Origin of the sequence: Streptomyces sp. NPDC087310 (genome assembly GCF_044744405.1) — a bacterium.
In the GTDB taxonomy this organism is placed as follows: domain Bacteria; phylum Actinomycetota; class Actinomycetes; order Streptomycetales; family Streptomycetaceae; genus Streptomyces.
Genome location: NZ_JBIUYF010000002.1, coordinates 200797 through 316139, shown reverse-complemented (window position 1 = coordinate 316139; position 115343 = coordinate 200797). Strand labels below are relative to the sequence as shown.

At 71.5% G+C, this 115343-nt stretch carries 96 protein-coding genes and 1 tRNA gene (2 of these 97 only partly in view); 58 read left to right on the top strand and 39 right to left on the bottom strand.

The features are described 5' to 3' along the window. The 5 genes from ACIO3P_RS07450 to ACIO3P_RS07430 all read right to left on the bottom strand — a co-directional run. Positions 1–492, bottom strand: partial view of an HpcH/HpaI aldolase/citrate lyase family protein gene (locus tag ACIO3P_RS07450; protein ID WP_401848611.1) — the start only. It extends 495 nt beyond the left edge of the window; only the first 492 of its 987 coding nucleotides appear in the window; its start codon is at positions 490–492; its stop codon lies off the left edge, out of view. Continuing rightward, positions 489–2501, bottom strand: a complete 2013-nt coding sequence (locus ACIO3P_RS07445) for a protein meaA (RefSeq protein ID WP_401848614.1) — start codon at positions 2499–2501, stop codon at positions 489–491. The genes ACIO3P_RS07450 and ACIO3P_RS07445 overlap by 4 nt, the downstream gene beginning before the upstream one ends. A 73-nt stretch (positions 2502–2574) precedes the next feature. Next, positions 2575–3912, bottom strand: coding sequence for a crotonyl-CoA carboxylase/reductase (gene ccrA, locus ACIO3P_RS07440; RefSeq protein ID WP_329827879.1), 1338 nt, complete (start codon positions 3910–3912; stop codon positions 2575–2577). A 402-nt stretch (positions 3913–4314) separates the two neighbouring features. Continuing rightward, positions 4315–5127: a TetR family transcriptional regulator gene (locus ACIO3P_RS07435; protein WP_329827878.1), complete on the bottom strand. Its 813-nt coding sequence runs from the start codon at positions 5125–5127 to the stop codon at positions 4315–4317. 139 nt (positions 5128–5266) lie between these two features. Then, a complete protein-coding gene (locus tag ACIO3P_RS07430; protein WP_401848617.1) occupies positions 5267–7048 on the bottom strand; it encodes a 3-hydroxyacyl-CoA dehydrogenase family protein in 1782 nt (593 codons plus the stop codon). A gap of 388 nt (positions 7049–7436) precedes the next feature. On the opposite strand from ACIO3P_RS07430, the gene ACIO3P_RS07425 reads away from it, so the two are divergent. Further along, the gene (locus ACIO3P_RS07425) at positions 7437–8009 is read left to right on the top strand and encodes an adenylosuccinate lyase (RefSeq protein ID WP_329827876.1); all 573 of its coding nucleotides are present in this window, start codon (positions 7437–7439) and stop codon (positions 8007–8009) included. 48 nt (positions 8010–8057) lie between these two features. On the opposite strand, the gene ACIO3P_RS07420 is transcribed toward ACIO3P_RS07425, so the two are convergent. The 6 genes from ACIO3P_RS07420 to ACIO3P_RS07395 all read right to left on the bottom strand — a co-directional run bounded on the left by ACIO3P_RS07420 (position 8058) and on the right by ACIO3P_RS07395 (position 12238). Beyond that, positions 8058–8501 (bottom strand): NUDIX hydrolase, encoded by a 444-nt coding sequence (locus ACIO3P_RS07420; protein ID WP_329827875.1) that lies wholly within the window; start codon positions 8499–8501, stop codon positions 8058–8060. Between the two features lie 19 nt (positions 8502–8520). After that, entirely contained in the window at positions 8521–9315 is a 795-nt protein-coding gene (locus tag ACIO3P_RS07415; protein WP_401848619.1) for an STM4013/SEN3800 family hydrolase, read from the bottom strand. Next, positions 9312–9809, bottom strand: coding sequence for a hypothetical protein (locus ACIO3P_RS07410; RefSeq protein ID WP_329827873.1), 498 nt, complete (start codon positions 9807–9809; stop codon positions 9312–9314). The genes ACIO3P_RS07415 and ACIO3P_RS07410 overlap by 4 nt, the downstream gene beginning before the upstream one ends. Continuing rightward, positions 9802–10437, bottom strand: coding sequence for a thymidylate kinase (locus ACIO3P_RS07405; protein WP_329827872.1), 636 nt, complete (start codon positions 10435–10437; stop codon positions 9802–9804). Before ACIO3P_RS07405 ends, ACIO3P_RS07410 begins: the two co-directional genes overlap by 8 nt. Next, positions 10434–11450: a radical SAM protein gene (locus ACIO3P_RS07400; RefSeq protein WP_329827871.1), complete on the bottom strand. Its 1017-nt coding sequence runs from the start codon at positions 11448–11450 to the stop codon at positions 10434–10436. The genes ACIO3P_RS07405 and ACIO3P_RS07400 overlap by 4 nt, the downstream gene beginning before the upstream one ends. 320 nt (positions 11451–11770) lie before the next feature. Further along, positions 11771–12238 carry an ATP-binding protein gene (locus ACIO3P_RS07395; RefSeq protein WP_401848622.1) on the bottom strand — a complete coding sequence of 156 codons (468 nt, stop codon included), beginning with the start codon at positions 12236–12238 and terminating at the stop codon, positions 11771–11773. Positions 12239–12437: 199 nt separating this feature from the next. On the opposite strand from ACIO3P_RS07395, the gene ACIO3P_RS07390 reads away from it, so the two are divergent. Both ACIO3P_RS07390 and ACIO3P_RS07385 read left to right on the top strand, forming a co-directional pair. Next, a complete protein-coding gene (locus ACIO3P_RS07390) occupies positions 12438–13697 on the top strand; it encodes a hypothetical protein (RefSeq protein ID WP_401848624.1) in 1260 nt (419 codons plus the stop codon). 18 nt (positions 13698–13715) lie between these two features. After that, entirely contained in the window at positions 13716–14261 is a 546-nt protein-coding gene (locus ACIO3P_RS07385; protein ID WP_401785915.1) for a GNAT family N-acetyltransferase, read from the top strand. Positions 14262–14401: 140 nt separating this feature from the next. Here ACIO3P_RS07385 and ACIO3P_RS07380 read toward each other — a convergent pair whose 3' ends face one another. Next, the gene (locus tag ACIO3P_RS07380) at positions 14402–15493 is read right to left on the bottom strand and encodes an Rv2578c family radical SAM protein (protein WP_401848626.1); all 1092 of its coding nucleotides are present in this window, start codon (positions 15491–15493) and stop codon (positions 14402–14404) included. Positions 15494–15632: 139 nt separating this feature from the next. On the opposite strand from ACIO3P_RS07380, the gene ACIO3P_RS07375 reads away from it, so the two are divergent. The 4 genes from ACIO3P_RS07375 to ACIO3P_RS07360 all read left to right on the top strand — a co-directional run bounded on the left by ACIO3P_RS07375 (position 15633) and on the right by ACIO3P_RS07360 (position 22270). Next, entirely contained in the window at positions 15633–16079 is a 447-nt protein-coding gene (locus ACIO3P_RS07375; protein ID WP_329827866.1) for an SRPBCC family protein, read from the top strand. Between the two features lie 431 nt (positions 16080–16510). Next, positions 16511–18856, top strand: coding sequence for an MFS transporter (locus ACIO3P_RS07370; protein ID WP_401848847.1), 2346 nt, complete (start codon positions 16511–16513; stop codon positions 18854–18856). A 135-nt stretch (positions 18857–18991) separates the two neighbouring features. After that, on the top strand, positions 18992–21454 hold the full coding sequence (locus ACIO3P_RS07365; RefSeq protein ID WP_401848628.1) for a SpoIIE family protein phosphatase: 2463 nt from the start codon (positions 18992–18994) through the stop codon (positions 21452–21454). A gap of 96 nt (positions 21455–21550) precedes the next feature. Next, entirely contained in the window at positions 21551–22270 is a 720-nt protein-coding gene (locus ACIO3P_RS07360; RefSeq protein WP_329827863.1) for a class I SAM-dependent methyltransferase, read from the top strand. A 67-nt stretch (positions 22271–22337) separates the two neighbouring features. Here the strand turns inward: ACIO3P_RS07360 and ACIO3P_RS07355 are convergent, their stop codons facing one another. Beyond that, the gene (locus ACIO3P_RS07355) at positions 22338–23816 is read right to left on the bottom strand and encodes a HAMP domain-containing sensor histidine kinase (protein WP_329827862.1); all 1479 of its coding nucleotides are present in this window, start codon (positions 23814–23816) and stop codon (positions 22338–22340) included. Next, the gene (locus ACIO3P_RS07350; RefSeq protein WP_401848630.1) at positions 23816–24871 is read right to left on the bottom strand and encodes a response regulator transcription factor; all 1056 of its coding nucleotides are present in this window, start codon (positions 24869–24871) and stop codon (positions 23816–23818) included. The genes ACIO3P_RS07355 and ACIO3P_RS07350 overlap by 1 nt, the downstream gene beginning before the upstream one ends. A 236-nt stretch (positions 24872–25107) precedes the next feature. On the opposite strand from ACIO3P_RS07350, the gene ACIO3P_RS07345 reads away from it, so the two are divergent. The 7 genes from ACIO3P_RS07345 to ACIO3P_RS07315 all read left to right on the top strand — a co-directional run bounded on the left by ACIO3P_RS07345 (position 25108) and on the right by ACIO3P_RS07315 (position 33922). Continuing rightward, positions 25108–25752: a carbonic anhydrase gene (locus tag ACIO3P_RS07345; RefSeq protein WP_329827860.1), complete on the top strand. Its 645-nt coding sequence runs from the start codon at positions 25108–25110 to the stop codon at positions 25750–25752. Continuing rightward, positions 25746–27836 (top strand): SulP family inorganic anion transporter, encoded by a 2091-nt coding sequence (locus tag ACIO3P_RS07340; protein WP_401978125.1) that lies wholly within the window; start codon positions 25746–25748, stop codon positions 27834–27836. Before ACIO3P_RS07345 ends, ACIO3P_RS07340 begins: the two co-directional genes overlap by 7 nt. Before the next feature lie 239 nt (positions 27837–28075). Beyond that, positions 28076–28909: a M55 family metallopeptidase gene (locus tag ACIO3P_RS07335; RefSeq protein WP_329827858.1), complete on the top strand. Its 834-nt coding sequence runs from the start codon at positions 28076–28078 to the stop codon at positions 28907–28909. 1 nt (position 28910) lies between these two features. Beyond that, positions 28911–30251, top strand: a complete 1341-nt coding sequence (locus ACIO3P_RS07330; protein WP_401848851.1) for a M20/M25/M40 family metallo-hydrolase — start codon at positions 28911–28913, stop codon at positions 30249–30251. Positions 30252–30365: 114 nt separating this feature from the next. Next, complete coding sequence (locus ACIO3P_RS07325) at positions 30366–32384, top strand: S9 family peptidase (protein WP_401848853.1); 2019 nt, start codon at positions 30366–30368, stop codon at positions 32382–32384. Then, a complete protein-coding gene (locus ACIO3P_RS07320; RefSeq protein ID WP_401848631.1) occupies positions 32381–33325 on the top strand; it encodes an LD-carboxypeptidase in 945 nt (314 codons plus the stop codon). The genes ACIO3P_RS07325 and ACIO3P_RS07320 overlap by 4 nt, the downstream gene beginning before the upstream one ends. Before the next feature lie 42 nt (positions 33326–33367). Further along, positions 33368–33922, top strand: a complete 555-nt coding sequence (locus ACIO3P_RS07315; protein ID WP_401848633.1) for a GNAT family N-acetyltransferase — start codon at positions 33368–33370, stop codon at positions 33920–33922. On the opposite strand, the gene ACIO3P_RS07310 is transcribed toward ACIO3P_RS07315, so the two are convergent. From ACIO3P_RS07310 to ACIO3P_RS07290, 5 genes are all read right to left on the bottom strand, one after another. Beyond that, positions 33888–34238 (bottom strand): DUF6204 family protein, encoded by a 351-nt coding sequence (locus ACIO3P_RS07310; RefSeq protein WP_329827854.1) that lies wholly within the window; start codon positions 34236–34238, stop codon positions 33888–33890. The two genes, ACIO3P_RS07315 and ACIO3P_RS07310, sit on opposite strands and share 35 nt — an antisense overlap. Positions 34239–34354: 116 nt before the next feature. After that, entirely contained in the window at positions 34355–34714 is a 360-nt protein-coding gene (locus ACIO3P_RS07305; RefSeq protein ID WP_329827853.1) for a VOC family protein, read from the bottom strand. A gap of 20 nt (positions 34715–34734) precedes the next feature. Then, positions 34735–35544, bottom strand: coding sequence for a methyltransferase domain-containing protein (locus tag ACIO3P_RS07300; RefSeq protein WP_329827852.1), 810 nt, complete (start codon positions 35542–35544; stop codon positions 34735–34737). Positions 35545–35617: 73 nt separating this feature from the next. Then, positions 35618–36394 (bottom strand): VOC family protein, encoded by a 777-nt coding sequence (locus ACIO3P_RS07295; protein ID WP_401848635.1) that lies wholly within the window; start codon positions 36392–36394, stop codon positions 35618–35620. Positions 36395–36506: 112 nt separating this feature from the next. After that, a complete protein-coding gene (locus tag ACIO3P_RS07290; RefSeq protein ID WP_401848637.1) occupies positions 36507–38009 on the bottom strand; it encodes a bifunctional phosphatase PAP2/diacylglycerol kinase family protein in 1503 nt (500 codons plus the stop codon). Between the two features lie 218 nt (positions 38010–38227). On the opposite strand from ACIO3P_RS07290, the gene ACIO3P_RS07285 reads away from it, so the two are divergent. After that, entirely contained in the window at positions 38228–39445 is a 1218-nt protein-coding gene (locus tag ACIO3P_RS07285; RefSeq protein WP_329827849.1) for a pyridoxal phosphate-dependent aminotransferase, read from the top strand. Positions 39446–39479: 34 nt separating this feature from the next. Here ACIO3P_RS07285 and ACIO3P_RS07280 read toward each other — a convergent pair whose 3' ends face one another. Together ACIO3P_RS07280 and ACIO3P_RS07275 are read right to left on the bottom strand one after the other, a co-directional pair. Continuing rightward, on the bottom strand, positions 39480–40223 hold the full coding sequence (locus ACIO3P_RS07280; RefSeq protein ID WP_401848639.1) for a DedA family protein: 744 nt from the start codon (positions 40221–40223) through the stop codon (positions 39480–39482). Then, positions 40220–41011: an MBL fold metallo-hydrolase gene (locus ACIO3P_RS07275; protein WP_401848640.1), complete on the bottom strand. Its 792-nt coding sequence runs from the start codon at positions 41009–41011 to the stop codon at positions 40220–40222. Before ACIO3P_RS07275 ends, ACIO3P_RS07280 begins: the two co-directional genes overlap by 4 nt. A 246-nt stretch (positions 41012–41257) precedes the next feature. On the opposite strand from ACIO3P_RS07275, the gene ACIO3P_RS07270 reads away from it, so the two are divergent. From ACIO3P_RS07270 to ACIO3P_RS07255, 4 genes are all read left to right on the top strand, one after another. Next, the gene (locus ACIO3P_RS07270) at positions 41258–41665 is read left to right on the top strand and encodes a hypothetical protein (RefSeq protein WP_329827847.1); all 408 of its coding nucleotides are present in this window, start codon (positions 41258–41260) and stop codon (positions 41663–41665) included. Positions 41666–41759: 94 nt separating this feature from the next. Then, positions 41760–44012, top strand: a complete 2253-nt coding sequence (locus tag ACIO3P_RS07265; RefSeq protein WP_401848642.1) for a phage holin family protein — start codon at positions 41760–41762, stop codon at positions 44010–44012. Positions 44013–44104: 92 nt separating this feature from the next. Continuing rightward, entirely contained in the window at positions 44105–44500 is a 396-nt protein-coding gene (locus tag ACIO3P_RS07260; protein ID WP_401848644.1) for a hypothetical protein, read from the top strand. An 82-nt stretch (positions 44501–44582) separates the two neighbouring features. After that, on the top strand, positions 44583–44774 hold the full coding sequence (locus ACIO3P_RS07255; protein ID WP_329827841.1) for a hypothetical protein: 192 nt from the start codon (positions 44583–44585) through the stop codon (positions 44772–44774). Between the two features lie 59 nt (positions 44775–44833). On the opposite strand, the gene ACIO3P_RS07250 is transcribed toward ACIO3P_RS07255, so the two are convergent. After that, on the bottom strand, positions 44834–45850 hold the full coding sequence (locus tag ACIO3P_RS07250) for a LacI family DNA-binding transcriptional regulator (RefSeq protein WP_401787551.1): 1017 nt from the start codon (positions 45848–45850) through the stop codon (positions 44834–44836). Between the two features lie 400 nt (positions 45851–46250). On the opposite strand from ACIO3P_RS07250, the gene ACIO3P_RS07245 reads away from it, so the two are divergent. The 5 genes from ACIO3P_RS07245 (at position 46251) to ACIO3P_RS07225 (ending at position 53929) form a co-directional block, all read left to right on the top strand. Beyond that, positions 46251–47543, top strand: a complete 1293-nt coding sequence (locus ACIO3P_RS07245; protein ID WP_401848646.1) for an ABC transporter substrate-binding protein — start codon at positions 46251–46253, stop codon at positions 47541–47543. Between the two features lie 17 nt (positions 47544–47560). Further along, entirely contained in the window at positions 47561–48544 is a 984-nt protein-coding gene (locus ACIO3P_RS07240) for a sugar ABC transporter permease (RefSeq protein WP_329827839.1), read from the top strand. Beyond that, the gene (locus ACIO3P_RS07235; protein WP_401848648.1) at positions 48541–49401 is read left to right on the top strand and encodes a carbohydrate ABC transporter permease; all 861 of its coding nucleotides are present in this window, start codon (positions 48541–48543) and stop codon (positions 49399–49401) included. Before ACIO3P_RS07240 ends, ACIO3P_RS07235 begins: the two co-directional genes overlap by 4 nt. Positions 49402–49482: 81 nt before the next feature. Next, positions 49483–50745, top strand: a complete 1263-nt coding sequence (locus tag ACIO3P_RS07230; protein ID WP_401848650.1) for a glycosyl hydrolase — start codon at positions 49483–49485, stop codon at positions 50743–50745. Between the two features lie 106 nt (positions 50746–50851). Continuing rightward, positions 50852–53929 (top strand): alpha-mannosidase, encoded by a 3078-nt coding sequence (locus ACIO3P_RS07225; RefSeq protein ID WP_401848651.1) that lies wholly within the window; start codon positions 50852–50854, stop codon positions 53927–53929. Between the two features lie 87 nt (positions 53930–54016). On the opposite strand, the gene ACIO3P_RS07220 is transcribed toward ACIO3P_RS07225, so the two are convergent. The 3 genes from ACIO3P_RS07220 to ACIO3P_RS07210 all read right to left on the bottom strand — a co-directional run bounded on the left by ACIO3P_RS07220 (position 54017) and on the right by ACIO3P_RS07210 (position 56311). Further along, positions 54017–54277, bottom strand: a complete 261-nt coding sequence (locus tag ACIO3P_RS07220) for a hypothetical protein (RefSeq protein WP_329827835.1) — start codon at positions 54275–54277, stop codon at positions 54017–54019. A 122-nt stretch (positions 54278–54399) separates the two neighbouring features. Then, on the bottom strand, positions 54400–55257 hold the full coding sequence (locus ACIO3P_RS07215) for an RNA polymerase sigma factor SigF (protein ID WP_329828132.1): 858 nt from the start codon (positions 55255–55257) through the stop codon (positions 54400–54402). A gap of 157 nt (positions 55258–55414) precedes the next feature. Next, positions 55415–56311 carry a helix-turn-helix domain-containing protein gene (locus ACIO3P_RS07210; RefSeq protein WP_401787554.1) on the bottom strand — a complete coding sequence of 299 codons (897 nt, stop codon included), beginning with the start codon at positions 56309–56311 and terminating at the stop codon, positions 55415–55417. Positions 56312–56424: 113 nt separating this feature from the next. Between ACIO3P_RS07210 and ACIO3P_RS07205 the strand changes: the two genes are divergently transcribed. Then, positions 56425–56730 carry a 4a-hydroxytetrahydrobiopterin dehydratase gene (locus ACIO3P_RS07205; RefSeq protein ID WP_329827832.1) on the top strand — a complete coding sequence of 102 codons (306 nt, stop codon included), beginning with the start codon at positions 56425–56427 and terminating at the stop codon, positions 56728–56730. A gap of 49 nt (positions 56731–56779) precedes the next feature. Here the strand turns inward: ACIO3P_RS07205 and ACIO3P_RS07200 are convergent, their stop codons facing one another. The 3 genes from ACIO3P_RS07200 to ACIO3P_RS07190 form a co-directional block, all read right to left on the bottom strand. Beyond that, positions 56780–57607: an aldo/keto reductase gene (locus tag ACIO3P_RS07200; protein ID WP_329827830.1), complete on the bottom strand. Its 828-nt coding sequence runs from the start codon at positions 57605–57607 to the stop codon at positions 56780–56782. A gap of 106 nt (positions 57608–57713) precedes the next feature. After that, on the bottom strand, positions 57714–59537 hold the full coding sequence (locus tag ACIO3P_RS07195; protein ID WP_329827827.1) for an AMP-binding protein: 1824 nt from the start codon (positions 59535–59537) through the stop codon (positions 57714–57716). Positions 59538–59800: 263 nt separating this feature from the next. After that, entirely contained in the window at positions 59801–60694 is an 894-nt protein-coding gene (locus ACIO3P_RS07190) for a LysR substrate-binding domain-containing protein (protein WP_401848654.1), read from the bottom strand. A 135-nt stretch (positions 60695–60829) separates the two neighbouring features. Here ACIO3P_RS07190 and ACIO3P_RS07185 point away from each other — a divergent pair, with 135 nt between their 5' ends. Beyond that, positions 60830–61879 carry a bile acid:sodium symporter family protein gene (locus tag ACIO3P_RS07185; protein WP_401848655.1) on the top strand — a complete coding sequence of 350 codons (1050 nt, stop codon included), beginning with the start codon at positions 60830–60832 and terminating at the stop codon, positions 61877–61879. Positions 61880–62157: 278 nt separating this feature from the next. Here ACIO3P_RS07185 and fdhD read toward each other — a convergent pair whose 3' ends face one another. From fdhD to ACIO3P_RS07160, 5 genes are all read right to left on the bottom strand, one after another. Next, the gene (gene fdhD / locus ACIO3P_RS07180) at positions 62158–62997 is read right to left on the bottom strand and encodes a formate dehydrogenase accessory sulfurtransferase FdhD (protein ID WP_329827824.1); all 840 of its coding nucleotides are present in this window, start codon (positions 62995–62997) and stop codon (positions 62158–62160) included. A 35-nt stretch (positions 62998–63032) separates the two neighbouring features. Beyond that, entirely contained in the window at positions 63033–63890 is an 858-nt protein-coding gene (locus ACIO3P_RS07175) for a 2Fe-2S iron-sulfur cluster-binding protein (RefSeq protein ID WP_401848657.1), read from the bottom strand. Continuing rightward, entirely contained in the window at positions 63887–65893 is a 2007-nt protein-coding gene (locus ACIO3P_RS07170) for an NADH-ubiquinone oxidoreductase-F iron-sulfur binding region domain-containing protein (RefSeq protein WP_401848659.1), read from the bottom strand. The genes ACIO3P_RS07175 and ACIO3P_RS07170 overlap by 4 nt, the downstream gene beginning before the upstream one ends. 6 nt (positions 65894–65899) lie before the next feature. Beyond that, the gene (locus ACIO3P_RS07165) at positions 65900–67822 is read right to left on the bottom strand and encodes a molybdopterin oxidoreductase family protein (RefSeq protein WP_401848660.1); all 1923 of its coding nucleotides are present in this window, start codon (positions 67820–67822) and stop codon (positions 65900–65902) included. A 118-nt stretch (positions 67823–67940) separates the two neighbouring features. Further along, a complete protein-coding gene (locus tag ACIO3P_RS07160) occupies positions 67941–68924 on the bottom strand; it encodes a 2-dehydropantoate 2-reductase (protein WP_401785974.1) in 984 nt (327 codons plus the stop codon). Positions 68925–69150: 226 nt separating this feature from the next. Here ACIO3P_RS07160 and ACIO3P_RS07155 point away from each other — a divergent pair, with 226 nt between their 5' ends. The 19 genes from ACIO3P_RS07155 to ACIO3P_RS07065 all read left to right on the top strand — a co-directional run bounded on the left by ACIO3P_RS07155 (position 69151) and on the right by ACIO3P_RS07065 (position 92865). After that, the gene (locus tag ACIO3P_RS07155) at positions 69151–70512 is read left to right on the top strand and encodes an OFA family MFS transporter (protein WP_401785977.1); all 1362 of its coding nucleotides are present in this window, start codon (positions 69151–69153) and stop codon (positions 70510–70512) included. Next, positions 70475–70621, top strand: a complete 147-nt coding sequence (locus ACIO3P_RS07150) for a hypothetical protein (RefSeq protein WP_329827818.1) — start codon at positions 70475–70477, stop codon at positions 70619–70621. Before ACIO3P_RS07155 ends, ACIO3P_RS07150 begins: the two co-directional genes overlap by 38 nt. A gap of 114 nt (positions 70622–70735) precedes the next feature. Then, positions 70736–71683 carry a beta-ketoacyl-ACP synthase III gene (locus tag ACIO3P_RS07145; protein WP_329827817.1) on the top strand — a complete coding sequence of 316 codons (948 nt, stop codon included), beginning with the start codon at positions 70736–70738 and terminating at the stop codon, positions 71681–71683. A 127-nt stretch (positions 71684–71810) separates the two neighbouring features. After that, entirely contained in the window at positions 71811–72488 is a 678-nt protein-coding gene (locus ACIO3P_RS07140; RefSeq protein WP_329827816.1) for a GntR family transcriptional regulator, read from the top strand. 280 nt (positions 72489–72768) lie between these two features. Beyond that, positions 72769–73953, top strand: coding sequence for an ROK family transcriptional regulator (locus ACIO3P_RS07135; protein ID WP_329827814.1), 1185 nt, complete (start codon positions 72769–72771; stop codon positions 73951–73953). Between the two features lie 383 nt (positions 73954–74336). Beyond that, entirely contained in the window at positions 74337–75881 is a 1545-nt protein-coding gene (locus ACIO3P_RS07130; protein ID WP_329827813.1) for a sugar ABC transporter ATP-binding protein, read from the top strand. Then, complete coding sequence (locus tag ACIO3P_RS07125) at positions 75878–77029, top strand: ABC transporter permease (protein WP_401848662.1); 1152 nt, start codon at positions 75878–75880, stop codon at positions 77027–77029. Before ACIO3P_RS07130 ends, ACIO3P_RS07125 begins: the two co-directional genes overlap by 4 nt. Positions 77030–77086: 57 nt before the next feature. After that, positions 77087–78127: a substrate-binding domain-containing protein gene (locus ACIO3P_RS07120; RefSeq protein ID WP_329827812.1), complete on the top strand. Its 1041-nt coding sequence runs from the start codon at positions 77087–77089 to the stop codon at positions 78125–78127. 109 nt (positions 78128–78236) lie between these two features. Next, complete coding sequence (locus ACIO3P_RS07115; RefSeq protein WP_329827811.1) at positions 78237–79481, top strand: Gfo/Idh/MocA family oxidoreductase; 1245 nt, start codon at positions 78237–78239, stop codon at positions 79479–79481. Positions 79482–79524: 43 nt separating this feature from the next. Then, complete coding sequence (locus ACIO3P_RS07110; RefSeq protein WP_329827810.1) at positions 79525–80529, top strand: sugar phosphate isomerase/epimerase family protein; 1005 nt, start codon at positions 79525–79527, stop codon at positions 80527–80529. Between the two features lie 391 nt (positions 80530–80920). Continuing rightward, on the top strand, positions 80921–84625 hold the full coding sequence (locus tag ACIO3P_RS07105) for a ThuA domain-containing protein (RefSeq protein WP_329827809.1): 3705 nt from the start codon (positions 80921–80923) through the stop codon (positions 84623–84625). Positions 84626–84776: 151 nt separating this feature from the next. Further along, complete coding sequence (locus ACIO3P_RS07100) at positions 84777–85931, top strand: inositol-3-phosphate synthase (RefSeq protein ID WP_329827808.1); 1155 nt, start codon at positions 84777–84779, stop codon at positions 85929–85931. Further along, on the top strand, positions 85928–86902 hold the full coding sequence (locus tag ACIO3P_RS07095) for an SCO3242 family prenyltransferase (protein WP_401848663.1): 975 nt from the start codon (positions 85928–85930) through the stop codon (positions 86900–86902). The genes ACIO3P_RS07100 and ACIO3P_RS07095 overlap by 4 nt, the downstream gene beginning before the upstream one ends. Next, positions 86899–87744: a sugar phosphate isomerase/epimerase family protein gene (locus tag ACIO3P_RS07090; RefSeq protein WP_401848666.1), complete on the top strand. Its 846-nt coding sequence runs from the start codon at positions 86899–86901 to the stop codon at positions 87742–87744. The genes ACIO3P_RS07095 and ACIO3P_RS07090 overlap by 4 nt, the downstream gene beginning before the upstream one ends. Further along, positions 87741–88343 carry an EboA domain-containing protein gene (locus ACIO3P_RS07085; protein ID WP_329827804.1) on the top strand — a complete coding sequence of 201 codons (603 nt, stop codon included), beginning with the start codon at positions 87741–87743 and terminating at the stop codon, positions 88341–88343. Before ACIO3P_RS07090 ends, ACIO3P_RS07085 begins: the two co-directional genes overlap by 4 nt. Continuing rightward, positions 88343–89191 (top strand): TatD family hydrolase, encoded by an 849-nt coding sequence (locus ACIO3P_RS07080; protein ID WP_401848668.1) that lies wholly within the window; start codon positions 88343–88345, stop codon positions 89189–89191. Before ACIO3P_RS07085 ends, ACIO3P_RS07080 begins: the two co-directional genes overlap by 1 nt. A 4-nt stretch (positions 89192–89195) precedes the next feature. Next, positions 89196–90365, top strand: coding sequence for a metabolite traffic protein EboE (gene eboE, locus ACIO3P_RS07075; RefSeq protein WP_329827801.1), 1170 nt, complete (start codon positions 89196–89198; stop codon positions 90363–90365). Continuing rightward, positions 90362–91792 carry a nucleotide pyrophosphatase/phosphodiesterase family protein gene (locus ACIO3P_RS07070; RefSeq protein ID WP_329827800.1) on the top strand — a complete coding sequence of 477 codons (1431 nt, stop codon included), beginning with the start codon at positions 90362–90364 and terminating at the stop codon, positions 91790–91792. The genes eboE and ACIO3P_RS07070 overlap by 4 nt, the downstream gene beginning before the upstream one ends. A 17-nt stretch (positions 91793–91809) precedes the next feature. Continuing rightward, positions 91810–92865: a sugar phosphate isomerase/epimerase family protein gene (locus ACIO3P_RS07065; RefSeq protein ID WP_401848669.1), complete on the top strand. Its 1056-nt coding sequence runs from the start codon at positions 91810–91812 to the stop codon at positions 92863–92865. Between the two features lie 82 nt (positions 92866–92947). Here the strand turns inward: ACIO3P_RS07065 and ACIO3P_RS07060 are convergent, their stop codons facing one another. The 5 genes from ACIO3P_RS07060 to ACIO3P_RS07040 form a co-directional block, all read right to left on the bottom strand. Next, positions 92948–94366, bottom strand: coding sequence for an OFA family MFS transporter (locus ACIO3P_RS07060; protein WP_401848671.1), 1419 nt, complete (start codon positions 94364–94366; stop codon positions 92948–92950). 1 nt (position 94367) lies between these two features. Further along, complete coding sequence (locus tag ACIO3P_RS07055) at positions 94368–95762, bottom strand: OFA family MFS transporter (RefSeq protein ID WP_401848672.1); 1395 nt, start codon at positions 95760–95762, stop codon at positions 94368–94370. 85 nt (positions 95763–95847) lie between these two features. Then, positions 95848–97998, bottom strand: a complete 2151-nt coding sequence (locus ACIO3P_RS07050) for an acetate--CoA ligase family protein (RefSeq protein ID WP_401848673.1) — start codon at positions 97996–97998, stop codon at positions 95848–95850. 2 nt (positions 97999–98000) lie between these two features. Next, positions 98001–99266 carry a formyl-CoA transferase gene (gene frc, locus ACIO3P_RS07045; RefSeq protein WP_329827793.1) on the bottom strand — a complete coding sequence of 422 codons (1266 nt, stop codon included), beginning with the start codon at positions 99264–99266 and terminating at the stop codon, positions 98001–98003. A gap of 12 nt (positions 99267–99278) precedes the next feature. Next, a complete protein-coding gene (locus ACIO3P_RS07040; RefSeq protein ID WP_401786009.1) occupies positions 99279–100961 on the bottom strand; it encodes a thiamine pyrophosphate-binding protein in 1683 nt (560 codons plus the stop codon). A gap of 161 nt (positions 100962–101122) precedes the next feature. Between ACIO3P_RS07040 and sucC the strand changes: the two genes are divergently transcribed. From sucC to ACIO3P_RS06985, 11 genes are all read left to right on the top strand, one after another. Beyond that, on the top strand, positions 101123–102256 hold the full coding sequence (gene sucC / locus ACIO3P_RS07035; RefSeq protein ID WP_329827790.1) for an ADP-forming succinate--CoA ligase subunit beta: 1134 nt from the start codon (positions 101123–101125) through the stop codon (positions 102254–102256). Positions 102257–102269: 13 nt separating this feature from the next. Further along, the gene (gene sucD / locus ACIO3P_RS07030) at positions 102270–103172 is read left to right on the top strand and encodes a succinate--CoA ligase subunit alpha (RefSeq protein ID WP_329827789.1); all 903 of its coding nucleotides are present in this window, start codon (positions 102270–102272) and stop codon (positions 103170–103172) included. 127 nt (positions 103173–103299) lie between these two features. Further along, positions 103300–104841 (top strand): aldehyde dehydrogenase family protein, encoded by a 1542-nt coding sequence (locus ACIO3P_RS07025; protein WP_401848674.1) that lies wholly within the window; start codon positions 103300–103302, stop codon positions 104839–104841. Between the two features lie 175 nt (positions 104842–105016). Then, a tRNA-Leu gene (locus ACIO3P_RS07020) sits at positions 105017–105104 on the top strand. 252 nt (positions 105105–105356) lie between these two features. After that, positions 105357–106256: an SAM-dependent methyltransferase gene (locus ACIO3P_RS07015; protein ID WP_401848676.1), complete on the top strand. Its 900-nt coding sequence runs from the start codon at positions 105357–105359 to the stop codon at positions 106254–106256. Positions 106257–106729: 473 nt separating this feature from the next. Continuing rightward, the gene (locus ACIO3P_RS07010; RefSeq protein WP_401848677.1) at positions 106730–107200 is read left to right on the top strand and encodes an NUDIX hydrolase; all 471 of its coding nucleotides are present in this window, start codon (positions 106730–106732) and stop codon (positions 107198–107200) included. Between the two features lie 141 nt (positions 107201–107341). Next, complete coding sequence (locus ACIO3P_RS07005) at positions 107342–108316, top strand: Gfo/Idh/MocA family protein (protein WP_401848678.1); 975 nt, start codon at positions 107342–107344, stop codon at positions 108314–108316. Between the two features lie 15 nt (positions 108317–108331). Further along, positions 108332–109621, top strand: a complete 1290-nt coding sequence (locus tag ACIO3P_RS07000) for a DegT/DnrJ/EryC1/StrS family aminotransferase (RefSeq protein ID WP_401848681.1) — start codon at positions 108332–108334, stop codon at positions 109619–109621. Beyond that, positions 109618–110337: a methyltransferase gene (locus ACIO3P_RS06995; RefSeq protein WP_401848683.1), complete on the top strand. Its 720-nt coding sequence runs from the start codon at positions 109618–109620 to the stop codon at positions 110335–110337. Before ACIO3P_RS07000 ends, ACIO3P_RS06995 begins: the two co-directional genes overlap by 4 nt. Positions 110338–110416: 79 nt before the next feature. Then, entirely contained in the window at positions 110417–111223 is an 807-nt protein-coding gene (hisN, locus tag ACIO3P_RS06990) for a histidinol-phosphatase (protein ID WP_401848685.1), read from the top strand. Between the two features lie 49 nt (positions 111224–111272). After that, a complete protein-coding gene (locus ACIO3P_RS06985; protein WP_401848686.1) occupies positions 111273–112838 on the top strand; it encodes a carbamoyltransferase C-terminal domain-containing protein in 1566 nt (521 codons plus the stop codon). A gap of 54 nt (positions 112839–112892) precedes the next feature. On the opposite strand, the gene ACIO3P_RS06980 is transcribed toward ACIO3P_RS06985, so the two are convergent. Further along, the gene (locus tag ACIO3P_RS06980; protein ID WP_329827780.1) at positions 112893–113261 is read right to left on the bottom strand and encodes a peptidase inhibitor family I36 protein; all 369 of its coding nucleotides are present in this window, start codon (positions 113259–113261) and stop codon (positions 112893–112895) included. Between the two features lie 536 nt (positions 113262–113797). On the opposite strand from ACIO3P_RS06980, the gene ACIO3P_RS06975 reads away from it, so the two are divergent. Then, positions 113798–114901, top strand: coding sequence for a LacI family DNA-binding transcriptional regulator (locus ACIO3P_RS06975; RefSeq protein ID WP_401848688.1), 1104 nt, complete (start codon positions 113798–113800; stop codon positions 114899–114901). 38 nt (positions 114902–114939) lie between these two features. Continuing rightward, positions 114940–115343: the 5' end (the start) of an FAD-dependent oxidoreductase gene (locus ACIO3P_RS06970; RefSeq protein ID WP_401848690.1), read on the top strand. It continues 1207 nt past the right edge of the window; 404 of the gene's 1611 nt are visible here — the first part of the coding sequence; the start codon lies at positions 114940–114942; its stop codon lies off the right edge, out of view.

Here is a 115343-nt window from a genome sequence, read left to right as displayed (position 1 = left end):
CAGACGCGGTGAGGCGGCGGCGATCTCGTCGACGTTCACCAGCCCCTTGGCGTTCTCGATCTGCGCCTCGATGCCGATCCTGCCGACCTCGAACCCCATCGTCCGCTCGATCTGGGTGAGCAGCAGATCGAGGGCGATGATCTGCTGCGCGTCCTGGACCTTCGGCAGCATCAGGCAGTCCAGGTTCTGCCCCGCGCCCTCCACGACCGTGATGACGTCGCGGTACGTCCAGTGCGTCGTCCAGTCGTTGACGCGTACGACGCGCGTCTTGCCCGTCCAGTCGCCCTTGTTGAGCGCGTCGACGATGGTGTGCCGGGCGCCCTCCTTGGCGAGCGGCGCACACGCGTCCTCCAGATCGAGGAAGACCTGGTCGGCCGGGAGCCCCTGCGCCTTCTCCAGGAAACGCGGGTTGGAGCCCGGTACGGCGAGACAGGAGCGGCGCGGACGCAGCCGGTTCCCGGCGGGGCTCTCGGGGGTGGCGGGCGCGGTCATGAGGGGACCTCCAAGGGGTCGAGTTTGTTCGCTTTCCGGATCTCGTCGACGATACGGCCGATGATCTCCGTGATCCCGAAGTCTTTCGGGGTGAAGACGGCGGCCACTCCGGCCGCCCGCAGCGCCTCGGCGTCGGCGTTCGGGATGATCCCGCCGACGATCACCGGCAGCTCGCCCGCGCCGGCCTCGCGCAGCCGCCCGAGCACATCGGGCACCAGCGCGGCGTGCGAGCCCGACAGGATCGACAGGCCCACACAGTGCACGTCCTCGGCGAGGGCGGCTCCGACGATCTGCTCGGGCGTCAGTCTGATGCCCTGGTAGACCACCTCGAAGCCGGCGTCCCTGGCGCGTACGGCGATCTGCTCGGCCCCGTTGGAGTGCCCGTCCAGGCCGGGCTTGCCGACCAGCAGCCGCAGCCGCCCGGAGCTCAGCTCCGCGGCGGTACGGGTCACCTTCTCCCGTACGGCGGCGAGCGGCGTGCCCGGTTCGGCGGTCACCGCGACCGGCGCCCCGCCCACCCCGGTGGGCGCGCGGAACTCGCCGAACACGTCGCGCAGCGCCCAGGACCACTCGCCGGTCGTCACCCCGGCGCGGGCGCACTCGATGGTCGCCTCCATCAGATTGGCGGTGGAGGCGGCGGCCTTCTTGAGGGCGGTCAGCGCGTCGGTGGCCCTGGTCTCGTCCCGCGCGTCGCGCCAGGCGCCGAGGGCCGCCACGACCCGGGCCTCGTTCGCCGGGTCGACCGTCATGATCGCCGCGTCGAGGTCGGCGGTGAGCGGGCTGGGCTCGGTGGACTCGTAACAGTTGACGCCGACGATCCGCTCCTCGCCCGACTCGATCCGCGCCCGGCGCTCCGCGTGCGCGGAGACGAGCCGCGACTTGAGATACCCGGACTCGACGGCCGCCAGCACGCCGCCCATCTCCTCGATCCGGCCGATCTCCGCCAGGGCCCCGTCGACCAGCTCGGCGACCTTGGCCTCGACGACGTGCGAGCCGTCGAAGAGGTCCGCGTACTCCAGCAGATCGCTCTCGTGCGCCAGCACCTGCTGGATACGGAGCGACCACTGCTGGTCCCAGGGCCGCGGCAGCCCCAGCGCCTCGTTCCAGGCGGGAAGCTGGACGGCGCGGGCGCGGGCGTCCTTGGAGAGCGTCACGGCCAGCATCTCCAGGACGATCCGCTGCACGTTGTTCTCCGGCTGGGCCTCGGTCAGCCCCAGGGAGTTGACCTGGACGCCGTAGCGGAAGCGGCGCTGCTTGGCGTTCTCGATGCCGTACCGCTCCCGGGTGATCCGGTCCCAGATGCGGGAGAAGGCCCGCATCTTGCACATCTCCTCGACGAAGCGCACGCCCGCGTTGACGAAGAAGGAGATCCGTCCGACGACATCGCCCCGGCGCTCCTCGGGGATCCGGCCCGACGCGAAGACCGCGTCGAGCACGGCGATCGCGGTGGACATCGCGTACGCGATCTCCTGGACCGGGGTCGCCCCGGCCTCCTGGAGGTGGTAGCTGCAGATGTTGATCGGGTTCCACCGGGGCAGGTGGTTCACCGTGTACGTGATCATGTCCGTGGTCAGCCGCAGACTCGGCACCGGCGGGAAGACATGCGTCCCGCGCGACAGGTACTCCTTGACGATGTCGTTCTGCGTCGTGCCCTGGAGCGCGGCCGGATCCGCGCCCTGCTCCTCCGCGACGACCTGGTAGAGCGCCAGCAGCCACATGGCCGTGGCGTTGATGGTCATCGAGGTGTTGGTGCGCTCCAGGGGGATGTCCTGGAAGAGCCGGCGCATGTCGCCGAGGTGCGAGACCGGCACCCCGACCCGGCCGACCTCGCCGCGGGCGAGGACGTGGTCCGGGTCGTACCCGGTCTGGGTCGGCAGGTCGAAGGCGACGGACAGGCCGGTCTGGCCCTTGGCGAGATTGCGCCGGTACAGCTCGTTGGACGCCTCGGCGGTCGAGTGACCGGCGTACGTCCGCATGAGCCAGGGCCGGTCCTTCTGACGATCGGTCATGTGGGAACCCTCAGACATTCAGGCGTTCGGGCATTCAGACGGTCAGGCGTTCGGGCGGTCGGGCGGGGGCGGGTCAGAGGTCCCTGAAGCGGTTGATGGCGTCGAGATGACGGGCCCGCAGCTCTTCGTCGCGCACGCCCAGGCCCTCGCGCGGTGCCAGCGCGAGCACGCCGACCTTGCCCTGGTGCCGGTTGCTGTGCACGTCGTACGCGGCCTGTCCGGTGTCCTCCAGCGCGTACACCTTCGACAGGGTCGGGTGGATCCTCCCCTTGGCGACGAGGCGGTTGGCCTCCCACGCCTCGCGGTAGTTGGCGAAGTGCGAGCCGACGATCCGCTTGAGCGACATCCACAGGTAGCGGTTGTCGTACTCGTGGGTGTAGCCGGAGGTCGAGGCGCAGGTGACGATCGTGCCGCCCTTGCGGGTGACGTACACACTGGCGCCGAACGTCTCGCGCCCCGGGTGCTCGAAGACGATGTCCACGTCCTCGCCGCCGGTCAGCTCGCGGATGTGCTTGCCGAACCGTTTCCACTCGCGCGGGTCCTGGTGGTGCTCGTCCTTCCAGAACCGGTACTCCTCGGCGGTCCTGTCGATGATCGCCTCGGCGCCCATCCGCCGGCAGAGCTCGGCCTTGTGGTCGCTGGACACGACACAGACCGGGTTCGCCCCACCGGCGAGCGCGAACTGTGTGGCGTACGAGCCGAGCCCTCCGCTCGCGCCCCAGATCAGCACGTTGTCCCCCTGCTTCATCCCGGCACCGTTGCGGGAAACGAGCTGGCGGTACGCGGTCGAGTTGACGAGTCCGGGCGCCGCCGCCTCCTCCCAGCTCAGATGCTGGGGTTTGGGCATGAGCTGATTGGACTTCACCAGCGCCAGCTCCGCAAGACCGCCGAAGTTGGTCTCGAACCCCCAGATCCGCTGCTCGGGGTCGAGCATCGTGTCGTTGTGCCCGTCGGACGACTCCAGCTCGACGGAGAGGCAGTGCGCGACGACCTCGTCCCCGGGGTGCCAGGCGTTGACGCCGGGTCCGGTACGCAGGACGACGCCCGCCAGGTCGGATCCGATGACGTGGTACGGCAGGTCGTGCCGCTTGGTGAGGTCGCTGAGCCTGCCGTACCGCTCCAGGAATCCGAAGGTCGGCAGGGGCTCGAAGATCGAGGTCCAGACGGAGTTGTAATTCACCGAGCTGGCCATGACGGCCACGAGGGCCTCACCCGGGCCGAGTTCGGGCACCGGCACCTCGTCGAGATGGAGCGAGGCGCGCGGGTCCTTCTCCCGGGTGGCCAGACCCGCGAACATCTCCGTCTCGTCCTTGTGCACGGTCACCGCGCGGTACGAGCCGGGGAGGGGCAGTGCGGCGAAGTCGGCGGACGTGGTGTCCGGCGACTGGATCGCGTCCAGGATGTCCTTCACGGTGGTGCCTCCGGCGAAGCTGGGATGCGAATGCGAGGGGTCGCTTACGTGACTGCGGTGGAGGTGTGCCGTCGGTTCGGCGGGTCTGACGGGTGCGGCGGCGGTCGGTCTGCCGCTGGAACGGCGCCGGGTGGGCGCGGAGGTGCGGTGCCTGTGACGCAGGCGTCCGGGCGCACGGGCGGGATCGCTCGTGGGAACAGCCGGACAACATCAACGTATGGCACCCTGTGACACCTGGCAAGGCACTGGGTGCCATTTTTCTGTCTCAGTTGTCGGGCACGTGGCACGCATGAGCCATACCTACCGCCCGGAGGCCGGTACGTATCACTTCCCGGCGCGACGGCGCCGGTCCGCAGTGGGGTGGGGTGGGGTGGGCTGGGGTGCGGGTCTGGGGTGCGGGGCTCAGGCGTCCTTGAGGGCCTGCTGGATCACGCGCATGACCTCGTCCAGCGGCGCGTCCGTGCGTGCCACCGTCACCAGCACCTCCCCGCTGGTGCGGGCGGACGCCGCCGGCCGCTGCGGCGTCCGGCCCATGGCCCGGCCCGCGCCGATGCCCGTGCCGAAGGTGTCGCGGACGATCGCGAAGGCGTGGTCGAGCTGCCCCTCGACATCGCCCTCGCCGCCGGCCCGCAGCCAGCGCCGCAGCACATGGTTGTGCGCGGTGACGACGGCGGACGCGGCCACCTCGGCGAGCAGCGGGTCGTCGTTGCCGTCGGTGTGGTCGCGCTCGTCGAAGTGGCCCAGCAGATAGCGGGTGAACAGCCGCTCGTAGCGGGCCACGGAGGCGATCTCGCGCTCCCGGAGCGTGGGGACCTCGCGGGTCAGCCGGTAGCGCTCCACGGAAACCGCGGGGGAGGCCGCGTACATCCGCATGACCTCCTTGATGCCCCGGCAGACCGTGTCGAGCGGGTGCTCGTGGGAGGGCGCGGCGTTCAGCACCGCCTCCGCGCGTACGAGGGTGTCGTCGTGGTCCGGGAAGATCGCTTCTTCCTTGGAGCGGAAGTGCCGGAAGAAGGTACGGCGCGCGACCCCGGCGGCGGCGGCGATCTCGTCGACGGTCGTCGCCTCGTACCCCTTGGTGGCGAACAGCTCCATGGCCGCCGCGGCCAGCTCGCGGCGCATCTTCAGCCGCTGGGCGGCGGCACGGGTGCCCGCGGCGCTCTCCGGGGCGTCGGACCGGGTGCTCGTACGGGAGGACTTGGCGGGCTGGGACATGAGGTGAACGTACTGCATCGGCGCAGGAGAGCGCGCCCGCGGGCCCGGTCCGCCCGGCTTCGGACGGCCCGGCTCGGGAGCACCCGGCCGGGGACCGCCCGGCTCGGGGCCGGGCGGTCCGCCCCGTCCGGAGCCCGGGTCAGCGCCGCGCGTACTCACGGAAGCCGCGGCCCGTCTTGCGGCCCAGGCACCCCGCCGCCACGAGATGCTCCAGCAGCGGCGCCGGGGCCAGCCCCGGGTCGCGGAACTCGCGGTGCAGGACGCGTTCGATGGCGAGGGAGACATCGAGGCCGACCACGTCGAGCAGTTCGAAGGGGCCCATCGGATAGCCGCCGCCCAGCTTCATCGCGGCGTCGATGTCGTCGGGCGTCGCGTAGTGCTGCTCGACCATCTTCACCGCGTTGTTCAGATACGGGAAGAGCAGCGCGTTCACGATGAAACCGGCGCGGTCGCCGCACTCCACCGGGTGTTTGCGGACGGTGGCGGCCACCTCGCGGACGGTGGCGTGGGCCTCGTCGCAGGTGAGGACCGTACGGACCACCTCGACCAGCTTCATCGCCGGGGCGGGGTTGAAGAAGTGCATGCCGACGACGTCCTCCGGGCGCGCGGTGGCGCGGGCACAGGCCACCACGGGGAGCGAGGAGGTCGTGGTGGCCAGCACCGCGCCGGGCCGGCAGACCTTGTCGAGCGTGGCGAAGAGCCGCCGTTTGACCTCCAGGTCCTCGGCCACCGCCTCGACGGCGAGATCCACCTCGGCGAGCGCGTCGAGCGACCCGGCCGGCACGATCCGCGCGAGCGTGGCGTCCCGGGCCCCGGCGCTGATCCTGCCTCTCCCGACGGAACGGGCGAGGGACTTCGCGATCCGGTCCCTGGCCGCCGCCGCCTTCTCCGGACTCCGGGCGGCGAGCACCACGCCGTACCCCGCCACGGCGAAGACCTCGGCGATCCCGCTCGCCATCGTGCCGGAGCCCACGACGCCCACCGAGGCGACCTGACGGCCGGGGACGGTGCCGGCGGCGGGGGAGGGGGTGAGCGCGTCCGGCACGGCGACGGCGCTGCCCGGCGCCTCGTACGTGTAGAAGCCGCGCCCCGACTTCCGGCCGGTCAGCCCGGCGTCGCTGAGCTGCCGCAGGACCGGCGCGGGGGCGTGCAGCCGGTCGTGGGAGGCCGCGTACATCGCGTCCAGCACGGTACGGGCGGTGTCGACGCCGATCAGGTCGAGCAGCGCGAGCGGCCCCATCGGCAGCCCGCAGCCCAGCCGCATCGCCGCGTCGATGTCCTCACGGGAGGCGTACCTGGCCTCGTACATCGCGGCGGCCTGGTTGAGATAGCCGAAGAGCAGCCCGTCCGCGACGAAGCCGGGCCGGTCGCCCACCGCGACCGGCTCCTTGCCCAGCTCGCGGGCGAGCGCGGTGACGGCGGCGACGGCCCGCGGCGCGGTGAGCACCGAGGAGACCACCTCGACCAGCTTCATCGCCGGGGCCGGATTGAAGAAGTGCAGCCCGAGCACCCGCTCGGGGTGGGCCGATTCGGCCGCGAGCCGGGTCACCGAGAGGGCGTTGGTGCCGGTCGCGAGGACGGCGGTGGGCGCGACGATCCCGTCCAGCGCGCGCAGGACGCCCAGCTTGGTCTCGTACGACTCGGGCACCACCTCGATCACCAGACCGGCGTCGGCGGCGGCGCGCAGGTCGGAGAAGGTACGGAACCGGGCGAGGACGGTCCGCCGCTCCGCCGCGCTGATCCGGCCGCGCCCGACGGCCCGCGCGGTGGACGCCTCCAGGGCCTGTACCGCCCGGCGGGCTGCGGCGTCGCTGATGTCGATGCCGATGACCTCGCGGCCCGCCCGGGCCAGGACCTCGGCGATGCCGGTCCCCATCGTGCCGAGGCCGACGACGGCGATGGTGGAGAGAGGGATGTCCATCAGGGGACTCCAGGGGTGAGTGACGGCTTGCTGAGGGGCGCGCGGGCGCGGGGCGCGGCGGGCGCGTGGGCCGGCGTGCGGGCACGCGGCGGGGAGCACGGCACAGGGAAAAAGCGCGGTGGAGCGGCGGCGGACCCTGTTCCGGGGCCACGCCGTATCGCGGTGCCGAACCGACAGCACCGCCGGGGAGCGCTCGCGGCGGCTGCGTCACCAGGCCCTCGCGAGCAGCGGAGGGTATCCGCTCATCTGAGGTTAACCGACCGGTAACGAGCGCGCCAGAGCTGGGTCGCTGTGCGCCGCGTCACTCGGCGCGGCAACGGCCCCGTACCCGCCAAGAGTGGCCGGTCGGGGCGTGGTTGACGCTGGTGGGCGTCGATATCCTGATCTCATGGACGAGGACTTCCGCTCGCTCGCCGACCGGACGAAGGACGAGTCCGGGGGTTCCGTCGTGTACCGGCGGCTGATCGGTACCGACGACAGGGAAGCGCTGGCCGATGTCCTCGTCGGGCGCGGGCAGCCCCTGTGGGCGCTGGAGATCGCCGCCTTCCGGCTCGGCTGCGCCGGTGACGCGCGGGCCTTCGAGGCGCTGGTGCTGCTCCTCAACCACCGCGATCCGGAGCGCTGCGTCTCCGCCTCGTACGCCCTGGCCCGGCTCGGTGACCCGCGTACCTCCCGGGCCGCCGCCGCGCTCGCCACCAACGGGCTCCGTACGGCCTACGCGCTGCACCCGGTGCGGCTGCTCGCCGAGTTACGGGCGCCCGAGTCCGTACCGGCGCTGATCACCACGCTGCAACGGCTGCTCTCCCCGGACGAGCCGCACTGGCGCGTCGCGCTCGCCTGCGTCGAGGGCCTGGGCCGCCTCGGCGACGCCCGCGCACGCCCCGTCCTGACGGCGGCCAGGGACCACCCCCGCCTCGCGACGGCGGCCGGCGAGGCGCTCGGCCGCCTCCCGGGCGCCTGACCGTATCCCCTGCTCGGGTCGGGGGACGGCATCAGGGAATCGCTCCCGTCAGGCTGCGATGACCTGCTGGGCCAGCAGCAGCGCGAGCGGGCCCCCCTGAAGCAGGAAGCGTCCCTCGGTGGCGGCTCGGATCGCGTCAGGCATGGGCCACCATGTGAGTTTGAAGTTCTCTTCACTGGGCGTGAGCTGCTGTGGGCCGCAGGTGAGACCTTCGGCCAGGAAAAGGTGGATGCGGGTAGGGGCGTTCAGGGTGATGGCGTACGAGCCGAGGGGCCGCCAGGTCTGGGCGGTGACGCCGGCTTCCTCGCGCAGCTCGCGCCGCGCGCACTCCTCCGGTGTCTCGCCGGGCTCCCGGCGCCCTCCGGGCAGGAACATGTACGCGCCGCCGTGCTGGGGAAATTCGGCGGTCAGGACGGCGACCATGCCGTCCGCGTCTCGGGCCACGATGACGGAGGCGTCGCATGTTGCCCCCCGCTGGGATGTGTCGGTCATGGCCCGGGAGCGTAGCCGCCTACTCTGACAGCCAGGCGGCGAACGGCACGTTGAGAACGGTGGGATGAGCAATGCCACGGCCGTGGTAGCCGTCCTCGCCGAAGGCGTCGCCGTGATCGGCGCACATGATGATCAGCCACCTCTTCTTGCTGGTGAGTCCGCCGACCAGGCGGCCGAGGTGCTCGTCCGTGTAGGCGAGCGCGGCGGCCTGGGAGTGCCAGGAGTCGACGCTGTCGCCGGTGTAGTGGCCGTGGGGGACATGGGTGGCGGAGACATTGACGAACAGGAACAGTTGCCCGTTGGCGTGCTGCTCGGCGACGGTCAGGGCGTGGTCCACCTGGTGGCGCGTGGAGTCGGGCTCGGGGGAGCAGAACTCGGGCCGCCAGTGGTCCTCGTGGAACATGTCGGGCAGCACCGACCCGAGCGGGGTCTCCCGCGAGAAGTAGGTCACGCCACCGATACACACGGTGCGGTATCCGTGCTGGGCGAGCCCGGTGAGGAGGTTCGGCGCGTCGAAGACGAAGGTACCCGCGTCGACGGCCTTGAACGCGGGCGGGCGGCACTCCCACAGTCGCGGCGGCTGTACGGGCTGCGGGAGCTTGGGCAGGAAGCCGGAGAAGAACGCGATGTGCGCGGGGAGGGTGAAGGTGCCAGGAGTACGGCGCTCCTCCCACACCCCGCCCGGCAGGATCTTCACCAGGCACGGGGTCTGCCTGGCGTGCAGGGCCGCGCGGGCGACGTCGTAGCGCAAGGAGTCCAGGGTGACGAACAGGATGCTGGTCTGGCTTCGGATGACCTCGGCGGCGTCGATCACAGAGTCTCCACCAGGTCGCGGCGTTCGGTGATGCGGCCCTTGGCCTGGCCATTCACCGGGAGGGGAACCCGGTCGGAGGCGATCATCTCCCGCAACCTGGCCAGGCCGGTGTCCTCGGTGACCGACCGGCCGTCCGTGTCGTAGAGACGGATCGTGACGGTCTGCCGCCCGCCGCCGTCGGTCGTGGTCAGCAGGGCTCCGGGGACGCCTCCGAGTTCCTTCGTGGCATGCAGGAGCTGGGCTTCGTCGGCCGTGCCGAGGTTGGAGACCCGGCAGCCGAAGTGCTCGGCGTTGATGGCCCCCTGGCAGAACCGCTGGTAGAACTCGTCCGTGGCGGGGTGGCTGTCGTGGGCCACTGCCATCTGCCGGGCCTGGCTGACCACGACGAAGCAGGCGGCGACCCACCAGGCCACGCCCTCGTGGATCTCGCCCGGGAACGCTCCGGCGACGCGGCCGTCACGGATGACGGCGTCGGTGTCGATCGGGTTAAACACGCCTTCCCTCCAGGTGCTTGACGATGATGTCGGCCAGCTCATCCGGACTACGGTCGTCGGTAGGGAGCGTGACCACGCTCGGATCGGTCTCGGCGACGGACTGGAAGTTCTCCCGGAGCCGGGCAAGGCGTCCGGGGACGTCGAACAGGTCGGTGTCGTCCTGCTTCACGTCCGTCTTGGTGCCCATCCGCTCCCTCAACGAGCTGTCGGAGATGACGAGGTAGAACGTGGCGTCCGGCGCCACGAGGTAGGGCAGGAACGGGGAGATCAGCTCGCGCACCTGATCCAAGCCCACCTGGTTGACGGCGGCGTGGCAGGCCATGACCGAGGAGGCGTACCGGTCCGCGATCACCGGCCCGGTGCCGAGGTGATGTCGTACGGCGTCGGAGACGTGCAAGAGGCCGGAGAGGTAGAAGGCGAACTGCGGAAGCGGCCGAAGCTCCCGGTTGACCGTGTCGGAGCAGCCGGTGTGCGGATCGGTGAGGGTGTGGATCGCCGTGGCGTCGAGCCGCTTGGCCAGCAGGCGGGCGAGCGTCGACTTCCCGACTCCTGAGACGCCCTCCAGGACCACGAACGGCCCCTGGCGTTCATCTGCCCCGGGCGTGTACGGGGCGCGCAGAGGGCTCACAGGGTGCCCTCAGTGAAGGCGGCTACGTGCTGGGCCACGGCAGGGGGGACCGCCTCCGGATCGGACAGGAGCGGTCGGATGTCCATGCGTAAGTCCTCCCGCAGCAAGCAGGGTTGAATTCCGCCGGCGTGGTCCATGCGCAGGGCCCAGAAGCCCTCCACGCACTTGGCCTTCACCGGGCAGGTGCCGCACTGTCCGACGTGGTGGCGGCCCAGTTCGCGTTGGATGACGTCGATCTCGATCCCGTCGATGCGGAAGATCCGCCGCCCCTGGCCGGTGCCTGAGACTTCTGTCTCCTCCTCGCCGGTCAGGGAGCGAAGGTGGTCGATGATGCCCCGGGCCCCGACGGCCGAGGCTTTCCGCTGGGCGTTGAAGTCGGTGTCCACCAGCTCGATGAACTGCACCGGCAGCCTGCGCTCCAGGGCGAAGGAAAGGATGTCGCGCAACTCGTGCTCGTTCTCGCGCTGGATGAGTGTGTTCAGCTCTACCCGCTCGAACATTTCGCGAGCGGCCTCGATGCCGTCCAGGACAGTCGCGATGCCGGAGCGGGTCTGGGCGATGGCTTGGAAGGACTCGTCCGACAAGTAGTGCAGGGAGACCTTCACCTTGTCCAGGCTGGTCGTGGCGAGCCAGTCCTGATGCATGCGCACCAGCAGCCCGTTGGTGATCAGCGTGTAGGACGTGTCCGGGCCGTCGACGGGGAGCTGAGTGAGAACCGGTCGCGCCAGCTTGGACGCCAGCGGCTCGCCGCCGGTGAAGTAGACCCGCTTCAGACCGGCGCCGAGCAGTCCGCGCAGGATGTTCACGTAGTCGTCGGCAGTCAGTTCGCGCGCGCGGGGCTTGGCGTCCCGGTGCAGGTGGGTGAACGGCGGCGGCACGTCGCCCTCGTTGTGGCAGAACCAGCACTTCAGATTGCAGGTGGGGGTCAGCGAGACCCTGAGCTGTCCGCGCAGTGCCGCGAAGTTCCGCAGCGCGGTCCAGTCCACGTCGGTTTTTGGGAGCGGAACGGTCAAGACCTGCTCCTTTCGTGGGGCATACGCCAGGTTCTGGTGTGTTGGTCGGGGCTGAGGCAGGCAAGGAGGAGCAGGGACGTCCCCCGCCCGGGGCGGTCTATGGGACAGCGGGGCGGGTCACTGCGGACCCCTGGCCCTGGGCGCGCAGACCGGGGCGCAGGCCCATAGGCGGAACAGATTTTCTCGGTGGCGTATGTCACCCAGGACGCGGCCGGAGGCGCCCAGGCGGACGTTGCACAGGGCGCAGTCCATCGCCATCTGCTGGCGAGGGCGCAGGAGGGTGACATCCGGTAGGGGCGAACCCGCCGTGGGCTGGACGGTCACTGCTCGGCCTTGACGAGGAGTTGGGCCCACACGCATTTGCCCCAGTAGCGGCGTGGTGACCCCAGACGGTTGTACCCCCACCGGTCGGCCATCGCGTCCACCAGGATCAGACCTCGGCCGCCGTCCTCCCAGTCCGAAGGAGCCCGCAGCGTCGGCAGACGGTCAGCGGCCCGGTCGACGACCGCGACGTACACCTGGTCATCGGCCGGGCGCTCGATGATCAAACGTGCGCTGGTGCCCGTGCCGTGCACGACAGCGTTGGTGAACAGCTCCGACACGATCGCGACGGCCGTCTCACGTGTCTCGTTGCCGATGCCCCAGCACTCCAATGACCTGCACACGGCGAGCCGGGCGACGGACACGGACTGCTCAACGCGGGCCAGGGTCGTGCTGTAGCCGGGGTGGCCGGACGGACGCGGGGTGAGCGGGGGAAGGGAAGGTGGTTTTGCCAGGGGCGTGGTCATTGGTGCCTCGCTGCTGTGGTCGATTTCGTCCGCGGCTGCGCCCAAGGAGAACCAGGCACAGTCAGGCCGTACACGACACCTAACCGAGAGTTACTGCCTCCGGGGTAGGCGATACGACGAGCCGCCGACTCGCAGCCCCTAGGGGATTTTGGCTATCTTTTTACCTTTAGGTGGGTGCCCCGTCCCGTACCGTTCGGTTATGGACCCCACGCGTAACACGGCGCTCGAAGCGTGGATGGCCGAACATGGTCACAGCTCCAACAGCCTTGCCCGGGACCTGAACAGGGCACTCGAACACATCACCGGACGCTCAGGGAAGTTCGACGGTCGCACGGTACGGGACTGGAAGTCGGGCCGGGTGAAGTGGCCCAACACGGCGACCCGAGTGGCACTGGAGCAGGTCACTGGCCTGGATGCCACCGAACTAGGGTTCATGCCACGGGGAAAGACCCCGGCCGCCCTCACCTCCTTAGCCCCGTCGGAGGACCCCTTGCACCGCCGGACCTTCGTGACCTGCCTCCCGGCCGCCACACTCGCCGCAACCCCCATTGCCGCACGCCTCACCATTGGTACCGCGGACGTCCAGCGCCTGCGCCAAAACCTCGCAGACCTCTGGGAGATGGACGACCAGCAGGGCGGCGGCCCCACACTGGAGAAGGCGGCCATACGGCTCAGCGACCGCACCGAAGAACTCCAGCGCACCGGCACCGTGACGTCACGGATCCGCTCCCGCCTGTACGCCCTCGCGGCCACCTTCACCGCAACCGCCATGTGGGCAGCCGTCGACTCCCGCCAACTCGACCGCGCCCAGCGGCACATGGAAAAGGCGGTCACCCTCGCGGGCCTCTCGGGTGACGGGCAGGTGCAGCACCAGATTTGGCGGTACGCCTCCATGCTCGCCGGCCAGCAGGAACGCTGGGTTGACGCCGTGGCCGCCTCCGAGGCCGCCATGTCCACCAGCGTGCACCGCGGAGACCCCCTGTATGCCTCGCTCAGCCACGCACGTCTGGCGGTCTCCCTCCCAGGGACCGGCGACCACCCTCGCGCGCTGAACGCGCTGGAGCGGGCAGAGGCGGCGTTCGAGCGTGCAGACCGCGGCGAGTGGCGCCCGGCCTCCATGGACTTCTACACCCGCAGCGAACTCGACGGCCTCGTCGGCATCACCTACCTGCGGCTGGGCGGGCCCGAGCGCGCCGAGTACCACCGTCACCGCTGTATCACCGCTCTGCGCCCCGACCAGCACCGAAACCGCGCTTACTACGCCGTACACATCGCCTTCGCCCAGCTTGCCCAGGGCGAAGCCGAACGGGCTTGCACCACCGCCGTCAGCGTCATCCCCCCGCCCGGCTCCACCAACACCGGCCGCATTCCCCACCTCCTGACCACCTTCACCTCCAAGCTCAACATCACGGCACCGGGCGCACGCATCACCCGTGAATGGAACGCCCGCACCGCCTGACCCGGAAGGAACCGCCACGTGACCACCGTGGAACTGCGCCGCTACGGCCGACAGGATCTCGACGCCATCCGGCAGACGCTCACGGACGTGTACGCCGAGGCCTACGCCGACCGGCTCTCCGACCCGTTCTTCTCCGTCGAGCGGTTCGAGGAGCGGCTGAAAGGCCACGTCTCCCGCGACCCCTGGGAGGTCGTCATCGGCTGGGACGGTAAAGAACCGGTCGGCTACGCCTACGGATCCCCGCTCCCTCCCCGCTCCCGCTGGTGGGCCGGGATGCTTCAGCCGCTGCCAGAGGTGATGACGGCCGAGGACGGCACGCGGACCATGGCCCTGTTCGAGCTGATGGTGCGCCAGCCGTGGCGCAAGACCGGAACGGCCGTGCGCATCCATGAAGAGCTGCTGTCCGGTCGCGCGGAGGAACGCGTGACGCTCCTGGTGGAGCCGACCCACCCGAAGGTCAAGACGCTGTACGAGTCGTGGGGGTACGAGAACATCGGCGACCAACAGCCTTTCCCTGATGCCCCTGTGTACGCGACCATGCTCCGCATCCTGCGGCCCGCGTAGCCCGAGTCCGCGTCGTGGCGGCCCGTCTCCCGCTGGAGGCGGGTCGCCGCCGGAGTGGGAAGCATGCGGAGTCACGGTCAAACCGGCCCTCGCCTCAGGAACAGGGGGCCGCTGTGCGCGGCGGAGACTGTCCGGCCCGGTCACAACAGCGTGAGCTGGGTCGCGCCCGGTTCCTGGGGCGGGGCGGCGGCCGGGGGGCGGATGCGGCGCGCGGCGCCCCGGCCCGCGGGGCCGATGCCGAACTCGTCGGCCAGTTCGTGGACCTGGCGGGTGATCCGGCGCTGGTACCACTTCGGGGCGTACGCCCCCTCCGCGTACAGCCGCTCGTACCGCGCCACCAGATACGGATGGTGCTGTCCCAGCCAGGCCATGAACCACTCGCGCGCCCCCGGCCGCAGATGCAGCACGAGCGGGGTCACGGAGGTGGCCCCGGCCGTGGCGATCGCCCTGACGGTCTCCCTGAGCTGTTCGGGGCGGTCGCCGAGGAAGGGGATGACCGGGGCCATCAGCACCCCGCAGTCGATGCCCTGGCCGGTGAGGGCGCGTACGACGTCGAGGCGGCGTTCGGGGGAGGGCGTGCCCGGTTCGACCGTGCGCCACAGCTCCTGGTCGGTGAAGCCGACCGAGACCGAGATGCCGACGTCGGTGACGGCGGCGGCCTCCCGGAGCAGATCGAGATCGCGGAGGATCAGCGTCCCTTTGGTGAGGATGGAGAACGGGTTCGCGCGGTCGCGCAGCGCCCCGATGATGCCCGGCATCAGCCGGTAGCGGCCCTCCGCCCGCTGGTAGCAGTCGACGTTCGTGCCCATCGCGATGTGCGCCCCCTGCCACTGGCGGGAGGCGAGCTGGCGGCGTACCAGCTCTGGGGCGTTGATCTTGACGACGATCTGCGAGTCGAAGCCCAGACCGGTGTCCAGGTCCAGATAGCTGTGGGTCTTGCGGGCGAAGCAGTAGACGCAGGCGTGGGTGCAGCCGCGGTAAGGGTTCACCGTCCATTCGAACGGCATACGGGACGCTCCCGGCACCCGGTTCACGATCGAACGGGCCCGGATCTCGTGGAAGGTGATTCCCCGGAACTCTGGGGTGTCGAACGTACGGGTGGTCACCGCGTCCGTACCGAAGAGCGCGATCTCCCCGGACCGCGCCCCCGGTGCCCCGGTCGCTCCGGGCGTTCCGGGCGTTCCGGTCCCCGCGGTGTCGGGTGGGCTTTCGGCCAGATTGTCCCAGCGCATGGGTGCCTCCTCGGTAGCACTGGCGCCAGAATAGAACACTTGTTCCCTTGATCGCCTCCGACCCGGATTTGGGCGGGCGTGCCGGGGGGTGGTTGGCTGGCCGCACCCCGCTTAAGAACCGAGTGCTGGAGGAAGATCCATGGCGCAGGTCGAGGCCACGACGGAGCGAGTCATCGCGGCGGACCCGGAGACGGTGTTCGATGCTCTGGCCGACTACGAGAACACCCGCGCGAAGCTCCTTCCGGGGCAGTTCAGCGAGTACGAGGTCCGCGAGGGCGGCGACGGCGAGGGCACCCTCGTCCACTGGCGGCTCCAGGCCACCAGCAAGCGCGTACGCGACTGCCTGCTGGAGGTGACCGAGCCCAGCGACGGCCGTCTCGTGGAGAAGGACCGCAACTCCTCCATGGTCACCACCTGGACCGTCACCCCCGCAGGTGAGGGTCGTTCGAAGGCCGCCGTCTCCACCGTCTGGGACGGCGCCGGCGGCGTGGGCGGCTTCTTCGAGCGGACCTTCGCACCGAAGGGGCTCGCCCGCATCTACGACGAGCTGCTGGCCAAGCTCGCCACGGAGACCGAGAAGGGCTGACCTCCCCCGGCCCGGCAGCGGGGCCCGCTCGGGCATTCCCGGGCTCACCGTTTCGAGTGGTCTTCCCCGCGGCGCGGTTGTGCGCCCCCGGCGTGCGGCGTCGCGGGAAAGCCCCTGATGAGCGCCCCGTTGCCACCTTTTCCCCTCAACTTCCCCCCGTCACACTCCTCTTCGGGGGAGAGCCTCCCGCTTGCTCCTGCTCGGCGGCCAATGCGAAGAATGACGCCGCGCAGGTGCGACGAGGGGAGCAGTACGTGGGTGGGACCACTCTGGTGACGGAGGGCGGACCGGTCGTCGAACGCGGCGACGGGGCTGATGGGGACGGCAACGGGGACGGCAACGGCCGCGGCGGGCGGCACGCCCCGCACGGCGCCGGTCCTGACACCCCCGCCCCGGGCGCCGCCCCCGCCGCCCCGCTCAGCCCCCGCCGGATGCGCCTGGTCTTCCTCGGGCTGATGCTCGCCCTGCTGCTGGCCTCGCTGGAACAGATGATCGTGGCCACCGCCCTGCCGAAGATCGTCGGCGAACTCCAGGGCCTGGACCGGATGTCCTGGGCGATCACCGCGTATCTGCTCACCGCCACGATCGGCCTGCCCGTCTACGGAAAGCTCGGCGACCTCCTCGGCCGCAAGGGCGTCTTCCAGTTCGCGATCGTCGTCTTCGTCATCGGCTCCGCGCTGGCCGGCTGGTCCCGCACGATGAACGAGCTCATCGCCTTCCGCGCCCTCCAGGGCGTCGGCGCTGGCGGACTGATGATCGGCGTCCAGGCGATCATCGCGGACATCGTCCCGCCCCGGCAGCGCGCCCGGTACATGGGGCTCATCGGCGCGGCCTTCGGGGTCGCCTCCGTCGCGGGACCGCTGCTCGGCGGCTTCTTCACCGACCATGTCTCCTGGCGCTGGTGCTTCTACTTCAACGTGCCCTTCGGCCTGGTCACCCTCGCCGTCGTCACCGTGGTCCTCAAGCTCCCCAAACCCGCCGCCCGCGCCCGTCTCGACATCCTCGGGACGCTGCTCCTGGCCGCCGCCTCCACCTGCCTGGTGCTGCTGACCAGTTGGGGCGGTACACAGTACGCGTGGGGCTCCCGCGTCATCCTCGGCCTGGCCGCGGGCGCCGCCGTGACGACGCTGCTCTTCCTGGTCGTCGAGCGCTTCGCCGTGGAACCGATCATCCCGCCGCGCCTCTTCCGCGACTCCGTCTTCAACGTCACCGGACTGCTGGGCGCGATCGCCGGCGTCGCGCTGTTCGGCGCCGCCAGCTATCTGCCGACCTTCCTCCAGATGGTCGACGGGGCCAGCGCCACCGAGTCCGGGCTGCTGATGCTGCCCATGATGGGCGGCATCGTCTGCTCCTCGATCGTCGCGGGCCAACTCGTCAGCCGTACGGGGCGCTACAAGATCTACCCGGTGGTCGGCTCCGCGCTCGCGGCCGTGGGCATGTGGCTGCTGTCCCGGCTGGAGGCCGACACGTCCCGGTTCGCCTGCGGGGTGGCGCAGGCGGTCCTCGGGCTCGGGGTGGGCCTGGTGATGCCGGTGCTGGTGCTGGCCGTGCAGAACTCCGTACGCCCCGTCGACCTCGGCGCCGCCACCAGCGCCAACAACTACTTCCGGCAGATCGGCGGCAGCGTGGGCGCCGCCGTCTTCGGCACGCTCTTCGCGGGCCGCCTCGCCGAGGCGCTGGCCGACCGCGTCCCCGCCGGGGCGGGGCTGCCGAGCCCCGAGTCCATCACCCCGCAGATGGTCCACGCCCTGCCGCCCGCACTGCGCGACGGCTATGTCCAGGCGTACGCGGACGCCATGCCGCGGATCTTCCTCTATCTCGTGCCGGTGCTCGCGCTCGGCCTGTTGACCGCCTTCTTCCTCAAGGAGAAACCGCTGGTGTCCCAGAACGCCTCCGCCGCCGAGCCCACCGCCGCAGAGCCGGTCGCGGTCCCCCTCCCACGCGCCGCCCGGCCCGCGCCCGGGGCGCCTCCGGCCCCGGCGGGCCCGGAGCGCCCTGAGCGTCCGGCGGCGTATCTCCAGGGCGTGGCCGTCTGCGGCACCGTCCAGCACCCCGACGGCTCCACCGTGCCCCGCGCCGCGCTCACCCTCATCGACGTCCAGGGGCACCAGATCGGACGCGGCGCGAGCGGCACGGACGGGCGGTACGCGCTGAGCGTGCCCGGGGCCGGCTCGTACGTGATGATCGCGGCGGCCGGCGGGCACCAGCCGCAGGCGGTCACGGTGACCGTCGGCGAACGCCCGGTCGAGCTGGACGTGGTGCTCGGCGGCGCGGGCCGTCTCGCCGGTTCGGTGGTCACCGCCGACGGCACCCCCGTACGGGACGCCGCCGTGACCCTCACGGACGTCCGCGGGGACGTCGTGGCGACCACCCGCAGCGGGCGCGAGGGCGGCTATGTGATCTCCGAGCTGGTGGCGGGCGAGTACACCCTGGCCGCGAGCGCCCCCGCCTTCCGGCCCGCCGCCCTGCCCGTCACCGTGCAGGCGTCGCGGGAGACCCGGCAGGACATCGAGCTGGCCGGCGGGGCGGTGCTGCGGGGGACCGTACGGGCCGGGGGCGGCCGTCCCGTCGAGGACGCCCGGGTCACCCTGCTCGACGCGGCGGGCAACGTGGTGGACACCCTCACCACCGGCGTCGACGGCACCTTCCGCTTCGTCGACCTCTCTTCCGGCGAATACACGGTCATCGCGGCGGGCTATCCTCCGGTCGCCACCGTGCTCCGGATGGCGGGCGGCGGGCGCACCGAACGCGATCTCCAATTGGGCCACGAGGACTGACTGAAATTCAGTCCGCAAGAGGTTGTGCGCGGGCGCACTACCTATTAGTTCATTGCCCGGCGCAACCTGTGCGCGGGTGCGTACCGTGGAGGGCGGAGCCGCGGATCCTGGCGGCAGGGAAGGAGCCTCCCACCCATGGACAGGGGTATTCCGCCGGGGCCGCCGGAGCAGTTCGCGGCGGCCGGCCGGATTCCGCTCGCCGTGGTCGTCGTGGACGGCGACGGTCTGGTGTCGCACTGGTCGAGCGGGGCCCGACGGCTGTTCGGGCCCACCCGGGACGAGGCGGTCGGCCAGTCGGCGGCGGACCTGATGCCGGTGGCCGGAGCCCTCGCGCGGCACGAGCGCAGCGTGGCCCACGGAGGGTACGACGACCGTGACGGCCAGGACGAGCTGGGCCCGGAGCTGCACACCCTCGGCTCCTACGCGACCGCCGGGTGCGCCAAGCTCTCCGAGCCGGGGCGCGGCAGGCTCGACGTGCTCTGGTGGGCCTACCCGCTGGTCGGCCCCGGCCCCGGGCGCCATCTCGTCCTCGCCGCCGACGCGGCCCAGTTCCGCTCCGCGGACGGCGAGGCGACCGGCGATCCGGGCGGCGGCGCGCTGCGCATCACCCCGGCCTTCGCCCTGCACACGGAGTTCCCCGACGCCGACCGGCTCGCGAGACGGCTGCCGGACATCCTGCCGAACATGGGGCCCGCCGCGGCCGGCCGCATCGTCTCCCAGGTCCTCGAACTCGGCTATCCCGTACTGGAGTTCAGTCGCCACGAACGGGTCCCCGTCACTCCGGACTGGGGTGTGCCGAAACGGGCGTCGGACCACCCGGGGCGCGCCGAGCCGGAGGCCGGGGCGGCGCCGTACCGGCGGCGGGCGGCACCCCGGCCCGAACTCGACCTGGAGTACGCGGAGGTGCGCGAGCGCCTCGAATTCCTGAACGAGGTCAGCGGACGGATCGGCAGCTCCCTCGATCTGGCCCGCACCATCCGTGAGGTCACCAGCGCGGCCGTGCCCCGCTTCACCGACTTCGCCGGCACCCATCTGCGCGCCGCGGTGCTGGCCGGTGAGGGGTTCCCCGACGGGCCGCCCGACGTCACGACCATCTGGCACCGCGTCTGGGTCGAACACAACGACGAACCGGGCCGCTGGGACGACACGGTCCCGGTCGGCGAGGCCATCGCCTTCCCCGAACACACCCCGTTCTTCCAGTGCATGGTCACCGGCGAGCCCGTGCTCATCCCGCGGATCAGCGAGGAGCAGGGCAACCGGATCTCCGGCGAGTTCGAGAAGCGCGATCTGCGGCCCCTCATCAACCACCGCTCCATGCTGCTCGTCCCGCTCAAGGCGCGCGACGTGGTGCTCGGCTTCATGGTGCTGATGCGGCGGCCCGAGCGCGAGCCGTTCGACGCCATGGACCGCACGACCGGCGCCGAACTCGCCGCCCGCGCCGGGCTCGTCCTCGACAACGCCCGGATGTACACCTATCAGGAGAACGTCGCCGAGACGCTCCAGGACAGCATGCTGCCGCAGGTCGCGCCGCGCATGGCGGGATGCGACATCGCCACCCGCTACCTGCCGGGCACCCGGCTCGGCCGGATCGGCGGCGACTGGTTCGACGCCGTCAAACTGCCCGGATCGCGTACGGCGCTGGTCGTCGGGGACGTGATGGGCCACGGCCTCAACTCGGCCGCGATGATGGGCCAGTTGCGCACCGCCGTCCAGACGATGGCCACCATGGAGATGCCGCCCGCCCAACTGCTGCGCAATCTGGACGACTTGGCACAGCGGCTCGGCGAACAGTACCTGGCTACCTGTCTGTACGCGGTGTACGACCCGATCCGCTCCGAGGTCCAGATCGCCAACGCGGGGCATATCCCGCCGGTGCTCGTCCGCGCCGAGGACGGCAGCAGCGAAGTCCTCGACGTGCCCACCGGAGCGCCCATCGGCGTCGGCGGCGTGGCCTTCGAGACGGCGACCGTACGGATCCGTCCCGGCGACCGGCTCGTGCTCTGCACCGACGGCCTGGTCGAGGTGCGCGGGGAGGACATCGGGGACGGTCTCGCGGCGCTCTGCGCCTCCGCCGCCCACCCCGCCGCCTCGATGAACGACGCCTGCGACACGATCATCCGCGCCCTGAACACCCGCGGCGGGCGCAAGGACGACGTGGCGCTGCTGATGGCCAGGCTCAACGGCATCCCCACCGGCGACGTGGCGGAGTACGAACTCGCCCTGGACCCGCGCGAGGTGCGGCGCGCCCGGCGTCTGGTACGCGAGCGGCTCCTCGGCTGGGACCTGCCCGGCACGGTGGTGGACACGGCCGAACTGATGGTCAGCGAACTGGTCACCAACGCCGTGAACCACGCCCGCTCCCACCAGGTCGGGCTGCGGCTGGTCCGTACGGACGCCCTGCTGTGCGAGGTCGTCGACGACGAGCCGGCGCCCGCCACACTGCTCAGCGCGGGCCGCTCGGACGAGTTCGGCCGCGGACTGCGGGTGGTGAGCGCGCTCGCCCGCGAGTGGGGCAGCAGCAGTTCGGCACACGGAAAGACGGTCTGGTTCGAGCAGGCGCTCCCGCACACCACGCGCACCCGTGCGAAGGGCAGGTGAAGGAACCACCAGGCCCTCTTGCCTCCCACGCCCCACGGGCGGTACTCCATGGTGCGACAGCTCGCGCCCGGTGAGCCCTGCACGGGGAGGACCGACATGGATGTGTCGTCGCGCTACCGCGAATCCTGGGAAGGCTACTGGCGGGAGACCTCCGGCGCGCCGGGTGAGGCGATCTGGGACTGCGACCCGTCGCTCGGCTCCGTACCGCACAGCGAACTGCTCCTGCCGCACGCCGACGCCTCACTGCCCGTGGTCGACCTCGGCTGCGGCAACGGCACCCAGACGCGCTACCTCGCCACCCGCTTCGCCCGCGCGATCGGGGTGGACCTCTCGCACGCGGCGATCGCACACGCGCGCCGCGCCGACACCACGGGGACGGCCGAGTTCGAACAGATCGATCTGGTCGACCAGGACGCCGTGCGCGCGCTGCGCGAGCGCACCGGTGACACCAACGTCTACATGCGCGCCGTGATCCACCAGAGCGACCCGCAGGACCGGCCCGCGGTCGCGGCGGCCGTCGCCGAGCTGGTCGGCACGCGCGGCCGGGCCTTCGTCGCCGAGCTGACCCCGGCCTCCAAGGCGGTGCTCCAAGGGGCGGTGGAGGGCCCCGGCGGCCCGCCGGAGAAGCTGCGGCGGGTCTTCGAGCACGGGCTCAGGCCCGCGGGCGTGACCGACGAGGAGGTGCCCGAACTGCTGCGCGGGGCGGGCCTGGAGATCCTCGCCAGCGGTGACACCGCGCTCCCGCAGACCGAGCATCTGCCCGACGGCACCCGGATCGACCTGCCCGCACGGTGGTTCGTCCTCGCCGGACAGTAACGGGCATCTGTACGGGGGCGGTTGCAGGGCCCGTACGGGGGCGGTTGCGGGCCCCGTACGGACGAGGTCACGCGTCGCCCGCTCCCACCCCCGCCCCCGCTCCCGCCTTCGCCCCGACCGTCGGGCGGCGGCGCGGGTGGGGGATGGGCAGCGGGAACCCGCCGGAGCGCCGGGGCGTCAGCGTCTGGAGCCGGATGACGGCCTCCAGGCCGCCGCCCGGCGCCGGCAGCAGCAGCGCCTCGCCGCCGCTGGCCAGGGTGAGGCGCTGGACCAGGGCGAGTCCGAGACCGGTGCCGCCCTTGGGCGCGTCGGGCGCCCGCCAGAACCGGTCGAAGGCGCGCCGCCGCTGCTCCGCGGTCATTCCGGGCCCCTGGTCGGCGACATGGAGTTCGGCGCCGCTGCCGCGCAGTCGCCGGAACACCGTCACCGTGCTCCCCATCGGCGCCACCCGCAGGGAGTTGGAGAGCAGGTTGTCCAGGATCTGTTCCACGGCCCCGGGGACGGCCAGGGCCCGGCCGATCGGATCGCCGAGCAGCAGGAGCCGTACACCGTGCTGCTCGTAGAGACCGCCCCAGGCGTAGACGCGTTCCTTCGCCGCCTCGTCCAGGTCGACCGGCTCGGGGGTGAGCGCGGTCTCCTCCATCCGGGCCAGCGAGAGCAGCCCTTCGACCATCCTGGCCAGCCGCTCGGTCTCCGTCATCGCGGCGTTGAGGTTGGCGCGCAGATGCGGCGGCACATCGGGTTCCAGATTGTCCAGGCGCAGCCGCAGCGCCGCGAGCGGTGTCTTGAGCTGGTGGGACGCCTCGCCCGCGAACGCGCTCTGGGAGGCGAGCAGATGCTCCAGCAGCGCGGCCGTACGGTTGAACGTGGCGGCCAGTACCCGTACTTCGGGCGGACCCGTGGTGACGGACGCCGGGGTGGTGAGGCTGCCGCCCGCCAACGTACGGGCGGCGCGCTCCAGTTCGCGGATGGGTCCGCCGATCCAGCGGGCCAGCGCGAACGCCACCGTACCGACGGCGGTGAGCACCCCGATCCCGCCGAGCGCGAGGCCCAGCCACACCTGGTGGACGTCGCGCGCGACGGCGTCGGTCGGGACGATGAGCCGTACGGCGCCCTGGAGCGTGGCCCCGTGCCGGACCGGGACGGCCACCGAGAGCCAGTTGACCCCGCCGATCGAGGAGGTCCGCACATCGGCGCCGTTGCCGCCGAGCAGCGCCGCGGAGATCTCGGCCCGATCGGCGAGACCCGCCCGTTCGTCCGCGTCGATCGGGTGCGAGGTGGCGAGCGGGGCGCCCGACGGGTCCACGACCAGTACCCGGCCGCCGATGCGCTTCGCGCAGGCGGCGACCTGCGCCGCGAGCTCCTCGGGGCGTCCGTAGGCGAGGGAGAGCGACGCGTAGTCCGCGATCGACTCGGCCTCCTCGTGGGCGGCGTTGGTGGCGCGTTCGCGCTCGGCGGCGCTGTAGACGTAGCCGAGCGGAATCTCCAGGCAGATCAGGACGAGCGCGGCGAGGGTCAGATAGCTGACCAGCAGTCTCTGTGTCATCAGAACCGTGACCCCGGGTGGTCGAAGGCGTGCTCGGCGCCGACCGGACCCTGCTGCTCCTGATGCGGGCCGGTCCTCACGGCGAGCCGCAACCCTACCCCGCGCAGCGTCTGGATCCAGGCCGGGTTCCCCAACTTCCGCCGCAGCGTGGCGACATGGACGTCGAGGGTCTTGGTCGGGCCGTGGAAGTTCGGGTCCCACACCCGGTCGAGTATCTGCTGGCGCGAGTAGACCGCGCCGGGATCCTCGGTCAGCAGGGCCAGCAGATCGAACTCCTTGGGGGTGAGGACCACCGACCGCTCGCCGATCCAGACCTGACGGGTGCGCCGGTCGACGATCAGCGCGCCCGTGGCCGAGGGCGGCGGCAGTACGTCCCCTCCGCCGGGCGCCGCTTCACGGGCCGGCGCGGGCGCACGGGGCCGCTCCGGTTCACGTACCTGCTCCCGTTCACGGGCCGGCGGGGGCGCGGGCGCGGCCTCCGGCGGGGACGGCGGCGCGGGCGGGGCGGCGGGAGCGGGCGGAGCCGGGGGAGCCTGCCGCGCGCGGTGCGGCGCGGGCGCCGGGGGAGCGGTCGGCATCGGGTACGGGAACGCCCCGCGGCCGTGCGTCACCTCCACCCCGATGGGGGCGGAGATCCCGCCGAAGGCCCCCGTGGCACCGGTCGGGTCCATCGGCGCGGCGCCCGCCGGGGCCGCCCAGGCGGCGGTCCTGCGGGTCACGGCCCGGATCCGGGCGATCAACTCCCGTACGCTGAACGGCTTCGCGAGATAGTCGTCGGCGCCCAGTTCCAGGCCCAGGACCCGGTCGGCCTCCGTGCCGCGCGCGGTGAGCATGATGATCGGCACGTCCGAGACCTGCCGGATGCCCCGGCAGACATCGATACCGTCCATGTCCGGCAGTCCGAGATCGAGCAGGACGATGTCGCCGTACGGGCCGCGCAGCCCCTCCGCGCCCGTGGACACCCGGCCCACCGTCACGCCGTAGCGGCCCAGACCCTCGACAAGGGGCTCGGCGATCGTCTCGTCGTCCTCGATGAGCAGGGCCCTCAGGGTCATGTATTTCCGTTTCTCCGTGAATTCGACCGACACGAGTTCTTCCCGTATTCGCGCCGGGGCGAACACCGTACGATAAAAGGATCCGGCGAACACAGTTTTCGCACGAGTGGGAGCCAGGTCACAGCGCCCGGCCGAATCATGGCATTGCCTTAGTGTTCCTCTAACCTTCGTCTTGGGTAGCGCTCTCTACGGTGTTGAACCAGGTCCTGGCTACAACCACCCGCTGGGGAGGCACCATGAAGGCTCTGCTCGAACGCGCCCGCTCGTTCCGACGCCGGGTAGATTTCGAAAGCGAGACATATCGGAAACTGGCCGAAGGGCAATTTCCGCAGGCACTCTTCGTCGCCTGTTCCGATTCCCGCGTCATCCCCGCATTGATCACGGGTGCGCGACCCGGTGAGGTCTTCGAAATACGCAACGCCGGCAACATCGTCCCCCCGCATGTGCCGCATCTCGTCTCGGGCGAGGCCGCCACCGTCGAGTACGCGCTCGAAGTGCTCGACGTGCGGGACATCGTCGTCTGCGGACACTCCCACTGCGGCGCGATGGGCGCCCTGGCCTCCGGCAAGGATCTCTCCGCCCTGCCCGGCGTGGGCGCCTGGCTGGAGAACGCCCGGCCGGGGCTGGCCTCCGTACTGGACCGTGAGCCGGCGGACGGCACGGACCCGGCCGCAGCGCCCGCCCCGGGCGACGCGCGCGTCACGGAGCTGGCGCAGCTCAACATACGGGTCCAACTGGCCGCGCTGCGCGAGTACCCGGCGGCCCGGCGGCGGCTGGCGGAGGGCAGGCTGACGCTGCACGGCTGGTACTACGAGGTCCACACCGGCGAGCTGTGGGAGCTCGACGAGGACGACGACACCTTCCGGGTGCACGCGTGCTGAGCCCGGGGCAGGGATACGGCGGCCCCGTCCAGCCCGGTCCGCCGGGCAACGGCCGCCACCGCGGCCGGCACGCGGGCCGCGGCCAGAACCGCGCACACGAACCCGAGCCCGAACCGGAGTACGGCACGGTACGGCCGGATCCGTTCGACGCCTTCGGCGCCGACCCGTACGCGCCCACGGACCCGTACGCCGATCCGTACCCCGTCGCCGACCCGTACGCGCCGGACCCGTACGCGGATCCGTACGCGTCCGCGGATCCCTACGCCAGGGACCCGTACGCGACGGACCCCTACGGAAGCGCGCCGGCGTCCTACGGGGCGCCGTCCGCGCCGCCGAGGCCGCCGGGTCCACCGCGGCCCGCCGGGAAGGCGCCGGGCAAGGCGGCCGGGAAGAAGAAGCCGGGGGCCGGTCAGAAGCCCGACCTCGCCACCGAGATCACCGCGTCCTTCGTCGTCTTCCTCGTCGCGCTGCCGCTCTGCATCGGCGTGGCCGTCGCCTCCGGCACCCCGCCCGAGCTGGGCATCATCTCCGGTGTCGTGGGCGGTCTGGTCGTCGGCATGGCACGCGGCAGCACCCTCCAGGTGAGCGGCCCCGCCGCCGGTCTCGCCGCGCTGGTCGCCGAGGCGGTCCTGGAGCACGGACTCGCCACCCTCGGTGTGATCGTGCTGGCCTCCGGGCTGCTCCAGATCGGACTCGGACTGATCCGTCTGGGCCGGATGTTCCAGGCGATCTCCATCGCCGTGGTGCAGGGCATGCTGGCCGGGATCGGGCTGCCGCTGATGTTCAGCCAGGCGTACCCGATGGCCGATGCCAAGGCCGTCGGCGTACCGATCGAGAACATGCTCGGCATCCCCGGGCTGATCGCGGACACCCTGGCCGACCCGCAGAAGATGATCGCCGCCGGGCTCGGGATCGGCACCGTCGTCCTGAGCTTCCTCTGGAAGAAGATGCCGGCCCCGGTGAACAAGATGCCCGCCGCGCTGGTCGCGGTGGCCGGCGGCATGGCGGTGGCCGCACTGCCCGGGGTGAACATCACCACCCTCCAGGTCGGCAACCTGCTGGCGTCCGTCCAGATCCCCGGGCCCTCGCAGTTCGCGCTGCTCGCCAACGGCGCGGTCCTCACCACCGTCCTCACCTTCACCATCATCGCCTCGGCGGAGAGCCTGTTCACGGCCGCCGCCGTGGACCGGATGCACACCGGCGAACGCACCCGCTACAACTCCGAACTCATCGCGCAGGGCGCGGGCAACACGATCTGCGGCTTCCTCGGCGCGCTGCCGATGACCGCCGTCGTCGCCCGCAGCTCCGCCAATGTGCAGGCGGGCGCCAAGACCCGGCTCTCCCGCACCCTGCACGGCCTGTGGCTGCTCGCCTTCGCCGTGCTGCTGCCCGGAGTGCTCGCCCTCATCCCGATCTCCGTCCTCGCGGGTGTCCTGGTGCACAGCGGCTGGAAGCTGTTCGCGCCGCACGAGTTCCCGAAGATGTGGCGCCAGGACCGGGGCGAGTTCGTCGTCATGACCCTCACCACGGTCGTGATCGTCGCCACCGCCCTGCTCGAAGGCGTCCTCGTGGGCCTCGCGGCGGGCATCATCCTGGCCGCGCTGCGGATGTCGCAGACCTCGGTACGCACCGAGGTGGCCGGCGACACGGCGAAGCTGGTCATGGCGGGCAACGCGACCTTCCTGCGGCTGCCGAAGCTGATCGACGCGCTGGAGGAGGTCGCCTCCGCCGGGATGCCGAGGATCCGCCTCGACCTGACCGCCGTCACCCACTGGGACCACGCCTGCCGCAGCCAGGTCGACGAGTTCGTGGCCCAGCAGCGGGGCACGGGTGAGGTACGGGTGGAACTGCTGCGGCCCAACACCCCCAACGCGCCAACGCCGCCCGCCGCGTCGCCGTCCTCGGCCGCGGGGCAGGGAACCCAGGGGGACCTGGAGGCGACACCGGGACCGACGGCCGAGTGGTTCTACCTCGACCCGACGCCGGTCGAGGACTTCAGGACCTCCGACGACCCGATGGACCCCTTCGGCCCGGCGGACGGGACGGGGCAGGACTGGTACCGGCCCTCGGCGCGCATGCGCTGACCCCCCCCCACACCTGGCGTACGGCCCCCACACGCACCACATCCGTACGGCCCCCCACACCCCACATCCGTACGGCGCCCCCTCCCGAGCGGGGGGCGTCGTGCGGATGTGGCGTATCGGCGAGGACATGCCCTTTTCGGCGGAACCCTTACGGGGCAGGCGTCATGTCGGTCTACACTCACCCTGCCCTCAGGACCGGCGTGCGGCCGCGCGGCGCCGGGCGGAGAACGGAGCCACCTGTGAAGATCCTCATCAGCGCCGACATGGAGGGTGCCACGGGGGTGACCTGGCCCGCCGACGTCCTGCCGGGGACCCCGCAGTGGGAGCGCTGCCGCGCCCTGTTCACCTCGGACGTCAACGCTGCGGTGCTCGGCTTCCTCGACGGCGGCGCCGACGAGGTCCTCATCAACGAGGCGCACTGGTCCATGCGCAATCTGCTGCTGGAGAAGCTGGACGAGCGCGCCGAGATGCTCACCGGGCGTCACAAGTCGCTCTCCATGGTGGAGGGCGTGCAGCACGGCGACGTCGACGGCATCGCCTTCGTCGGCTACCACACCGGCGCCGGCACGGAGGGCGTCCTCGCCCACACCTATCTCGCCAACTCCCTCACCGGGGTCTGGCTGAACGGCGTACGCGCCAGCGAGGGCCTGCTCAACGCCCAGGTCGTCGCCGAGTACGGCGTCCCCGTCGTCCTGGTCACCGGCGACGACCTGACCTGTGAGGACGCGATCGGCTACGCGCCCGAGGCGCACAAGGTCGCCGTGAAGGACCATGTCTCGCGGTACGCGGCCGTCTGCCGCACCCCGGCCCGTACCGCCGCCGACATCCGTGCCGCCGCGAAGGACGCGACGGCCCTCGCGGTACGCCACGCTCCCGTCGACGGCGGCCCGTTCACCCTGGAGCTGGAGTTCGACGCGGCCCATCTCTCCGCCGCCGCCACGGTGGTACCCGGCGTCGCGCCGAGCGGCGAACGCCGCGTCTCGTACACCAGCGGGACGATGTATGAGGCCATTCGCACCTTCAAAGCGGTCACGACGATCGTTTCGGCCGCCGTGGAGGAGCAGTATGGCTGACATGATGCGCAGCGACACCAGTGATGCTCTTGATACGGCGGCGCTCGACGAGGTGGTCACCTTCACCTCCGACCTCATCCGTATCGACACCACCAACCGGGGCGGCGGGGACTGCCGGGAGCGGCCGGCGGCCGAGTACGTCGCGGAGCGTCTCGCCGCGGCCGGGCTCGAACCCACCCTCCTGGAGCGGACCCCGGGGCGCACCAACGTCGTGGCCAGGATCGAGGGCACCGACCCGTCCGCCGACGCGCTCCTCGTCCACGGCCATCTCGACGTCGTCCCCGCCGAACCCGCCGACTGGACCGTCCACCCCTTCTCCGGCGAGATCAGGGACGGGGTGGTGTGGGGCCGGGGCGCGGTCGACATGAAGAACATGGACGCGATGGTCCTGTCCGTCGTCCGGGCCTGGGCCAGGAACGGGGTCCGGCCGCGCCGCGACATCGTCATCGCCTACACCGCCGACGAGGAGGCCAGCGCCGAGGACGGCTCCGGCTTCCTCGCCGACCACCACCCCGAGCTGTTCGAGGGGTGCACGGAAGGCATCAGCGAATCCGGCGCCTTCACCTTCCACGCGGGCCCCGGCATGGCGCTCTACCCGATCGCCGCCGGTGAACGCGGCACCGGCTGGCTCAAACTGACCGCCCACGGCAAGGCGGGGCACGGCTCCAAGGTGAACCGCGCCAACGCCGTCAGCCGGCTCGCCACCGCCATCGCCCGGATCGGTGACCACCCGTGGCCCGTCCGGCTCACCCCGACCGTACGGGCGGCGCTCGCCGAGATCGCCGTGCTGCACGGCATAGAGACCGACGTGTACGCCGAGGACCTCGATGTGGACGGCCTGCTGGGCAAGCTGGGACCGGCCGCAGCGCTGGTCGAGCCGACGGTGCGCAACAGCGCCAACCCGACGGTCCTGGAGGCCGGTTACAAGGTCAATGTGATCCCGGGGCAGGCCACGGCGTACGTCGACGGGCGGACGGTGCCCGGCGGCGAGGAGGAGTTCCGTACCACCATGGACCTGCTGACGGGCCCCGACGTGGAGTGGGAGTTCCACCACCGGGAGGTCGCCCTCCAGGCGCCCGTCGACTCACCGACCTTCGCCAAGCTGCGCGCCGCCGTCGAACGCTTCGACCCGGCCGGGCACGTCGTGCCGTACTGCATGTCGGGCGGCACGGACGCCAAGCAGTTCTCCCGCCTCGGCATCACCGGCTACGGTTTCTCCCCGCTCCGGCTGCCCCCCGGCTTCGACTACCAGGCGCTCTTCCACGGCGTGGACGAACGCGTGCCGGTCTCGGCGCTGCACTTCGGTGTCCGGGTGCTCGACCACTATCTGAAGTCCGCCTGACGTCTGCCCGAACCCACCTGAATCCGACTGAACCTGACCGAACCTGACTGAACCCGCATGAAACCGCCCGAGTACGTCCGCGCACGCCGTGCCGAGGAGCGAGGAACGCTCGTGATACTGCCCATCGGGCCCTACGGGACCTGGCCGTCCCCCATCGACGCCACCCTGGCGGCCTCGCACGACGGGCGCCCCGAGTACGTGGGAACGGTCGGCGACGAGGTGTGGTGGACCGAGCCGCGTCCCGAGGAGGGCGGCCGGCGTGCGCTCGTACGCCGCCGCGCCGACGGCCGGGAGGAACCGGTCCTGCCCGAACCCTGGAACGTCCGCAGCCGGGTGATCGAGTACGGCGGCCTGCCCTGGGCGGCCGCCGACCGCCCCACCGGCGGCCCGCTCGCCGTCTTCGTCCACCTGCCCGACCAGCGGCTGTACGCGTACGAGCCGGAGGGCGCGGCGGAACCCCGCCCGCTCACCCCGGAGTCGGCCGTCGGCGGCGGGCTGCGCTGGGCCGACCCGGTGATCCACCTGGACCGGGGCGAGGTCTGGTGCGTCATGGAGGAGTTCACCGGCGAACGGCCCACCGACGTACGCCGGGCGATCGTGGCCGTGCCGCTGGACGGCTCGGCCGCCGAGGACCGTACGGCCGTCACCGAACTCTCCGACGACCGGCACCGCTTCGTCACCGGACCCCGGCTCTCGCCGGACGGGCGCTCCGTCGCCTGGATCGCCTGGGACCACCCGCGGATGCCGTGGGACGGCACGGTGGTGATGCTCGGCCAGGTCGCCGCCCCTGGCCCCGGGACGGCCACGGCCCCCTTCACCGGGGCCCGGCCGGTGGTCGGGGACACCGACGAGTCGGTCGCCCAGGCCGACTGGGCACCGGACGGCTCGCTGCTCCTCGTCTCCGACCTGAGCGGCTGGTGGGAGCTGCAGCGCATCCGCCCCGAACGGTCCGGCGACGGGGTCGTGGCGAGCACGGCGCTCTGCCCCGGCCGCCGGGAGGAGTTCGGCGGCCCGCTGTGGAAGATCGGCCTCCGGTGGTTCCAGCCGCTGGCGAACGGGCTGATCGCCGTCATCCACGGCCGGGGCTCCACCGCGCTCGGCATCCTCGACCCCGGGACCGGCGAACTCGTCGACGCCGCGGGCCCCTGGACCGAATGGGCCCCCACCCTCGCCGTCCGGGGCGACCACGTCATCGGCGTCGCCGCCAGCCCGCGCAGCGGGTACGAGGTCGTGGAGGTGGACACCCGTACCGGAGAGGCCCGCGTCATCGGCTCGGCCCACCACGACCCGGTGGACCCCGCGTACTACCCCGAACCCCAGATCCGTACCTTCACCGGGCCCGACGACCGCGAGATCCACGCCCACATCTACCCGCCGCACCACCCCGGTCTGCGCGCCCCCGCCGACGAACTGCCGCCGTACGTGGTGTGGGCCCACGGCGGACCCACCGGGCACGCGCCCCTCGTCCTCGACCTGGAGATCGCCTACTTCACCTCGCGCGGCATCGGCGTCGCCGAGGTCAACTACGGCGGCTCCACCGGCTACGGGCGCGCCTACCGCGACCGGCTGCGCGAACAGTGGGGCGTGGTCGACGTCGAGGACTGCGCGGCCGTCGCCGAGGCGCTGGCCGCCGAGGGCACCGCCGACCGCGCCAGGATCGCCGTACGTGGCGGCAGCGCGGGCGGCTGGACCGCGGCGGCCTCCCTCACCGGCACGAGCGTCTACGCCTGCGGCACGATCATCTACCCGGTCCTCGACCTGGTCGGCTGGGCCACCGACGAGACCCATGACTTCGAGTCCCAGTACCTCCACTCGCTGATCGGCCCGTTCGCCGAGGTCCCCGGCCGCTACCGCGAGCGCTCGCCCCTCCAGCACGTCGACCGGATCACCGCGCCGTTCCTGCTGCTCCAGGGGCTCGACGACGTGATCTGCCCGCCCGCCCAGAGCGCGCGCTTCCTGGCGCGCACGGCCGGACGTGGCATCCCGCACGCGTACATCGCCTTCGAGGGCGAGGGGCACGGCTTCCGCAGGGCCGACACGATGGTCCGCGCGCTGGAGGCCGAACTCTCCCTGTACGCGCAGACCTTCGGCCTCACCCGTACCGACGTCCCGCGTCTGGAGCTGACGACATGACCTGCCCGCCCTCAGCGGCCCCGCCCCTGACCCGGCCCGCGCGGCTGCGGCCGGGGGCCCGCGTCGCCGTCGTGGCGCCCAGCGGCCCCGTCCCCGCCGACCGGCTCGACGCCGGGCTCGACATCCTGCGCGGCTGGGACCTCGACCCGGTCGTGGCCCCCCACGTCCTGGACGTGCACCCCCACGGCTACCTCGCCGGCGGCGACGCGGACCGCGCCCGCGATCTCCAGGAGGCGTGGTGCGACCCGTCCGTCTCCGCCGTGTTCTGCGCCCGGGGCGGGTACGGCGCCCAGCGCATGGTGGACCTGCTCGACTGGACCGCGATCCGGGCCGCCGGCCCCAAGGTCCTCGTCGGCTACAGCGACATCACCGCACTGCACGAGGCGTTCGCCGTCCGGGCCGGGCTGGCCACCCTGCACGGCCCGATGACCGCCGCCCTCACCTTCCTCAAGGACCCCGCGACCCAGGAGTCGCTGCGCGCCACGCTGTTCGCGCCCGAGTCGGTCCGCACCCTCGGCCTGGACACGGCGCGCGGGCTGGTCCCGGGGCGGGCCCGCGGCGTCACCCTCGGCGGCTGCGTCAGCCTGCTCGCCGCCGACATCGGAACCCCGTACGCCAGGACCTCCGCCGCCGGCGGGCTGCTGATGATCGAGGACGTCGGCGAGGAGCCGTACCGCCTCGACCGCATCCTCACCCAACTCCTGCGCTCCCGGTGGCTGGACGGCGTCGCCGGGATCGGCCTCGGCTCCTGGGCGGGGTGCGGCCCCTACGAGGAAGTCAGGGCGCTGCTGCTCGACCGGCTCGGGGGTCTCGGCGTACCGGTGGTCGAGGAACTGGGCTTCGGCCACGGCGACACGGCGCTGACGGTGCCGCTGGGCGTGCCCGGGGTGCTGGACGCGGAGAGCGCCACGCTCACCCTGGACGTGCCCGCGCTGACCTGACGGGCCCCGAGGCGAGCGGCGACCGGGTCGTAAGCTGGCGCGATGCCCGGACTTCCCACCCCGCTCGCCGAGGGCCCCCGCACCTATCTGCGCCCGTTCCGTCCCGAGGACGCCGACGAGTTCACCGCCCTCGCCCGCGCCAGCAGGGAACTGCACCGCCCCTGGCTCTTCCCGCCGGACGAACCGGCCGCGTACGCCACGTACGCGAACCGGCTCATCGAGGACCCCACGCGGGCGGGCCACCTCGTCTGCGCCCGCGAGGACGACCGCATCGCCGGGTTCGTCAACATCAACAACATCGTCCACGGCGCGTTCCACTGCGGGGCGCTCGGGTACGGCGCCTTCGCGCACGCCGCCGGGCGCGGGCTGATGGGCGAGGGGCTGGGACTGGTCGTCGGCCGCGCCTTCGGCCCGCTCGGTCTGCACCGCCTCGAAGCCAACGTCCAGCCCGCCAACACCGCGTCCGTCGCGCTCGTACGGCGCGCCGGGTTCCGGCTGGAGGGCTACTCGCCGGAGTTCCTGCTCGTCGACGGCGAGTGGCGCGGCCACGAGCGCTGGGCGATCACCGCGGGGCCGTCCTGGACCCCTTCCGGTTGATCTTCATCGTGTCCAGATCGGTCACCGTGGACCGCAGCGCCCCGTGGCCGCGGCCCAGCTCCCGCAGCGCGGACTCGGCCCGCTCCTCGGCGAGCGCGCCCGCCATCTCCTCGCCGTCCGCCGCGTCCGAGACCACCTCGTAGCGGTAGCTGAAGTGCTTGAGCGCCGCGTCGTACGTGAGCGAGCCCTCCGGTGTGAACCGCATCTGCGCCAGCCCGTGCAGGTCCAGTTCGGCGAGGAGCCGGGCGCGGCTCTCCTCCGTCAGCCCCTCCCACGTTCCGCGCACGATCACCCGGTACGTGTGCTGAGTGCTCATCCCGCCGCTCACTTCCTCTTCCGTGCCCCGGTCCGGCGTCCGCGCCGGTCCTTGTCCGCCTTGAGGCCGCAGCGTACGACGGGGAGGACGGCGCGCACGCGGAATTTCGCGGCCGGTCAGGTCGCGGGGACCACCTTGCGGTCGGCGTACTCGAAGACCGAGCCGTCGGGGTGCACGGCGATCAGATTGCGCCCCGCCGGGGTCGGCACCGGGCCGGCGACGACCCGGGCGCCGCTCCCGGTGAGCACCGTGAGCGTCTCGTCGACGTCCTTGACCGCGATGGTCGCCTGCACCTTGCGCAGGACGTCGATCTCCGAGGCGGGACCGCTCATCAGGAGGAAGCAGCCGACGGCGGCGACAGAGACCCCGCCGCGCTCGAAGCGGAGCGCGGGACTTTGGGTGAGGCGTTCGTAGAACGCCACCGACGTCTCCAGGTCGTCGACGCAGATGCGCAGCGTGGTTCCCAGGATTTCCATGCCCGCCAGGGTAGTTGGTCTCAGGCGCGGCAGCGGATCTCGCCGTGCGGGACCATGAACCAGGCGTCGGGCGCCTCGCCCCACTCCCGCCACGCCGCGGCGATCTCCGCGAGCCGCTCGCGCGTCGCGTGCCCGCCGTCGACCGCCCGCTCCGCGTAGCCCGACCCGACCGTACGGTCCGCCCACAGCCCGCTCCACCACGCGCGCTCCTCGGGCGTGGCGAAACACCAGGCCGTGGCGGTCGCCTCGACCTCGGTGAACCCGGCGCTCCGCGCCCAGGACAGCAGCCGGCGCCCCGCGTCCGGCTCCCCGCCGTTGGCGCGCGCCACGCGGCGGTACAGCTCCTGCCAGTCGTCCAGCGCCGGTACGGCGGGGAACCAGGTGAAGGCGGCGTAGTCCGAGTCGCGCGCCGCCACCGTCCCGCCGGGCCGGCACACCCGGCGCATCTCGCTCAGGGCCCGGACGGGGTCGCCGACATGCTGGAGGACCTGGTGGGCGTGGACGATGTCGAAGGAGTCGTCCGGGAAGTCCAGGGAGTGGACATCGGCGACCGCGAAGCGGACGTTGGTCACGCCCGCGGCCTCGGCCGTCTCCCGCGCCGTGCGCAGGACGTCCTCGGAGGCGTCGACGGCCGTCACCGTGCCCGGCGCGACGCGCGCGGCCAGGTCGGCGGTGATGGTCCCTGGCCCGCACCCCACGTCCAGCACCTCCTGCCCGGACCGGAGTTCGGGCAGGAGGTAGGCCGCGGAGTTGGCGGCCGTACGCCAGGTGTGCGAGCGCAGCACGGACTCATGGTGCCCGTGGGTGTAGACGGCGGTCTCCTTCGGCATGGCCGGACTCCCTCGTCGTGAAGTGGTCAGGCCACGCTACGCCTCCATGTCGCATGATGAGATACGCGTCTTGCTATATGGACGGTCCGCTGGGGGAGGGGACGGAGTCGAGCGGCCGTACGGCGAGCCCGTCGATCACCGCGGTCGGCGGGGCGCCCTCGGAGAGCAGCAGCGCGGTGATCGCGTCGGCGTCCCCCTCGGTGAAGTGCACCGCCCCGAGCGGCAGTTCCACCACGGTGGCCGACGAGCCGGACTTCAGGCCGAGCAGCCCGCCCAGCCAGGCCGCCGAGGCCACCGGGTCCGGGGTCTCGATCAGGACTCCGGCGAGATCGTGCGGCCCCCGGTTCACCCGGCCCGGCGCCGTGTACCGCGTCAGGATCGTCCGGCGGTCCGGCGTGTACGTCACGAAGAACGGCGCCCACGGCGGCACGTCCCGGAGGATCGCCTCGCGGAACGAGACGGGGGAGCCCTCCGGCGCGAAGGTCAGCAGCTCCACCGTGTGCCCCTCGGCGCGCAGCCGCCGTGTGGTGGCGCCGACGTCGTCCACGTGGACGCAGAAGTTGAGCGCGCCGCCGCCCCGGGCGACGAGCGCGTCGTAACGCGGCTGCCAGCCCCGCATGGCCCTGCCGTACGGCGAGTCGAGGAAGGCGGCGCGGTCGACGACGCTCGACAGCTCGATGTAGCGGGTGTCGAGCCGCCAGGCGCCGTTGCGGTAGCCCAGGTACTCCGGGTTGGCGTGGGCGGGCAGTCCGGCCCGGGTGTAGGCGCGGGCGGCGGACTCCACGTCCGGTACGCAGTGCACGAGATGGTCGAACTCCGGCTGTTCGGGCAGGGGTGGTTCCAGGGTCACGGCGCCTCCTTGATCCGGTCAGGTTGGGCTAACCTTCCCTCTGCTCTCTCCGGGGTGGTTCGTACGCGACGACGCCGTGCTCCGCCCCGCCCCCTCGGTCAGCGGCGCCCGGTCACAGCAGCGCCTGCGGCCGGTAGACCGTCAGCGCCTCGATCGCCTTGTCCAGCGTCAACTCCCGCGGCGCCTCGGCCACTTCACCGTCGAACGCGAGCCGGGTGCCCGGCGCGATGTTCTTGATCCGGACCCGCCGCATCCGTACCGCAGCGTGGACGGGCGAGCGGCTCAGCGGGCCGGCCAGCGCGGCGGCGAGCAGCCGCGCGCCCGGCGCCCGGCCGCCGTGCACGATGCGCAGATCCAGCAGGCCGTCGGCCAGGTTCTGCCGGTGGCCGGGGGTGGGACCCATCTGCTGGTAGATCCCGTTGCCCGCGAACAGCAGCCACAGCGACCGCCGCCTGCCCTCGAACTCCGCGTCGATCTGGTGCTCGCCCCGCAGCACCCGCGCCGCCGCCAGCACCCCGGCGGGCCAGCCGCCGATCCGGGGCGCCCACTGCTCACGCACCCGCACCAGCTCCGGGTAGACGCCCAGGCTGAAGGTGTTGACGAAGTGGCCGGGCTCGCCGCCGCCGGGCCCCGGGGTGAACCGCCCCAGGTCTATCCGTACGGCGTCCCCGGCCGTCAGTGCCCGGCAGGTGTCGTGGACGCTCTCGATGCCCAGGTCGTACGCGAAGTGGTTGAGCGTGCCGCCGGGGAAGACCGCCAGCGCCAGCGTGTGGCGCACGGCGACGGACGCGGCCCGGTTGATCGTTCCGTCGCCGCCGAGGACGCCCAGCGCACGGCAGTCGCCCGCCGCCTTCTCCAGCTCCGTGTCCACCTCCTCCGGCGCGCAGACCACGATCCGCGCGAACGGCAGCGCGTCGCGCACCAGCTCCGCCGAGTCCGAGGACCCCGAGGCCCGGTTGACGACGACGGTCAGCCCCTGGCCGCCGGGGAGCGCGGGCGCCTGGGTGTGCGGCCGTCCCGGGGCGGGCAGTTGCGAACGCGTCGGCACCATCCCCCGTACCGCGAAGGCCGCCCCCACGCCCAGCGCCGCGCCCGCCAGGACATCGCTCGGATAGTGCACGCCGGTGTAGACCCGGGACAGCGCCACGGCGGCGGCCACGGGCGCGACCGCGGCGCCCCACCCCTTCGACTCCAGCGCGACCCCGGTCGCGAACGCCGCCGCCGAGGCCGCGTGGCCCGACGGGAAGGACGAGGTGAACGGCTGCCGCTTGAGCCGCCGTATCACCGGCACGACATCGAGCAGCGGACGCTGCCTGCGCACCGCGCGCTTGCCCACCGTGTTGATGGCGGCCGACGCGAGGGCCAGCGACGCCACACCCCGCAGCGCCGCCCGGCGCGAGCGCGCGCTGCCGCCCAGCGCGGCCATCCCCGCCGCCGCCCCGAACCAGAGCAGCCCGTGGTTCGCGCCGCGGCTCAGCCGGGGCAGTACGGGGTCCGCGCCCGGCCAGTGCCGGCCGGCGACCGCCCGGAAGGCCCGGTCGTCCCAGGATTCGAGCAGCGCGGCGATCCGGGCGCGGCTGAGGGCGGAGGCGGCGGGGGCAGCGGTGTTCGGCATGGCACGCGGGTACCCCCGCGAGGACGGATCAAGCGGACCGGCCGGTACGGCGGACGGCCCCGGCGAGCGGGACGCGCCGGACGGCGGGCCGGACGCAGGGCCGGACGGCGGGGTGGCGGAACCCGAGAAGCGCACAGGGACAAACCTCCGTATAAAGGGATCAAGGTAGCGGGCTCACGGGGCGGACCCGCCCACGGGCGGCCACGGAGGTGGCGCATATGCGGCGGACGGCTCCCGAGGGCCGTGGTCCCGTACGCTACGGCCCGCCCGCCCCCGAGGCGGGACTGCCCGCCCTGCCCGAACTGGTCGAGGCGTGCGCGAGGGCCGCCGGGCGCACCGAGCCGGAGCCGCCCGGCGGCGGCGCGGTCCTCCGCGAGGCCGCCTGCGGCTACTGGTCCCGTCGCGGGCTGCCCGGCGGCCTCGACGACGTGGCCGCAGCCCCGGGCGCGCAGCCGCTGCTCCTCGCGCTGCTCGCCGCGCACGGCGGGGACGTGCTGATGCCCCGGCCCTGCCCCGCCTGGTGGACACCGCAGGCCCGGCTGCTGGGCCGGCCCGCCTACCACGTACCGGCCCCGGCGGACGCGGGCGGCGTGCCCGATCCGTACGCCCTGCTGGAGACCGTCCGGCGGGTCCGGGCGGAAGGCGGCGATCCGCGGGTGCTGCTGCTCTCCCTCGCCGACGACCCCACCGCCACCGTCGCCCCGCCCGAACCGGTGCGCGCCGCGTGCGAGGCGGCGGTCGGCGAAGGGCTGCACATCATCAGCGACGAGACCTGGCGCGACACCCTGCACCGGCCCCACGAGACGGTGCTGCTCAGCCCGGCCGGGATGTGGCCCGACGAGGTCACCGTCGTCTGCGACGCGGTGGGCTCGCTCCTCCCGGCCGCCTGGCCCCTGGCCGTCGCCCGCTACCCCGCCACCCCGGCCGGGACCGCCCTGCGCGCCAGGACCCTCGACATCCTCACCGCGCTCGGCGCCTTCGTGGCCGGTCCCGTCGCCGCTGCCGCCGCCCACGCGCTGGACGAGCCGGCGACGGTCACGGCGCGGGCGCGGGACGCCGCCACGCTGTACGGGCGGATCGCCGAGGCCGCCCACCACGCGGTGCTCGTCTCCGGGGCCCTCGCCCGCACGCCACGGGCCGGCCGCCACCTCTACGCCGACCTCGGGCCGCTGCGCCCCCGGCTGGCCGCGCTCGGCGTCACCGACTCCCTGGAGCTGGAGAACCATCTCGGCGCACGCCTGGGGACCCACACCCCGGGGGGCCACCGGTTCGGGGAGGAACTGGGCGCCCTGCGCGTCCGGCTGCCGACCGGCCCGCTGCTCGGGGCGACCCCGGAGCAGCGGCTGGAGACCCTCGGCGCGGCGGCGCCCCTGGAACTGCCGCACGTGGCGCGCGCGCTCGCCGACTTCGCGGCGGCCTTCGACGAACTGCGCTGACGCCGTGAGCCGTAGGCGCGTAAGCCCGTAGGCCCTACGGCCGCCCGCCCTCCGCGCCGGGGTGCGGCTCGGGTGCCGGCCGGACCTCGGCACCCGCGAGCCGGCCGGAATCCGGCCCGCCAGGACCGCCCGCGTCGTCCGTACGCCGCCGCAGCCTGCGCCAGAGCGCCGGGACACCGCTGACCAGCACCGTCAGCAGCACCGCCGCCAGCACGCCCTCCCACGGCTCGGCGAACAGCGAGCCGCCCGCCACCCCGATGAGCTGGTACGTCGCGGCCCACGCCAGACACGCCGGCCAGTCGCCCCGGGCGAACCGGCGCAGCGGCCACTCCCCGAGCAGGCAGGCCAGCATCACCGGAATCCGCCCGGCCGGCACCAGCCGGGACAGCACCAGCACCATCACCCCGTGCTCCCGCAGCTTGCGCTGCGCCTGGTCGAGCCGGTCCGGCGGTGCGTTCCTGCGCAGCGCCGCCAGCCAGCGCGAACCGTTCTTCGAGCCGACCCCGCGCCGCCCGAGCCAGTACAGCGCGACATCGCCGAGGAAGGCCGCGCACGATGCCACGAGGAAGAGGCAGACCATCGAGAGCGCCGCGCGCGCCGGGAGCGGCGAACTCGTGTGGAGCGCCACCACCGCCGCCGTGCTCACCACCGCGCCCGTCGGCACCACCGGCACCAGCGCGCCGAGCGCCACCAGCAGGAAGACCGACGGATACCCCACGGCCTGCTGTGTCGACTCGGTGGGCAGCACGGCGAACTGGGCCAGGAGCCGGTCGATCACCGTACGACCTCCGGCCGCGCGCTCTCGCCGTGCCGCAGCAGATGGACGGCCACCTCCGGAGCGAGCCGCGCCGCCTTCCGTACGAACTCGCCGCCCGGCGCGTAGAACTCGTGCGGTCTGACCCCGTCGAGCCCGATCGGCCAGTACGTGCCGTAGTGCACCGGCACCGCCGCGCTCGGCGCCAGCCGCGCCAGCGCCTGGGCCGCGCGCCCCGCGTCGAGGTGCTCGGGCCCGAGGTGCGGCCCCCAGCCGCCGACCGGCAGCAGCGCCACGTCCACCGGCCCCACGGACTCGGCCATGGAGTCGAAGAGCCCCGTGTCGCCCGCGAAGTACGTCCGCGACTCGCCGGTGATCACATAGCCGAGCGCGGGGGAGCGGTGCGGTCCGACCGGCAGCCTGCGCCCGTCGTGGTGCGCGGGCACCGCCCGTACCCGTACCGGACCGATCTCCACCTCGTCGCCCGCGGCCACCTCCGTGATCCGCAGCCCCGCCGGATTGCGGCGCGCGTCGAGGCGCCGGAGGCCCGGCACCGCACGCACCGCGCCGCGCGGCACGATCAGCCGGGTGCCGGGCGTAAGCCTGGATAGCGACCGCAGATGGAGGTGGTCGGAGTGCAGATGCGAGACGAGCACGGCGTCGGCGACGCCCGCCTCGGGCGGCGGTACCGGGCCCAGGCGCCGGCGCAGATGCGCGAGCCGGCGCACGAACACCGGGTCCGTCAGGATCCGTACACCGGAATCCTCGACCGTACAGGTGGCATGGCCCCACCAGGTGATGACAGTTCCCAACCCGACCTCAGCTCCGTCCGCCCGGCGCGCGCGGGGGCGCGGGGTCTCCCGCTCCCCGCCCGGGGCCGCTCCTCGCACTCAGCGTACGGCCGCCACCCGTCCGGGCGGACGGGGTGCGCCCGGACGCGCGCCTCCGACCGCCCCGTGCGCGCCTGCCTCACGAAGGCGTGCGCGGGTTAGGGTCTGCGGAACGAAGGCGGGCCCCGGGGGACGGGCCCGAGGGTGCGCGGGGGAGCGGGGAGCGGCATGGGCGAGGTACGCGTGGCGGCGATCGCCAGCCTGACGCCGCTGGAGGAGCTGGACCACGACCCCTTCCTGGTGGACACCCACGGCCAGCACCTGATGTGCGCGCGCTGGGCCGCCGACAAGGGCTACACCGTCACCCGCCAGCTCTACTTCTACCGGCTGCGCCCCGACCACGGCAGCCTGTGGACCGATGTCGACGAGGGGCTGGTCGATCTCTTCGTCGCCGCCAACGACCGGGTCCTCGACCGGGCGTTCACCTCCGTACCCGCCTTCGCCGCCGAGTGCGAGCGCCGGGGCGTACGGCTGGAGACGGCCGGCCTGGACGAGCCGTGCTACGACGCCGAGCGGAAGGCGGAGGTCCACCGCAGGCTCTCGATACCGGCGAGGGCGCGCTCCACGCCGCTGTGATCCCGCCGGGAGGTCGCGGGGTCCGCGCGGCGCTGTGCGAGGCTGGGGGCCGAGCCCGTGAGCCGTACGGGCCCGGACGCGAGGTGACGGCGGAGTGTTCAAGGGGCGATGGCGCAGGACGGGCAGAGCCCTGCTGCGGGTGATCATCGTATGGGCGGTGTCCACGGTGACGATGCTGGCGCTCGCCGGCATCCTGCCCGACTTCGAGCTCCAGTCCCCCGACGGGGACAGCCCCACCCGGATCGCGGTCACCGCGGCCTGGGGAGCGGGCGCGTTCGGTCTGCTCGGCGCGCTGGTCTGGCCCGTGCTCGTCCGGGCGCTGCTGCTGGTCCCCGCGCTCGTCCTCGGCCTGCTGGTGTTCTTCCTCAACGGCTCGCTGCTGCTGATCGCGCTGCGGCTCATCCCCGACGGGCGGGGCGCCGCCGACCCGCAGACCGCGGTGGTGGTCGCCGCCGTGATGTCCGCCGTCGCCTCCGCGACCGCCACCGCCCTCGCCGTCGGTGACGACGAGGCGTACCGGCACCGACTCTCGCGCCTCGCCGACCGCCGACGGCGCAGACGGGGTCGCGACGGCGACGACGGCCGCCGGGGCGACGTGCCCGGCACGGTCTTCCTCCAGCTCGACGGGGTGGGCCACCAGGTGCTGCTGGACGCGGTCGCCGCGGGGGCGGTGCCGCACATCGCGAGCTGGCTGGACCCGGGGGAGCGCCCCACCCACCGGCTGACGCCCTGGCGCACCGACTGGTCCAGCCAGACCGGGGCCAGCCAGCTCGGCATCCTGCACGGCTCCAACCACGACGTCCCCGCCTTCCGCTGGTACGAGAAGGACACCGGCCGGGTCATGGTCAGCAACCGGCCCGCGAGCGCCGCCGAACTCCAGCGCAGGGCCATCGAGCGCACCGGCGACGGCGGGCTGCTCACCCTCGACGGCGCCAGCCGCGGCAACCTCTTCAGCGGCGGCGCCGACCAGCTCGCCCTGGTGCTCTCCATCGCGGCCCGGCGCGCCCGCGCCAACCGCTCCCGGGCCGGGTACTTCGCGTACTTCTCCGACCCGGCCAACGCCGTCCGTACGGTCGTCTCGTTCGTGGCCGACGTCTGCCGCGAGATCGGCCAGTCCACCCGGGCGCGGCTGCGCGGCGACCGGCCGCGGGTGGGCCGCGGCGGGCTCTACCCGTTCATCCGGGCCTTCGCGACCGTCGTCGAACGGGACGTCGTGGTCGCGGCGGTGCTCGGCGACATGCTGGCGGGCCGGACCGCCGTCTACGCGGACCTGGTCGCCTACGACGAGGTCGCGCACCACTCGGGGCCGCACAGCCGGGACGCCGTGCGGGTCCTCGCCCAGCTCGACCGGTCGGTGGGCCTGATCGCCAGAGTGGCCGAGCACGCCCCCCGTACGTACCGGATCGTGCTCCTCTCCGACCACGGCCAGAGCCCCGGCGAGACCTTCGAGGGGGCGTACGGGCTCACGCTCAAGGACCTCGTGCGGGCCGGGTGCGGGCTGCCCGTCTCCCGCAGGGCCGGGCGGTCCAGGAGCGGCGCGGAGGCGCGCGACGCCGCGCGCCACGCCGTCCTCGGCGCGCTGCACCGGCCGGAGCGCACCGACGACGACGGGACGGAGCCCCCCGCGAGCTCCTCCGAGCCGGTCGTGCTCGCCTCCGGGAACCTCGGTCTGATCTCCTTCCCGGACGTACCGGGCCGGATGAGCCGCGAGGAGATCGACCGGCGCCACCCGGCGCTGCTGCGGACCCTCGCCGGCCATCCGGGGATCGGGTTCCTGCTGGTACGGAGCGAGGAGCACGGCTCCCTGGTGCTGGGCCACGGCGGCGTGGAGGTCCCCCTCGACGCGCTGGACGACGACGGGCCGCTGGCGGGCATGGGCCCCGGCGCGGCCGACGCGGTGCGCCGTACCGACGGCTTCCCGCATGTCGCGGACATCATGGTCAACTCGATGTACGACCCGGGGACGGGCCGGGTGCACGCCTTCGAGGAGCAGATCGGCTCGCACGGCGGGCTCGGCGGCGAACAGGCGCGGCCCTTCCTGCTGTCGCCGCTGGTGCTCAGCCCGCCGGTGCCCGACCGCGGTGAACTCGTCGGCGCGGAGCGGGTGCACGCCGTGCTCCGGCGGTGGCTGCGCGAGGGCGGCGGGCCGCAGGTGCCGCTCGGGGCGGCGACGGAGGCGGCGCACGCGGCGGAAGTGACGGCGGTGACGGAAGTGACGACGGCGGCGGAGGTGACGGGGACGGCGGCCTCCGTCGCGGCTTCCGGGACCGTAACCGGCGCCGGCGCCGAGGCGAATGCGCTGTCTGCCGGAGCACGCACGACCGAGAACGAGCGGGACCCGGCGTAGCGCGCGTACCCCGTGCGAGCGGTTTCCGCCGGTAGCAGGACCGGGCCGGGCCGCGCATGGGCAGGGGTGGCATGTCCCAGGAGGTCATGCCCATGCGCAGTGCCCCGCCTCTCGCCCCCCGCGCCGCGGCCGCGCACGCCGCCGCCGTGCGCCGGGCCGTGGTGGTGGCGCTGCTGGTACTGATCGCCTTCCTGGGAGCCGCCCCCGCGTCCGGCTCAGCGACCGCGCGGGCCGCCGACCCCCTGCCGCCCGCCTCCGGCACACCGGAACCGGGCGGCGAAGGGCAGGGCGAAGGACAGCAGGACACCGCCGAGACCGATCAGCACACCGACCCCGCCAGGACGGAGCGTCCGGCGAGGGCCCGGATGGCGCCGCCGGACCTGCTGGCGCAGGACGCCACGAGGCCGCCCCCGGACCCGGGCCGCCGGATCCCCGCGGGAGCTCCGCGGGTGGCGGGCCCGACGCGCTGTGCGGTGCTGCGCTGCTGACAGGACGGGCACCCGCGCGTCCCCGGGGAACTCTCCCGCCTGTCCAGCAGCACGTCACCCCCTTCACGTTAAGGACACAGCCATGCCCATCGACGCCTTCGCCGCACTCAACGCCCTGATCCGCGCGGAGGCCGCGCGCGCCGAGACACCGAAGCCCCGCCGCCGGTCCCCGAGCCCGAGTCCCTCCGACACCGCAGCTCCCGAACTCGTCCCGGCCGCCGAACGGCCGTCCACGGACGGGGAACCCGGCGGGAGCGGTACGGCGGCGAGCTGATCGCCGCCGTACCTCCGGTCGTGCCCGTCCCGTACGCGGGTACGACCGGAGCGCGCCGCTCAGGCGCGGCCCCTGGACAGGCTCTCGCGCTCGATCAGCCGGGGGAGCGGGACCTGTACGGTCCGGGCCGCGCCGCCGTCGAGGAGCGCGGCCAGCTCGCGCGCCGCGATCCGGCCGAACGCGACCGAGTCGCGGGACAGCGCGGTCAGCCACGGCCGGACCAGCCGGCACAGCGCCGAGTCCTCCCAGGAGACGACCGAGACGTCGCCGGGGACCGCGAGCCCGAGCCCGGCCGTGACCGCCGCGCCGGCCGCCGCCATCACGTCGTTGTCGTAGATCAGGGCCGTCGGCGGACGGTCCTCCTCCAGCACCCGGCGGGTCACCGCCGCGCCCTGCGTGTCGGAGTAGTCGGTGGTCAGTGAACGCACCTCGGGCAGGCCGTACCGCTCCGCCTCGGCGCGCAGCGAGCGGATCCGCCGCTCGGTGTGGGCGAGCGAGGGCAGCCCCGCGATATGGACGATCCTGCGGTGCCCCAGTTCGTGCAGCCGGCCCACGACGGCGGCCATCGCGCCCGCGTCGTCCGCCCGTACCCGTGAGAGCGCCGGGTGGGACCGCGTGTCGCCGTCCGGCAGTTCGCCGATGACGACGGCGGGCAGCCCCAGCTCGTCCAGGACTCCGGGCCGGGGGTCGTCGGTCCTCGGGTCGACGACCAGGACACCGTCCACGCGGTGCTCGGCCCACCAGCGGCGGTAGACCGCGCACTCGGCGGACACGTCCTCCACCACCTGGAAGAGGAGGCCGAGTTGACGTTCTGACAGGATCTCCTGGATGCCGGAGATGAGTTGCAGGAAGAACGAGTCCACGCCGAGGGACGCCGCCGGGCGCGCCAGCACCAGGCCCACGGTGGCCGAGCCCTCGCCGGAGAGCGCGCGGGCGGCGGTGCTGGGGCGCCAGCCGAGCTGTTCCGCGACCCGGCGGACCCGGGCGCGGGTGACCTCCGAGACGCCGGGGCGGTCGTTGAGGGCGAAGGACACGGCGCTCTCCGAGACCCCGGCGCGCTGGGCGATGTCCTTCATCGTCGCGCGGCGCGCGGGCGCCCGGCGGACCTGCGGCGGATCCGTGACGGCCGGGGCGTCCATGACCGGTCCGGACCCGGCGGCGGGCCCGGGGCCCTCGGCGGACGGCTGTTTCCCTGTCACCCCGGTGCCCCTTTTCCTGCCGTATCGGACGAGCCATCTGGACCCCGGACTAATGCGCTTGAGTCGCAGCATTCTAAAGCGCATTAGTACTGCGCTGCAACTAAGTCGTAATAACCGGTCTGAGCTGCGACGAAACCAGTCGAAGCCGTGTTTGTGACGAGAATGTGTTGACTTTCACGCGCACGCATTGCAAGGTCTGCTGGGCATAAGGAGTCGGGGCGCCGAAGCTCCGGCTCGCCGACCGCACGTCCGGTCTGAGCAGAAGGAGCCGTTCACCGTGCGCATCTCCCGAAGAGCAGTCGCCCTCGCCGCTGTTCTCGCCACTGTCCTGCCTCTCAGTGCCTGTGGCGGAGGATCCGACGACGAGTCCTCCGACGCCTCGGGCGAGATCAAGGGCAAGATCACCTTCCAGACCTGGAACCTCCAGGCCAACTTCAAGGACTACTTCAACGGAGTCATCAAGGACTTCGAGAAGGAGTACCCCGACACGGAGGTGAAGTGGGTCGACCGGCCCGCCGAGGGCTACGCCGACAAGCTCAGCGCGGACGCCGCGGGCGGCACGCTCCCCGACGTCGTCAACATCTCCCCCGACCTGGTGACCCCGCTCGCCAAGGCCGGCCTCGCCCTTGACCTCGACAAGGACAAGACGGCCGCCGCCTTCGGCAAGGAGTACCTGCCGGACGCCTGGAAGAGCCACCAGATACCGGGCATGGAGGGCACGTACGGCTTCCCCTGGTACCTGAACACCGGCCCCACCTTCTACAACAAGCGCCTGTTCAGCGAGGCCGGGCTCGACCCCGAGAACCCCCCGACCACCTACGACGAGGTCTTCAAGGACGGGCTGAAGCTGGCCGAGCAGAGCAACGGCAAGATCGCCACGCTCGCCCAGGTGCCCACCATCGAGGACTTCGGCCGCTACGGCGTCCAGCTCATGAACAAGGAGGGCACCGGCTTCTCCTTCAACGACGCCAAGGGTGTCGAGCTGCTCACCGAGTACAAGAAGCTCTTCGAGGCCAAGGCGCTCGACTCCCAGGCGCTGACCGCGACCCCCGAGTCCTCCGGCACCAAGTTCCTCACCGAGTCCGTGGCCATGAACCCGGGCAGCGCGCTGGACCTGGAGAACTTCAAGACGAAGGCCCCGAACCTCTACAAGAACATCGGGATCACGGACCAGATCAGCAACACCGGCAAGGTCAACATGTACGTCATGGGCGTGATGGTCAACTCCAAGACCAAGCAGAAGCCCGCCGCCGTCGCCTTCGCGCACTTCGTGACCGACGCGACCCGCCAGATGTCCTTCGCCAAGCAGGTCGCCATCTTCCCGAGCACCAAGGGCTCCCTGGACGACCCGTACTTCACCAAGGAGGACGGCACCGACGAGACCCGCGTACGGATCGCCGCCGCCAAGTCCCTGAAGAAGGCCGAGAACTACACGCCCGTCCTGTTCAGCGAGCAGATGAAGACCGAGCTGCGCAACCAGGTCGCCAAGGCGCTCCAGGGCAAGCAGAGCCCTCAGGCCGCGCTCGACCAGGCCGTCGAGGCTTGTGACCGTCTGCTCAAGCAGAGCTGAGAGCTGAGCCCCGCACCATGAAAAGCTCCACCGCCCCCCGGGCACTTCCCCCGGAATCGCCCGCGGCGGGGTCCACGCTCCGGAGCTCCGGCTCCGGCGGCCGTGGGCCCCGCGGCGGGCCCGCCCGCGGGATCCGGCGCCAACTCTCCCTCAGTCCCTGGCTGTTCGCGGCCCCGGGACTGCTGGTCGTCGGCGCCTTCAGTCTCTATCCCTTCCTCAGCACCCTCATCAACTCCTTCACCGACCGCCGGACCCTGATCTCCGGCAGCTTCGTGGGCCTGGACAACTTCCGGGAGCTGATCCACGACGAGATGTTCTGGATCGGGCTGCGCAACAGCACGCTGTACGTCGTCTGCGTCGTCCCGGCCCTGGTCCTGCTGCCGCTGCTGCTGGCGATGCTCGTCCAGCGGCAGATCCCCGGCATCACCTTCTTCCGCTCCGCCTTCTACACCCCGGTCGTCGCCTCGATCGTGGTGGTCGGCCTCATCTGGGTCTGGCTGCTCGACGACCGCGGACTGGTCAACTCGGTGCTGGAGGCCGTGGGCGTCGGCCGGGTCGGCTTCCTCAGCGACCAGTGGCTGCTGCTGTTCAGCGCGATGGCCGTCACGGTCTGGAAGGGCCTCGGCTACTACATGATCATCTACCTGGCCGCACTGGCCAACGTGCCGCGCGAGCTGCACGAGGCCGCGGCCGTCGACGGCGCCGGGGCCGTACGCCGCTTCGTCACCGTCACCGTGCCCGCCGTGCGCTCCACGATGGTCCTCGTCGCGGCGCTCTCCTCGGTCAGCGCCTTCAAGGTCTTCTCCGAGGTCTATCTGATGGCGGGCCCCAGCGGCGGCCCGGCGGGCGAGGACACCACGCTCGTCATGCTCGTCCAGCGCGTCGGCACCGGGCTGAGCGGCCGGGTCGGCTACGCCTCCGCGATCTCCGTGGTCGTCTTCGTCGTCACCGTCGCCCTGATGCTGCTGGTGCTCCGCGCCGACCGCAAGGAGGACGCGTGAGCATCCTGAAGACCACCGACGCCGAGGGCCGGCGCATCGCGCCCTGGCAGCTCGTGCTCCGCTACACCCTGCTGCTCGTCATGCTCGCCGTGATGATCGGGCCGTTCCTCTGGCAGCTCTCCACCTCGCTCAAGGGCCCGACGGAGGACATCTACAGCTACCCGCCGACCTTCCTCCCGGACGACGTGACCCTGCACAACTACACCCGGGTCGCCGAGATCATCCCGGTGTGGGAGTACGCGTTCAACTCGCTCAAGGTCGCCCTCGCCAACGTGGTGACCAACTGCGTCGGCGCCGCCCTGGCCGGTTACGCGCTGGCCCGGCTGCGCTACCGGGGCCGTACCGCCGCGACCCTGGCGTTCATCCTCGCCATGCTCGTCCCCGTCGAGGGCATCATCATCGCCCAGTTCACCACCATGCGGGACCTCGGCCTGAACAACACCCTCATCGGGGTGCTGCTGCCGGGATCCATCGGCGCGATGAACGTCCTGCTGATGCGCAACGCGTTCCTCAACCAGCCGCCGGAGGTGGAGGAAGCCGCCTTCGTCGACGGCGCCAACGTCTGGCAGCGCTTCCTGCGCATCTCCCTGCCCGCCGTCAAGGGCACCCTCGCCGTCGTCGCGATCTTCGCGTTCATGGGCGCCTGGGACGACTTCCTCTGGCCGCTGATCGTCCTCAGCGACCCGGAGAACTTCACCCTGACCATCGGACTCAACTACCTCCACGGCACCTTCGCCCAGGACCCCCGGCTCGTCGCCGCGGGGACGATCATCGCCGTGGCCCCGCTCATCGTGCTCTTCGCCTGCCTCCAGCGCTACTTCTTCCGGGGCGTCGGCGAAGGCGCCGTCAAGGGCTGACCTCCCGTGCCGCACGCCTCGCACGCATCACCGCACGCACTACCGCACGCACCGCACAGAAGCAGGACAACGTTGCCCCCCATGAGCACTGCCGCGCCGCGCTTCGGCGTCAACTACACGCCCAGCCAGGGCTGGTTCCACCACTGGCTGGACTTCGACCTGGACGACGTACGCGCCGACCTGGACTCGATCGCGGGGCTCGGCCTCGACCACATCCGGGTCTTCCCGCTCTGGCCGCTCTTCCAGCCCAACCGCACCCTGATCCGGCCCCGCGCCGTCGAGCAGCTCGTCCAGCTCGCCGACGCCGCCGCCGAACGCGGTCTGGACGTCAATGTCGACGGGCTCCAGGGCCATCTGTCGAGCTTCGACTTCCTGCCCGCCTGGACCCGGACCTGGCACCGGCGGAACCTGTTCACTGACAACGATGTCGTCTCCGGGCAGGCCGCGTACCTCCGTACGCTCGCCGCCGCTCTCGCGGACCGGCCGAACTTCATCGGCATGACCATCGGCAACGAGATCAACCAGTTCTCCGGGCCACCGCACCCCGACCCGGACCCCGTCACCCCGGACCAGGCGGGGGACTGGCTGCGCACGCTGCTCGCGGCGTGCGAGGAGGGCGCGCCCGGCAAGCTCCATCTGCACGCCGAGTACGACGCCGCCTGGTACCTGGACGGGCACGCCTTCACCCCCGCGCACGCCGCCACGATCGGCGCCGTCACCGCCGTGCACTCCTGGGTGTTCAACGGCACCGCGCAGCGCCACGGCCGTAGCGGCACCGCCACCGAGCACCACGCCGCGTACCTGATCGAGCTGTCCAAGGCGTGGGCCCTGGAACCGCACCGGCCGGTCTGGCTCCAGGAGGTCGGTGCCCCCGCGCCGCTCATCCCCGCCGAGCACGCCGCCGCCTTCACCGACGCCACGGTGGCGGCGGCGCTGGACTGCGCCGACGTCTGGGGCATCACCTGGTGGTGCTCCCACGACGTCTCGCGCTCGCTGGCCGACTTCCCCGAACTGGAGTACGGCCTCGGCCTGCTGACCAACGACCGGAAGGTCAAACCGGCCGGGGAATCCCTCGCCCGCACCGTCGCCGAGTGGCGCGAGCGCGCCTACGCGCCCGCGCCCCGCACCCTCGCGCTCGCCGTCGACGTCGGGGACACCGACACCACCGCGACCGCGCCCGACCGCGCCACCTGCGCCCCCGGCGGCGCGTTCTTCGAGGCGTTCGCCCGGCTGACCGAGGCGGGGGCCCGGCCCACCGCCGTCCTCGCGAGCCGGGCCGAGGACAGCGCGCATCTCGCGGCCCGCTCCATCACGGAGGTCGTCCACCCCGACGACGTCCCCTGACCGGCCCGGCGCCGGACCGCTCCCGGCCAGGTGGCCACACTGGACACCCGCGTACGTACGGCACTCACGGCACCCCACGCACCGACGCACCTCAGGAGTACCCCTCATGCACGACGACCGCACCCTCGTCGAAGGCCGCCTCAAGCGCGTCCTCGACGAACGCATCAGGCCCGCCGTCCACCCCGAGTCGATCCCGCTCGACATCGCCGTCTGGCACGCGCCCGGCGAGCCCGTCCCCGTCGAGGAGGGCATCGCCGGGCCCGTCGAGCCGGTCGCGGTCGGCGACCGGTGGGGCGCGCCCTGGGGCACGAGCTGGTTCCGGGTCTCCGGGACCGTCCCCGAGAAGTGGGCGGGCCGCACCGTCGAGGCCATCCTCGACCTCGGCTTCGACGAGAACATGCCCGGATTCCAGTGCGAGGGCCTGGTCTACCGCCCCGACGGCACCCCCGTGAAGGGCCTCAACCCGCGCAACCAGTGGGTACGGATCGGCGCGCCCGTCGCCGGCGGTGAAGAGGTGCTGCTGCATGTCGAGGCCGCGTCCAACCCGGTGATCCTCGACTACCACCCCTTCCTGCCGACGCGGCTCGGTGACAAGGAGACCGCGGGCAGCGAACCGCAGTACACCCTCGCCCGGATGGACCTCGCCGTCTTCGACGAGACCGTCTGGCACCTCATCCAGGACCTGGAGGTGCTCGGCGAGCTGATGGCCGAGCTGCCCGTGGAGGGCGCTCGCCGCTGGGACATCCTGCGCGCCATCAGCCGCGCGCTCGACGCGATCGACCTCCAGGACGTGAACGGCACGGCCGCCGCCGCCCGCGAACTGCTCGCCGGTGTGCTCACCACCCCGGCGCCCGCCACCTCCCACAGGATCAGCGCGGTCGGCCACGCCCACATCGACTCCGCCTGGCTGTGGCCGCTGCGCGAGACGGTCCGCAAGGTCGCCCGTACGACGGCCAACATGACCGCGCTGCTGGAGGACGAGCCCGAGTTCATCTTCGCGATGTCCCAGGCCCAGCAGTTCGCCTGGATCAAGGAGCACCGCCCCGAGGTCTACGCCAAGGTCAAGAAGGCCGTCGCGGAGGGCCGGTTCGTGCCGGCCGGCGGCATGTGGGTCGAGTCCGACACCAACATGCCCGGCTCCGAGGCGATGGCCCGGCAGTTCGTGCACGGCAAGCGCTTCTTCCTCGACGAGTTCGGCATCGAGAACGACGAGGCGTGGCTGCCCGACACCTTCGGCTTCGCCGCCGGGCTGCCGCAGATCATCAAGGCCGCCGGGTCCAAGTGGCTGCTCACCCAGAAGATCTCCTGGTCCACGATCAACAAGTTCCCGCACCACACCTTCCGCTGGGAGGGCATCGACGGCACCCGGATCTTCACCCACTTCCCGCCCGTCGACACGTACAACTGCTCCATGACGGGCGAGCAGATCGCCCACGCCGCGAAGAACTTCAAGGAGAAGGGCTCCGCCCGCCACTCCCTCGCGCCCACCGGCTGGGGCGACGGGGGCGGCGGCACCACCCGCGAGATGATCGCCAAGGCGGCCAGGCTGCGCAGCCTCGAAGGCTCCGCGACGGTCGAGTGGGAGACCCCGGAGACGTTCTTCACCAAGGCCGAGGCCGAGTACCCGAACCCGCCCGTCTGGGTCGGCGAGCTCTACCTGGAGCTGCACCGCGCCACGCTCACCAGCCAGGCCAAGACCAAGCAGGGCAACCGGCGCAGCGAGCACCTGCTGCGGGAGGCCGAGCTCTGGGCCGCCACCGCAGCGGTGAGGACCGGCGCCGCCTACCCGTACGAGCAGCTCGACCGGGTCTGGAAGACCGTGCTGCTCCACCAGTTCCACGACATCCTGCCCGGCTCGTCCATCGCCTGGGTGCACCGCGAGGCGGAGAAGACCTACGCGAAGGTCGCCGCGGAGCTGACCGGGGTCATCGACACCGCGCAGCGCGCCCTCGCCGGGGACCCGGCCGGCGGGACATCCCTGGTCTTCAACGCGGCGCCGCACACCCGCGGCGGGGTCGCTGCGGGCGCGGCGGGACCGGCCGGCGGCGGCGCGGGCGCGCAGCTCACGGCGCGCGACGGCGGCGGGTACGTGCTCAGCAACGGGCTGCTGGAGGTCGAGATCGACGGCCGCGGCCTGGTCGTCTCGGCGTACGACATCAGCGCCGAGCGGGAGACGATCGCCCCGGGCGAGGCCGCCAACCTCCTCCAGATCCACCCCGACTTCCCCAACCAGTGGGACGCGTGGGACGTCGACGAGTTCTACCGGAACACCGTCACCGATCTGACGGACGTCGACGAACTCACCGCGATCGACACGGAGGGCGCTGCGGTCGGCGCGGCGGGCGGCGCCGGTGCCGGCGCGGTCGGTGTGCGCGTCGTGCGCTCCTTCGGCGCGTCGAAGGTCACCCAGCTCCTCACCCTCGCGCCGGGCACCAAGCGGCTCGACATCGACACCGAGGTCGACTGGCACGAGACCGAGAAGTTCCTCAAGGCCGCCTTCCCGCTGGACATCCACGCCGAGCGGTACGCCTCGGAGACCCAGTTCGGCCATGTGTACCGGGCCACCCACACCAACACGAGCTGGGAGGCCGCCAAGTTCGAGGCGTGCAACCACCGCTTCGTCCACCTGGAGGAGCCGGGCTGGGGTGTCGCGCTGGTCAACGACTCGACGTACGGACATGACGTGACCCGTACGGTCCGCCCGTCCGACGCCGGTACGACCACCACCGTCCGGGTCTCCCTGCTGCGCGCACCGCGCTTCCCCGACCCGGAGACCGACCAGGGCATCCACCGCTTCCGGCACGCGCTGGCCCCGGGCGCGGCCATCGGTGACGCCGTACGGGAGGGCTACCGCGTCAACCTGCCGGAGCGCCGCCTCACCGGATCGGGAGAGGTCGCCCCGCTGGTCACCGTCGACAACGACGCGGTCGTCGTGAGCGCGGTCAAGCTGGCCGACGACGCGAGCGGCGACCTCGTCGTACGTCTCTACGAGGCGACCGGCGGCCGGGCCAAGGCACGCGTCGGTCTGGGCTTCGACGCCACCGGCCTCGCCGTCACCGACCTGCTGGAGCGCCCGCTGACCGACCCGGCCGGCGGTGCGGGCGGACCGGAGCTGACGGACGGCGCGGTCCTGCTGTCGCTGCGTCCCTTCGAACTGGTCACGCTGCGGCTGACCCGAGACTGACCCGTGTGACGGCCGGCCCGTGTGACGACGAGCGGCCCCGCGGACCCTTTCCTTGGGTCCGCGGGGCCGCTCGTACCGGCTCGGCGTTCATACGCGGTGTTCCGGGCCCGCGCCGCCCAGTGCCTGCGCGGACACCAGGTCGAGGAAGGTCCGCTCGTTGCCCGCGAGCCCGGCCGCCGTGAGCGCCGCGTCCGCCTCCGCCATCGGGGCCGCGAGCAGCGGCGCGGCCTGGGACGCCCGCACGGGGTCGTCCAGGACCGCGCGTACGGCCGCCAGCAGCCGCAGATAGGCGCGGGCCGCGGAGCGCTCGTCCGGGGCGCCGGGGGTACGGGACGTGCTGGTGGCCATCGTGGCTTCCTCCCCATGAATCCGTGGATCCGCGGATCCACGAACTCCGGGAATCCGCCGGACCCTCAAGTCTGATCCATGGGTCTGACAACGGGCGCCGTCTGCTCCCCCTGCTCCTCGACCTACTCCTCGACGAGCATCCCCGCGCGCAGCCGCGTGATGATCCGGTTGAGCAGCCGCGACACATGCATCTGTGACACACCCAGCTCGGCGCCGATCTGCGACTGCGTCATCTCCTGGCCGAACCGCATCGTCACGATGCCGCGTTCCCGCTCGTCGAGCTGCTCCAGCAGCGGCGCCAGCGCGTGCAGGTTCTCGACCTTCTCCATCGCCGGGTCGGCCTCGCCCAGCACATCGGCGAAGGTCCGCCCGCCACCGGTCGTGCCGTCCTCGTTCGTGGGCATGTCCAGCGAACCGGCGGTGTAGCCGTTGGTCGCGACCAGACCCTCGATGACCTCTTCCTCCGTGAGGCCGAGCAGCTCGGAGAGCTCCTTGACGGTCGGGTCCCGGTCCAGGACCGTCGCCAGGTGCTCCTTGGCCTTGGCCAGCTCGACACGCAGCTCCTGAAGGCGGCGCGGAACGTGGACGGCCCAGCTCGTGTCCCGGAAGAAGCGCTTGATCTCACCGACGATGTAAGGCACGGCGAAGGAGGTGAACTCGACCTCGCGGGAGAGATCGAACCGGTCGATCGCCTTGATCAGACCGATCGTGCCGACTTGGAGGATGTCCTCCATGTCGCCGGCGCCCCGGTTACGGAAGCGCCCCGCGGCGAACCGCACCAGCGACTGGTTCATCTCGATCAGCGTGTTGCGGGCGTACTGGTATTCGGCCGTGCCCTCCTCCAGGACCTGGAGCTGGTCGAAGAAGAGCTTCGACAGCGCCCGTGCGTCCCTCGGGGCGACCTTGGCAGGGTCCTCGATACGCGGCAGCTCACCGGCTCCCGCGGGTGCCACCGCTCCGGCCGCCAGGACGCCCGACATCTGCTCCGCCTCGACAGCATTCACAGTTCTGGTCGTCATGACACTCACCCTCCAACGCAGCGGACCGTACAAGTTCGGCTTGTGCCCCGGCTTCCTGTTCTCACTCCTCTTTCCGACAAGAGTTTTTGAAACGCCTTCGGAAACCGGCCCGCCCCGGTCACCGGGGCCCGCCGTTCCCGTCCCGGTCAGCGTCCCGGTTCCCGTCCCGCGCGGTGAGCGAGGCCAGGTAGGCGACCGTCCCCGGGTCCGCCGGGACGAACGTCTCGATGGCCAGCTCGGCGACGGTCACGTCCATCGGCGTGTTGAACGTGGAGATGGACGAGACGAAGGACAGGATCCGCCCGTCGTGCTCGATCAGCATCGGCAGCGCGAGGAGCGGTACGGCCTCCACCGCCCCCGCCCCGACGGTCTCCGCCGCCACGGCCCCCGGCTCCCCGCGCGGCTCCGGCGGCGGATAGGCGGCCACCTCCTCGTACAGCTCCCGCAGCGCCGGGGAGCGGTGCAGCGCGAGCTGACGGCCCATCTGGTCCAGGAGATGCCCACGCCACTCGGGCAGATTACGGATCCGGGCGGCGAGCCCCTCCGGGTGGAGGGTGAGCCGCATGGCGTTCAGCGGCGGGGTGAGCAGCTTCTCCGGCACCGCCTCCAGCAGCATCGCGATGCCCCGGTTCGCGGCCACCACCGTGTACGTACCGTCCACGACCAGCGCCGGGTACGGCTCGTACCCCCGCAGCAGCCGCGTCAGCGCCTCGCGCAGCGTGTCCATGGCGGGATCGTCCAGCGCCGTCTCCGTGAAGCGGGGCGCGTAGCCGGCCGCCAGCAGCAGGGCGTTGCGCTCCCGCACGGGGACGCAGAGGTGCTCGGCGAGCCGCAGCACCATCTCCTCGCTCGGGCGGGCACGGCCCGTCTCGACGAAGCTGATGTGGCGGGCGGAGGAGTCGGCGCGCAGCGCCAGTTCGAGCTGGCTGAGCCGCCGCCGGGTGCGCCAGCCGCGCAGCAGCGGGCCGACCGCGGGACCAGGAGAGGAAGGGGCCGTCGTACCGTCTGCTGTCATCGCGCGCGCCGCCATACGAGGACCGTAGTACACGCCGTATCCTCGGCCGCGTCGCCGCCCGTACCGCCCCCTTCCCCCTCTTCCCCCTTCCCCTTCGCCGAGGAGCCCCGGCCATGGCCACCGAGCCGCTGTCGCAGGACGAGACCGAGAACCGGCTGCGGGAGCTGCCCGGCTGGACCCTGGAGGACGGGCGCCTCACCCGTACGTACCGGCTGCCCTCGCACCGGGCCGCCGCCGCGCTGGTCGTCCATGTCGCGGCGGTCCAGGACGAGCTGAACCACCACTCCGACCTGACCCTGGGCTACAACACCGTCGCCCTCGCCGTGCACACGCACGACGCGGGCGGCGCCGTCACCGCCAAGGACTTCACGCTCGCGCACCGCGTGGAGGAGCTGGCCCCGGCGCACGGCGCCCGCTGAGGGAGCGGGCACCTACGCCGTGGTCCTTCGGGATCGAGGGCAGTGCGGGTCAGTTGACCTCCGCCGGGTGGCCGCCGAGGCGCTTGCCCTCGTCCAGCGCCGCGAACGCCGCCAGGTCGTCGGCGTCCAGCTCGAAGCCGAACACGTCGATGTTCTCCTGGATCCGGGACGGGGTCACGGACTTGGGGATCACCACGTTCCCGAGCTGGAGGTGCCAGCGCAGCACGACCTGGGCCGGGGTCCGCTCGTGCTTGCGCGCGATCGCCACCACCGTCGGGACGTCCAGCAGCCCCTTGCCCTGGCCCAGCGGCGACCACGCCTCGGTGGCGATGGACCGCTCGGCGTGGAAGGCGCGCGCCTCGGCCTGCTGGAGCTGCGGGTGCAGCTCGATCTGGTTGACCGCCGGGACCACGGAGGTCTCGCCGGTCAGCCGCTCCAGGTGCTCGGGGAGGAAGTTCGAGACACCGATGGCCCTGGCGCGCCCGTCGGCGAGGATCTTCTCGAACGCCTTGTAGGTGTCGACGTACTTGTCGACGGCCGGGGTCGGCCAGTGGATCAGATACAGGTCGACGTGGTCGAGGCCGAGCTTGCCGAGGGACACGTCGAACGCGCGCAGCGTCGTGTCGTAGCCCTGCTCGCCGTTCCACAGCTTCGTGGTGACGAAGAGGTCCTCACGGGCGATGCCCGCGGTGGCGAGGGCCTTGCCCGTGCCCTCCTCGTTGCCGTAGATGGCGGCGGTGTCGATGCTGCGGTAGCCGGCCTCCAGAGCGGTCGTCACGGCCTGCGTCGCCTCGTCGTCCGGCACCTGCCAGACGCCGAAGCCGAGCTGAGGCATCTCGATGCCGTTGTTGAGAGTGAGGGTGGGGACCTTGCTCACGGGCGGTCGATCCTAACGTCGTCGATGTGCTGCTCGGTTTTCCAACGATCTCAGGGTCTGACGGATTCCCGTCCGCCGGGAACGCCCGTCCCCTGAGAACAGGGTTTCAACGGTAGAGCGCCGCGACCTCGGCCGTGTAGGCGGCCTCGATCGCCTTCCGCTTGAGCTTCAGCGACGGCGTCAGCAGCCCCTGCGCCTCGCTGAAGGGATACGCCAGGATCCGGAACGTACGGATCGACTCGGCCTGCGAGACCGCCGTGTTCGCGGCCACCACCGCACGCCGGATCTCCGACTCCAGATCCGGGTCCCGTACCAGCTCGGCCGCCTTGAGCGGCGGCTTGCGCCGGATGGCGAGCCAGTGGTCGACGGCCTCCTGGTCCACGGTCACCAGCGCGGCGATGTACGGCCGGTCGTTGCCGACCACGATGCACTGCGCGACCAGCGGATGCTCCCGAACCCGCTCCTCCAGCACCACCGGCGAGACGCTCTTGCCGCCGGAGGTGACGAGGATCTCCTTCTTCCGTCCGGTGATGGTCAGATAACCGTCCTCGTCCAGCGCCCCCAGGTCGCCGGTGGCCAGCCACCCTTCGTTGAGTACGCCGTCGGTGGACTTCGGGTCGTTGAGGTAGCCCGCGAAGACGTGACCGCCGCGCAGCCACACCTCGCCGTCGTCCGCGATGTGCACGGAGGTGCCGGGGATGGGCTGCCCGACCGTCCCGTACCGGGTGCGCTCGGGCGGGTTGGCGGTGGCCGCCGCGCACGACTCCGTCAGCCCGTACCCCTCGTAGATCCGGACGCCAGCGCCCGCGAAGAACAGCCCGAGCCGCCGGTCCATCGCGGAGCCGCCCGACATGGCGTGCCGGACGCGCCCGCCCATCGCCTCGCGTATCCGCCCGTACACCGCCCGCTCGAAGAACTGGTGCTGCATCCGCAGCCCCGCCGAGGGCCCGGGGCCGAGGTCGAAGGCCCGCTGCTCCAGCGCCTCCGCGTACCGCACCGCCACCTCGACGGCCTTGTCGAAGGCGCCGGCCCGGTCCTCCGTCTCCGCCTTGCGCCGCGCCGCGTGGTAGACCTTCTCGAAGATGTACGGCACGGCCAGGATGAACGTCGGCCGGAACGCGGCCAGATCGGGCAGCAGCGCGCTCGCCTGGAGCGCCGGCTGATGGCCGAGCTTGACCCGGCCGCGTACCGCCGCGATCTCGATCATCCGGCCGAAGACGTGCGAGAGCGGCAGGAAGAGCAGCGTCGACGCCTCGTCGTCCGACCGGGAGCGGAAGACCGGCTCCCAGCGGGCCAGCACGGTGTCCGCCTCGAACATGAAGTTCGCGTGGGTGATCAGACACCCCTTGGGGCGTCCCGTGGTGCCCGACGTGTAGATCACCGTGGCCACGGAGTCCGGGGTGACGGCCGTACGGTGCCGGTGCACCACCTCGTCGTCGATCGCCGCGCCCGCCGCGTACAGCTCCTCAACCGCGCCCGCGTCGAGCTGCCAGAGCCGCCCGAGCCGGGGCAGTCGGCCGATGACCGAACCGACGGTCATCGCGTGGTCCTCGTCCTCGACCACGCATGCCGAGACCTCGGCGTCGTGCATCATCCAGTAGATCTGCTCGGCGGAGGACGTCGGGTACAGCGGTACGGGCTGGGCGCCGACGGACCAGAGGGCGAAGTCGAAGAGCGTCCACTCGTAGCGGGTACGGGACATGATCGCGACCCGGTCCCCGAACCGCACGCCCTGCGCCAGCAGCCCCCTCGCCAGCGCGAGCACCTCGTCACGGAAGGTCGCGGCGGTCACGTCGTACCAGCGGCCCTCCGCGTCCTTGCGGCCGAGCGCGACCCGGTCGGGGTCGTCCAGGGCATGGTCGAACACGGCGTCCGCGAGCCCACCGACGTGGGGCGCGGCCGTCAGAGGGGGGACGGTGAACTCGCGCAATGACCTGGCTCCTTGTGGCGCTCCGCACAGCGCGGTGACGGTACCCCACGCCCCGGGCCGGGACCGTGCCCCGCCCGCAACCGGTGCCACCCGGTATCACCGCAGGTCAGAGCCGGACAGCAGGAACGATTCGGCGACCGGCGGCCCTGTTCCGACCCTGGAGCAAGCAGACAACGCGGGAATCTCCACCGAATCCGTACGCCGCGCTCACCGGCGCTCTACGGGGGCGCGAATCCTGGTACGTACCTGTGCGTACCCGGGTGTCAGACGTCGGCAGGTGGACGGTGCAGCCGGTCGCCGCCCGCCAGGATCGCCGCGGCCAGCGCGTCCGCCGCCTCCCGCGTCGCCGCGTTGCCCCGTCCGTGCCCGCCGCGGCCACCGTCGAGCAGGACGAACTCCACCTCGCCCAGCTCCGGCAGCCCGGCCCTGGCGGGGACCTGGGCCAGCCCCGGCGGGATCAGCCCGCGCGTGTGCGCCATCACGCCGAGCCCCGCGCGGGCCGCCGCTATGAGCCCGCTCAGGCTGGCGCTCGTACACGCGACGCGCCAGTGCCTGCCGTGCGCCTCCAGCACCTCCAGCGCCCGGGCCCGGGTGATCCCGGGCGGCGGGAAGACGATCAGCGGCACCGGGCGGTCGGGGTCGAGCCGCAGCCGCGGCGCCCCGATCCACACCAGCGTGGACCGCCAGACCGGCCGCCCGTGGGTGTCGCCGGGGCGCCGCTTCGCCAGCACCAGATCGAGCCCGCCGGCCGCGAGCTGTTCGTGCAGGGTGCCCGAGAGCCCGACGGTCAGCTCCAGGTCGACCTCGGGATGATCGCGCCGGAAGGACTCCAGGATCTCCGGCAGCCGGGTCAGCACGAAGTCCTCCGACGCGCCGAACCGCAGGCGCCCGCGCAGCCGGGTCCCGGTGAAGAAGGCCGCCGCCCGGTCGTGCGCCGCGAGGATCGTCCCGGCGAAGCCGAGCATGGCCTCACCGTCCTCCGTCAGCTCCACGCTGTGGGTGTCCCGGGTGAACAGCGTCCGGCCCGTGGCGTCCTCCAGCCGCCGGACATGCTGGCTCACCGTGGACTGGCGCACCCCCAGCCGCCGGGCGGCCTGGGTGAAGCTGAGCGTCTGCGCGACGGCCAGGAAGGTGCGGAGCTGTCCGGGGTCGTACATCCCTCCACCGTACGGGCTCATCGTGGAACGTGATGACAGTCAGTGCGGCATGCGGGATTCCCGATCAGGGCCGGAGCGAGCACCATGGGGAGGCACGATCCGTACCGACCCGCGAGACCGCCAGTAGTGGAGCACATGAACCGCCGCACCGTCCCGAGCATGCTGTCCCGGCTGCCGGTCGACCCGTACGTCCTGGCCCTTCTCGCGACCGTCGGCCTCGCCGCGCTCCTCCCGGTCTCCGGCACCGCGGCGCGCCTCGCCGGAGGCGCCTCGACCGGCGCGGTGGGCCTGCTGTTCTTCCTCTACGGGGCGCGGCTCTCCACCCGCGAGGTGGTCGACGGGCTACGGCACTGGCGGCTCCATGTGACCGTCCTCGCCTGTACGTTCGTCCTCTTCCCGCTGCTGGGACTCGCGGCGCGCGGGCTGGTGCCGTTCGTCCTCACCCCGCAGCTCTACAGCGGGCTGCTCTTCCTCTGCCTGGTGCCGTCGACGGTCCAGTCGTCCATCGCCTTCACCTCCATCGCCCGGGGCAACGTTCCCGCCGCGATCTGCGCGGGCTCCTTCTCCAGCCTCGTCGGCATCGTGATCACCCCGCTGCTGGCAGCGCTGCTGATCGGCGGCGGCACGACCGGTTTCTCCGCGGACTCCCTCTTCAAGATCGTCGCCCAGCTCCTGCTGCCGTTCCTGGCCGGGCAGCTCCTGCGCCGCTGGGTGACCGGCTTCCTCGCCCGCCACAAGAGGCTGCTGGGCCTGGTCGACCGGGGTTCGGTGCTGCTGGTCGTCTACACCGCGTTCAGCGAGGGCATGGTGACGGGCATCTGGCACCAGGTGACCCCCGCCCGGCTGGGGGCGCTGCTGGCCGTGGAGGCGGTGCTCCTCGCGGTGATGCTGGCGGTGAGCTGGTACGGGGCGAAGCGCCTCGGCTTCGTACGGGAGGACCGCGTCGCGATCCAGTTCGCCGGCTCGAAGAAGAGCCTGGCGGCCGGCCTGCCGATGGCGACCGTCCTGTTCGGGGCACACGCGAGCCTGGCGGTGCTGCCGCTGATGCTCTTCCACCAGATGCAGCTCATGGTCTGCGCGGTCCTGGCCAAGCGCCGCGCCAACGACCCGGAACCGGAACCGACCCTCTTGCCCCACACCCCGGCAGAGGCCCCGGAAGAGGCCGTAACAGCAGCGACACGCTGACCCCCGGGGCTCGCGGTTCGCCGGTGCCGAACGTCCTCACCCCGCCTCCCCACCAGGCCGGCGAGTGAGCCGAAGGGGCGCGTCGCCGTCGAAAGGGCGAGCGCGCGCAGGTTTGTGAGGAACGAGCAAACCGAGCACGGTCAACCGTCGACGGTGACATGAAGCGCCCCGGAGGCGAACCGAGCCTCAAAAAAGAAAGGGCTGCCCGGCCGACGCAGGGGGCGCTCCCCGCCGGCCGGGTCCCTTCCCGTGCGGCGGGGGAGGGTCGCACCCCGGGGTCATACGCCGGTGTGCAGTGCGATCCGTTCGTCTCCCGCGTACACGTTCATGGAGGGGCCGCGGAGGAAGCCGACGAGTGTCAGTCCGGTTTCGGCGGCCAGGTCGACGGCGAGCGACGACGGCGCGGAGACCGCCGCCAGTACGGGGATGCCCGCCATCACGGCTTTCTGCGCGAGTTCGAAGGAGGCGCGTCCGGAGACCAGGAGGATGGCCCGGGAGAGCGGCAGGAGGTCCTGGCGCAGGGCGCGGCCGACGAGTTTGTCGACGGCGTTGTGGCGGCCGACGTCTTCGCGGATGTCGAGGAGTTCGCCGTCCTCGGTGAAGAGGGCCGCGGCGTGGAGCCCCCCGGTCCGGTCGAAGACCGCCTGCGCCGCCCGCAGCCGGTCGGGGAGGCGGGAGAGCAGGGCGGGTTCGATCCGGACCGGGGGAGTGTCGTGGATCGGGAAGCGGGCCGTGGTCCGTACGGCGTCGAGGCTGGCTTTGCCGCAGAGTCCGCAGGACGACGTGGTGTAGACGTTGCGTTCGAGGGTGATGTCGGGGACGGGTACGCCGGGCGCGAGCTGGACGTCGACGACGTTGTAGGTGTTGGTGCCGTCTTCCTTGGCTCCGGCGCAGTAGACGATGGACCGGACGTCGGAGGCGGCGGCGAGTACGCCTTCGCTGACGAGGAAGCCGGCGGCGAGCGCGAAGTCGTCGCCGGGGGTGCGCATGGTGATGGCGAGGGCTTTGCCGTTGAGCCGGATCTCCAGGGGTTCTTCGGCGACCAGGGTGTCGGGGCGGGTGGTGACGACCCCGTCCCGGATCCGGATGGTGCGGCGGCGCTCGGTGACCCGTCCCATGGTGTTCAGTCCTACTCGTCGTGATGTCGGCCCGTTCAGCGCTGTTGTACGTGCTGGAAGCCGAAGCGGCCTTTGATGCAGAGGTTGCCGTGTGTCACGGGGTTGTCGTGCGGTGACGTGACTTTCACGATCTCATTCTCCTGTACGTGGAGCGTCAGGTTGCAGCCGACGCCGCAGTAGGCGCAGATGGTGGTGGTCTCGGTCTGGGCCGCCTCGTTCCATGTACCCGCCGCGCGCATGTCGAACTCGGACTTGAAGCTGAGTGCTCCGGTGGGGCAGACCTCGATGCAGTTGCCGCAGTAGACGCAGGCGGAGTCGGTGAGCGGCGCGTCGTGTTCGGTGGAGATACGGGCGTCGAAGCCGCGGCCCGCGACGGAGATCGCGAAGGTGTTCTGCCATTGTTCGCCGCACGCGTCGACGCACTTGTAGCACTGGATGCACTTGTCGTAGTCGCGGACGTACAGCTCGTTGTCGATCTTGGGTTCCTCGTTGAGCCGGGCCGCGTCCGGGCCGAAGCGGGCCGGTTTCGCGTCGTACTCCTTGATCCATTCGGCGGCCCGGGGGGTGGTCGAGAGGTCCGTCGACGAGGCGAGGAGTTCGAGGACGATCTTTCTGCTGTGCCGGGCGCGCTCGGTGTCGGTGCGGACGGTCATGCCCGGCTCGGCGCGGCGTGAGCAGGCGGGGGCGAGCGTCCGGGCGCCTTCGACCTCCACCACGCAGACGCGGCACGCGTTCTTCGGGGTGAGCGTGTCGCCCTCGCAGAGGGTGGGGATGTCCTTGCCGGCGGCGCGGCAGGCGTCCAGGAGCGTGGCGCCCTCGGGCACCCGGGTCTCCTGGCCGTCGAGGGTGAACTCGATGAGCCGGCGCGGCGGTTGGAGCGGTATCGCGGTCACAGGGCGCTCTCCGTCTCGTGAGCGGTCTCGGGGTCGGTGTCGTGGCCGGTCTCGTGGCCGGTCTCGTAGACACCGAGTCGGTCGATGGCGGATTCGACGGCGTTCCAGGCGGTCTGCCCGAGTCCGCAGATCGAGGCGTCCTTCATGGCCTGTCCGACCTCGCGGAGCAGTGCGATGTCCCCGGCGGCCGCCGCGCCCGTACGGTCGGCGATCCGGTGCAGCGCCTCTTCCTGGCGGACGGTGCCGATCCGGCAGGGTACGCACTGTCCGCAGGACTCGTCGCGGAAGAACTCGGCGATACGGAGCAGCATCCGCGGCAGTTCGACGGTGTCGTCCAGGACGAGGACGACCCCGGAGCCGAGGGTGGTGCCGGCCGCGCGGGTGCCTTCGAAGGTGAGCGGGATGTCCCGTTCGTCGGGGCGTACGAAGCCGCCCGCGGCGCCGCCGAGCAGGATGGCGCGTACGGTGCCGGGCGCCCGCGCGAGGTCGAGGAGTTCGCCGAGGGTGGTGCCGAAGGGGAGTTCGTAGACGCCGGGGCTGCCGACGTTCCCGGAGACGCAGAAGAGCTTCGGTCCGGTGGATCCGGCGGTGCCGGTCGCGGCGTACGCCTGGGCGCCGCCGGTCAGGATGGGGAGCACGTTGATCAGCGTCTCGACGTTGTTCTCGGCGGTCGGTCTGCCGAACAGGCCCTGTTCCACGGGGAACGGGGGCTTGGAGCGGGGTTCGCCGCGGTAGCCCTCGATGGAGTTGAACAGGGCGGTCTCCTCGCCGCAGATGTACGCCCCGGCGCCCCGCCTGATCTCGATGTCGAACGCGTACCCCTGGCCGAGGACGTCGTCGCCGAGCAGCCCGCGGGTGCGCGCCTGGCCGATCGCGTGCTGGAGGAGGCGCAGGGCGCGCGGGTACTCGCCGCGCAGGTAGAGGAAGCCGCGGTGCGCGCCGACCGCGTATCCGGCGATGGTCATCGCCTCGATCAGGGAGTACGGGTCGCCCTCCATGACCACGCGGTCCTTGAAGGTGCCCGGCTCCGACTCGTCGGCGTTGCAGACCAGGTAGTGCGGGTGGGCGGGCTGGGAGGCGGTGGCCTGCCACTTGCGCCCGGTGGGGAACGCGGCGCCGCCCCGGCCGAGCAGACCGGCGTCGGTCACCTCGCGGATGACCCCGGCGGGCCCGAGGTCGAAGGCCCGGCGCAGCGCCGCGTATCCGCCGTGCGCGCGGTAGTCGTCCAGGCTGTACGGGTCGACGACCCCGACGCGGCGCAGCAGGGTGAGTCCGGGCTGTCCCGCCTGCGGTACGGCGCTTCCGGCGGCCGGTTCGGCGGGGGCCGTGACGGGGTCGGCGGCGGCGCGCGCGAGGGCGTCGGCGGTGGCGGGCGCGACGACGGCCGTGGCGTACGGGCGTTCCTCGGGGCCCGGCCCGGCGGTGGACCGCCCGGCGGCGGCCCCGGCCGGGGTGTCCGCCTGGACGCCCGCCGGGGCCCCCGCCTGGACGCCCGCCTGGACGAGCAGCGCGGCGGGGGCGCGTTCGCACAGGCCGAGGCAGGGGCTGGGCTGCCAGACGAGGCCCCCGCCCGTACCACCGCCGGTGGGGGTGCCCGCCGGGCCGAGGCGCTCCTCCACCGCCGCGCGGAGTCCGGTGGCGCCGCGGCTCGCGCAGGCCAGGTCGGTGCAGACGTGCAGCACCTTCGCGGGGCGTGGCCTGACGGCGAACAGGGCGTAGAAGGTGGCCACGCCGTACGCCTCGGCCGGGGGTACGGTCAGCCGCCGGCAGAGGTAGTCCAGGGCGCCCTCGCTGATCCAGCCGACCCGGTCGTTGACCGCGTGCAGCCCCGGCAGCAGCAGATCGCGCCGCTCGCGCGCCTCCCGGCCGCCGCGCGCCCAGCGCAGGTCCGTGTCCGTACGGTCGTCCGCGCCCTGCCAGGCGGAGTCGGGCGGGCCGAGCAGGGCGTCGACCGCGGCGCGTTCCTCGTCGGTCGGTTTGCTGTCACCGAAGCGCAGATCCACCTGGGGTCAACTCCTGTTCGGTTGGGGCAGCTTCTCGATCCGTATCGCCGACGCCTTGAACTCGGCTGTGCCCGCGATCGGGCAGTTGGCCTCGATGGTGAGCTGGTTGGTGTCCACCTCGTCCGGGAAGTGCATGGTCATGAAGGCCAGTCCGGGGCGCAGCCCCGGGTCGATCCAGACCGGTGCCTGTACGGCGCCGCGCCGGGAGCTGATCCGTACCTCCTCGCCGGCCGTCACCCCGTACCGCTCGGCGTCCTCCGGGCTCAGCTCGACGTACTCGCCCCGGCGCAGCGGGGAGGCGAAACTCCCGCTCTGCACACCGGTGTTGTACGAGTCGAGTCGGCGTCCCGTGGTGAGCCTGACCGGGTAGAGGTCGTCGGTGAGGTCGACGGGCGGGTCATGGCGTACGAGGCCGAAGGGGGCGCGCCTGCCGAGCCGTTCGGGATCGTCCTCCCACAACCGGCCGTGCAGGAAGGTCGGTTCGAGCCGGTCGGTGGCGGGGCACGGCCACTGGATGCCCTGGTGCTCCGCCAGCCGCTCGTAGGTCATGCCGTAGTGGTCGGGGGAGACCGAACGCAGTTCGTTCCAGACCGTCTCGGCGTCCGCGTACTTCCAGGCGTGGCCGAGGCGGCCCGCGAGGTCGCAGATGATGTCGATGTCCTCGCGTGCCTCGCCGGGTGGTTCGACGGCCTTGCGGACGCGCTGCACGCGGCGTTCGCTGTTGGTGGTGGTGCCGTCGGTCTCGGCCCAGGCGGCGGTGGCGGGGAGCACCACGTCGGCGAGTTCGGCGGTCCTGGTGAGGAAGATGTCCTGGACCACGAGGCAGTCGAGCCGCCGCATCCGCTGCACGGCCTGCTCGCTGTCGGCCTCCGACTGGGCGGGGTTCTCGCCGATGCAGTAGACGGCCCGGAGTCCGCCGGACTCCATCGCCTCGAACATGTCGGTCAGGTTGAGCCCGTAGCGCGGCTGGATGACGGTGTCCCACGCGGTCTCGAACTTCCGCCGTACGTCCGGCTCCAGGATGTCCTGGAAGCCGGGCAGCCGGTTCGGGATGGCGCCCATGTCGCCGCCGCCCTGCACGTTGTTCTGGCCGCGCAGCGGCTGCACGCCGGAGCCGTACCGTCCGACGTGTCCGGTGAGCAGGGCGAGGTTGATCAGCGCGCGTACGTTGTCGGTGCCGTTGTGATGCTCGGTGATGCCCAGGGTCCAGCAGAGCTGGGCGCGTTCGGCGCGGGCGTAGGCGTGGGCGAGGTCCCTGATCGCCTCGGCGGGCACCCCGGTCACCCGCTCGGCCGCCGTGAGCGTCCAGGGCTCGACCTCGGCCGCGTACGCCTCGAACCCGGAGGTCGCGCGGGCGATGAACGACGTGTTGTGCAGCCCCGCGTGGATGATCTCGCGGCCGACCGCGTGGGCCATCGGGATGTCCGTGCCGACGTTCAGCCCGAGCCAGCTCTCGGCCCACTCGGCGGTGGAGGTGCGGCGCGGGTCGACGGCGTACATCCGCGCGCCGTTCCTGATGCCGCGCAGGACGTGCTGGAAGAAGATCGGGTGCGCGAAGCGGGCGTTGGAGCCCCACATCACGATCAGGTCCGTGTGGTCGACCTCCCCGTACGAGGAGGTGCCGCCGCCGGATCCGAAGACGGCGGAGAGCCCGGCGACGCTCGGCGCGTGGCAGGTGCGGTTGCAGGAGTCCACGTTGTTGGTGCCCATGACCACCCGGGCGAACTTCTGGGCCACGTAGTTCATCTCGTTGGTGGCGCGGGCGCAGGAGAACATCCCGAACGCGCCGCGCGCGGCGCCCAGCCCCTCGGCCGCCCGGTCCAGCGCCTCGTCCCAGGTCGCCCGGCGCAGGGGGCCGTCCTTGGTGTCCCGCACCATGGGGTGGGTGATGCGGGTGTAGGTCTTCGGCGTGCGGTCTCGCTTCTTCACGTCGCGCTCTCCTCGGAGTGCGGGCCGGCGGCCGTACCAACGGATGTGCATACAGTATTCTGTAGGCGGGTGCGCGACGGAACCCCATGGACCGGGATTCGGCCACGCACCCGCCCCGTCAGGCGGCGGCGCCGCGTCGGAACGACTCGTCCAGCAGATCGGAGATCGCGCCCACCGTGCGGAGCGTCGGCACGTCCACCCCGGTGATCTCCGCGAGCTCCACGACGGCGGCGAGCAGGACGTCCAGCTCCAGCGGTTTGCCCTTCTCCAGGTCCTGGAGTGTGGACGTCCGGTGGTCACCGACCCGCTCGGCGCCCGCGAGCCGCCGTTCGACGGAGATGTCGGGGCGGCAGCCCAGCGCCGCGGCGACCCGCAGGGACTCCGCCATCATCAGCTCGATGACCTCACGGGTGGAGCGGTGCAGACACATCTCCCGCATGGTGGCGCGGGTCAGCGCGCTGATCGGGTTGAAGGAGATGTTGCCGAGGAGCTTGATCCAGATGTCCTCGCGCACCTCCGGCTCGACCGGGCACTTGAGGCCGCCCGCCCGCATGGCGTCGCTGAACTCCCGGCAGCGCGCGGAGACCGAGCGGTCCGGCTCCCCGACGGAGAACCGGGTCCCTTCGCGATGCCGGACCACGCCGGGCCCCGCCAGCTCCGTCGCCGCGTACACCACACACCCGATCGCACGCTCGGGCGGCAGGACGGCGCTGACGGAGCCGGCGGGGTCGACGCTCTCGACCCGCCGGCCGTCGTACGGACCCCCGTGGCCGTGGAAGTACCACCAGGGGATGCCGTTCTGGGCGGCGACGACCGCCGTCCGCTCCTGGAGCAGCGGCGTCACCAGCGGCCCGCACGCCGCGTAGGAGTTCGCCTTGAGCCCCAGGAACACGTAGTCGACCGGACCGATCGCGTCCGGCCGGTCGGTGGCGTGCACCCGTGCGGTGAAATCGCCGCGCGGGCTGCGCACCCGGACTCCGTACTGCCTCATGGCCGCCAGATGCGGTCCACGGGCGATGAGATGGACATCGGCGCCGGCCCGGTGCAGGGCGGCTCCGACGTAGGCGCCGATGGCTCCGGCGCCGACGACTGCGACTTTCACGGTGATGCTCTCCGTTCGGTTGAGGGGACCGAGGGAAGGCTCTGTCTCGCCGACGTCTCTTTTCTGTCGACGAAATATTGTCTACAGTATGGAGTTCTGGCCGACAAGGCTCCTGTCCGACCGGGCTTCCGTCCGTACGCGGTCGGTGACCGCGGTGAAAGTTCTTCCCGGCCGGGCAGTTGAAGATCTTCCCAACAGGGCACACGGGTTCCTAGAGTCCGTGACCATGACCCCACCACTCGCACCCGCCGGCTGGAGCCGCTGGCTGGTGCCCCCCGCCGCGCTGTCGGTGCACCTCTCGATCGGCCAGGCGTACGCCTGGAGCGTGTTCAAGCCCCCGCTCGAATCCGCGCTCGGTCTCTCCGGTACCCAGAGCGCCCTCCCGTTCCAACTGGGCATCGTGATGCTCGGTCTGTCCGCCGCCTTCGGTGGCACCCTCGTCGAACGCAACGGGCCGCGCTGGGCGATGACCGTCGCCCTGTGCTGCTTCTCGTCCGGCTTCCTCATCGCCGCGCTCGGCGCCGCCACCGAGCAGTTCTGGCTGATCGTCCTCGGCTACGGATTCGTCGGCGGGATCGGCCTCGGCATCGGCTACATATCCCCGGTCTCCACCCTGATCAAGTGGTTCCCCGACCGCCCCGGCATGGCCACCGGCATCGCCATCATGGGGTTCGGCGGCGGCGCGCTCATCGCCTCCCCGTGGTCCGCGCAGATGCTGAAGTCGTACGGCACGGGGTCGGAGGGCATCGCGTACGCCTTCCTGACCCACGGGCTGGTGTACGCGGCGTTCATGTCGCTCGGCGTGCTGCTGGTCCGGGTCCCCCCGCCCGGCTACCGGCGGAAGGCGGCCGAGGAGTCGCCCGCCGCGGCCACGGGCGCCCTGATCTCCACCGCGCAGGTCTCCGCCAGGTCCGCCGTGCGCACCCCGCAGTTCTGGTGCCTGTGGCTCGTCCTGTGCATGAACGTGACCGCCGGTATCGGGATCCTGGAGAAGGCCGCCCCGATGATCACCGACTTCTTCGCGGAGACGTCCACGCCCGTCTCCGTGTCGGCCGCCGCCGGGTTCGTCGCCCTGCTCTCCGCCGCCAACATGGCGGGGCGGATCGGCTGGTCCTCCACCTCCGACCTCATCGGCCGGAAGAACATCTACCGCGTCTACCTCGGCGCCGGCGCCGTCATGTATCTGCTCATCGCGCTGTTCGGCGACTCCTCCAAGCCGCTGTTCGTCGTCTGCGCGCTGGTGATCCTCTCCTTCTACGGAGGCGGCTTCGCCACCATCCCCGCCTATCTCAAGGACCTCTTCGGCACCTACCAGGTGGGCGCCATCCACGGCCGGCTGCTCACCGCGTGGTCCACCGCCGGGGTCCTCGGCCCGCTCATCGTCAACCGCGTCGCCGACAGCCAGGAAGAGGCGGGCAGGAGCGGCGCTGGGCTCTACGGGCTCTCGTTCACGATCATGATCGGTCTGCTGGTCGTCGGTTTCGTCGCCAATGAGCTCGTCAGGCCCGTCCACCCCCGTCACCACGTCCCCGCACCGAGGGAGGCAGCCGATGACCAGCTCGCCGGCGACCAGCGCCACCACGCCTGAACCCCGCCGTACCGGTCTGATCGTCTTCGCCTGGCTTTGGGTGGGGATCCCCCTCGCGTACGGTGTGTACGAGCTGGTCCTGAAGGCCGCCCAGCTTTTCACCGGATAAGGCGGAGTCTCCAACCGACGCGGAAGAATCCTGTTGATTCCCCTGCACCCTTACCGGTGAGTCGCTGACGAGACTGGAGCATTCCTGTACGTCGACGAAGAGGGGGTCCGGAGTATGACCGGAACTCGTATCGCCGCGCTGGGGCACTATCAGCCCGCCAAAGTGCTCACCAACCACGACCTGGCGGCGATGGTCGACACCAGTGACGAGTGGATCACCAGCCGGGTCGGGATCAAGACCCGTCACGTGGCGGGTCCCGACGAACCGGTGGACGAGCTGGCCGCGCACGCGGGTGCCAAGGCGCTCGCCGCGGCCGGTCTCACCCCGGCCGACATCGACATGGTGCTGGTCGCCACATCCACGGCGATCGACCGGTCGCCGAACACCGCCGCGCGGGTCGCCGCCCGGCTCTCCATGGGGTCACCGGCCGTCATGGACCTGAATGTGGTGTGCGCGGGCTTCACCCACGCCCTCGCCACCGCCGACCACGCCGTACGGGCGGGCTCCGCCTCCCGTGTGCTGGTCATCGGCGCGGACGAGATGGCCGCCGTCGCCGACTGGACGGACCGCACGACGTGCGTCCTGCTCGGGGACGGCGCCGGCGCGGCCGTGGTCGTGGCGACCGAGCCCGGCGAGGAGCCGGGGATCGGCCCGGTGCTCTGGGGCTCGGTGCCCGAGATGGGGCACGCGGTACGGATCGAGGGCACCCCGCCCGTCTTCGCGCAGGAGGGCCAGTCCGTCTACCGCTGGGCGACCACCCAGCTCCCGCCGATCGCCCGCAAGGTCTGCGAGCGCGCAGGCGTGGCGCCCGAGGAGCTGGGCGCCGTCGTGCTGCACCAGGCGAACCTGCGGATCATCGAGCCCGTCGCGCAGAAGATCGGCGCGGTCAACGCGGTCATCGCCCGGGATGTCGTGGAATCGGGCAACACGTCCGCCGCCTCGATCCCGATGGCGCTCTCCAAGCTCGTGGCGCGCGGGGAGGTCCCGTCCGGGGCTCCCGCACTGCTCTTCGGCTTCGGAGGCAATCTCTCCTACGCGGGTCAGGTCATCCGCTGCCCATGAACCCGGCGGATCTCGGTAGACTGTAGACGATAGCCAATGTGGTGACGCCCTCACATTCCAGGTGCGGGCGCTCCGCCACGGGCTGTCTCCACCGTCATCGACACTGCCGGCCAGGAGGGGGACCGCGATGCTGTCCGCGAAGTTGGCGCAGGGATCCGTGCCCAAGCTCGAACGACCGGGTCCACTGCGGGAGCGCGTCTACGAGGCCCTGCTCGAACTGATAACGACCCGGGCGCTCCAGCCGGGCCAGCATCTCGTCGAGAGTGAACTCGCGGGCCACCTCGGGGTGTCGAGGCAGCCGGTGCGTGAGGCGCTCCAGCGCCTCAACACCGAGGGCTGGGTCGATCTCCGCCCGGCGCAGGGCGCGTTCGTCCACGAACCGACCGAGGAGGAGGCCGACCAGCTCCTCTCGGTCCGTACGCTGCTGGAGGCGGACGCCGCCCGGCTCGCCGCCGCCAACTCCGGTACGGCGGGGATCGCCGCGCTGGAGGAGCTGTGCGCCCGGGGGGAGCGCGCCGTGGCGGACGACGACGTGGACCTGGCGGTCGCCACCAACGCCGCCTTCCACGCCAAGGTGATGGAGCTGGCGGGCAACCTCGTCCTGGCCGAGCTGGCCGCACAGGTCGACCGCCGGGTCCGCTGGTACTACACCCCGGTCGCCCGGCAGCGCGGCAAGCAGTCCTGGATCGAACACCGCGAGCTGATCGCCGCGATCTCCGCACGGGACGAGGGCCGCGCCACCGAGATCATGAAGGCGCACACGGAGCACACCCGCACCACGTACCACCAGCGCGAACGCTCCTGACCCCGGCCGCCGCCACCGCGGCGCGCCGAACTCCCCGAACCTTCCCGGCCGTCACACGCGATCAGTGTGACGGCCGTCGTGCTGTCCGGATCCGGACGGTGTCCGCCCCGGCTTTGTCCTCGGTGTGGAGAAAGTTGGTACGGATTCACGCGCAACTTCTTCCCCCTGCGGGCAAGCGCTGCTACGTTCCCTCGAAAGCGCGGCACACCGGTTCACGGACGGCCCGGCCGCACACACCGACGCATACGGCCGAGAAGGCGGGGAGGGGCGCGTGAGACGGATGACCGCACGACCCGCAAACGCTCACCAGGCGCGACTGCTCCGGCTGTTGCGCGACGGCGGACCCAACTCCCGCGCCCAGCTCGGGGATCAGGTCGACCTCTCGCGCTCCAAGCTCGCCGTCGAGGTGGACCGGCTGCTGGAGACCGGCCTCGTGGTGGCCGACGGACTCGCCGCCTCGCGCGGCGGCCGGCGCTCCCACAACATCCGGCTGGCGCCCGCCATGCGCTTCCTCGGTGTCGACATCGGCGCCACCTCCATCGATGTGGCCGTCACCAACGCCGAGTTGGAGGTCCTGGGCCATCTCAACCACCCGATGGACGTCCGCGAGGGCCCCGTCGCCGTCTTCGAGCAGGTCCTCGTCATGGCCGCCAAGCTCAAGGTCAGCGGCCTGGCCGACGAGTTCGACGGCGCGGGCATAGGGGTGCCGGGCCCGGTCCGCTTCCCCGAGGGCGTTCCCGTCGCACCGCCGATCATGCCCGGCTGGGACGGCTTCCCCGTACGGGAGGCGCTCAGCCAGGAGCTGGGCTGCCCGGTCATGGTCGACAACGACGTGAACCTGATGGCGATGGGGGAGCAGCACGCGGGCGTCGCACGCTCCGTGGGCGACTTCCTCTGCGTCAAGATCGGTACGGGCATCGGCTGCGGCATCGTGGTCGGCGGCGACGTCTACCGGGGAACGACCGGCAGCGCCGGCGACATCGGCCACATCCAGGTCGAGGCGGACGGACGCCCCTGTGCCTGCGGCAACAAGGGGTGCCTGGAGGCGTACTTCAGCGGCGCCGCGCTCGCCCGGGACGCGGAGGACGCGGCCCGGACCGGCCACTCGCCCGAACTGGCCGCCCGTCTGGAGGAGTCGGGGGGACCGCTCACCGCCGTGGACGTCGCCGCCGCCGCGGCGGCGGGAGACCCGGCCGCGCTCCAGCTCATCCGCGAGGGCGGCAACCGCGTCGGCCAGGTCATCGCCGGGCTCGTCAGCTTCTTCAACCCGGGCCTTGTGGTGATAGGCGGCGGGGTGACCGGTCTCGGCCACACCCTGCTGGCCAGCGTAAGGACCCAGGTCTACCGGCAGTCCCTGCCGCTGGCCACCGGCAACCTCCCCATCGTCCTGGGCGAGTTGGGACCGACCGCCGGGGTCACCGGCGCGGCCCGGCTCATCAGCGACCACCTGTTCTCACCGGCCTGACGCCGGTGCAGCACCACTGATCCGCCCGCACCACCCCGCACCACCTCCGTACCGCCAGGGACCGCGGTCCCACCGGAAGAGCCGCGCCACCCGCACACCGGCACCATCGAGCCACCCGTACCACCGGCACCACCGGCACCATCGCGCGTCACCCGTACCACCGCACGAGCCGTACCACCGCACCGAGACGCACCGAGACGCACCGAGACGCACCGCGCACCGAGCCGCACGAGCCGTCAGAGCCGCACCACTCGCACGAGCCGCGCCACACCGCACCCGTACGACACGACGTCCGTACACCACAGCAATCAGCTCCGCCGCACCCTGCCCGTGGGCCGCCGCGCCCCGTGGATCGGGCCGCCATCCGCCGAGGGGATTTCGCCATGGCACCAGCTCCACCACCGCCCCCGCTGCTCACCATGTCCGGCATCACGAAGACGTTCCCCGGTGTCCGCGCCCTCGACGGGGTGGACCTGGAGGTCGAGGCGGGTGAGGTGCACTGTCTGCTCGGCCAGAACGGCGCCGGCAAGTCCACCCTCATCAAGACGCTCGCCGGGGCCCACCAGCCCGACGGTGGTGTGATCACCTGGCAGGGCGAGACGGTCACCCTCAAGTCGCCCATCGCCGCCATGCGGCTCGGCATCGCGACCATCTACCAGGAACTCGACCTGGTGGAAGGGCTGTCGGTCGCCGAGAACATCTTCCTCGGGCACGAGCCCACCACCGCCGGATTCGTGGTCAGGGGCCGCGAGGCGCGGACCAGGGCGACCGCGCTGCTGGCCCGTCTCGGCCACCCCGAGATCCAGGCCACCCGCGCCGTCGGCTCGCTCTCCGCCGCCCAGCAGCAGATCGTCTCCATGGCCCGCGCCCTCTCCCACGAGGTACGGCTCATCGTGATGGACGAGCCGTCCGCGGCCCTCGACCCCGACGAGGTCGACAACCTCTTCCGTATCGTCGGCACCCTCACCGCCGACGGGGTCGCTGTCATCTACATCTCCCACCGGCTGGAGGAGATCCGCCGCATCGGCGACCGGGTCACCGTCATCAAGGACGGCCGCACCGTCGCCGTCGCGCTGCCCGCCAAGGAGACCCCGACCCGCGAGGTCGTCGCGCTGATGACCGGCCGGAACGTCGAGTACGTCTTCCCCGAGCGGCCCGCCGACTCCGGTACGGCGGACGGCGTCCCGCGCCCCGAGCCCGTGCTGCGGGTCGAAGGGCTCGCCAGGGAAGGGGAGTTCGCCCCCGTCGACCTCGAACTGCGGCCCGGGGAGATCGTCGGGCTCGCCGGCCTCGTCGGCTCCGGGCGCTCCGAGATCCTGGAGACCATCTACGGGGCGCGCCGGCCGAGCGCGGGCCGGGTCCTGGTCGACGGCGTACCGCTGCGCCCCGGCAGTGTGCGCGCCGCCGTCCGCGCGGGGCTCGGGCTCGCCCCCGAGGAGCGCAAGGCCCAGGGCCTGCTGATGCTCGAATCGGTCACCCGCAACGTGTCGGTGTCGTCGCTGGCCCGCTTCTCCCGGGGCGGCTGGCTCGACCACACCGCCGAGCGCACCGCCGCGCAGAGCGCCACCAGGGAACTCTCCCTGCGCCCCGACAACCCGGACGCCCGTATCCGTACCCTCTCCGGCGGCAACCAGCAGAAGGCGGTCCTCGCCCGCTGGCTGCTGCGCGGCTGCCGGGTGCTGCTGCTCGACGAGCCGACGCGCGGGGTCGACGTGGGCGCCCGCGCCGAGCTGTACGCCGTGATCCGCCGGCTGGCCGACGAGGGCCTGGCCGTCCTGCTCGTCTCCAGCGAGGTCCCCGAGGTACTGGGCCTCGCCGACCGGGTGCTGGTGCTCCGGGAGGGCCGGGTCGTCCACCGGGCGCCGGCCCAGGAGCTCGACGAGCACCGTGTACTCGATCTTGTGATGGAAGGGAGTCCGACGCCATGACACAGCCCGCCTCCGAGGAACGGCGGGGCGGGCCCGAAGACGCCCCCGCGTCCGGGCCGCCCGCCGCGCACACCTCGACCGCCTCGCACACCTCACTGGCCGAACCGGCCGGGCCTGCCAACGGCACGGCCGCCACGGCCCCCGCCACCAAGGCCGCTCAGGCCGCCAAGACACCTCAGGGCAACGGTGGTTGGCGCGCCCTCGGGATGCGCCTCGATGTCCGTAACCTCTCGCTGCTCGGGGTGCTCGCCGCGCTGATCGTCGTCGGCGGCATCACCAAGCCCGACCAGTTCCTCGACACCAACAACCTCCAACTGGTGCTGACCCAGGCGTCGGTCATCGGTGTGGTCACCGTCGGCATGACCTTCGTGATCACCAGCGGCGGTATCGACCTGTCGGTCGGCGCGATCGTCGCCCTCGCCTCGGTCTGGGCGACGACCCTGGCCACCCAGGAGTACGGGTTCGCCGGGATCCTCTTCACCGCGGTGATCGTCGGGCTCGGCTGCGGCCTGGTCAACGGGGTGCTGATCGCGTACGGCGGGATGGTGCCGTTCATCGCGACCCTCGCGATGCTCGCCTCCGCCCGGGGCCTCGCGCTCCAGATCACCGACGGCAAGACCCAGATCGTCACCGTGGACCCGGTCCTCGACCTCGGGGTCCCCGACGCGTACATCCTGGGGATCCCGCCGCTCGTCCTGGTCTTCGCCCTCGTCACCGTCATCGGCTGGCTGATTCTGAACCGTACGACCTTCGGCCGGCGCACCGTCGCCGTCGGCGGCAACGCGGAGGCCGCCCGGCTCGCCGGGATCGACGTGCGCAGGCAGCGGCTCTACCTCTACCTGCTCTCCGGACTGTGCTGCGGCATCGCGGCCTTCCTGCTGATCATCCTGGCGGGCTCGGGGCAGAACACCAACGGAAACCTGTACGAGCTGGACGCCATCGCCGCGGCGATCATCGGCGGCACGCTCCTCAGCGGGGGCCGCGGCACCATCGTCGGCTCCGTCCTCGGGGTCCTCGTCTTCACCACGATCACCAACATCTTCGCTCTGAACAACCTCCAGAGCGACGTCCAGCAGATCGCCAAGGGCGCCATCATCGTCGCCGCCGTACTGGTCCAGCGCCGCACCGCGCGCAACGGCGAGGTCTGACCTCCCGCCTCGTACCCGCTCACCGTCGTACCGCCCTATCCGAAGGGTTGAACCGCCATGCCAGAAACCAGCCGCAGAGGACTCCTGTTCGGCACCGCCGCCGTCTCCGCGGGCGCCCTCCTCACCGCCTGTACCAGCAACGAGCCCGCCGCGAGCAAGGAGACGGCGGCGGAGAACGTGCCCGCCGCCGACGACAAGCCCGGCAAGGCCCTCACCATCGGCTTCGCCGGCCCCCAGGCCGACCACGGCTGGCTCAACGCGATCAACGAGCAGGCCAAGGCGCGGGCGAAGAAGTACTCGGAGATCACCCTCGACATCACCGAGGGCTCCAACGACATCGCCGCGCAGATCGGCCAGGTCGAGACGCTCATCAACAAGAAGGTCGACGTCCTGGTGATCCTGCCGGCCGACGGCAAGGCCCTCACCCAGGTCGGCCTGAAGGCCATGCGCGCCGGGATCCCGGTCATCAACCTCGACCGGATCTTCTCCAACCCGCAGGCGTACCGCGCCTACATCGGCGGCGACAACTACGGCATGGGCGTCAGCGCCGGCAACTACATCGGCCAGCGGCTCAAGGACAAGCCGAACGCCAAGGTCATCGAGTTGGCCGGGGTCGACAGCCTGGAGCTGACCCAGCAGCGCAGCAAGGGGTTCGACGACGCGCTGAAGAACTACCCGAACATCAAGAAGGTCGCCCGCCAGGCCGCCGACTTCACCGTCGAGTCGGGCCAGGCGAAGATGGCCCAGCTCCTCCAGGCGCAGTCCTCCTTCGACGCGCTGTGGAACCACGACGACGACCAGGGCGTGGGCGCCCTGCGCGCCATCCAGCAGGCGGGCCGCAAGGACTTCCTGATGGTGGGCGGCGCCGGGGCCAAGTCGGCGATGGACGCGATCAAGGCCGACAACAGTGTGCTCAAGGCCACCGTTCTCTACCCGCCCACGATGGCCGCCTCCGCCATCGACCTGGCCCGCGCCCTGGGCAACGCCAAGGGCATCAGCGGAATGGCGGAGCTGGAGATCCCGGCTTCCGTCACCCTCTACTCGGCCGTGGTCGACAAGGACAACGTCGACCAGTACCTGCCCACGGGCTTCAACTAGTGCCCCTCTCGGCATTAGGCCAGGGCCCGGACCGGACCCGCCCGTGCCGGAGAGAGGTACGGGCGGCACCGGGCCACCCCCCACCGAGCGAGAGACGAGGAGTACTCCGATGACCCCCAGGGAAGCGGCGGAGCAAGCAGCCGGTGCACCGCCGACACTCGGCATCGGCATGATCGGATACGCGTTCATGGGCGCCGCCCACTCGCAGGGGTGGCGCACCGCGGGACACGTCTTCGACCTGCCGATGCGGCCCGTGCTCGCCGCGATCTGCGGCCGGGACCGGACCGCCGTGCGGGCCGCCGCGCAGAAACACGGCTGGGCAGCCGCCGAAACGGAGTGGCGGGAGCTGATCGCGCGCGACGATGTGCGGGTGGTCGACATCTGCACACCGGGGGACAGCCATGCGGAGATCGCGATCGCCGCGCTGGAGGCGGGCAAGCACGTCCTGTGCGAGAAGCCCCTCGCCAACTCGGTGGCCGAGGCCGAGGCGATGGTCCGGGCGGCGCGGGCCGCGCGCTCCCGGGGCCAGCTCGCCATGGTCGGCTTCAACTACCGCAGAGTGCCGGCCGTCTCGTACGCCAGGAAGCTCATCGAGGAGGGCCGGCTCGGCACGCTGCGCCATGTACGGGTCACCTACCTCCAGGACTGGCTGGCCGATCCGGCGGCCCCGCTGACCTGGCGGCTCAAGCGTGAGCACGCCGGGTCGGGGGCGCTGGGCGACCTGGGCGCGCACATCGTCGATCTGGCGCAGTTCCTGACGGGGGAGGCGCTGGTGGGGGTCTCGGCGCTCACCGAGACCTTCGTCAAGGAGCGGCCCGTCCTCAGCGGCGCGACCGCCGGTCTGTCCGGGACCGGAGGGACCGCGACCGGTGCGGTGACCGTCGACGACGCGGTGGTGTTCACCGGGCGGCTGGCCTCGGGCGCGCTGGCCTCCTTCGAGGCGACCCGGATGGCCTCGGGCCGCAAGAACGCGCTCCGCCTGGAGATCAACGGCGAGCGCGGCTCGCTCGCCTTCGACCTGGAGCGGCTGAACGAGCTGTCGTTCCACGACCACACCGAGCCCGCGGCCTCGTCGGGCTTCCGCCGGATCCTGGTCACGGAGCCGGAGCATCCCTATCTGGAGGCGTGGTGGCCGCCGGGCCACGCGCTGGGGTACGAGCACACGTTCGTGCACCAGGTGCGCGACCTGGTCGAGGCGGTCGCCGCCGGGCGCGACCCGGTGCCGTCGTTCGAGGACGGGCTTCAGGTGCAGCGGGTGCTCGCCGCGGTGGAGGACAGCGCGGCGAAGAACGCCGCGTACACGCCCGTACCGCAGGCGGCGGCGTTGCCGGGCGAGGCACCGGCACCGGCGTAACAGCGTTCCCGGAGGGTCCGGGAATTCCCAGAAGGAGGTCCGAATGCCACGTCCGTTCACACTCTTCACCGGCCAGTGGGCCGATCTGCCCCTGGAGGAGGTGTGCCGGCTCGCCCGTGACTTCGGCTACGACGGCCTGGAACTCGCCTGCTGGGGCGACCACTTCGAGGTCGACAAGGCCCTCGCCGACCCCGCGTATCTGGCAGGCCGCCACCAACTGCTCGACAAGTACGGGCTGAAGTGCTGGGCGATCTCCAACCACCTCGTCGGCCAGGCTGTCTGCGACCACCCGATCGACGAGCGCCATCAGGGCATCCTGCCGTCCCGGATCTGGGGCGACGGCGAGCCCGAGGGCGTCAGGCGGCGCGCCGCCGCGGAGATCCAGGACACCGCCAGGGCCGCGGCGGCCTTCGGTGTCGACACGGTCGTCGGCTTCACCGGCTCCTCGATCTGGCATCTCGTCGCGATGTTCCCGCCCGTGCCGCCCGGCATGATCGAGCGGGGGTACGAGGACTTCGCGGAGCGGTGGAACCCGATCCTGGACGTCTTCGACGCCGAGGGCGTCCGCTTCGCGCACGAGGTCCACCCGAGCGAGATCGCGTACGACTACTGGACCACGCACGAGGCGCTGAAGGCGGTGGACCACCGTCCCGCGTTCGGGCTGAACTTCGACCCGAGCCACTTCGTCTGGCAGGACCTGGACCCGGTCAACTTCCTCTACGACTTCCGCGACCGGATCTACCACGTCGACTGCAAGGAGGCGCGCAAGCGCCTCGACGGCCGCAACGGGCGCCTCGGTTCCCATCTGCCCTGGGGCGACCCGCGGCGCGGCTGGGACTTCGTCTCGGCCGGGCACGGCGACGTGCCGTGGGAGGACGTCTTCCGGATGCTGCGGTCGATCGGGTACGAGGGGCCCGTCTCCGTCGAGTGGGAGGACGCGGGCATGGACCGGCTGGCCGGGGCGCCCGAAGCCCTCGCCGGTCTGAAGCGCTTCGACTTCGACCCGCCGACCGCGTCGTTCGACGCGGCCTTCGGGGGCGGCGAGTAGCTCCGGCAGGGGGTACGGGGTCCGCCCCGTACCGCACATTCCGGGCGCCCGGTGGCGCGAGCCGCCGCCGGGCGGTCCGGCCTGCCCGGCGGGCGCTTTGTCCAGAAGCTGGAAGAAGTTCAACTTCACCCGTGCGCAAGGTCTTTCCGTACGGGACGAACCCGGCTACCGTCCATGACGATTGAGTTGTACAGAACAACGTAGCGCGTGCGACATGACACGACATGACACAGCAAAACGGTGGTCCCCGATGTGACGGCGCACGTCGGTGACACAGCCACCTCCACGGGGACCCGGTGCCGGACGAGCACCCCCTGAGGAGGCGAGAGCGCGAGGGACCGCGCTCTCCCGGCACCCCGCAGGTACGAACAGCCCACTGTGGAGGACTTTCGTGCACAGAAAACGCCCCCGAGCCGGCCAGCACCCCCGAGCCAGAAACCTCCTCGCACTCCTGACGGGCGCCCTGCTCGCCGGGTCGAGCCTGAGCGCCGTACCCGCGTCCGCCGCGGGGGCAGGGCCGTCGGCGGCGGCGGAGGAGAGCTTCCAGCAGGTGACCCTCGCCAAGGGCGCCGACGAGGTGGGCGAGCCCATGTCGCTCGCCGTCCTCCCGGACCGCCGCGTCCTGCACACCTCGCGCGACGGGACCCTGCGCCTCACCGACGCCGGCGGCGACACCATGGTCTCCGGCACCCTCGACGTGTACAACCACGACGAGGAAGGGCTCCAGGGCGTCGGCGTGGACCCCGGATTCGCCGAGAACCGGGCGATCTACCTGTACTACGCGCCCGAGCTGGACACCCCGGCCGGTGACGCCCCCGAGAACGGGACGCCCGCCGACTTCGCGCCCTTCGACGGCATCAACCGGCTCTCGCGCTTCACGCTGAACGAGGACGGCACGCTGGACAAGGCGAGCGAGAAGAAGGTCCTCGACGTCGCCGCCTCCCGCGGCACCTGCTGCCACGTCGGCGGCGACATCGCCTTCGACGCCGACGGCAACCTGTTCCTGTCGACCGGCGACGACACCAACCCGTTCGCCTCCGACGGCTACACCCCGATCGACGAACGGGCCGACCGCAACCCGGCGTTCGACGCCCAGCGCAGCGCGGGCAACACCAACGACCTGCGCGGCAAGCTCCTGCGCATCAAGGTCGCCGAGGACGGCTCGTACACCGTCCCCGAGGGCAACCTCTTCGCCCCGGGCACCGAGAAGACCCGCCCCGAGATCTACGCCATGGGCTTCCGCAACCCGTTCCGGATATCCGTCGACCAGCAGACCGGCGTCGTGTACGTGGGCGACTACGGCCCCGACGCGGGCGCCGCCTCCCCGGCCAGGGGCCCGGCCGGCATGGTGGAGTTCGCGCGGGTCACCAAGCCCGGCAACTACGGCTGGCCGTACTGCGTCGGCAAGAACGAGCCGTTCGTCGACTACGACTTCGGCACCAAGGAGTCCGGCGCCGCCTTCGACTGCGCCGCGCCGAAGAACACCTCGCGGAACAACACCGGGATCACCGATCTGCCGCCCGCCCAGCCCGCCTGGATCGACTACGACGGCAGCAGTGTGCCCGAGTTCGGCACCGGCTCCGAGTCCCCGATGGCCGGCCCCGTCTACCGCTACGACGCGGACCTCGACTCCCCGGTGAAGTTCCCCGAGGAGTACGACGGCGACTTCTTCGCCACCGAGTTCGGCCGCCAGTGGATCAAGCGGATCGAGCAGGGTGACGACGGCACGGTCGAGAAGATCAACCCGTTCCCGTGGACCGGCACCCAGGTCATGGACTCGGCCTTCGGCCCGGACGGTGCGCTCTACGTGCTCGACTACGGCCTCTCCTGGTTCGGCGGCGACGAGCACTCCGCGCTCTACCGCATCGAGAACTCCACCGGCGGCAAGTCGCCCATCGCCGTGGCCGCCGCGAGCAAGACCTCCGGCACCACCCCGCTGAAGGTCACGTTCTCCTCGGCCGGCACCCAGGACCCCGACGGCGACGCGCTCAGCTACGCCTGGGACTTCGGCGACGGGGCCACCTCCACCGCCGCCAACCCGGCCCACACGTACCGGAAGAACGGAACGTACACCGCGCGGCTCACCGTCACCGACCCGACGGAGCGCACCGCCACCGCCTCCGTACGCGTGGTCGTCGGCAACACCGCGCCCAAGGTGACCCTCGAACTCCCCTCGGACGGACACCTCTTCAACTTCGGGGACAAGATCCCCTTCAAGGTGAAGGTCACCGACCCGGAGGACGGCACGATCGACTGCTCCAAGGTCGTCGTCCGCTACATCCTGGGCCATGACAGCCACGGCCACCCGATCACCTCCGCCAACGGCTGCGAAGGCACCATCACCGCGCCCGCCGACACCGAGCACGACCCCAACGCCAACATCTTCGGTGTGATCGACGCCGAGTACACCGACGGCGGGGGCGGCGGCCAGGCCGCGCTCACCACCCACGACCAGGCGCAGCTCCAGCCGCGCCACCGGCAGGCCGAGCACTTCAACAACTCCTCCGGTGTCACGGTCTACGAGAAGGCCCCGGCCAACGGCGGCAAGACCGTCGGCGACATCGACAACGGCGACTGGATCTCCTTCAAGCCGTACAACCTGACCGGGTCGAAGACGCTCACCGCCCGGATCTCCTCCGGCGGCGCCGGCGGCTTCCTGGAGGTACGGACCGGCTCCGCCACCGGCAACCTGCTCGGCTCCGCGCCGATCCCGGTCACCGGAGGCTGGGAGACCTTCCAGGACATCGACGTACCGCTGCGTTCCGTACCGAAGAAGACCACCGAACTCTTCCTGGTCTTCAAGGGCGGCTCGGGCGCGCTCTTCGACGTGGACGACTTCCAGCTCTCCGACGCCGTGCCCGGCAAGACCGAGAAGCGGGTCCTGGTCTTCTCCAAGACCGCCGGATTCCGTCATGACTCGATCGCCGAGGGCGTCACCGCCCTCAAGGAGCTGGGAAAGACCACCGGGATCACCGTGGACGCCACCGAGGAGGCGGGCCAGTTCACCACCAACAACCTGGCCCGGTACGACGCGGTGGTCTTCCTCTCCACCACCGGTGACGTGCTCAGTGCCGACCAGCAGAAGGCGTTCGAGAACTACGTCGCCACCGGCGGCGGCTACATGGGCGTGCACGCCGCGGCGGACACCGAGTACGAGTGGGAGTTCTACGGCGGCCTCGTCGGCGCCTACTTCGCATCGCACCCGGCGATCCAGCCCGCCACCGTACGGGTCGAGGACCACGACCACCCGGCCACCGCGCACCTGGACGACGAGTGGCAGCGCACCGACGAGTGGTACAACTACCGCACGAACCCGCGCGATCAGGCCCGTGTGCTGGCCACCCTGGACGAGACCACCTACCAGGGCGGCACCATGAAGGGCGACCACCCGATCGCCTGGTGCCAGACCTACGAGGGCGGCCGGTCCTTCTACACCGGCGGCGGCCACACGAAGGAGTCGTACGCCGAGGCGCCCTTCCGGGAGCACCTGCTCGGCGGACTGCGGTACGCGGCCGGACAGGTCAAGGCCGACTGCAAGCCGAGGACCGGCTACCGCTCCCTCTTCAACGGCAAGACCCTCGAAGGGTGGAAGCAGGCGGGCCCCGGCAAGTTCGACGTCGTGGACGGCGAACTGCGCTCGGAGGGCGGCATGGGGCTGCTCTGGTACCAGGCCAAGGAGCTCGGCTCGTACTCCCTGAAGCTGGACTGGAAGATGGCCGGGGACGACAACTCCGGTGTCTTCGTGGGCTTCCCGGCCTCCGAGGACCCCTGGTCCGCGGTGAACAACGGGTACGAGGTGCAGATCGACGCCACCGACACCCCCGACCGCACCACCGGCTCGGTCTACGGCTTCAAGTCCGCCGACCTCAAGGCCAGGGACCGGGTGCTGCGCCCGCCGGGCCAGTGGAACAACTACGAGATCAAGGTCCAGGGTGAGCGGCTCCAGATCTTCCTCAACGGGGTGAAGATCAACGACTTCACCAACACGGATCCGGCGCGCAGCCTGAAGAACGGTTACATAGGGCTCCAGAACCACGGGGCCGACGACCAGGTGTCGTTCCGCGACATCCAGCTCAAGGAACTGCCCTCGTCCTGACGGGCGGGCCCGCCGGCCGGCGGCGGGCGGGGAGGCGCCGTACCCCCCGCCCGCCGTCCACCACCCCACAGCAGCACCACCCACAGCACCACCGCCACACCACCGCCGCAGAGCACCACCACCCCATCGCACCACCGCAAGGAGGCAGCCCGTGACCACGACCGGTACGGAATCGACAGCAGCGGGGACGGCCGGGGCCGCCGTACGCACCGGAGTCTGGTTCGTCGGGGCCCGCGGCTCCGTCGCCACCACAGCCGTCGCGGGGTGCGCGGCCGTCACCGCGGGGCTCCATCCCCCGACGGGCATGGTCACCGAGACCGCGCCCTTCGCCGCGGCCGGGCTGCCCGCCCTGTCCTCGCTCGTCTTCGGCGGACACGACACGGCGAGCTGCCCGCTCCCCAAACGCGCGGAGGCGCTGACCGCGGCCGGCGTCCTGCCGCACGGGCTGACCGCCGCGATCCACACCGAACTCACCGCGGCCGACCGGGAGATACGGGCCGGCGGCCCCCAGCCCGGCGACACCAGGAGCGACCACGAGATCATCGCCGGCTTCGCCGACGACCTCACCGACTTCGCGCGGCGCACCGGCGTCAGCCGCACCGTCGTCGTCAACGTCTCCTCCACCGAGGCCGAACCGGACCCGGACGACCCACGCCTGCCCCCGAGTTCGCTCTACGCGGCGGCGGCGGTACGGGCAGGCTGCCCGTACGTCAACTTCACCCCCTCGACCGGGCTGCGCACCACGGCCCTCACCGCCGCCGCGGCGGCCCGCGGACTTCCCCACGCGGGCCGTGACGGCAAGACAGGCCAGACGCTGCTCCGTTCCGTACTCGCACCCATGTTCGTCCAGCGGGCCCTGACCGTACGGGCGTGGTCCGGTACGAACCTGCTGGGCGGCGGGGACGGAGCGGCGCTGGCCGACCCGGCAGCGGCGGCGGCCAAGAACGCGGGCAAGGAGCGCGTCCTCACCGACACCCTGGGCGCCTCGCCCGAGGGCGAGGTCCACATCGACGACGTTCCGGCGCTCGGCGACTGGAAGACCGCCTGGGACCACATCGCCTTCGACGGCTTCCTCGGCTCGCGGATGATCCTCCAGACCATCTGGCAGGGGTGCGACTCGGCGCTCGCCGCGCCGCTCGTCCTCGACCTGGCCCGCCTCGTGGCCCGCGCCCACGAGACCGGGCTGAGCGGCCCGCTGCCCGAACTCGGCTTCTACTTCAAGGACCCGGACGGCGGCCCCGCCGCGCTCGCCGAACAGTTCGAGGCGCTGCTCTCCTTCGCGGGACGGCTGGGGGAGTCCGGATGAGCGCTCGCGCCACCGGCCCGGGTGCCGGCCGGCTCGGGGCCTGGGCCGAACTGCTGCGGGTCTCCGCCCTGTTCACCGTGGTCGGCGACGGGCTCGCGGGCGCGGCGGCGCTCGGCGTACGGCCGGGACGGGCCACCGCGCTCGCCGTGGGCGCCTCGCTCTGCCTGTACGAGGCGGGCATGGCGCTCAACGACTGGGCCGACCGCGAGGAGGACGCGATCGACCGCCCGCACCGCCCGATCCCCTCGGGCCGGATCTCCCCGCCGGCCGCCCTCGCCGCGGCCGGGACCCTGACCGCCGCGGGCCTGGCACTCGCCGCCCGCGCGGGCCGGCCCTCGCTGGCGGTGGGTACGGCGCTGGCGGCCACGGTCTGGTCGTACGACCTGCACCTCAAGCACACCCCGGCGGGCCCGGCGGCGATGGGCGCGGCCCGCTCCCTGGACCTGCTGCTCGGCGCGACGGCGAGTGCGTCGGCGGCTTCCGGGAGCTCCGGGAGCGCCGGCCACACCGCCCGGAGCTCAGTACGCGCCGCGCTGCCCGCCGCCGCCGTCCTCGGCGCGCACACCGCCGCCGTCACCACCGTCTCGCGCCGCGAGACGCAGGGCGGCTCGACCGCGCTGCCGCTCGCCGCGCTCGCGGTGACCGGGACGGTGGGGGCGCTGCTCGGCCGCCGCCCGCCACCGGCCGGCCCCGGCGCCCCGGCGGCCCAGGCCCCCGGCCGGACGGCCCGCCACGCGCTCGCCGCCACCCTCGCCGCCGTCTACGCGGGGACCGCCGGGCGGCCCCTGCTGCACGCCGCCCTCAACCCGTCCCCCGCGCTCACCCAGCGTGCCGTCGGCGGCGGGATCCGGGCCATGATCCCGCTCCAGGGCGCGCTGGCCGCGCGCGGCGGGGCGGTCGGGGTGGCGCTGGGAGTCATGGGGCTGGTACCGCTGGCCCGCACCGTCGCACGGAAAGTGAGCCCCACATGAGTCTGCGTCTCGGATACGGCACCAACGGGCTCACCGATCTGCGGCTGGACGACGCCCTCGGCCTCCTCGCCGACCTCGGCTACGACGGCGTCGGGCTCACCCTCGACCACATGCATCTCGACCCGATGGCGCCCGAACTGGCCGCCCGTACCCGCCGCGTCGCCGGCCGGCTCGCGGAACTCGGGCTCGACGTCACCGTCGAGACCGGCGCCCGCTACGTCCTCGACCCGCGCCGCAAACACGGCCCCACCCTGCTCGACCCCGACCCCGAGGGCCGCGCCGCCAGGACCGGGCTGCTCGTCACCGCCGTGCGGGTCGCCGCCGACCTCGGCGCCCACGCCGTGCACTGTTTCAGCGGCGTCACCCCGGACGGTACGGACCCCGACACCGCCTGGAAGCGGCTCGAAGAGGCGATGGGGCCCGTGCTCGACGCCGCCGAAGCCGCCGACATCCCGCTCGCGATCGAGCCCGAACCCGGTCACCTCGTCGGGGACCTCGCCGGTTTCCACCAGCTCAGACACCGCCTCGGAGACCCCGACCAGCTCGGACTCACCCTCGACATCGGCCACTGCCAGTGTCTGGAGGCCGCGTCGCCCGCCGACTGCGTACGGGACGCCGCGCCCTGGCTGCGGCACGTCCAGATCGAGGACATGCGACGCGGTGTCCACGAGCATCTGCCGTTCGGCGACGGTGAGATCGACTTCCCGCCCGTGCTCGAAGCGCTCGCCGCCACCGGCTACCAGGGCCTGACCGTCGTGGAGTTGCCCCGCCACTCCCACGCCGGGCCCGAACTCGCCCGTACGTCCATCGAGTTCCTCCGCGGGCCGGGGGTACGCGCATGACGCACAGCCACGCGGAACTGGCGGGCCTGATCGCCCCCGACGCCGTCTCCTGGCTCGACGCGGCGCTGGCCGAGGCGACCGCCGCCGCCGGGCGCGACGACGACAACGTTGCCGCCCCCTGGGAGCTGCGCTTCGCCGCCGCCGGGCGCCACTGCGGCCAGGACCACGCCGACACCGTCCGCACCCTGCTGCTCCGGCGGGCCGGAGCCACCACGGCCACCCTCACCCGGCTCTACCAGCGGGGCACCGCCGCCGAGCGCCGCGCCGTCCTGCTCGCCCTGCCCGAGCGCGTCACCGGACCGGGCGCGCTGCCCCTGGTCGAGGACGCGCTGCGGACCAATGACACCCGGCTCGTCGCGGCGGCCGTCGGCCCGTACGCCGCCGCCCATCTCGACGCCCACGGCTGGCGGCACGCCGTCCTCAAGTGCCTCTTTACCGGAGTGGCGCTCGACACCGTCGCCGACCTGGCCGTACGCGCCCACGGGGACGCCGAACTGGCCCGTATGCTCCGCGACTTCGCCGCCGAGCGCGCCGCCGCCGGCCGCCCCGTACCCGCCGACCTGCACCGTGCGCTCGAACTGACCGGCGAGGAGTCCTGATGCGTATCTTCGACCCCCACATCCATATGACGTCCCGCACCACGGACGACTACCGGGCGATGTACGCCGCCGGGGTACGCGCCCTGGTGGAGCCGTCCTTCTGGCTCGGCCAGCCCCGTACCTCGCCCGCCAGCTTCTACGACTACTTCGACGCCCTGCTCGGCTGGGAGCCGTTCCGCGCCGCCCAGTACGGCATCGCCCACCACTGCACCCTCGCCCTCAACCCCAAGGAGGCGGGCGATCCGCGCTGCGTCCCGGTCCTGGACGAACTGCCCCGCTATCTCGTCAAGGACGGCGTCGTCGCCGTCGGCGAGATCGGCTACGACTCCATGACCCCGGCCGAGGACACCGCGCTCGCCGCACAGCTCCAGCTCGCCGCCGACCACGGACTGCCCGCCCTCGTCCACACCCCGCACCGCGACAAGCTCGTCGGGCTGCGCCGCACCATCGACGTCGTACGGGAATCCGCCCTGCACCCGGACCGGGTCCTGCTCGACCATCTCAACGAGACGACCGTCAAGGAGGCTGCCGAGAGCGGCAGTTGGCTCGGCTTCTCCATCTACCCGGACACCAAGATGGACGAGGACCGGATGGTCGCCGTGCTCAAGGAGCACGGCACGGAGAAGGTCCTCGTCAACTCGGCCGCCGACTGGGGCAACAGCGACCCCCTCAAGACCCGCAAGGTCGCGGACGCCATGCTCGCGGCCGGATTCGACGCCGACGACGTCGACCTCGTCCTGTGGCGCAACCCCGTCGCCTTCTACGGACTCAGCGGCCGGCTCCAGCTCGACGTCCCCGCACCGGAAGCCCTCCACGAGGGCAACTCCGTGCTGCGCGGCGGGGAGTGATCCGATGCGCTTCCGCCACCCCGACGGCTCCACCGTCCACCTCGCGTACTGCACCAACGTCCACCCCGCAGAGACCCTCGACGGCGTCCTCGCCCAACTGCGCGACCACTGCGAGCCGGTACGCAAACGCCTCGGCCGCGACCGGCTCGGCATCGGCCTCTGGCTCGCCAAGGACGCCGCCCAGGCCCTGATCAACGACCCGGTCGTGCTGCGCGGACTGCGCGCCGAACTCGACCGGCGCGGCCTGGAGGTCGTCACCCTCAACGGCTTCCCGTACGAGGGCTTCGGCGCCGAGGAGGTCAAGTACCGGGTCTACCAGCCCGACTGGGCCCACCCCGAGCGGCTCTCCCACACCGCCGACCTGGCCAGGCTGCTGGCCGCGCTGCTGCCCGACGACGTCACCGAGGGCTCCGTCTCCACCCTGCCGCTCGGCTGGCGCACCGCCTGGGACGACACCGCGGACCGTACCGCCCACACGGCGCTCACCACCCTCGCCGGACGCCTCGACGCCCTGGAGGAGCTGACCGGCAAGTCCATCAGGATCGCCCTGGAGCCGGAACCCGGCTGCATCGTGGAGACCACCGCCGACGCGATCGGCCCGCTCTCCGCGCTCACCGGCGACCGCATCGGCATCTGCGTCGACACCTGCCATCTCGCCACCTCCTTCGAGGACCCGGCCGTCGCCTTCGACGCGCTCGACGCCGCCCGCATCCCCATCCCCAAGGCGCAGCTCTCCGCCGCCCTGCACGCCGAGCACCCGCACCTGCCCGAGGTACGGGAGGCCCTGCGGGCCTTCGACGAACCCCGCTTCCTCCACCAGACCCGCACCAGCACCGCCGCCGGACTGCGTGGCACCGACGACCTGGACGAGGCGCTGGCCGGCGGGTCGCTGCCCGAAGGGGCGCCCTGGCGCGCCCACTTCCACGTACCGCTGCACGCCCCGCCCGCCCCGCCGCTCACCTCCACCCTCCCCGTGCTCCAGGAGGCGCTGGGCCGGCTCGTCGGCGGGGCCGAGCCGCGCACCCGCCATCTGGAGGTCGAGACGTACACCTGGCAGGCGCTCCCGCCGGAGCTGCGGCCCCGCACACGCGGCCGGCTCGCCGAGGGCATCGCCGCCGAACTCACCCTGGCCAGGGACCTGCTGGTCGACCTCGGCCTCAAGGAGCTGCCATGAGCGACACCCAGGCCGGGCCCCCGGCCGAAGAGCGGGCCGGCACCCCGGCCGCGCGCCCGACCCCGCTGCTGGTCCTGGACGTCGTCGGCCTCACCCCGCGACTGCTGCGCCACATGCCGCACTTGACCGAACTCGCCGGGGCCGGTTCGCGAGCGCCGCTGACCACCGTGCTGCCGGCCGTCACCTGCAGCGCGCAGTCCACCTTCCTCACCGGCACCCTCCCCGCCGAGCACGGCATCGTCGGCAACGGCTGGTACTTCCGCGAGCTGGGCGACGTCCTGCTCTGGCGCCAGCACAACGGCCTCGTCTCCGGCGACAAGCTCTGGGACGCGGCCCGCCGCGCCCACCCCGGCTACACCGTCGCCAACATCTGCTGGTGGTACGCGATGGGCGCGGACACCGACTACACCGTCACCCCGCGCCCCGTCTACTACGCCGACGGCCGCAAGGAGCCCGACTGCTACACCCGGCCGCCCGCGCTCCACGACGAACTCACCGAGAAACTCGGCACGTTCCCCCTCTTCCACTTCTGGGGGCCCGGCGCCGACCTGGTCTCCTCCCAGTGGATCGTGGACGCGACCCGCCACATCCTTGCGACCCGCCACCCCGATCTCGCGCTCTGCTACCTCCCGCACCTCGACTACGACCTCCAGCGCTACGGCCCCGACGACCCCCGCTCGCACCGGGCCGCCGCCGAACTCGACGCCGCGCTCGCCCCGTTGCTGGCTGACGCGAAGGCCGAGGGCCGTACCGTCGTGGCGCTCTCCGAGTACGGCATCACCCGGGTCTCCCGGCCCGTCGACATCAACCGCGCGCTGCGCAGGGCCGGGCTGCTGGAGGTCCACACCCAGGACGGCATGGAGTACCTGGACACCATGGCCTCCCGCGCCTTCGCCGTCTCGGACCACCAGCTCGCGCATGTCTACGTACGCCGCCCCGAGGACCTGGAGGCGACCCGCGAGGCGCTCAGCGACCTCGAAGGCATCGACGAACTCCTCGACGACGAGGGCAAGAAGGCGCACGGTCTGGACCACCCCCGCTCCGGCGAGCTGGTGGCCGTCGCGGAACCCGACGCCTGGTTCACGTACTACTACTGGCTGGACGACGACCGGGCGCCCGACTTCGCGCAGCTCGTGGAGATCCACCGCAAGCCCGGCTACGACCCCGTCGAGCTGTTCATGGACCCGCTCGATCCGTACGTACGCCTCAAGGCGGCCAAGGCGATCGCCCGCAAGAAGCTCGGGATGCGCTACCGGCTCGCGGTCGTCCCCCTCGATCCTTCCCCCATCCGCGGCAGCCACGGCCGCCTCCCCGCGAGCGACGACGAAGGTCCGCTCATCCTCTGCTCCACCCCCGACGCCGTCGGTGACCGCGTCGCGGCCACCGAGGTGAAGAGCCTCCTCCTCCACCTTGCCGGACTGCACTGACCGAAGGAGTTCCGTTCATGAGCCGCAAGACGTCAGCAGACCCCGAACTCGCGCACCAGCTCAGCCGGCGCGGCATGCTCGGTGTCGCCGCCGGAGCCACCGCGGCGGCGGTGGTCGGCGCCTCGGCCGCCGCCACCCCGGCCGCCGCCCACGGCCCGGGCCACCGGCCCGGCCACGGCCACGGCAAGGGACAGCCCGTCCTGCCGCCGGGACGGCTCGGCATCCAGCTCTACTCCCTGCGTGACAAGGTGTCCACGATCGGCTTCGCCAAGGTCTTCGACGAGCTGGAGCGCTTCGGCTACGACGAGATCGAGTTCGCGGGCTACACCCAGGGCAGCGCCGGCGCCATCACCCTGCCGCAGCTCAGGAGACTGGCCAGGGACCACGGCCTCAAGCCCATCGGCAGCCATGTCAACTACGCCGACGACAGCAACCCCAACGCCTACAGCTTCGCCCAGAACCTCACCAAGGTCCTGGACGACGCCCAGGAACTCGGCCTGGACCACATAGGCACCGCCTCAGGGCCCTTCCGGTACGGATCGACCGTCGACGCCTGGAAGCGGGCGGCCGCCGACTTCAACGCCTACGGCGCGGCGGCCAAGCGGCGCGGCATGAAGTTCTACCAGCACAACCACGCGGAGGAGTTCTCCTTCGCCACCGACCGGCCCAATGTACGGCTCTACGACGTCCTGCTCGCCGAGACCGACCCGAGCCTGGTCTATCTGGAGATGGACATCTACTGGGCGTACGCGGGGCAGTTCCGCTTCAGCAAAACCCCCGAGGGCAGGCCCGCCCCCTTCGACCCGCTGCGGTACGTCCTCAAGCAGCCCCACCGCTACCCGCTCTTCCACGTGAAGGACGGCATCGAGGACATCGCGGCCCGGGACGGCTACCGGATGGTGGACGTCGGTGACGGTGACATCGACTACCAGCGCTTCATCTCGGCGGTCAACAGGACCCACGGCGGCCGGCGCGGCCACCACTGGCAGGTGGAGCACGACCAGCCGGTGGACTCCCTCGCGTTCGCCCGCAAGTCCTCGGCCCATCTCCACTCGCTGCGCGAGAAGCGGTAACCTCCGCACCCCATAAGGACATACGGCGGCCCTCCGCGCGGCTCGTACAGCGCAGCGGGGAGGGCCGTCGGTCCGTCCGTGGTCAGGCGGTCGCCTGTCCCGGCTGCCGCGCCCGGGGCAGCCGTACCGGGCGCCGCCCGCCGTGCGGGCCGCCCGGCTGACGCAGGGCCAGCGACAGTCCCGCGGCGATCAGGGAGACCACACCGGACGCCAGGTAGGCGCCGACGTACCCCCACGAGGCGACCACGACCGCCCCCATCCCGCCGCCGAACAACCCGCTGACCAGCTTCGCGCTGTACACCATCCCGTAGTTCGACGCGTTGTAGTTCTCCCCGAAGTAGTCCGGGACCAGCGCCGCGAACAGCGGATAGAACGCCCCGCCGCCGAAGCCGGACAGGAAGGCGAAGACGAGGAACAGCGTCTGGCTGCGGATCTCACCCGCCCACAGCACACCGAACTGTGCCACGGCCAGCACCAGACACACGTACGTCAGTGTCGGCCGCCGGCCCAGCTTGTCGGAGAGCCAGCCGACCACACCCCGCCCCGTACCGTTGATCACCGACATCAGCCCCATGGACGACGCCGCGATCAGCGGGCCGAACCCCATCTCCTTGGCGAACGGAACCTGGAACGAGATCCCGAAGATCGAGACACCCGCGCAGCACAGCATGCACAGCCACATCAGGGGCACGACCCCGGTCCGTAACGCCTCCTGCGGTGTGTACTGCTTCACCGCCGGCGGGTTCTTGGCCAGGGCCAGCGACGACTTGGTGTCCCCGGAGCGGTGCAGCGGGTCCACCTCCTCGGGCCACCAGTTCTTCGGCGGATCCTTGAAGAACAGCCCCGACACCAGCGTCAGCACCAGCACGTACACACCGACCAGGTCCAGCACGGTGTGGAAGTTGGAGGTGTCGAAGCCGTACGTGAAGAGGAAGACGAACGGTACGGCGCCGTAGGCGAACGCGCCGTTGACCAGGCCCGTCTTGCCGCCCCGCCGTTCGGGGTACCACTTGCCGACCATGTTCACGCAGGTCGAGTAGATCAGTCCGGAGCCGAGCCCGCCCAGCAGTCCGAAACCGGTCAGCGCGAACCAGAAGTTCGGCGCGTGGCTGAGACTGACGAATCCGAGCAGCGAGCAGAACGAGCCGATCAGCATGGCCGCTCTGCTGCTCAGGATGCCCTTCTCCCGTAACCGTCCGGCGGGGAAGGACACCGCCGCCTGGAAGAAGATCCAGACGCTCAGCACCCAGAAGGTGTTCGTCGAGGTCCAGTGATGTGCCCTGGACAGGGTCTCCTCGGCCGCCCCGAAGGCGTACTCGAAGACACTGATGGCGAGCATGGCGAGCCAGGGCAGGGCCACCATCGTCCAGCGGGGGAGGCCGAGGATCTGCCGGTCGGACTCGCCGATCCGGTAGACACGGCCATGGGCGTCGGTGATCTCGCGGTAGTCCGCGCCGGCGGTGGCCGACGAGGACGTCCCCGAGAGTGGTTCCGTGGTCATTTCAGTTGATCTCCCGGCCGATCGGGTTCGGGTTGGGTTGGATCTTCTTGAGGTCGGGCCTGCCCGGCGCCTTCAGGAACACCGCCAGTACGGCGGAGGCGAGCCCGATGCTGCCGGCGATGACGAACGCGCCCTGGTAGTCCCAGGCGCCCACCACGACAGCCCCCACACCGGAGCCGACGAGGCCCGATATGAGCTTGGAGCTGTAGACCATGCCGTAGTTCGAGGCGTTGTTGTTCTCCCCGAAGTAGTCCGCGGTCATCGCCGCGAACAGCGGGAAGATCGCGCCGCCGCCGAACCCGGAGACCATCGAGCAGAACAGGAAGAACGGCATACTGCCCAGGGACCCGGATATCAGCACACCGAACTGCGCGCTGCCGAGGACCAGACAGACGAAGATCAGGGTGTGGCGGCGTCCGTACCGGTCGGAGATCCAGCCGATGACACCCCGCCCCGTACCGTTCACGATCGCCTTGAGCGACATCGCGGTGGCCACGATCCCGCCCGCGAACCCCATGTCCTTGCCGAAGGGCACCTGGAACGCGATGCCGAAGATGTTGATCCCCGCCGTGCAGAGCAGGCAGAACCACATCAGCCACAGCACCGGTGTGCGGGCCGCCTCCCGCGGTGTGTACTGCTTCACCGCCGGCGGGTTCTTCTCCAGTGCGCGCCGGACCCTCGGGTCGTCGGAGACCTTCAGCGGATCGGCGCCCCGCGGCCACCAGTACTTCGGCGGGTCCTTGAAGAACCAGCCGGCGACCGCGACGACGAGGCAGCACACCAGCCCGACGAAGACCAGCACACCCCGGTAGTTGCTCAGATCCATGTACGAGGTGAAGAGGAAGACGAACGGCACCGAGCCGTAGGCGAAACCGCCGTTGACGAGGCCGGTCTTGCCTCCCTTGCGCTCCGGATACCACTTGCCGACCATGTTGACGCAGGTCGCGTACACCAGACCGGCGCCGATACCGCTGAACATGCCGAAGCCGATGTACGCCACGATCACGTGCGGGGCGTAGGCCAGGGAGAGATAGCCCAGTAACGTCCCCAGCGCGCCCAGCATCATCGCGTAGCGCGCGGGCAGCCTGCCGCTCTCCCTGAGCTGCCCGGCGGGGAAGGCGACGGCCGCCTGGAAGAAGACCCAGACGCCCATCAGCCAGAAGATGTGTCCGCTGCTCCAGAGATGGGCCTCGTGCAGCGTGTCCTCCGCGGAGGTGAACGCGTACTCCGAGGAACTGATGCCCAGCATGCCCATCCAGGGGAAGAGCACCATCGTCCAGCGGGGCCTGCCCATGATGTCCCGGTCGCTCTCACCGATCCGGTACACGCGTCCGTTGCGGTCCGTCACCTCCTGGTAAGGGACGGAACTGCCGAGTTGAGTGGTTGTCGTTTTCATGATGGTCTCTCGCACCCCTTGCATCGAAAGAACTGGCCAGCGCCCCCTGTCCAAAACCTTCGTGCCGTGCCCGGGTGGGGTCAGGTCATGAACCGCCTCCCAACAGCCCCGCCGCCCGCGCCCACTGATACTTGGCGCCGAGTACGGCGACGGGCTGCTCCGTGGTGTACGGGTAGGCCACCACCCCGTGGTCGAAGAGGTACTGGCACGCCTCCTCGACCTCGACATCGCCCGCGAGGGAGGCCACCACCGGTTTGTGGATGCCCCGTTCCCGGAACTCCGCCACGACCCGCGCCGTCAGTTCGGCGAAGACCATGGGCGGGGTGACGATCGTGTGCCAGTACCCGAGGACCAGCGCGTGGATCCGCGGATCCTCAAGCCCCAGCCGGATCGTCGCCTCGTACGTGGACGGCGGTTCGCCCCCGGTGATGTCCACCGGGTTGCCGGCCGCCCCGAACGGCGGGATGAACGCGCGGAACGCCTCGTCCAGATCCGGTGGGATCTCCATCAGGGAGAGCCCGTTGTCGACGATGGCGTCCGAGAGGAGCACCCCCGAGCCGCCGGCGCCCGTGATGATGACGACGTTGTCACCCTTCGGGGTGGGAAGCACGGGCAGCGCCCGCGCGTACTCCAGCATCTCGTTCAGCCCCGGCGCCCTGATGACCCCCGCCTGGCGCAGGATGTCGCCGTACACCGCGTCGTCCCCGGCGAGCGCGCCGGTGTGCGACCCCGCCGCCTTCGCGCCCGCCGCCGTACGCCCCGCCTTGAGGACGACCACCGGCTTCTTCGGTACGGTGGCCCGCGCCGCCGCCACGAACGCGCGGCCGTCCTTGAGGTCTTCGAGGTGCATCGCGATGCACTCGGTGTGCGGGTCCTCGCCGAACCAGGTCAGCAGGTCGTCCTCGTCCAGGTCGGACTTGTTGCCGAGGCCGACGATCGCCGAGACCCCCGTCTTCGTGGACCGCGCGAAGCCGAGGATCGCCATCCCGATGCCGCCGGACTGCGAGGTCAGCGCCACGCCGCCCTTGACGTCGTACGGGGTGCAGAACGTGGCGCAGAGGTCCTGCCAGGTCGAGTAGTAGCCGTAGATGTTCGGCCCCAGCAGCCGTACGCCGTACTGCTCCGCGATCGCCACGATCCGTGCCTGGAGCTCGTGTTCACCGGTCTCGGCGAAGCCGGACGGGATCAGCACCGCGTTCGGGACGCCCTTGCGGCCGACCTCCTCCAGCGCGGCGGGCACGAACTTCGCGGGGATCGCGAAGACCGCCACATCGGGCTCACCCGGAACATCCATCACGCTCTTGTACGCCTTACGGCCGAGAATGTCATCGGCCTTGGGGTTCACCGGGTGGATGTCGCCCGGAAAACCCCCGTCGATGAGGTTCCGCATGACCGAATTGCCGATCTTCCCCTGCTCGTTGGAGGCCCCGATGACCGCCACGGAGCTGGGCTTCATCAGCCGCCGCATCGAGACGAGGATCTCCTCGCGGCTGTACGTGCGCCGCTCGGCGGGCCGCTCCGGGTCGAGCAGGATCCGTACGTCGGCGGCCATCACCCCGTGCGCCGAGGCGAACACCGGGTTGAGGTCGACCTCGGCGATCTCGGGGAAGTCGGCCGCGAGCCGCGACACCTTGACGATCAGCCCGGCCAGCGCCTCCCGGTCGACGGGCTCGGCGCCGCGCACCCCGCGCAGGATCTCCGCAGCGCGGATCCCGTCGAGCATCGACAGCGCGTCGTCCGTGGAGGCGGGCGCCAGCCGGAAGGTGACGTCCTTCAGGACCTCCACCAGCACCCCGCCGAGACCGAACGCCACGATCTTGCCGAAGGTCGGGTCGGTGACGGTACCGATCAGCACCTCGGTGCCCTCGGGCACCATCTGCTGGATCTGCACACCGAGGATCCGCGCGTCCGGGGCGTACGCACGGGCGTTGGCGACGATCTCGGTGAACGCGCCGCGCACCTCGGCCGCCGAGGTCAGCCCGATCCGTACACCGCCCGCGTCCGTCTTGTGCAGGATCTCCGGCGAGACGATCTTCATCGCCACCGGGAAGCCGATCCGGTCGGCCAGCGCCACCGCCTCGTCGGCGCTCTCGGCCAGCGCCTCGGCCGGGGTGGGGATCCCGTACGCGTCCGTGACGGCCTTGCCCTCGGGCGCGGTGAGCGCGGTGCGGCCCTCGGCGAGCGCCGCGTCCAGCAGCGCCCGTACGGTCTTCCTGCTCTCGTCGTTGCTGTCCACCGTCAGATGACTCCGTCCGTCTTGAGAAGCCGCAATTCCTCGTCGCCCAGGCCCAGTTCGCCCACGTACACCTCCGCGTTGTGCTCGCCGAGCAGCGGCGAGGTGAACACGTCCACGGGGGAGTCGGAGAGCTTCAGCGGGCTGCCGACCGTGGTGAACGAGCCGCGCTGGGGGTGGGGGACCTCGACGACCATCTCGTTGGCCGCGAGGGAGGCGTCCTCGATGATCTCCTTGGTGGAGAGGATCGGGCCGCAGGGGATGTTGTGGGCGTTGAGCCGCTCCAGCACCTCCCACTTGGGCAGGGTGGCCGTCCACTCCTCGATGAGCTGGAACATCTTGCCGAGCTTCGGCAGCCGCGCCTCGGGCGTCGCCCACTCGGGGTCGTCCGCCAGCTCGGGCCGGCCCATCAGCTCGGTGACCGGCCGCCAGCCGACCGGCTGCACGATCACGTACACGTAGTCGTTGGGGCCGCCGGGCGCGCACTTGACGGCCCAGCCGGGCTGCCCGCCGCCGCTCGCGTTGCCGCTGCGCGGCACCTCGTCGCCGAAGTCGTCGTTCGGATACTCGGCGAGCGGGCCGTGGGTGAGCCGCTGCTGGTCGCGGAGCTTCACCCGGCAGAGGTTGAGCACGGCGTGCTGCATCGCCACGTTGACGCGCTGGCCGCGCCCGGTGTGCTCGCGCTGGAAGAGCGCGGCGAGTATCCCGGCGACGGCGTGGACGCCGGTGCCGGAGTCGCCGATCTGCGCGCCGGTGGCGAGCGGCGGCCCGTCCTCGAAGCCGGTCGTCGACATCGAGCCGCCCATGGCCTGCGCGACCACCTCGTACGCCTTGAAGTTGGTGTACGGGCCCTCCCCGAACCCCTTGATGGAGGCGTAGACGATCCGCGGGTTGATCTCCTGGATGCGCTCCCAGGTGAACCCCATCCGGTCCACGGCCCCCGGGCCGAAGTTCTCCACCATCACGTCGGAGCGGCGGATCAGCTCGGTGAGGATCTCCTTGCCGCGCTCCGACTTGGTGTTGAGGGTGATGGACCGCTTGTTGCAGTTGAGCATCGTGAAGTACAGCGAGTCGACGTCGGGCAGGTCGCGGAGCTGCTTGCGGGTGATGTCCCCGCTGGGCGCCTCCAGCTTCACCACGTCCGCGCCGAGCCAGCCGAGCAACTGTGTGGCCGAGGGCCCCGATTGGACGTGCGTCATGTCCAGGACGCGTACGCCCGAGAGCGCCTTGGGGGTGGTCCCGGTGGGCGAGGTCTCAAGAGCCTGGGTCATGGGAGGGCTCCTTCACTTGTACATGGTCTGGTTCATGGTTCCGGGGGCGTACGCGTCGGGGTCGACCCAGACGTTGATCAGCGACGGCAGTCCGGACTCGCGGGCGCGCCGCAGCGCGGGCGCGATGTCGGCCGGGTCGCGGACCTCTTCGCCGTAACCGCCCAGCATCTGGGCGAACTTGTCGTAGTGGACGTCGCCGAGGGTGTTGCCCACGCGCTCGCGCTCGTCGCCGTACTTGGCCTTCTGGCCGTAACGGATCTGGTTCATCGAGGAGTTGTTGCCGACGATGCCGACGAAGGGCAGGTTGTAGCGCACCAGCGTCTCGAAGTCCCAGCCGGTCAGCGAGAAGGCGCCGTCCCCGAAGAGCGCCACGACCTCCTTGTCGGGCCGGGCCTGCTTGGCGGCGAGCACGAAGGGCACCCCGACGCCGAGGGTGCCGAGCGGACCCGGATCCATCCAGTGCCCCGGCGACTTGGGCTGGACGACCTGCCCGGAGAAGGTGACGATGTCGCCGCCGTCCCCGATGTAGATCGAGTCCTCGGTCAGGAACTGGTTGATCTCGCTGACCAGCCGGTACGGGTGAATGGGCGAGGCGTCCGAGCGCAACTGCGGCAGCCGCTTCTCGACAGCCGTCTGCTCGGCGGCGCGCAGCTCGTCCAGCCACGCCTTCCGCTTCACCGAGCCGCCGTTGATCCGTCCGCTCGCGGCCTGGGTGACGGAGGACAGGACGAGCCCGGCGTCCCCGACGATGCCGAGGTCGATGTCCCGGTTCTTGCCGACCGTCCGGTAGTCGAGGTCGATCTGGACGACCGTCGCGTCCGGCGAGAGCCGCTTGCCGTACCCCATCCGGAAGTCGAAGGGCGTCCCGACGATGACGATGAGGTCGGCGTTGGAGAAGGCGTAGCGCCGCGAGAGCTGGAAGTGGTGCGGGTCGCCGGGGGCCAGCGTGCCGCGCCCGGCCCCGTTCATGTACGCGGGGATGTTGAGCGTCCGCACCAGCTCGATCGCCGCGTCGGTCCCCCGGGTGGTCCAGACCTGGCTGCCGAGGAGGATCGCCGGCTTCTCGGCGTGCACGAGCAGATCGGCGAGCTTCTCGACCGCCTCGGGGTCACCGGCCGAGCGGGTCGAGGCCCGGTACTGTCCGGCGGCGGGGACCCGGGCCTTGTCCACGGGCACCTTGGCGTCCAGCACATCGCGCGGGATCTCCAGGAAGGACGGCCCCGGGGCGCCGTGGTAGCACTCGCGGAACGCCATCGAGACCATGTCCGCGGCGCGCGCCGTGTCCGGCACGGTGGCGGCGAACTTGGTGATCGGGGTCATCATGTCGACGTGGGGGAGGTCCTGGAGCGACCCCATCTTGTGCTGGGTGTGCGCCCCTTGGCCGCCGATCAGCAGCATGGGCGACTCGGCGCGGAAGGCGTTGGCGACCCCGGTGACGGCGTCGGTGGTGCCGGGCCCGGCGGTGACGACCGCGCACCCGGGCTTTCCGGTGATACGGGCGTAGCCGTCGGCGGCGTGGGCGGCCACCTGCTCATGACGTACGTCGACGACGTCGATGCCCTCGTCGACGCAGCCGTCGTAGATGTCGATGATGTGGCCGCCGCAGAGGGTGTAGATGACCTCGACACCCTCCGCTTTGAGTGCCTTGGCGACGAGATGACCACCGGAGATGAGTTCCTGGCTGTCGTCGGGCATGAGGAGGTCCCTGTCCCTTCGTAGTCCTTCACCGGGGAGGGAGAAGCGCCCGTCCCGGTACATTGCATACAGTCGACGAATACTGTATGAAGCTTGTTATCCCGCATCCGGGCGGGTGGTGTCCAGGGGGCGTACGCCACTTTCGGCAAAAGGGAGCCGGCATGGATCTGTACGAACACCAGGCGAGGGAACTCTTCGCGGAACACGGCATCGCGGTGCCGGAAGCCGAGGTCGTGGCCACCGCCAAGGACGCCGGGGACGCCGCGCGGCGGCTCGGCGGGCGCGTGGTCGTCAAGGCCCAGGTGAAGACCGGGGGCCGCGGCAAGGCGGGCGGCGTGAAGCTCGCGGCCGACCCGGCGGCGGCCGAACTGACCGCACGCCAGATACTCGGCATGGACATCAAGGGCCATACCGTCTCCACGGTCATGCTCGCCCAACCCGTCGACATCGAGGCCGAGTTCTATGTGAGCTACGTGCTCGACCGGGCGGCCGGGACCTTCCTCGCCATCGCCTCGGCCGAGGGCGGCATGGAGATCGAGCAGGTCGCGGCCGTACGGCCGGAGGCGGTGGCCCGTATCCCCGTCGACCCGGCGGAAGGCGTCACCGAGGCGGTGGCCGCCCGGATCGCCGCGGCGGCCGCACTCCCGGACGAGGCCGTCCCCGTACTCCGGGCGCTGTGGCGGGTACTGGTCCGCGAGGACGCCCTGCTGGTCGAGGTGAACCCGTTGGTACGCACCACGGAAGGGCTGATTATCGCCCTCGACGGCAAGGTCACCCTTGACGACAACGCCCTCTTCCGCCAAGCGCGCTGGGGGGAGACCCCGGCCGGCCCCGGCACCGACCCGCTGGAGGCGCGGGCGGCGGCCAAGGGGCTCAACTACGTGAAGCTCGACGGCGAGGTCGGCATCATCGGCAACGGCGCGGGCCTCGTCATGTCCACCCTCGACGTGGTGGCCGGCTGCGGCGCCCGCCCCGCCAACTTCCTCGACATCGGGGGAGGGGCGTCCGCCCAGGTGATGGCGGACGGGCTGTCCGTCATCCTCTCCGACCCGGCCGTGAAATCCGTCTTCGTCAATGTCTTCGGAGGCATCACGGCCTGCGACGCGGTCGCCGACGGCATCGTACGGGCCCTGGAATCGGTGACGTTGACCCGGCCGCTCGTGGTCCGCCTCGACGGCAACAGCGCCGCCCGCGGCCGTTCGATCCTCGCGGAGCGCGCGCACCCGCTCGTACAGCAGGCCACCACCATGGACGGCGCGGCCCGGCAGGCCGCCGCGCTCGCGAACGCCGGATGAGGAGAGGAACACCATGGCCATCTTCCTGACCAAGGAGAGCAAGGTACTCGTCCAGGGCATGACCGGCGCCGAGGGCATGCGGCACACCCGGCGGATGCTCGCAGCGGGCACCGCGGTCGTCGGCGGCGTCAACCCGCGCAAGGCGGGCAGCCAGGTCGACCTCGACGGCGCCACCGTGCCCGTCTTCGGCTCCGTACGCGAGGGCATCGCGGCGACCGGCGCGGACGTCACCGTCGTCTTCGTCCCGCCGCAGTTCGCCAGGGCGGCCGTGACCGAGGCGGTGGACGCCGGGATCGGGCTCGCCGTCGTCATCACCGAGGGCATCCCCGTCCACGACGCGGTCGCCTTCACCGCGTACGCCAAGGAGCGCGCCACCCGGATCATCGGCCCCAACTGTCCCGGTCTGATCAGCCCGGGACAGTCCAACGCCGGGATCATCCCCGCGGACATCGCCACCAAGCCGGGCCGGATCGGACTCGTGTCGAAGTCCGGCACCCTCACCTACCAACTCATGTACGAACTGCGGGAGATCGGCTTCTCCTCGGCGGTCGGCATCGGCGGCGACCCCGTCGTGGGCACCAGTCACATCGACTGCCTCGCCGCCTTCGAGGACGACCCCGACACCGAACTCGTCGTCCTCATCGGTGAGATCGGCGGCGACGCGGAGGAACGCGCCGCCGCCTACGCCGCCGAGCGGGTCACCAAGCCGGTCATCGGCTACATCGCCGGCTTCACCGCCCCCGAGGGCAAGACCATGGGACACGCGGGCGCGATCGTCTCCGGCTCCTCCGGCACCGCGGAGGGCAAGCGCAAGGCCCTGGAGGCGGCCGGCGTCCGGGTCGGCTCGACCCCCTCCGAGACTGCGCGACTGGTCCTGGAACAGCTCGCGCCGTCAGGTGACGTCACTCATACTTGACAGCGAGTGCGTGCCACCACACCACCGGCTCACTACCGTCGAGTAACCGCGAGACGCCGGCCGACGACCGGCCGGCGGTCCTGAACCGAGCCATGCACCTCCCGCCTCATCCGAGCGGAGACCCTCAATGGCACCCTCACTGATCCTCAAACCGGGCACAGCCTGGTCGGACGCCTGGGAGCGCGGCCTCGCCGCCGCGCCCGAAGCCTTCCACGACGACCGGGTACGCAACCTCTGGGGCGCGGCGTGGCGCTCCGACGGCCGCGCCCTGCCCGCCACCAGCCCCGTCGACGGGGGCCCGATCGCCGGGCCGCCCCGACTGGACGGCACGACCGCCCGGCAGGCGGTGCGCGCCGCGCTGGACGCCCACCGGGCCTGGGGCCACATCCCGCTGCCGGAGCGCGCCGCCCGCGTGAGCGCGACGCTCGACGCGCTCACCGAACACCGCGAACTGCTCGCCCTCCTCCTCGTCTGGGAGATCGGCAAACCCTGGCGCCTCGCCCAGGCCGACGTCGACCGTGCGATCGACGGCGTGCGCTGGTACGTGGACGGCGCCGGGCCGATGCTGGAAGGCCGTACCCCGCTGCCGGGACCGGTCTCCAACATCGCGAGCTGGAACTACCCGATGTCCGTCCTCGTCCACGCCCTGCTGGTGCAGGCACTGGCGGGCAACGCGGTCATCGCCAAGGCCCCCACCGACGGCGGCGTGGCCTGCCTGACCCTGGCCTGCGCGCTCGCCGCCCGCGAGGGCATCCCCGTCACCCTCGTCAGCGGCAGCGGCGGCGAACTCTCCGAGGCGCTGGTGCGCGCGCCGGAGATCGGCTGTGTCTCCTTCGTCGGCGGCCGGGACACCGGAGCCAGGATCGCCACCGCAGTTGCCGACCTCGGCAAACGCCATGTCCTCGAACAGGAGGGGCTCAACACCTGGGGCATCTGGAACTGCACCGACTTCGGCGCCCTGACCGCAGTGATCCCCAAGCTCTTCGACTACGGGAAGCAGCGCTGCACGGCGTACCCCCGCTTCGTCGTCCAGCGCTCCCTCTTCGCGGACTTCCTCGCCGCGTACCTCCCCGCCGTACGCTCGATCCGGCTGGGCCACCCCCTCGCGGTCGAATCCCCGGACGACCCGCCGCCGGAGCTGGACTTCGGGCCGCTCATCAACGCAGCCAAGGCCAAGGAACTGGCCGACCAGGTCACCGAGGCGATCGGCCGCGGCGCCGTACCGCTCCACCGGGGCGCCCTGGCGGACGCCCGCTTCCTCCCCGACCAGGACACCAGCGCGTATCTGGCCCCCGTCACCCTGCTCAACCCGCCCCCGTCCTCCCCGCTGCACCACGCGGAACCCTTCGGCCCGGTCGACACGATCGTCCTGGTCGACACGGAGGCGGAGCTGCTGGCCGCGATGAACGCCTCGAACGGCGCCCTGGTCGCGACCCTGTCCACCGACGACCCGGCGACGTACGCACGGCTGGCACCCCAGATCCGCGCCTTCAAGACCGGCCACGGCACACCCCGCTCCCGGGGCGACCGCGACGAGCTGTTCGGCGGCTTCGGCCACTCCTGGCGCGGCGCCTTCGTCGGCGGCGAGCTCCTGGTCCGCGCCGTGACCGACGGCCCCCCGGACGAACGCCCGCCGGGCAACTTCCCCGACTACCACCTGATGCCCTGACCACCCGGCGGCACGGCCCGTACGTACGCCGCGACAGTCCGTGCCCACCCCTCTGAGCAGCCCGATCGCGCACCGCTGACCACCGGATATACGGGTGAAGGGCACCTCGAACCCCTGGTATCGTTGTCTCTGTCGCCGCGGGGAGATCGCAGAGATCATCGCGGGTCGACCACTCGTCCGGGTGGCGGAATGGCAGACGCGCTAGCTTGAGGTGCTAGTGCCCTTTATCGGGCGTGGGGGTTCAAGTCCCCCCTCGGACACCAGGGGTATGTCACGCGAGTACCCAGGTTGGTTTTACAGAGCTCCCAGCACGGATTCGTCCGGGCTGGGAGCTCTTTCTGCGTTCGGAATCCTGTTCGGCGAAAGGCGTGCCGACGGGTTCGGTCGCGATCGCGCCGACTCCGCGCCCCGGACGAAATACGCGCTCTGGACGAACCGCACAGCCTCCCAGGACAATCGTCGCTCGATTCCCGTCGCCGTCGGATACCCACCCCTTTGACCGCTCATTCGGCGAAATGCGGCAGACGGACCTCTTCACCCACCGGCACATCCTCCAAGCCCGGGAGATCTCGATGACCAACGACCCGTCCGCGCACCACACCGCCTCGTCGTCACCGGACGTCGACCCGCTCCAGGACGAGCGGACCGAGACCGCGGGCGGCGCGGCCGTCGACGGGAACATCCATGTCGGCTACTGGGACAGCGCCACGGACGACCGCTCCCTCGACCAGGCCACCGACCGGCTCACCGACCTCGTGGCGGGGCGGCTGGCCGCCGCACCCGGCCGGCGCCTGCTGGACGTCGGCTGCGGAACCGGGCGGCCGGCCCTGCGCATCGCCCGTGCCACCGGCGCCCAGGTGTCAGGGATCTCGGTCAGCCACGAGGACATCGACCTCGCCCGAACCCGGGCGGACGCCGCCGGGCTCGCCGACCGGGTGGACTTCCGGTACGCGGACGCCCGCGCACTGCCCTTCGACGCCGGGTCCTTCGACGGTGCCTGGGCGATCGAGTCCATGATGCACATCGGCGACCGGACCGCCGCCCTCACCGAGATCGCCCGGACCCTGCGACCCGGTAGCCCGCTGGTCATCACCGATGTGCTGCTCCGGTCGCCGGTCACCGGGGATGCCGCGGAGCTGGTCCGCCGGACCTGCCGGGCGTTCCAGTCCCCCTCGTTCCCCGAACCGGGGGAGCTCCGCACGGCTCTCGACCGCGCCGGTCTGGAGGTGGTGGACTTCGACGACATCGGAGAGCGGGTCCGGCGCACCTACCAGGCGTTCGCCGATGCCTTCGGCGATATCGAGCCCTCCGCCGACGACCCCCACTACGCGTTCTTCAACTCCACCCGCTCCCTCCCCCGGTTCGGTGCGCTCCCGCAGGTCGGCTACGTCTTCCTGGTCGCCCGCCGCCGGTGAACGGAGGACCCGCCCGCCCGGGGGCAGGGACCAGCGGCAAATCCGGCCAACATGTGCCACCGCGATATGTCCAACGGTGGCAAAAAAGAATGATCGCTCGGGTGAAGCGCGGCGAGGAAACACCTCACCCCACCGAGTGATCGGACCGGGACGGCAACCGGGTCACTCCTTCAATAGGTGACTTGATGCCGTGTCAAGAAGAAATTGAGGCGTCCGAAGCCTTACGTGACCCCATGCGCGGCACAGGGTTCCAGGTATTATTCAGGACGGAAAATCAGGCCCGTCAACAGGCGTGAGTCGGCGAAAAATTCTGGTTTCTCGAATTTTTCTTCGGACTGTTCGACTCCTTTTCTATTCTACACGGTACATGACGCAATCTCATGTGCAGGTGAAAGCGAGGGAAGAATGGTCAGATCGTTCCGCGAAAGAAGACGTGTGGCCGCAGGTGCGCCTGAGCCCGGTGAAGGGCTGATGTGACGCCGGCGAACCAACCCCGACGTGTGGTGGGCGCGCTGATCCGCGACCCGTACGACCGGATCTTCGTCCAGCGCCGCTCGGCCGGCCGACGCCTCTTCCCCGGGTGCTGGGACGTCGTCGGCGGAGCGGTTGAGGAAGGGGAGTCCCTCCAGGACGCGCTCCACCGGGAGATCGCGGAGGAGACCGGGTGGCGGCTGCGCCGCGTTCTCGCCCGGGTGGCGCACGGGGAGTGGGTGGCGGACGGAGTGCGGCATGTGGAGTCGGACTACGTCGTCGAGGTGGACGGGGACCTCTCCTCGCCCGAACTCGAACGGGACAAGCACACCGAGTTCGCCTGGATCACGGCCGGGGAGGTCTCGTTGCTCGACGAGAACGCACAGGTCGGAGGCGCCTTCATCAAGGACGTGGTGACCGCGGCGCACACCTGGCTCGCCGATGCTTCCGGGAAGAGCCGAAGAGTTCCCTGAATCCCCTGCTACCAGGAGTCCGACCGGAATCTCCGCGATCCCTTTCCGGCTGCCCGCATCATCCTCAGATATTCCGCGAGGAGGATATTCCGCATGTCCAGTGACAGATTGAAGAACGTGCGTTCGCGACCGCGAGTACTGGTGGTCGGATTTGCTGGACATCAAGGAAAGGAGTATCTGCCGATCGTACGGGAGAACGCGGATGTCGTCGGCGGCGTCGACCCCGCCCCGGCGGCCTCGTCACTCGCCGACGCGTGCGGATTCCCGCATTACGACGCCCTCGGTGAGGCACTCGAAAGGGTTGACTTCGACGTCGCCGTGGTCACCGTCCCGCACAGTGAGCATTTCCCGGTCTGTACGAAACTCCTCGCGCACGGCAGACACATCATCAAGGAAAAGCCGTTCGCCGTCACCGAGCAGGAAGCCCGGCAACTGATACACCTGGCGCAACGGGCCGACCGCAGCGTCTTCACCCTGCTGCAACGGAACTTCAACCCCGTTTTCCAGTTCGCCCAGGAGAATCTCGCCCGGATCGGGCGGCCCTACTGGTTCTCCTACGACTACCACTTGGACCTGGCCCATCCGACCACGGGTTGGCGCGCCTCCAGGGAGCAGGCGATGGGCGGTGTGCTCCTCGACATGGGCTACCACCTCATCGATGTACTCAGCGGAATGTTCCCCGTACCCGAACCCCCTCGGGTGCACTCCGTCTTCGTCCACCGCTACCAGGAGATGCGGGACCGCCGACTGGAGGATCTCGTCAGCCTCATGTGCAGCTACCCCTCGACGCGACTGGCGGGCTCGCTGTGCATCTCACGGCACAACTACGAGAAGGTCGAACACCTCTGCGTGCTCGGTACGGAGGGCGCGTTGAACGTCGCCCCCGGGGTCGCCGTCCTGCATTCCGTCGGAGGGCTGCCGTTGGAGAGCTTCACTTGGGAAGGTCCCCGGACCGACGCCGTGCGTTCCATGATCGCCCACCATCTGGGCCATCTGGACAACCGCTACTACCGGCAGGACCACCTTCAGCGTCAACTCCTCTCCGTACGCACGATCGACGGGATCTACCGTGACCGGTTACGCGAGCAGAACGAGCTCGCCGACCGGTGCGCCTGACAACAGGAGGGACCCATGACCACCGCCGAGCAACTCGCCCTCCTCGGAGGCGCACCCGTCATCGAACAGCCGCTGCCGCACGAAGTCTGGCCGCCCCCCGCCGACGAGGCGGAGCTGTCGGAACTGGCCCAGCAGCGGAACACCGACATCTCCATCAAGGGCAACAGCGGCCCCATCGGCCGACTCGAAGCCGACTTCCTCGCCTTCCTGGACGGCGGAGCCCGCTTCGCTGTCACCTTCAACTCCGGTACGAGCGCCCTCTTCGCCGCCTACTTCGCACTCGGTGTGCGCGAAGGCGTGGACGTCGTGGGCCCGGCACTCACCTACCACGCGGCGCTGAGTCCCGTGTTCGCGCTCCGCGGTGACGTGGTCCTGGCCGACATCGACCCCGACACCCGTGGTCTGGACCCCCGAGCACTGCAAGCCGCGCTCACCGAGCACACCAAGGTGATCACGGTCGTCCACCAGTGGGGCCACCCCTGCGACATGGACGCGATCCTGCGGATCGCCGAGCGACACGGGCTGCGCGTTCTGGAGGACTGCTCCCACGCTCATGGCAGCCGCTACAAGGGCAGGCCCGTCGGCACCTTCGGCGACGCCGCGGTCTTCTCCCTCCAGGCCAACAAGGCCGTCTACGCGGGGGAGGGCGGCATCCTCGTCACCAGCGACCCCCAGGTGCACGACCGCGCCACCCTCCTCGGGCACTACCGGGACCGCTCCCGGGACGCCGTCCTCGACGAGGACCTGCGCGCACACTGGGTCACCGGTTTCGGGCTGAAACTGCGCATGTCGCCGTTCAACGCGATCGTCGCCCGGCACGCGCTCGCGGCGTTCCCGGCACGCAAGGAGGCCCGGCACCGCTGTCTGCGCCACCTCGGCGGGCAACTCCGTGACGTGGCCTATCTGGAGCCGGTACACGTCGCCGACCACGTCGACATGGGCGCCTGGTACGGCTACAAACCGCTCTACCGGCCCGAGGCGCTGGGCGGCGTCCCCCGCTCCGTCCTCGTCGACGCGCTGCGCGCCGAAGGCATGGAAGTCGGCGCCCCCTCCGGCCCTCGGCTGTCGACCCTGCCGCTCTACGCCCGCCAGGACAACCCCCTCTTCCCCGGTACGTCGAAGAAGGGCATCGCAGCGGAGCGCGCCTCGCACGCGGAACACGTCGAGAAGCACGCGCTGTCCCTGCCCACCTTCACCAACTGGCCCGAGGACAAGACACTCATCGACCAGTACGCCGAAGCCTTCCGCAAGATCGGTCGTCACCGCGAGGCGCTCGTGCGGTACGCGGCCGGCCCGACCCGATGACCCGCACCACCGGAGAGGCGGAGACGATGACCGTCAAGGAGTCCCCCGAGACCGTGGCCCAGGTCCTCCAGCACGCCCTCGTGGGTGACGACCTGCCGGACTCCTTCACCCTGCTGGGGCGGGAATGGAGCCTGCACCGAGGCGTCTTCCCCAGCACCCTGAGCGCCGCGACCGAGGTGATGGCCTCGATCGTGCCCTATCCCGAGGGCGGCTCGTTCCTGGAGGTCGGCTGCGGCACGGGCGTCATCTCCGTGACCGCCGCACTCAACGGCTGCACATCCGTCACCGCGCTGGACATCAACGAGAAGGCGGTGGCCAACACGACCGCGAACGCCGAGCGGCACGGTGTGAGCGACCGGGTGCGCGTCCTCCACAGCGACATGTACACGGCCCTCGATCCCACGGACCGCTTCGACGCCATCTTCTGGAACGTGCCCTGGACCTATGTGGAGGACGACTTCTCGCTCTCCACCGATCTGCACTCCGCCGTCTTCGATCCGGGCTACCAGGGCCAGGCCCGGTATGTCGCCGGCGCCCATGAGCACCTGGCCGACGGTGGAAGGCTGCTGCTGGGCACGGCCGACCTCGGGGACCGCGAACGGCTCGACGCCGTCGTGGAGGAGGCCGGCCTGCGGGTCGAACTGCTGCGCCGGGTGCGCCGGATCGAGGAGGTCCGGGTCATGGAGTACCACATGCTCGAACTGCACGCGAAGTAGTCCGGCGGCCCGTGGCGCTCCACCCACATCGCCACGGACCGAGCCCCTGAAACCCACGAGGTGTGCAGTGAGGCGCCCCATGTCACGACAGGACGATCTCGAACTGGCCCTGCGACTCGGCGACATCGCCGACACCATCACCAGCCGTCGCTTCCAGGCCCTCGACCTGAGGATCCGGGAGAAGCCGGACCGTACGCCCGTGACCGACGCGGACACCGCCGTCGAGACGGCCGTACGCGAGGCACTGCGATCCGCCCGCCCCGACGACGCCTTCGCCGGGGAGGAGACCGGCGGCTCCGTCACGGCCGGGCGCACCTGGATGGTCGACCCCATCGACGGCACCAAGAACTTCCTGCGCGGCGTACCCGTCTGGGCCACACTGATCGCCCTGCTGGAGGACGGCACGCCCACCGTCGGCGTGATCAGCGCTCCCGCCCTGCACAGCCGTTGGTGGGCGGCGGCCGAACAGGGCGCCTGGCTGCGGCGCGGGCCGTCCGGCAGCGCCCCCCTGCCCCTGCGGGTCTCCGGCAACACCAGCCTCGCCGACGCCTACCTGTCCACCACCAGCACACGTACCTGGGACGTCTTCCACTCACGTGAGGCATATCAACGCCTGGCCGAAGAATGCTGGGAGGACCGTGCCTTCGGGGACTTCCTCCAGCACTGCATGGTTGCCGAAGGAACCCTCGACATCGCCGCCGAACCGGTCGTGAACCCCTGGGACATCGCCGCCGTGCACATCCTCGTGGCGGAAGCGGGCGGTGTCTGCACCGATCTCCTGGGCGCCTCGCCCCACCATGGCACCGGCGCGCTGTCCGCCAACCCGCGGCTGCACCAGCTCGCCCTGAAAGTCCTCTCGGCGGCAGCCGATCCCGGCGCCGTCTGATCCCGGCATCCCACTGTCAGGTCGGAAATTCGCAGAGAAACGGACCATCATGCTGATTCTTTCCCTCAAGGAAGGCCATGACGGGGCAATCGCGGCCGTCGAGGACGGGAAGCTGCTCTTCTCCCTGGAGGCGGAGAAGGACTCGTTCGTCCGCTACAGCGGTCTGACCGCCGAGGTGTTCGCCGTAGCGGCGGACCGGCTGGACAAACAGCCGGACGTCGTCGCCGTGAGCGGCTGGATCAAGGGGACCCAGGCCACCGACCAGCCCTCGCGCGCCGGCTACTTCGGTGTGGGCGCATCCGCGATCTCTGACGAGGCCGGCCGGTTCTTCGGGAAGGACGTGCGTCTCTTCTCCTCCACACACGAGCGCTCCCACATCATGACGTCCTACGGAATGTCGGCGTTCCGTCGTGACCAGCCCTTCTACAGTCTGGTGTGGGAGGGGAACATCGGCTCGTTCTACCGCATCGACGAGCACGGGAAGGTCACTCATCTCCAGGAGGTGCTCAACTACCCAGGAAACAAGTACTCCTACGGCTTCGCGCTCGCCGACCCCAAATACAGCTCGCACGAGGAATTCGTCCGTTTCCAGGACGCGGGCAAGCAGATGGCACTGGCCGGATTCGCCGAGAACCGGCCGGCGACCCGGGCGGAGCAGGAAGTCATCGACTTCGTACTCGGCCAGAGGGAGGTCATCACCGGCAGCCTGAAGGACCGGATGAGCGATTCCCCCTACTACAACGTCGGCGTGGAAACGGACGCCTACAAGAACCTCGCCGCCCGCCTGTCGAACGCCATCTTCGACCGGTTCCACACGTACGCCCAGGAGCATTTGACGGAGGGCTTCCCACTCCTCATCTCAGGAGGCTGCGGGCTCAACTGCGAGTGGAATCGTCGCTGGCGCGAGTGCGGGCTCTTCCCCGCGGTCTTCGTCCCGCCGTGCCCCAACGACAGCGGCTCCGCGATCGGGACCGCCATCGACGCCCAGCACTTCTACACCGGGTCGGCCGGCCTGGACTGGGACGTCTACGCGGGTGGCGAATTCGTCGAGGACATGGAGTTCGACCCGCGGCGCTACGAGATCCGCCCGCTGCGCCACGACGAGGTCGCCCGCCACCTCCGCGACGGGAACATCATCGGCTGGGTGCAGGGCCGTTGGGAGATCGGCCCCCGCGCACTCGGGAACCGATCGATCCTCGCCGCGCCCTTCACCGAGGAGACGACCGGCAGGCTCAACAAGATCAAGCAGCGCGAGGGCTACCGCCCCATCGCCCCGATCTGTCTGGAGCAGGACGCGGGCCGCTGGTTCGGCGGAGGGGTCCCCGATCCCTACATGCTGTACTTCAGCCAGGTCGAATCCAGCGAGCTGCGCGCTGTGACCCATGTCGACGGAACGGCTCGCACCCAGACCGTCGACCCGACGGCGAACCCGGCCATGGCCGAACTGCTGACGTCCTTCGGCGAATTGACCGGATTCAGCGTTCTGTGCAATACCTCGCTCAACTATTCGGGACGCGGGTTCATCAACCGCACCAGCGACCTGATCGCATACGGCGAACGCCACGGGCTGGACGGGTATGCGATCAACGGCACCTTCATCACCGTGCGACGGTGATGCGCCCGCTGCCGGGTCTCCTGCCGGTGAGGGTGGTCGGCGCGCCCTGGGTGATCAGCATTCCCGCGCCCTCAGGGAGCTGATGTTGTCGCTTCGGTGGTACTTGGCGGTATTGCCCTGCCAGGCCCCCACCGCCCATGTGGCGCCCTTGTAGTTGTTGTCCAGGTACGTACAGAAGATCTGTCCGCTTCGGTTCCACACCGAGGAGATCTTGTCGTTCATCCCGAAGTCGCTGAGCTTCTTGACGCCGTTCTGGAAGCGCACCATCTTGCCCTTTCCGCCTTCGTGCTCCCAGGCGCAGAACCAGCCGGCCGGGCAGTCCGCGTACGTCCTGGCGGTGGTCGGGGACGCCTGGGCGGTGGGAACGGCCGCCATGACGACCGCGGCGAGTCCCAGGGCCGCGCTGAGTGCTGCCTTCTTCATCTGTACTCGTCTCCTCGTGCTCCCGAAGGAGCGGTCCGGCCCTATGGGGCCGGGGTTCCGGGTGCGGGCGGTTGCCGGCGCCCGGTGGTGCGGGGTGCGGTGCGTGGAGTCGGTGTCCTCGCCGGTGGTACGGGTATTCGTGTTCCGCGTGATGCGCGCATGGGTGTCCTCTCCGTGGTACGCGGGGTCACGACCGCCGCGTCGGGAACGGGCTTGCCGCCTCATGATGGGCCAACAGGGCGGGCGTATGCGACATTTCACGATGGCCCTACCAGAATCCGCCCAAAGTTTTCGAGTCGCGATCGCCCTTCCGGCGAACAGGGAGCCTGCCGGATCCGCGTCCCGTCGCCGGTAGGGCTTGCGGAGCGGCCGACGGCTCCATCCCTGCGCGGGAAAGTCCTGTCCACTCCCTTGACGTGAGTCCGCCCGGGGTCGAAGGTGCTCGTTAATGCGCATTACTAATGCGCATTAACGAGCGATGACGCCCCTCGGGCGGTCGTCCCGCGCGGTCCCGCGCGTCCCGAGAAGGAGTGCCGGTGGAGGAACCACGCAAGCGAGCCAGGCCGGGACGCGCCCCCGCGCCCCCGGGCGGCCGCACCTCACGGCCGCGTCAGGCCGAGGTCGCGCGGCTGGCCGGAGTCTCGCAGGCCACGGTCTCGCTGGTGCTCGGCGGCAGGAAGCAGGGCGTGGCGATCACGGCGGAGACCCGGCAGAAGGTCCTCGACGCGGCCCGGAGCCTCGGCTACGTGCCCGACCCGGCGGCCCGCAGACTCGCCGCCGCGCGCAACGACCTGCTCGGCGTGTTCAGCTTCACCGCGACCTTCCCCACCGACGTGCAGCACTCGTACTACCCCTTCCTGGTCGGGGTGGAGCGGGAGGCCGCCGCCCGCGGCTACGACCTCGTGCTCTTCACCGGCTCCAGCTCCGGCGGCGCCGGGGCCGGCGGACCGGACGCGCTCGGCCGGGTCCGGCTCGCCGACGGCTGTCTCTTTCTCGGGCGACACGCGCCCACCGAGGAGCTGCGGCGCCTGGTCGCTGACGGCTTTCCCGTCGTCCACCTGGGCCGCAGGGACGAACCGGAGGGCCTCGCCTGGGTCGGCGCCGACTATGTGAGCGCGAGCCACGAGGTCGTCACCCGGCTCGCCGCGCTGGGCCACCGGCGCTTCGTGCTGATCCGCGAGGACGACGACGCGCCCGCCTCCACCGACCGTGAACACGGCTTCCTCAAGGGACTGGAGAGCGCCGGACTGCCCGCGGGCCCCGACGCGGTCTTCCGCACCGCCGACCCCGCGCGCACCCTCACCCCCGAGCGGCTGCGGCGCTGGCTCGACGAAGGCGTGACCGCCTTCGTCGCCGAGGAGACCGACACCGGCAGCCCGTGGCGGGCCCTGCGCGCCGCCGTCCACGCGGCCGGTCTCGACTGCCCCGGCGAGCTGAGCCTCGCCCTGCTCGGCAGCCCGCCCGCCGACCTCGCGGCCCAGGCGGTCCCCACCGGCTTCGACATCCCCCGGCCCCAGCTCGGCGCCGCCGCCGTACGGCTGCTCGCCGCCCTGGTCGCGGGGGAGGACGCCGAAGAACCGCTCGTCGTCTGCCCGTTCAGGGCCGGCGCCACGGCCGGAGCACCGCCCCACCACGCCTGACCCGTACGACCGCCTCACCACGCACCACAAGGAGAACCGTGATCAGCCAACCCGACATCCTCGTCGTCGGCGGTGGACTCGGCGGCGTCGCCGCCGCCCTCGCCGCCTGCCGCGCCGGCCGTACGGTCGTCCTCACCGAGGAGACCGACTGGATCGGGGGCCAGCTCACCTCCCAGGCGGTCCCGCCGGACGAGCACCCATGGGTCGAGCAGTTCGGTGTCACCGCCTCCTACCGCGCGCTGCGCGAGGCGATCCGCGGCTACTACCGCGACTGGTACCCGCTGCGCGCCGAGGCCGCCGCCCAGCCCGCCCTCAACCCCGGCGCCGGCCGCGTCAGCAAGCTGTGCGCCGAGCCCCGCGTGGCGCTCGCCGCGCTGGAGGCACTGCTCGCCCCGCACCGCTCCGCCGGCCGGCTGACCCTGCTCACCGAGCACCGCCCGGT

Bases quoted from the DNA above. Each gene is read 5' to 3' on its own strand.
- ACIO3P_RS07120 (WP_329827812.1), top strand. From the start codon at position 77,087: ATGCCAGAAACCAGCCGCAGAGGACTCCTGTTCGGCACCGCCGCCGTC.
- ACIO3P_RS07065 (WP_401848669.1), top strand. From the start codon at position 91,810: ATGAGCCGCAAGACGTCAGCAGACCCCGAACTCGCGCACCAGCTCAGC.
- ACIO3P_RS07205 (WP_329827832.1), top strand. From the start codon at position 56,425: ATGGCCACCGAGCCGCTGTCGCAGGACGAGACCGAGAACCGGCTGCGG.
- hisN (WP_401848685.1), top strand. From the start codon at position 110,417: ATGTCACGACAGGACGATCTCGAACTGGCCCTGCGACTCGGCGACATC.
- ACIO3P_RS07365 (WP_401848628.1), top strand. From the start codon at position 18,992: ATGGACAGGGGTATTCCGCCGGGGCCGCCGGAGCAGTTCGCGGCGGCC.
- ACIO3P_RS07125 (WP_401848662.1), top strand. From the start codon at position 75,878: ATGACACAGCCCGCCTCCGAGGAACGGCGGGGCGGGCCCGAAGACGCC.
- ACIO3P_RS07190 (WP_401848654.1), bottom strand. From the start codon at position 60,694: ATGTACGACCCCGGACAGCTCCGCACCTTCCTGGCCGTCGCGCAGACG.
- ACIO3P_RS07420 (WP_329827875.1), bottom strand. From the start codon at position 8,501: ATGACCGACACATCCCAGCGGGGGGCAACATGCGACGCCTCCGTCATC.
- frc (WP_329827793.1), bottom strand. From the start codon at position 99,266: ATGACCCAGGCTCTTGAGACCTCGCCCACCGGGACCACCCCCAAGGCG.
- ACIO3P_RS07250 (WP_401787551.1), bottom strand. From the start codon at position 45,850: ATGAAGGACATCGCCCAGCGCGCCGGGGTCTCGGAGAGCGCCGTGTCC.
- ACIO3P_RS07330 (WP_401848851.1), top strand. From the start codon at position 28,911: ATGATGCGCAGCGACACCAGTGATGCTCTTGATACGGCGGCGCTCGAC.
- ACIO3P_RS07025 (WP_401848674.1), top strand. From the start codon at position 103,300: ATGGCACCCTCACTGATCCTCAAACCGGGCACAGCCTGGTCGGACGCC.
- ACIO3P_RS07070 (WP_329827800.1), top strand. From the start codon at position 90,362: ATGAGCGACACCCAGGCCGGGCCCCCGGCCGAAGAGCGGGCCGGCACC.
- ACIO3P_RS07145 (WP_329827817.1), top strand. From the start codon at position 70,736: ATGACCGGAACTCGTATCGCCGCGCTGGGGCACTATCAGCCCGCCAAA.
- sucC (WP_329827790.1), top strand. From the start codon at position 101,123: ATGGATCTGTACGAACACCAGGCGAGGGAACTCTTCGCGGAACACGGC.
- ACIO3P_RS07285 (WP_329827849.1), top strand. From the start codon at position 38,228: ATGCGGCGGACGGCTCCCGAGGGCCGTGGTCCCGTACGCTACGGCCCG.
- ACIO3P_RS07000 (WP_401848681.1), top strand. From the start codon at position 108,332: ATGACCACCGCCGAGCAACTCGCCCTCCTCGGAGGCGCACCCGTCATC.
- ACIO3P_RS07150 (WP_329827818.1), top strand. From the start codon at position 70,475: ATGACCAGCTCGCCGGCGACCAGCGCCACCACGCCTGAACCCCGCCGT.
- ACIO3P_RS07155 (WP_401785977.1), top strand. From the start codon at position 69,151: ATGACCCCACCACTCGCACCCGCCGGCTGGAGCCGCTGGCTGGTGCCC.
- ACIO3P_RS07225 (WP_401848651.1), top strand. From the start codon at position 50,852: ATGCACGACGACCGCACCCTCGTCGAAGGCCGCCTCAAGCGCGTCCTC.
- ACIO3P_RS07290 (WP_401848637.1), bottom strand. From the start codon at position 38,009: ATGCCGAACACCGCTGCCCCCGCCGCCTCCGCCCTCAGCCGCGCCCGG.
- ACIO3P_RS07215 (WP_329828132.1), bottom strand. From the start codon at position 55,257: ATGTCGGGCGTCCTGGCGGCCGGAGCGGTGGCACCCGCGGGAGCCGGT.
- ACIO3P_RS07345 (WP_329827860.1), top strand. From the start codon at position 25,108: ATGAAGGCTCTGCTCGAACGCGCCCGCTCGTTCCGACGCCGGGTAGAT.
- ACIO3P_RS07110 (WP_329827810.1), top strand. From the start codon at position 79,525: ATGCCACGTCCGTTCACACTCTTCACCGGCCAGTGGGCCGATCTGCCC.
- ACIO3P_RS06980 (WP_329827780.1), bottom strand. From the start codon at position 113,261: ATGAAGAAGGCAGCACTCAGCGCGGCCCTGGGACTCGCCGCGGTCGTC.
- ACIO3P_RS07445 (WP_401848614.1), bottom strand. From the start codon at position 2,501: ATGACCGATCGTCAGAAGGACCGGCCCTGGCTCATGCGGACGTACGCC.
- ACIO3P_RS07310 (WP_329827854.1), bottom strand. From the start codon at position 34,238: ATGAGCACTCAGCACACGTACCGGGTGATCGTGCGCGGAACGTGGGAG.
- ACIO3P_RS07305 (WP_329827853.1), bottom strand. From the start codon at position 34,714: ATGGAAATCCTGGGAACCACGCTGCGCATCTGCGTCGACGACCTGGAG.
- ACIO3P_RS07270 (WP_329827847.1), top strand. From the start codon at position 41,258: ATGGGCGAGGTACGCGTGGCGGCGATCGCCAGCCTGACGCCGCTGGAG.
- ACIO3P_RS07435 (WP_329827878.1), bottom strand. From the start codon at position 5,127: ATGTCCCAGCCCGCCAAGTCCTCCCGTACGAGCACCCGGTCCGACGCC.
- ACIO3P_RS07315 (WP_401848633.1), top strand. From the start codon at position 33,368: ATGCCCGGACTTCCCACCCCGCTCGCCGAGGGCCCCCGCACCTATCTG.
- eboE (WP_329827801.1), top strand. From the start codon at position 89,196: ATGCGCTTCCGCCACCCCGACGGCTCCACCGTCCACCTCGCGTACTGC.
- ACIO3P_RS07425 (WP_329827876.1), top strand. From the start codon at position 7,437: ATGGACGAGGACTTCCGCTCGCTCGCCGACCGGACGAAGGACGAGTCC.
- ACIO3P_RS07355 (WP_329827862.1), bottom strand. From the start codon at position 23,816: ATGACACAGAGACTGCTGGTCAGCTATCTGACCCTCGCCGCGCTCGTC.
- ACIO3P_RS07390 (WP_401848624.1), top strand. From the start codon at position 12,438: ATGGACCCCACGCGTAACACGGCGCTCGAAGCGTGGATGGCCGAACAT.
- ACIO3P_RS07085 (WP_329827804.1), top strand. From the start codon at position 87,741: ATGACGCACAGCCACGCGGAACTGGCGGGCCTGATCGCCCCCGACGCC.
- ACIO3P_RS07140 (WP_329827816.1), top strand. From the start codon at position 71,811: ATGCTGTCCGCGAAGTTGGCGCAGGGATCCGTGCCCAAGCTCGAACGA.
- ACIO3P_RS07320 (WP_401848631.1), top strand. From the start codon at position 32,381: ATGACCTGCCCGCCCTCAGCGGCCCCGCCCCTGACCCGGCCCGCGCGG.
- fdhD (WP_329827824.1), bottom strand. From the start codon at position 62,997: ATGGGACGGGTCACCGAGCGCCGCCGCACCATCCGGATCCGGGACGGG.
- ACIO3P_RS07210 (WP_401787554.1), bottom strand. From the start codon at position 56,311: ATGACAGCAGACGGTACGACGGCCCCTTCCTCTCCTGGTCCCGCGGTC.
- ACIO3P_RS07360 (WP_329827863.1), top strand. From the start codon at position 21,551: ATGGATGTGTCGTCGCGCTACCGCGAATCCTGGGAAGGCTACTGGCGG.
- ACIO3P_RS07060 (WP_401848671.1), bottom strand. From the start codon at position 94,366: ATGACCACGGAACCACTCTCGGGGACGTCCTCGTCGGCCACCGCCGGC.
- ACIO3P_RS07055 (WP_401848672.1), bottom strand. From the start codon at position 95,762: ATGAAAACGACAACCACTCAACTCGGCAGTTCCGTCCCTTACCAGGAG.
- ACIO3P_RS07300 (WP_329827852.1), bottom strand. From the start codon at position 35,544: ATGCCGAAGGAGACCGCCGTCTACACCCACGGGCACCATGAGTCCGTG.
- ACIO3P_RS07135 (WP_329827814.1), top strand. From the start codon at position 72,769: ATGACCGCACGACCCGCAAACGCTCACCAGGCGCGACTGCTCCGGCTG.
- ACIO3P_RS07090 (WP_401848666.1), top strand. From the start codon at position 86,899: ATGAGTCTGCGTCTCGGATACGGCACCAACGGGCTCACCGATCTGCGG.
- ACIO3P_RS07220 (WP_329827835.1), bottom strand. From the start codon at position 54,277: ATGGCCACCAGCACGTCCCGTACCCCCGGCGCCCCGGACGAGCGCTCC.
- ACIO3P_RS07255 (WP_329827841.1), top strand. From the start codon at position 44,583: ATGCCCATCGACGCCTTCGCCGCACTCAACGCCCTGATCCGCGCGGAG.
- ACIO3P_RS07395 (WP_401848622.1), bottom strand. From the start codon at position 12,238: ATGACCACGCCCCTGGCAAAACCACCTTCCCTTCCCCCGCTCACCCCG.
- ACIO3P_RS06995 (WP_401848683.1), top strand. From the start codon at position 109,618: ATGACCCGCACCACCGGAGAGGCGGAGACGATGACCGTCAAGGAGTCC.
- ACIO3P_RS07095 (WP_401848663.1), top strand. From the start codon at position 85,928: ATGAGCGCTCGCGCCACCGGCCCGGGTGCCGGCCGGCTCGGGGCCTGG.
- ACIO3P_RS07370 (WP_401848847.1), top strand. From the start codon at position 16,511: ATGCGCCTGGTCTTCCTCGGGCTGATGCTCGCCCTGCTGCTGGCCTCG.
- ACIO3P_RS07185 (WP_401848655.1), top strand. From the start codon at position 60,830: ATGAACCGCCGCACCGTCCCGAGCATGCTGTCCCGGCTGCCGGTCGAC.
- ACIO3P_RS07240 (WP_329827839.1), top strand. From the start codon at position 47,561: ATGAAAAGCTCCACCGCCCCCCGGGCACTTCCCCCGGAATCGCCCGCG.
- ACIO3P_RS07260 (WP_401848644.1), top strand. From the start codon at position 44,105: ATGCGCAGTGCCCCGCCTCTCGCCCCCCGCGCCGCGGCCGCGCACGCC.
- ACIO3P_RS07080 (WP_401848668.1), top strand. From the start codon at position 88,343: ATGCGTATCTTCGACCCCCACATCCATATGACGTCCCGCACCACGGAC.
- ACIO3P_RS06985 (WP_401848686.1), top strand. From the start codon at position 111,273: ATGCTGATTCTTTCCCTCAAGGAAGGCCATGACGGGGCAATCGCGGCC.
- ACIO3P_RS07430 (WP_401848617.1), bottom strand. From the start codon at position 7,048: ATGGACATCCCTCTCTCCACCATCGCCGTCGTCGGCCTCGGCACGATG.
- ACIO3P_RS07115 (WP_329827811.1), top strand. From the start codon at position 78,237: ATGACCCCCAGGGAAGCGGCGGAGCAAGCAGCCGGTGCACCGCCGACA.
- ACIO3P_RS07375 (WP_329827866.1), top strand. From the start codon at position 15,633: ATGGCGCAGGTCGAGGCCACGACGGAGCGAGTCATCGCGGCGGACCCG.
- ACIO3P_RS07015 (WP_401848676.1), top strand. From the start codon at position 105,357: ATGCGGCAGACGGACCTCTTCACCCACCGGCACATCCTCCAAGCCCGG.
- ACIO3P_RS07350 (WP_401848630.1), bottom strand. From the start codon at position 24,871: ATGACCCTGAGGGCCCTGCTCATCGAGGACGACGAGACGATCGCCGAG.
- ACIO3P_RS07230 (WP_401848650.1), top strand. From the start codon at position 49,483: ATGAGCACTGCCGCGCCGCGCTTCGGCGTCAACTACACGCCCAGCCAG.
- ACIO3P_RS07130 (WP_329827813.1), top strand. From the start codon at position 74,337: ATGGCACCAGCTCCACCACCGCCCCCGCTGCTCACCATGTCCGGCATC.
- sucD (WP_329827789.1), top strand. From the start codon at position 102,270: ATGGCCATCTTCCTGACCAAGGAGAGCAAGGTACTCGTCCAGGGCATG.
- ACIO3P_RS07380 (WP_401848626.1), bottom strand. From the start codon at position 15,493: ATGCGCTGGGACAATCTGGCCGAAAGCCCACCCGACACCGCGGGGACC.
- ACIO3P_RS07040 (WP_401786009.1), bottom strand. From the start codon at position 100,961: ATGCCCGACGACAGCCAGGAACTCATCTCCGGTGGTCATCTCGTCGCC.